Origin of the sequence: Actinoplanes sp. NPDC051411, assembly GCF_040682075.1 — a bacterium.
Lineage (GTDB): Bacteria > Actinomycetota > Actinomycetes > Mycobacteriales > Micromonosporaceae > Actinoplanes.
This window is the reverse complement of sequence record NZ_JBFBAD010000045.1, coordinates 1-81,540: the sequence shown is the minus strand read 5'-3', so window position 1 is coordinate 81,540 and position 81,540 is coordinate 1. Positions and strand designations below refer to the sequence as shown.

Genomic DNA, 81,540 nt, shown 5'->3' with positions numbered 1-81,540 from the left:
AGCACGTTCCCGGGCGAGATCTGGCGGACGCCGCGCAGCTGGGCCGAACAGTCCTACCCCACCCTCAGCTACTTCGGCGAGGCCGAACGGGGCGGCCACTTCGCCGCCTGGGAAGAGCCGGAGCTGTTCGCGGCGCAACTGCGGGCCGCGTTCCGTTCCTTGAGGTAGCCCACCGGCGGCGGCCGGTGTAACCCCCCTCCTATTCCTATGCGGACGAGATGGACAGCCCATCCAGTAGGAGGACATCAGTCATGCAATCGCGCACACTCAGCGCCGCGCACTGGAGGAGCGCCGCCGCCGCGCTCGCGCTGGTCGGCTCTTTCGGGCTGCTTTCGGCGTGCGGCGGCTCCGGCGAGGCCGCGGCTGACGCCGGGCTGAAGGCGTCACCGGGCAGCAGCCTGCCGGGCCTGCCGGGCGACTCCGCCTCCGCGCCGTCGTCGATGGCCGGCATGGACATGCCCTCGTCGCCGGCGGCCGCCGATGCCGCGGCGCCGGTCGCCGGGAACGGCGTCGCCATCAAGGGCTTCGCCTTCGCGCCGGCCGCGTTGACGGTGCGGGCCGGAACCAAGGTGACCTGGACGAATCAGGACTCCGACGCGCACACGGTGACCAGTGGCGGATCCGGCGGCCCGCTCAACTCCCAGGCCATGAACACCGGCGACACGTTCAGTTTCACCTTCACCAAGGCCGGCACCTACCAGTACCTGTGCACGATCCACCCGTTCATGACGGCGACCGTGACGGTGACGCCATGAGCGAGGGGATGACGCGACGGCAGTTGATGCGCCACGCCGGATGGTTCGGCGGCGCCGTGGTGCTCAGTGTGGTCGGCGGGGAGGTGATCAGCCGGATCGCCGATGATCAGGACGACATCGCGGCCGCCGCGACGGCCGACCCGAACACGCTGCGGTTCGTCCAGGTCTCGGACAGCCACATCGGGTTCACCGGGCCCGCCAACACCGATGTCACGGCCTCGTTCGACCACGCTCTGGGCCGGATCAACGCGTTGGGGTTCCGGCCGGACTTCGTCATGCACACCGGCGATCTCACCCATCTGTCGACCCCGGGGCAGTTCGACCAGGTCAAGCAGATGTTGTCGACGACCCGCACGGACCGGGTGTTCGTGGTGCCGGGCGAGCACGACTCGGTCGGGGACGGCGGTAAGGCCTATCGCGGCGCCTTCGGCGCCAACACGTCCGGCGACGGGTGGTACAGCTTCGACACCCACGGCGTGCATTTCCTGGCCCTGGTCAACACCCTGAGCCTGGAGAAGGCCGGCCATCTCGGCCCGGAACAGCTTGATTTCGTACGCCGCGATCTGGCCGGACTGAAGCCGGACACCCCGATCGTGGTGTTCAGCCACATCCCGCTGTTCGCGATGTATCCGCAGTGGGGCTGGAGCACCGACGACTCGCTGCAAGTGATCAACATGCTGCGGCGCTTCTCCTCGGTGACGTGCCTCAACGGTCACGTCCACCAGCTGTTCACCAAGACCGAGGGCAACATCACCTTCCACTCGGCCACGACGACGGCCTATCCGCTCCCGGCTCCCGGGCACGGCCCCGCGCCGACCCCGCAGGTCCTGCCGGCCCGGCAACTCCAGGACGCCCTGGGCATCCGCAGCGTGACCTATCGGGAGGGCGACCACGCGCTGGCGCTGAAGGAGGAGCGGCTCACATGAGACTTCCGCTGGTGATCCGGCTCGGCGTGGTGGCCACCGTCGCCGCGAGCGGGTACGTGCACGCCGACCTCTACGTGCACGGCTACCGCTTCATCTCCCCGATCGGAACGATGTTCCTTGTGCAGGCCGCGGTCTCCTTCGCGGTGGCCACACTTCTGCTGTTCGCGGGCCCCGTGATCCTGCAACTGGGAGCCGCCGGCACCGCGCTCGGCGCCCTGGGCGGCTTCCTGCTGTCGCGCACCGTGGGAGTGTGGGGCTTCACCGAGCGCGGGTTCCAGCCGCACCCCGACGCGCTGCTCAGCGTGCTGTCGGAGATCGCGACCCTGGGCCTGGTCGCGGCGCTGTGGATCTACCCGCGACGACGCCGGGAGCGCCCCGGTGTAACCCGCACGAGTATCTGAGGGCAGGAGGTGAAGCCGATGGCGGTTGCGGAGCCGCAGCCCTCGGAACCCCCGGGCCTGCGCCTGGTGGGTGACGACACGTACCCGAGCTGGGAAGAGGTCTACCGGGACAACGCGGAGCGGGTCTACCGACTGATGTTCAGCCGCGTCGGCAACCGGCCGGACGCCGAGGACCTGACGACCGAGGTCTTCCTCGCCGCGATGCCGCGGCTGCGCCCCGACGCGTCGGTCGGGGAGGTACGGGCGTACCTGCGGGCCACCGCGCGTACGGCGCTCGCCGAACATTGGCGCCGCACCCTCGGCCGTCAGCTCACCTCGATCGACCCGGACGCCATCGCCGACGAGTTCGAGGCCGCACCCGACCGGCCGGAGGCGGCCGGCCGGGTGCGGCGGGTGCTGGCGGCGCTCCCGGAGCGATACTGCAAGATTCTGGAGCTGAGGTTCCTCCAGGCCGCGTCGATCCGCGAGGCGGCCGCACACCTCGGAGTCACCGTCGGCAACGCCAAGGTGCTGCAATATCGGGCGCTGCGAGCGGCCGCGAAACTGATCGACGCGGAAGGGCGGTGAACCGGGTGCGCCGGATCTCCTCCTACATCGACCGGCTGCTGCGCCAGAGACGGCCGGGACGCTTCGTGCCCACCGACGACGAGACGGACGCGCTGCGCGCCGCGATCGCCCTGCGGGCGGCCGACCCGGAAGGCGCCATGCCGCGGCCCGAATTCCTGGCCGGCCTGCGGGTCAAGGTGGCGGCCGAAATGGCCCGCACCGGCGAGCCCGAGCCCGAGGTCAGCCGCCGGCCGGCCGGCCGGCGTCGCCAGCTGCTCGCCGGCACCGCCGCGGCGGCCGCCTCCGCGGTCGTCGCCGTCGTGGTCGACCGTACGGTCGCGGCGCCGTCGGTGGCCGAGCCCGCCCCGACCCTGTCACCGAGCGACGGCACCTGGCACACGATCCTGGCCAGCGAGGAGCTGGCCGAGGGCGGTGCGCGGACCTTCGACACCGGCGCGGTGACCGGCTATCTCCACCGCGTCGACGGCGTCGTCAGCGCCCGCTCCGGCGTGTGCACGCACCAGGCCTGCCGCCTGGTCCTCAATCTTCCCGAGAGCCGGCTGGACTGCCCCTGCCACCGCACGTTCTTCGCTCTCGACGGCGAGGTGATCCGCTACCAGCTGGCCGCCAAGCCGGCCCGCCTGCCGGCGATCCTGGCCCGCGAACAGGACGGCCAGATCCAGGTCTTCGTCCCCCGGACAGCCGGCGACTGAATCCACCGCTCGGCGACGCGCCGGGCTAGCGCACCAGGATTCCGGCGACGAGCAGGTCGACCATGCGCTCGGCCTGCTCGCGCTGCTCTGGGGCGCCGGCCGCCATCGCGATGCCGCTCAGCGTCATGAGGACGTCGTCGGCCGGCACTTCGGGCCGGGCCTCACCGGTTGCCACCATCGCCCCGAGCAGCACCTCGAGCGCCTCGTCCAGCCGTTCCCGGCTGCGGGCGTACGGGTTTCCGCCGGCGGCGACGACGGACTGGATCGCGGCGGTCAGGCCGATCTTCATGGTCATGTAGTCGATGAAGCGGCCCATCCAGGCGCGCAGCGCCGCCGCCGGCGGCATCTGAGCCAGCAGCTCGGCGGCGGCCTGGCAGACCGCGTCCAGTTCCGACGCGTACGCCGCGGAGATCAGCGCCTCGCGGGTCGGAAAATGCCGGTAGACCGTGCCGACGCCGACCCCGGCCTTCTTGGCGATCTCCGTGAACGGCACGTCCGGCCCGTTCTCGACGAACAGTTGTGACGCGACGCCGAGCACCAGCTCACGGTTGCGGCGGCCGTCGGCCCGCGACCTGGGCGCAATTCCACTGGATCCTCCCGGAACGTGTTCCGGTAAGGAGGTACCCCGGGGCCGGCCCCGTTCACGCGTTCAGCAGGCCGGCCGAGACCTCCCACAAACGGGACGCGGCCTCGGGGTCGAGGGCGTGCGGGCGCCCACCGTCCTCGGCGGCCGGGCCGGTCGTCGGTTCGGCCTCGTTGCAGCCCTCGAAGTACCGTCCGCTCACGCCGTCGATCAGCGGGGAGGCGGCCAGCAGCACGGAGGTCGCCGCGCCAGGCCGCTGCGGACGCCGCCCGGCATGAGCGCGTTGGCGATGATGCCGTCGTCGCTCCAGCGGCGCGCGATCTCGACCGTGGGCAGGATGTTTCCGGTCTTCGACTGGCCGTAGGCGAGCCACGGATCGTACGGGCGGCGCTCGGACATGAGGTCGTCGAAGACGATCAGGGAGGTGCGGTGACTGTTCGAGCTCACCGAGACGACCCGGGCCCCACCGGCCGCGGCGAGCGACCCGTGCAGGGAGGACGTCAGGTTGAAGTGCCCGAGGTGGTTGGGGGCGAGCTGCAGTTCCCAGCCCTCGCGGACGTCACCTCGGCACGAGCCAGAAATGTGGTGGACAGCGCGGCGAGCCGGTTGATACGTTTTCCGGCGCCGTGACACCGACCGAGGAGGTGAGACCCCGTGAACGTTGTATCGATGTGGGTGCTCCCCTCGTTGTCACCGGCCGGCCACTGACATAGGTGTCGCCGGGAGCGCCCCGACAAGGGCGATCCGAAAGGCACCAACCTGTGAAACCAGTGGAATTCAGCAACGTCGTGCTCGTCTCACACATCGCACCCGGCCAATGGCATGCCCTGGAGGACGACCTCGTGGTCGGCCGCGGCGCGACATCGCGCCGGCCCGACGGGCGGATGTTCGTCAGCATCGACGCCTGGCACGACGCGGCCTTCGACCGGCTGGCCGAGGCCATGCTGGCCGCCCTCCCGAGGCCGCTGCACACCATGGTCGACGAGGCCGAGCTCGACCTCACCGCCCGCTGGCAACGCGCCGGCTTCACCGTGCGGCGCCGCGAGTGGGAGTACGCCGTGCCCACCGACCCCCGGGCCACCGGCCTCGACTCGGCCCGGCCGGCCGGCGTGACGGTCGTGGCCTTCGGTCGGGCCGAGGAAACGCGGCTACGCGCCCTCGACCGCACGATCCGCGACGAAATCGAGGCCGGCCCGGGCTGGCCGGACATGCCGGCCGAGATACTGGCCAACTCGGTCCTCGACCCGTCGAAATACGCCGTGGCGGCGCGATCCGGCCGCTACGTGGGCCTGCTGCGGGTCGCGACGGCAACCCGGCGGCCGCGCATCGGGCTGATCGCCGTCCGGGCCGGTTCCCGGCGCCGCGGCATCGCCCGCGCGCTGCTGGCCCACACGCTGGGCGCGCTGCACAACATCGGCAAAGAAGCCGCCTCGGCCGAGGTGACCGAGTCCAATGTGGCCGCCACGGCGCTGTTCGAGGGCATCGGCGCCCGGCGCACCGGCAGCAACCTCGAGCTGGTGCTGCGATGAGAGGGTCGAACGGCATCGAACTCGAAGGCACGGTTCTCGAGTGCCTGCGCAACGCCACCTTCCGGGTGGAACTGCAGAACGGCCACAAGGTGCTGGCCCACATCAGCGGAAAGATCCGCAAGAACTACATCAAAATCCTTCCGTACGACCGGGTGCTCGTCGAGCTCAGCCCCTACGACCTGACCCGTGGCCGCATCATCTTCCGCTACCGCTAGGTGAGGCCGACCTCAGTCGCCGAGGACCTGGCGACGGCGACTGAGGTCGGGACGGGTTACGGGGTCTGATAGGCGACGTCGAACTGCGCTGTCACCGGCGAGCCACCGACGGTGGCGCTCGCCTTGACGGTCGCGGTGCCGGGCGGGATCGACGCGGCGCGCGTGGTGAAGGACTGGTACGCCGAATGACCGGGCGCCACGTCGGGAACCGTCCGCGACCCGTACGCCGTGCTCAGCTCGATGGTGAGCGGCACCTGATCGGCGTTGCGGGCATTGACCGCGACGTACATCGTCGCGCCGACCCGCTGCGTACGCGCCTCGACCTCGACCCGCAGGGGCGACAGTTCCGCCTCGGCCGCGGCGGCGGCCGAGATGATGGCGTCCCTCTCCCCCGCGGTGAATATCCCCGCGATCACGAACGCCGCGGCGGTGTCACCGACGGCCGTGACGAACTGCCCGTGGGTCGCGAACGGCGCCTGGTCCCAGAGCACGTCGAGGAACGTCGGGCCGTCGGTGCCGGGCGAGGTGACGCCGGCGACCGGGACGTCGTACCGCGGCAGCCCGTCGTCGCGCTTGCGGTTGGGCACCCCGGTGCCGGTGGAGCCGAACACGATCGCCGGCTCGGTCCGGCGGAAGTAGGACGACGCGGCCTGGTTGTCGCTGATGTAGTAGGGCCGCAGGGTGAGCCCCCCGGCGAGGAAGGTCGGGTCGCCGGTCGCGGTCGGCGGCCCCGCGGTGACCGCGGCCCGGGAGTAGTCGCCGTCGAGTTTGAGGCCGGCGTACAGCGTCAGTTCACGCCACGTGGTACCCCCGCCCAGGATCTGCAGCAGCACCGGTCCCCAGAAGACCGCCTGGGTGTCGGGGCGGTCGATCGCCCGTTCGATGTGGATGCTGAACGGCATCCGAATCTCCACCACGTCGCCCGGGCTCCAGGTCCGGCTCAGCGTCACATAGGTGCCGGGGTGAGCGACCAGGTTGACGACGGCGCCGTTGACCGTGACGGTGAAGCCTTTCCGGGCCCAGCCGGGCACCCTCAGCTTGAGGTCGAGCGGCCCCGAGCCGTCCACGGTGAGCGTCACCCGGTCCGACCGCGGGTAAGTCGTCTCCTGAGTCACGGTGAAGCTCTTCGACGCCCAGGTGAGCGTGGACGGGACGTAGAGGTTGACCCAGAGCGCGCCCTCGTCGGCCGACTTGAGGTAGATCGTCTCCTGGTACTTGGTGTGGTTCTCCAGGCCGGTGCCGCCGCAGCAGGTGCCGGTGTTGCCGTAGCTGCGCACGGTGCCCGGCCCGACCGGCTGAAAGTAGGTGACCTGCGGGTCGCCGGTCGAGGTGGTGTCGGCGCGGGACCCGGCGATCATGTTGAGCAGGCCGCGCTCGTAGTAGTCCATGTAGGCCGGATCGTGCTCGTGCAGGAACAGGTTGCGGGCCAGCTTCATCAGGTTGTACGTCGTGCAGCTCTCGGCGCCGCTGGTCGCCACCGCGTTGGCGATGTCGTCCCGGTTCTGGAACAGCTCGAGGTTGTTGTTGGAGCCCGGGTAGTTGCCGCTCGTGCCGCCGTGGGCGAACATCCGGTGCGGCACGACCATGCCGTAGAAGTTCTTGGCCGCGGTGAAATACTCCGCCGCCCCGCCGTGCTCGAAGATGCGCAGATAGCCGATGAACTGCGGCACGTGGGTGTTGGCGTGCAGCCGCAGGTCGCGTCGGCGGCCGGGCCGGGTCGCCGGGGTGACGACGAGGATGTCGCGGTTCTCCACGGTGGCGCCGAAGAGCGACTCGCGGTTGTCGAAGCACTTGGCGGTCTCGAGGTGCTTCGGGTCGCCGGTGAGCGCCTGGATCTCCGGGAACACCTCGTTGGCGCCGCCGAACTCGCCGCCGATGTAGAGGTCCCACATGTAGTTGAGGTCGTCGCGGGTCAGCGGGCCCGGATAGTCGGGGTGGTTCTTGTCGCCGAGGGTCAGCGCCAGGTGCGCCCAGTCGGCCATCTTGGTGACCACGTCGAGGGCCTGGGCGTTACCGGTGTGGTAGTAGGCGTCGAGCAACCCGCGCATGATCTTGTGCTGGGTGTACCAGGGCGCCCACGTGTTGGTGTCCGCGTTGCCGCCGTACACCGCCCAGCGCGGCGGCCCGAGGCGCAGCACCGCGTCCTCCGGGAGGGCGCCGAGATAGCCCGGATAGGTGGGGATCCAGTCGGCCGCTCCGGCCGTGGAGGCGGCCACGATGCCGGCGTCGCGGCCGTTGGGCGAGGCGTCCTTCAGCGCCGTCCCGTCGGCCTCGTCGAACTTGGACCAGGAGAGACGGGCCGTGATGGCGGCCTGGCACGCGGCGAGCTCGGTGACCATCCAGTCGAGCTTGGTCTTGTAGACGGCCTCGCCCTGATCGGCGTACGCCTGCGCGAGGGCGGTCATGTAGTGCCCGGTCCAGTGGCCGCTGAGCAGACCGCCGTCCTCCCAGCCGCCCGGCACGGCGACGCCCGCCGGGTTGGGCCGGCCGGCCTGGTTGTTGAACAGCACCAGGAAGCGGCGCTCGTCGTACGCCCGCAGGAAGGCCTTGGTGCGGTCGCGCTTGGTCTGCAGCAGGCCGTTGCCCAGCCGCACATCGCTCAGCGGGAAGGGCCGGACCGGTGCGGTCGATCCGGGACCGACATCGGCCGGGGCGGCGGCCCAGACCGCGCCCGGGGGCAGCGCGGTGACGAGGCCGGCCGATGCGGCGCCGAGCGCGGAGAGTTGGAGGAGTTGCCGTCGGTTGAGCGGAATCACGGGTTGTCCTTTCTCAGAACTTCCTGCCGGGCGTTCTCGATCAGCCGCTCGAGGCGCCGACGGGACAGGGCACGCAGGACGAGGACGAGTGCGACCAGCAATGCCACCGCGATGAGCTGCGGCCACGGCACGACCCACACCGTCACGTCGGTGGGGCCGGCCGGATCGGCCGGGGAGAGCAGGATCCTCGCGTGCACGGGACCGATCCCCCACACGCCGTGGACGCGGGCGTCGGCCGGGCGGGCGCCGCCGGGCAACAGCTCCCCCGCGACCGGGTCGCCGGCCCGGTGGTGGGCGCCGAACAGCTCGGCGACGGAAACGGACGCGCGGGCGCCCGCCCGCACATTGCCGGTGTTCGCCACCGTGTAGGTGACGTGGACCGTGCCGGACCGCAGCGGGTTCCAGGAACGGTCGTAGCGGACGCTGACCCGCTGCGCGGCGAGCGCGGCCCGGACGGTTCCGCTGGCCCGGAGCAGAACCCGGAAGCCGACGCGGCTTTCGACCTGCACGGTGCCGGAGCGGCTGAGGACCGACGCCGCGATGCCGGCCGGGTGGTCGCCCGGGGTCGCGCCAGCCGGGGCGGTGATGGTGAACGGGACGATCCGGGTCTGGCCCGCACCGACGGCGACGCTGTGCCGCACGTCGATCCAGGTGCCGCCGTCGACCGACTTCTTGTCCGACGCGAGCATGTTGAAGCGGCCCTTGTCGGTCAGGTAACCGTCGGCCGCGCTCAGGGCGAACACCGCGTCGACGGTGCCCAGGTTGCGCACCGCCATCTTCTCGGTGACCTTCTGACCGGGGTCGAGAGTGCGCTCGATCCACCGGCTCCCGTCGGCCGGCTGGACCGTCCAGGTGACCTTGGTGCCGGGGTCGGCGTGCAACGGAGAGGCGGCCAGAAGGACGGCGGCGATTAGCTGCGGGATCATCGGGGTCCTCTCGACGGCCGGCGGGCCGCGCACGGCCCGCCGGACCGCGACTACTCGAACAGGGAGAGCGTCAGCTTCGCCTGATAGGAGCCGGCCTGGACGTCCGCCGGGGTGCGCAGGAACAGGTCCGCGTTGACCGAGTACGCCCCGCCGGTGACCGACGCCGAGTCGTATGTGGACACCAGTAGCTCCTGGTCGGTGAGTCCGACGTTGTTGCCGGGCTGGGTCGGCTGGTCGAGCGAGGTGACGACCTCCTCGCCCTCGCTCACCTGTCCCGCACTGTCGCCGGGGTCGACCAGCCGCGGCTTCCAGCCGAGGTGGTCGGCGGTGATCGGAGCCAGGCCGGTGCCGGTGAAGTCGCTCGACGAACCGAGCACGGCCCAGCTGGAGCCGGCCGGAATCTCGTCGGCGGTGCGGGTGTCGGTGACGGTCACCGTGGGCAGGGTGCCGGTGAACTGCCGGACGGTCGGCGTGGAGTCGTTCTCCCGCAGGGCCACCGCGCTGCCGGCCACGGTCAGGGCCAGCACGCCGGGCACCTTGATCGGGGTGATGTCGACGATCACGTCCACATCGGAGGAGTCGCCGGGATCAGCGACCGCCGCGGTCGGGAAGGCGGCCACGCCGGCCAGCGCCGCCACGGCGACCAGCCGCTTCGGGATGTTCATGCGTACTCCTGTCAATCGCAGGTGAGAGCCGGGTAGGGAGCGTTGGTCTCGGTGGTGACCGAGCCGCCGGTGACCTTCACGGTCGCGCCGCCGGCGGCCACGGTCGCGGCCCGCGAGTTGAACTGCTGATAAGCGGTCCGGCCGGGAGCGACCGCGGGGACCCTCTTCGACCCGTACGGCGTAGCCAGCTCGATGTCGAGGTTCTGGTCGTCGGCGTTGACCGCGTTCACGGCCACGTAGGCCTTGCCGCCGAGGCACTGGGCCCTGGCCTGGACCCGCACGTCGAACTGACCGGTCGAGCCGCCGTCGCCGACGACCACGGTCGCGATGGCGGTCTTGTCGGTGCCGGCCACCTGGCCGCTCACCTCGAACGTCCCCGCCGCCGCGTACTTCGACGGGTCGATGGCGGCCCAGGTGACGGCGATGCCGCTCTGCCGGGAGCCGTCGTTGTAGCCGACGGTCACGCCGGTGGGCAGCTTCGGCGGGACGCCGGCCCTGGTCGTGACGGTGACCGGGTCGATCGTGTTGATCTGCACCGGGTCATCGCCGCGGACCCACACGTGGGCGGTGGCGGTCAGCGTGGTTCCGTTGACGAAGCCGGAGACGGTGAAGTCACCGGCGGCCGCCAGCTTGGCCGGGTCGATCTGGCCCCAGGTCACCGCGACCGGCAGCGTGGCGCCGTCGGCATAGGTGACGTCCACTGCGGCCGGGAGCGCGGGTGTGACGCCGATCCGGGTGCGCGCGTCCACGCCCTGGATCGAGCTCGCCGCGGCGGCGAAGACCCGCCATTCGGAGACCCCGACCGCGGAGTACGCCGTGCCGGCCGCGTCGGGCAGCGCGTTGAAGGTGGCCCGCAGTCGAGTGGTGGTGACCGGGTCGAACGTCACCTTGTTGGTGCTGCCGCGGACCGCCGGGTCGAACCCGGTCGCGCCGGTCACGTCCTGGAACGCCGTGCCGTCCCAGTACTGCAGCTTCCACGACTTCGGCACCGAGACGCCGCTTCCGCCGGTGGCAGAGTCCGACCAGAAGTCGATCGACGCCTTGTCGACGCGTACGGGCGAGCCGAAGTCGTACTGGAGCCAGCGGGTGGCCGGTTCGTTGCCGGTCCAGGTGCCCCAGACGTCGGTCTGCGCGCCCCCGCTGAACAGCGGCGGCTTGCCGTCGTTGACCGCGTTCACCGAGTTCCAGCCGGCGGTGAAGCTGGCCGACGGGGTCGCGGCCGAGGCGACGTTGATCTCGCCCTCGCTCAGCGCGGTCGCCTGCACCACGACGTCCTTCGCCGCGGTCGCGGTGCCGTTGCTGACGGTCAGCCGCAGCGTGTAGCGGCCGGACTTGGTGAACCGGGCCACCGTGCCGGGCGCGTTCGCCGGGTCGAAGGCGGCCGAGCCGCCGTCCGGCGCGTCGACGACGGTCCACGCCGAGGTCAGCGCGGTGCCCGGATTGCCGTCGTCCTGGGCGAGGCCGAGCAGGCGGACCGAGCCGGCCTGGCTGTACGAGGAGTCGAGCCACGCGTCGGCCAGCGGCGGGGCGTTGTCGGCCGGTGGTGCGGCGACGCCGGTGTCGAAGGCCTGAACCTCCTTGATGCCGGTCTTCGAGCCGGGCGCGTGCTGCACAGTGACGCGCAGCTTGCTCGCCTGGACCTCGGGGAACCGGACCTGGTTGAGGTTGCCCTGCGGGTAGGCCGGCGAGCGACTCTGGCCCGGGACAGTCTTCCAGCCGTCGCCGTCGTCGTACTGGACGGTGAACTGGGCCGGCGCCGAGTATCCGGCGACGGTCGCGGTCGTCGTGGACTTGTAGAAGTAGACGCGTACGTCATCGACCTTTCTGGAGCCTTGGAGGTCGATGTCGATCGAGTCGGATGCGTTGGGCGATCCGGCCGTGCCCCAGAACGGTTCGTTGACGGTGGTGCCGTCGACCGCCCCGGCCGGGGCGCGCCCGCTGGCCGAGAAGGTCGCGGTGACCGGCTTGCCCTGGGCGAGATCCGGTGAGCCGGTGCTGGCCGGGGCGATGTCGGCGCCCGCCTTAGCCATCACGTCGACGATCCGGGCGCCGGCCGCGAACCGTACGTCCTGCGGCGCGTCGATCGACGACTGCCCGGCGGTGGTGACGGTCATGCCCGGCGCCGCGGAAACGGTGCCCGTGGCCGGGTCGTACACGATTCTGCCGAGCTTGTCCGCGGTGAACGCGAGCTTGCCGTCGAGGTAGGCGGAGTAGCCCTCGGGGGTGTCGCCGTAGTACTTCGTGCCGCCCGGCGCGTCCCAGACGATCGTCAGGTCCTTGTCGCGGTAGCGGATGTTGTTGGCGGTGAAGTGGTCCCAGCCGATGTCGATCGGGTCGAGCTCCAGCTTCGCGTCGTCGCGGGGGCGCAGGCCCATCGCGTCCTCGATGACGGTGAAGTTGGTGGCGCCGAGGATGGTGTGGTGGATCCACGAGCGGTAGCCGACGCTGCCGCCGTCCGCGGCCGAGCCGTCGGCCCAGAACTCGTTCTGGTCCGGGTACCGGTTGTCGCCGTTCTGATACTGCGCGAAGGCGTTCCAGTACAGCAGCTTCTTGTACCACTCGGCGTTCAGGTACGGCGAAGGGTAGTTCCGTAACACCGAGGAGAGCATCCGGAAGGTCACCGTCGAGTTGATCACCGAGAAGTTGTTGCTGCCCGGGTCCCCCTGCGCGGCGGCCGCGGCCTTGTCGGCCTGGTTGGCCGTGGTAAAGGGGAAGATCGGGTACTGCTTGTCGTCGGCGAACAGCCGCAGCGCCTCGACGTACGGCTGGGTGTAGTCCGCGTCGCCCGGCTTCGGCATCAGCCCGACCGAGAACGGGTAGTAGTTGTTGATCTCCTTCCACGGCACCTTGACGTTGCCGTCGACCAGGCTGTGCTTGAGCAGGTTGCCGTAGAGCCCCATCTCGTCCGGGGTGGTCCGGGCCGGCTCCCACAGGTACTGCAGGACCGCCGCCTTGATCTTCTCGGCGAGCGCGTCCATCTCGGCCGCCTTGGCGGTGTCGCCGGCGGTCCGGTACGCGGCGGCCGAGGCCTTCGCGTTCGAATAGAGGTACGCGTTCTCGGTGCGGTCCATGTTGCCGGGCCGCCAGTCGAACGACACCGCGTCGGCGTCGTTGCCGGTCATCGCGGCCCAGTTGTACTCGATGAGGCCGTTGCCGTTGGTGTCGTACGCCTGCTGGAGCCCCTTGACGTCGTCTTCGGAGTAGCGGGCGAGGTTCTCGGCGATCGCCTTCGGGCCGCCGTGCAGCTCGTACGACCGCCAGGCCGCCTCGGAGAGGTATTCCGTGTAGCTGTTCGACCAGTTGGCCGGGTCGCCCGGGTTGTCGACGTACTTCGAGCTCTTGGACACCTCACCGGCCGACACCCAGGGCCCGTACGAGTAGACCGGATCCCGGAAGTACTTGAGGTCGTCGACGAACATGCCGACCGACAGCACGATCGCGTTGTTGTAGCCGAGCACGCCCTCCATCGACGTCGGGAACTGGTAGTCGTTGCCCGGCAGGTTGGCGTCGAGGAAGTTGTACCGCATCAGCCACCAGCGGTAGAACAGCGTCTTGTCGATGTTGTTCTCGGGAGTGTCCAGATAAGGCACGTTGTCGGCCCACCACCGGTTGTAGGCCGTGACCTGCTCGGTGTACGCCGCGCCCGGGGCGAGTCCCTTGAAATGCTGATACTCCGTCGTCGACTCCGGCTCCTCCTTGGTGATGAAGCCGAGCTGGAGCTTGGTCGTCGCCGCCCCGCCGGCCGGCACCGCGACCGTCTGCCTCAGCGTGCCGCCGGCCGGCGCGAAGCCGTCGCCGGAGAACCGCGGGAAGATCGTGGTGAGCTTGTTGAACGCGCCCACCGCTCCGCTCAGCTCGTCGCCGTCGGCCGTGCTGGCGAACGGCGAGGTGGCCGTCAGCACGACGTTCTTCGCCGAGCCGTCGGTGCTGGACAGGTCGAGGTTCGCCACAGCGACGTTCTTGTCGGTGATGAACTTGGTCTCGATGACCCGCAGGCCGGCCGCGGTGTCGGTGAAGACTCCGCGGAAGTAGCTGGGAGTCTGCTTGCGGGACGCGGCGTCCTCGGTGAGCGTGACGTCCGCGCCGTTGACCGAGGCCGTGATCGTGTACGCGCCCTGGCCGCCGGCGATCGTCTCGATGTAGGCGACCTCGCCGCCGAATCCGAGCACGGCGGGGTTGTGCGTCTTCATGAACACGGCCCGGCCGCGGCTGAACAGGTACTGGTTCGCGTCGCCGTTCGACCCGCCCGGCTGGTTCCCGGTGCGGGCGAGCATGCGGTCGATCCAGAAGTCCTGGTCGCTGCTCGATCCGGCGCCGGCGGCGACATCGGCGTCGAAGATGGACTGGAGCTGATTGCGTACGTGGTAACCGGTTCCCTCGGCCGGGACCGGGTCGGCGTCGCCCTTGAACGTGGGATAGGGGGTGTCGGCGTTGGGGGCCGCTTGGGCGGCGGTCGGCGTCAGGACCGACGCGAGAACGACCGCGACGACCCCGTACTTGGTGAGTTTCACTGCGGATCGGTCCTTCCGTCGGCGAGGGGCAGCCAGACGCGCATGGTCGACGGGCCACGACGGGCCCAGCGGTGGTAAGGACGCAGTGGGACGTCGACGGTCCCGGTGGTGGGTTCGGGCGCGATGCCGTACGGCCAGCCGGATCCGGCCGGCTTGGCCGTGAGGCCGGTGACGACGACGGCACCGTCGCGTTCCTCGGCGTGCGGGAGTACCCGCAGGGCGTTCAGGTCCACGCCCGGGGGCAGGTCCACGGACTCGGCGCAGAGCACGACGGGTCCGCGTTCGACGGCGACACAGCCGCGGATGGCATCGATGCGCGGGTCGGGCGCGGTGATGCGGGGTTGCAGGGGCAGGTCGAGCACTACCACGTCACCCGGGGAGAAGCGACGGCGCAGACGGGCCCAACCGGGTTGCACCGGCCGGCCGTCGAGGGTGGCTCCGGTGGCCCAGTGCGGGATCCGGAGGCTGAGCGTCCACGGAGTCTCGGGTGTCTCGGTGATCCGGACGGTGATGCGCCCCTCGTCGGGGTAACTGGTGTCGATCTCGCAGCCGAACCGGGTCGTGTTGATCGAAGCGGCGGCGTACTGGTGGATCTGAAGACCTTCGTCGTCCACAGTGGCCAGATAGGCGGCGAGACTGGCGTAGGTGCGGGCCAGATTGGTCGGGCAACAGGAGACGGCGAACCAGGGTGCGCGCAGGCTCGACGCGGCGCGGGGCACGAGCTTGTCCGGCTCCGGTTCGGTGCCGGGCACCCGCTGGTGCAGGGTGTTGGTATAGAAGAAGCCACGGCCGTCGTCGGCCGGCGAGGTGGCGATGACGTTGAACAGCGTCCGTTCGATCAGGTCGGCGTACTCCGGATCGCCGTGCGCCAGCAGCAGCCGCCAGCTGAGCATCACCGACCCGACCGCCGCGCACGTCTCGGAGTACGCCCGGTCGGGCGGCAGCACGAAGTCCTCGCCGAACGCCTCGTCCTGATGCCGCGAGCCCATGCCGCCGGTCAGATAGGTACGCCGGGCCACCGTGGCGTGCCACTGCCGGGTCACCGCGTCGAGCAGCTCGGCATCGCCGGTCTCCACCGCCACGTCCACCGTGCCCGCGGCGAGATAGGTGGCCCGGACCGCGTGCCCCCGCAGCACCTCCGCCTGTCGCGCGGGCACGTCGTCCTGGAAGTAGGAGCGGCCGAACTCGATGTCGGAGAGGACCTGGTTGCCCCGGCGTTCCACGAACAGCCGGGCCTGCTCCAGATAGCGGCGCTCGCCGGTTACCCGGTACAGCTCGACGAGGGCGGGCTCGATCTCGGCGTGCCCGCACACCGAGGCGATCCCGTCCGGCCCGAACACCTCGCAGACATGGTCGGCGGCTCGCACGGCGACCTGGAACAGCTCGTCCGGGCCGGCGGTCCGGGCGCGGGCCACGCCAGCCTGGATGAGGTGGCCGAACGAGTAGATCTCGTGCCCCCACTCGAGATCGCTGTAGCGCGGGGCCTGGCCGGGCCGCCCGAAGTTGGTGTTCAGGTAGCCGTCGGGCTCCTGCGCCGCGGCGACCCGGCGCACGATCGCCCGGTACCGCTCCTCCACGGCGGTGTCCCCGGTCCGGCCGTGCTCCCAGGCCATCGCCTCCAGGAGCTTGTAGATCTCGGTGTCGGAGAATTCGCGGCCCCGGCGGGCCTCGGGCAACCGCCCCTCGGCGGCGGCATCGAAGTTGCCGAGCCATCCCGTACGCTCCAGCCAGTACTCGATGTGCTCGAGCGAGGCACGGCGGTTGGTGTCCTGGCGCCGCTGCCAGAAACCCGGTCGCAGGCTGACCTCACGCAGGTCCAGAGGGCGCAGTCGTCCGGCCGTCGGCGCGGCGGGCGTGGCGTGGTCAATGCTGGAGATGGTCACGTGTGTCATCCCTTGAGTGCGCCGGACATGAACCCACGGACGTAGTGCCGCTGGAGGGCGAGGAAGATCAAGATGCAGGGCAGCGCGAGCACGACCACGCCGGCCTCGGTGGCGCCGTAGTCGACGATCCCCATGACCTGCTGCCGCATGTTGGCCACGGCCAGCGGCAGGGGCGCCTTGGCGGAATCGCTGATCAGCACCAGCGGCGTGATGAAGTCGTTCCAGGCGGCCAGGAAGGCGAACATACCGACCGTGATCAGGCCCGGCCGGACGGCCGGCAGCAGAATGCGCCGCAGGGCCTGGAAGCTGCCGCAGCCGTCGACCAGCGCCGACTCACGCAGTTCCCTGGGCACGGCCTCGAACGAGATGCGCATCATGAACACCGCGAACGGCAGCTGGAACATCGTCAGCACCAGGGCCAGCCCGACCAGCGAGTTCTGCAGGCCGATGTCGTTGAGCAGCACGTACAGCGGGATGAGCAGGGTCGCGTACGGGACCATGAGGATCGCCAGCGTCACCAGGAACAGCGCGTTGCGGCCGGGGAAGGTGAACGTCGCGAAGGCGTAGCCGCCGAGGGCCGACACGACGAGCGTGAACACCACGGTCATCAGCGACACCTCGGCCGAGTTGAGCAGGTACTGCCCGATACCGGCCTGGTAATGGGCGAGGGTCTGGTAGTTGCCGAGGCCCCAGCCGTGGATCTGGGCGGTGCCGGCCTGCGGGCTGACCGAGGCCACCGCCGCCCAGCCGAGCGGAAAGAGGAACAGCAGGGCCAGCGCGCCGGTGAGGACGCGCGAGGGGGTGCGCAGCATCAGTTCTCCTTGCCGCGTAGGCCACGGAACTGAACGACATTGATGATCAGCAGGGCGCCCAGCACCAGGATCGACAGCGCGGCCGCCCGGCCGAGGTCGTTATGGCCCTGGAAGGCCGAGTTGTAGACGAGCTGGACGATGGTGATGGTGCTGTTGTCCGGGCCGCCCTTGGTGAGGATGTAGAACTGGTCGAAGGCCAGCAGGGAGCCGGTGACGCACAGGATCGTGCTGAGGGCCAGGGACGGCCGCAGCAGCGGCAGGGTGATCCGGCGGAACGTCTGCCACCGGCCGGCGCCGTCGAGCCGGGCCGCCTCGTAGACGTCACCGGAGATGCTCTGCAGCCCGACGACCAGCAGCAGCATGTAGAAGCCGGCATAGCGCCAGACGATCAGCACCACGGTCGACCAGAGCGCCGACATCGGCGTGCCCAGAAAGGAGATCGGCCGGTCGGTGAAACCGAGCAGCGGGCTGCTCTGCGGGGAATAGAGGGCATAGAACAACAGCGAGGCGGAGGCCAGGCCGAGGGCCGAGGGAATCAGAAACGACGTACGCAGGAAGCCGGTCCAGCGGCTCGACTCCTGCACCAGCAGCGCGAGCCCGAGGGCCAGTCCGAGCAGGATGACCGTGGTGACGACGGTGTATTCGAGGGTGAACCGCACCGACGGCCAGAGCAGAGGGTCGTCGAGGGCGGACTGGAAGTTCTTCCCCGAGTTCCAGCCCCGGTCACCGGTGAACAGCTTCCAGTCGGAGCCCGACATGCGGGCCACGATCCCGATCGGGACGACGAAGAAGATCAGGACGAACGCGGCGGTGGGAGCGGCGTACCCCCACCCCGCCAACGACGACGACCAGCGCCGCCGGCGGGGAGGAGCATCCGCCGCGAGGGCGGGGAGGCTTCGCACGGTCACTGTTGGCCGAGAGCCCGGGTGACGGCCTCGTTGTCCTTGTCCAGGGACGACCCGTTGCCGTAGACCTGGTTGCGGAACAACGTGACCCAGGGACTGCCGGGGGCGTTGAACGCCTGCTGGAAGTTGACGGCCACCGGGGTCTTGCTGTCCGCCCGGCCCGCGACCTCGTTGATCAGGGCCACCCGCGGGTCCTTGGCCGAATACTGGTTGTCGACCAGGTCGCTGCGGGCCACCGAGGTGTTGTTCTTGGCCAGGACGTCGACCTGCCCCTTCTCGGACATCATCCAGGCGAGGAAGTTCCAGGCCTGCTGGGACTTCTTCGAGTCCTTGGAGACACCGATCCCGTCCCCGCCGACGAAGGTCGAGCCGCCGCCGTTCACGCCCGGAATGGGCGCCACGCCGACCTTGACCGTCTTGTCGGCGGTCGGAAGCAGCGTCGCCGGGTACGGCATCACGCCGACCTTGCCCTGCTGGAACGCGGCGACCCAGGTGGCGCCGGTCTCCTCCTTGGAACCGGGCGCGACGGCGCCGGCCGCCTGGAGGTCGTGCCAGGTCGAGTACACCTGTTTCGCCGCGGTCCCGTTGAGCAGCGACTTGGTGCCCTCGGGGTTCATGACGTCCTCGCCGCTGGCCCAGATCATCGGGAACCAGGTGAAGACGTTGCAGCCGCCGCAGTTGCCGCCGAAGAACGTGCCGCTGACGCCGGGCTTGTTCAGCTTCTGTACGGCGAGGGCCTGCTCCTTGAACTCGGCCAGGGTGGCCGGGCCCTTCTCCGGGTCGAGACCGGCCTGCTTGTAGAGGTCCTTGTTCCAGAACATGACCGACAGATCGAGGACGAACGGCAGAACGTACTTCTTGTTCTCGAACGTGCCGGCGGCCAGGTGCGCCTTGTTGATCTTGTCGGCGTACGGAAGTTTGGCGATGCTGTCGGTCAGGTCGGCGAACAGACCGGCCTTGGCCCAGTTGGGCACGTAGACGATGTCGGCCGCGAACAGGTCGGGCAGGTCGCCGCTGCCGGCCGCCGCGCCCACCTTCGCCACGTAGTCGTCGTTGGGGACGATGGACAGCTTCACCTGGTTCTTGTGGCTGCCGTTGTAGGCCTGAACCAGGGCCTTGGCCTGCAGCTCCAGCGGCGCCCGCGTCCACAGTGTGAGTGGTGAACCGTCGTCGACGCCGTCGACGCCCGCCCCGGCCGGCGCGGCGGCCGTGCCCTTGTCGCCGCCCCCACACGCGGCCAGCCCTGAAATGGTCAAGGTTGCGACGGCGATCCCCGCGATCGCTCTGCGCATGTTGTTGGATATGTCGAGCCGCACGTTGCCCTCCGAGACAAACCGCAAAGGTTTCGGGCCGTTTCGGTCGAGGACGCCCAGCAGGTACCCTTGCCCGCAGAACCTGTTGGGCCTGAGCAGCTAAGAGGCGTTTTTCCGGGGGAGTTGGCGGAAAACCGAAAACGTTTTCAGGAACGTAATACGGAGGAAAAACTGTTGTCAAGGGGTCCGATGGAGCAGGGGTCCACTGCGGATGGTCCGCGCCCGGCCGGCCGATCTACGCTGCGTGACGTCGCCAAGCTCGCGGGCGTCTCGATCGCGACCGCGTCGAAGGCGCTCAACAATCAGCCACAGGTCCGCGCCGCGACTCGTGCCAAGGTCGTTCAGGCGGCGGAGGAACTGTCGTTCTCGCCCAACACCCTCGCGCAGGGGTTGATCACACAGCGCAGCGGAACGGTCGGGTTGCTGACGTCCGACCTCGAGGGCCGTTTCTCGATTCCGATCCTCATGGGCGCCGAGGACGCGTTCGGCTCCGACCAGACGTCGGTGTTCCTCTGCGACGCCCGGGGCGACAACCTTCGCGAACGCCACCACCTGCGCGCCCTGCTGTCCCGGCGGGTCGACGGGCTGATCGTGGTGGGCGCCCGCCCCGACGCGAGGCCGTCGCTGGGCGAACTCCCGGTGCCGGTCATCTACGCCTACGCCCCGTCCGACAACCCGGCCGACCTGTCCCTGGTCACCGACAACGTCGGCGGCGGCACGATGGCCGTCGACCACCTGATCCGCCACGGCCGCCGGCGCATCGCCCACATCACCGGCGACCCCTCCTACGGCGCGGCGCAGGATCGCGCCCGGGGCGCCCTCGACCGCCTGGCCGCCGAAGGCCTCCCGCTCGCCGGCGACCAGGTCTGGTTCGGCGCCTGGTCCGAGGCCTGGGGTCGCGGTGCCACCCGCATGCTGCTGCAGCGCGACCCCGACATCGACGCCATCTTCGCCGGCTCGGACGAGATCGCCCGCGGCGTCCTCGACGTCCTGCACCAGGAGAAACTCGCCGTCCCCCACCAGGTGGCGGTGATCGGCTTCGACAACTGGAACATCCTCGCGGTCAACGCCCGGCCGCCGCTGACGACCATCGACATGAACCTCGAAGAACTGGGCCGCCTCGCCGCCCGGCGCCTGTTCGCCGCGATCGACGGCACGCTGGGCTCCGGCGTCGAGACCATCGGCTGCCGCCTGGTCACCCGCGAGTCCACCGCGCCGCTCGACTGAGCGGCGCGGTGGCCCGGTCCCGGCGGTCAGGAACAGCGGCGGCCCGCGTTGATGCACGCGGCGATCTTCTGCATCTGACGGTTGGAATTGACGTTGATGAAGTCGTCGTGATCGGAGAACGGGTTGTGGTTCTCCTCCGGGAACGAGTCCAGTGCGTACTGGCCGAGCTGCTGGACCTTCAGTGGGATGTCGTACGCGATGGTGATCCGCAGCTGCGGGATCGCCACGAAACCGGCCGGGCACGCACCGGTCCGCCGGTCGGCGAACGCCACCTGCGAGCGATGGTTCTCGCTGTCCAGGTTCTTGCCGTCCCAGCAGCCCGGGAAGTCGTGCACGCGCAGCACCTGCCGCCCGGCCGGGCAGATCGGGTACTTGTCGGAGAGCCGGTCGGTGAAGCCGGAACAGGTCCAGGCGGCCCGGGCGTTGGCCGGGCCGCGGCTGGTCGGCTTGGCATCGCCGGTGAGCGCCCGCAGGAACTTCGGCATCGGCGTCACCTTGCCGGTCGCGTTGCCCCGATATTCGATGAGCACCGAGGCGGGCCGGAGGATCCGGCCGGTGTTGCCGGGCAGTTCCAGGTTCGGGCCGGACGGGTCCGGCAGCGGCGCCGCGCCGCTGGTGGACGGAGTGGGTGCCGGGACCGCGCCGTTCACGGCGCATGCGGCGTACGCGTCGAGACCGGCCGCCCGGACGGCGATCCCGATCCGGTTGATCGCCGCGCTCCGCTCCGCCCTGAGCCGGCCGAGAATCGCGTCGGTCTCGCCCGAACCGGCGCCGGCGAGTAGCTGCTGGTCGGCCTCCGCGATCTGCTGGTCGAGCTCGCCGAGGTCCCGGTTCACCTCGTCGACCGCCCGATCGGGCACGTCCGGAAGGTGGTCCTTGATGCCCGGGCAGGACACCGTCGGCGTGGCCGCGTTCAGCGCGGCTTCCGCGGCGGTCTGCTCGGCGTGCGAGCCGTCGTAGCTGATGTCACAGTCGACAGTGGACACCAGGCCGGCCGGCTTGTGCCCGGCACCGGCCAGGAGCCGGCTGATCTGCTTGACCACCCCGGCCCGCTGAGCCCGCAGGGACGCGAGGACGGTGTTGTTGAACCGGGCGTCGATCCGGGTTCCGTGCGCCGCGAGGGCGCGGTCGGCCGCGGCCGACAGCCGGTCCAGCCGGGCCAGCTGCTGCTTGACCGCGCGGGCCACCGAGCCCGGCGAGGCGGGCAGCTTACCCGCGACGTCCGGGCAGGACACCGTCGGCGCGCTGTCGCCGGCGTTCGCGCCGCCGCCGGCCCGCACCGACTTGTCGATCCGGACGACCGGCCAGAAGTACGCCGACCGGTCCCCGTCCCGGCACGTCGTACCCGAGGCGGCGAGCACCGCGTCCGGGGTGTCGGCGGTGATCGCCAGGTTGCCGACGAAGTCGTGGACGTGCTCCGCGCCGTTCTTGATTCCGGGCTGCGCGACCGGGTTGTCCGGGCTGAACTTGCCGTTGCCGTTCGTGCCGCAGTCGACCGTGAAAACGCCCGTGGCCGCGCCGCGCCGGGGCCGGGGCACCGTGACATCGGCCGCGACCCGCTCGATCGGCACGAACTCGTCGAGGCCGGTCGACGCGGAGGCCGTGCCCCGGCCGCCGCTCGAGACGAAAACCACCGTCACGGCGCCGGTCGCCACCAGAACGCCGAGCACCGCGAGGTGGCGGGCGGTCTTCGAATCCCCGATCCTGAGCTTTCTTCTCCGAGGTCGCATCTGGATCCCCTCCTTGGGCGGAGCCCCGCTGACGGAGCGCCCGCTGACGGCCGGGGGTACGGCCGCCAGGCCGCGGCCGATGAGGTCTCCATCGATGCGTGAGGGCCCGGTAAGCGCTAGGAAAGAACCTCGTAAGAACTGGCGCCAAGGGGCGGCCGGGTGAGGGCGATCACGGTCCAGGCCTGCCGTCGCCGGCGAGAGGATACCGTGCTAGGTCATTCACCGGACGCACGATCGAGGCGTCGAGGATGTGATCGTGGGGAGCGGATCGTGAGTCAGAACGTGCTGGCGTCGTCGGCGGGGGTCGCCGCCCAAGCGGGCCGGAGGCGTACGTTCGCGGTGATCTCCCACCCGGACGCCGGCAAGTCGACGATGACCGAGGCGCTGGCCCTGCACGCCCGGGTGATCGGGCAGGCCGGCGCGGTGCACGGCAAGGGCGACCGGCGTGGCGTGGTGTCCGACTGGATGGCCATGGAGCAGCAGCGCGGCATCTCGGTGACGTCGGCGGCGCTGCAGTTCGCCTACCGCGACACCGTGATCAATCTGCTGGACACGCCCGGCCACGCGGACTTCTCCGAGGACACCTACCGCGTGCTGACCGCGGTCGACAGCGCGGTCATGCTGCTGGACGCGGCCAAGGGCCTGGAACCGCAGACCCTGAAGCTGTTCGAGGTGTGCCGGCAGCGCCGCATCCCGGTGCTGACGTTCATCAACAAGTGGGACCGGCCCGGCCACGACGCGCTCGCGCTGCTGGACGAGATCGAGCAGCCGATCGGGCTGAAGCCGACCCCGCTGACCTGGCCGGTCGGTATCGCCGGAGAGTTCCACGGCGTGATCGACCGCCGCACCGGCGTGTTCACCCGCATGCAGCGCTCCCCCGGCGGCGCCGGGCTGCCCATCGAGGAGGAGATGGGCACGGACGAGGCGGCCCGGCGGTACGGCGCGGACTGGGACACCGCGGCCGAGGAGCTGGAGCTGCTCGCGATGACCGGCGCCGACCACGACCAGGCCGCGTTCCTGGCTGCCACGAGCACGCCGGTGCTGTTCGGTGCGGCGGTCGCCAACCTCGGCGTACGGCAGCTTCTGGATCTTCTTGTGGAGCTGGCGCCGCCGCCGGCGGCCCGCCCGACCACCGCCGGCGCGGATCAGCCGGTCGATGGCGCTTTCTCCGGTTTTGTCTTTAAAGTGCAGGCGAACATGAACCGGGCTCACCGCGATCAGGTGGCGTTCATGCGGATCTGCTCCGGCCGGTTCGAACGCGGCATGGTCGTCACCCACGCCGGCACCGGCCGGCCGTTCACCACCAAGTACGCCCAGCAGATCTTCGGGCAGGGCCGGGACACGATCGACGAGGCCTACCCCGGCGACGTGGTCGGCCTGGTGAACGCCACCGCGCTCGGCATCGGCGACACCCTGTACACCCAGACCCCCGTGCAATACCCTCCGCTGCCGTCGTTCCCGCCGGAGCACTTCGCCGTCGCGCGCACCTCCGACACCACGGCCTTCAAACGCTTCCGGCGCGGCATCGAGCAGCTCGACGCCGAGGGCGTGGTCCAGGTCCTGCGCTCCGACCAGCGCGGCGAGCAGGCCCCTGTACTGGCCGCTGTGGGGCCGATGCAGTTCGAAGTGGCCACCTACCGCCTGGAGGCCGAATTCGGGGTACGCGTGCAGCTGGACCGCCTGCCGTACGAGGTGGCGGCCCGCACCGACCCGGCCGGCCGGGAGATCCTGCGCAGCGCCGCCGGCGTCGAGGTCATGACCCGCGTACGCGACGACGCCCTGCTCGCCTTGTTCCCCGACCGGTGGCGGATGCGCTCGGTGGCGGGCCGGAATCCCGAACTTCGACTCGATCTGTGACCGCCCCGCCCCCGGCGGATCCGCGACGGTGCTAGGGTGTCCCCGTTGCAGTTTTGATTTCCGTAGACGTGTTCGGCGCCTGATGGGTCATCTGAACCCCCTCCAGGCGCCTTTTCGTTGTCGTGTCGGTTCGGCGCGGGTGATCAACGCGGCGGCGTGCGAGTCCGTATAGTGCGGTCTCGAACAACCCTGCATAGGAGCAGACATGACTACAGGCACCGTGAAGTGGTTCAACGCCGACAAGGGCTTTGGCTTCATCACCCCGGACGACGGCGGCGCCGACGTCTTCGCCCACTTCTCCGCCATCGCGACGAGCGGCTTCCGCAGCCTCGACGAGAACCAGAAGGTGGAGTTCGACATCACCCAGGGCCAGAAGGGCCCGCAGGCGGAGAACATCCGCCCGCTCTGATCCACGCTTGACCAAACGGCGGCCCGCTGGTTCCAGCGGGCCGCCGTTTGGCGTTCACTCCGGGGTGACGCGGCCGTCCGCTCTCGCTTCAGGCGACCGATGCTCAACACGCTGATGGGCCGAATCACCCTGTGAGCCGGTGCGGCTCGGAATACGTCTCCCTCAAGCCGGGCATAGAACGGGCATGGTGATGAGAGTTGCCTCCCGGCCGGACAGTGTCGGCACGCCCGTTCAGTGCTGGGTTCTCGACGATGCCACCCAGCTGCAGAGCCTGCGCTCTTCGTTGTACGCGGCGCTGACCGGTCAGCCCATGCCCGAGGGCGGGGTGCTCGACGAGATCCCGGAAAAGATCGCCCTGGTGGCCACCGAACTGGCGACCAACGCGCTGACCCACGCCCGGCCGCCGACCCAGGTACGCCTGCACCGGACCGAACACGTGTTCCTGCTGTACGTGATCGACCACGACGTCGACGACCCGCCGGTCGCCCGGGAGACCTCATCATCGACGCCGGGTGGGGTCGGGCTGCACCTCGCCGACGACATCGCCGACGACCTCGGCTGGTACGTCGAGGACCACACCAAACACGTGTGGGCCGAGTTCCCGATCCCCGTATGGAAAAGCGAATCGCATTAACCGGCCGATCTCCGGGCCGGTGCCGGCGAGGTGGACGGAAATCAGATCTGGCCGAGATCGACTTCGACGAAGAACGGCACGGCCAGTTTGACGACGCCGGTAAAGATTTCGCTGTCGCGGTAGCGGCCGGTCGCCGGGTCGAGAACGTACGTGTAAACGAGAGGCGCACCAGTGGCCGCCTGCTCGACACGCCAATAGAACTGGATGCCGGCCCTCGCGTACTGATCAGCCTTGACGACCCGGTCGGTCGTCTCCGAGCCGGGTGAGACCACCTCGACCACGAGAAGCACATGCTCGGGCCGTGTCGGTGTGACGTCAATGGTCTCCGCCCGGTACACCGTCACGTCGGGGCGACGGTTGTTCAGCGGCACGTCCTGAAGCCGGACGTCGAAGTCGGTGTCAGCGTTCCAGTCCGGCCCCGCGGCGCGATCCAAGGCGTTCGCCAGGAGCCGGGCCAGGCGGTTGTGCCGCTTGGACGCGCTCGGACTCGCGCGGACCATCCCATCGACGATCTCGATGCCCGCACACTGGCCCTCTGTCCATGACGCGTATTGCTCGGCCGTGACCTGCTGATGCATCCAGGCCGGCACGACCATCTCGACAGTCATAGCCACCAGGCTCAAGATACCGTGGTTGCGACGACAAGCGCCTCTCTCCGAAATGGGGGCGCCCGACGGACACGCCAGGGACATCTCAGATCTGAAATCTGTTCATCAGCTATGAACCTGGTTACCCTACGCCACGTGACAATGCGCAGGAATGTCAACCGAGTCTTGCTGGGCCTCACCGGGTACGAGTTGCATAAGCCCCGGCCGACCGCGCCCAAGCCGGCCTCCAAACCGGTGGTCAAGGCCGAGCCGAAGCCGGCCGCCCCGCCGGAGATCAAGTTCCCGGCGGACTTCGACGAAAAAGCCCGGGACATGATCCGCTCGGTCAAGCCGTGGACCATGACCTCGCCGGAGAAGCTGAACGCGCTGATCCTCGCCGTCCGGTACGTGGTCAGGCACCAGATCGCGGGCGACGTGGTGGAGTGTGGGGTGTGGCGCGGCGGCAGCATGCTGACCATCGCCAAGACCCTGATCGAGAACGGCGACACCACGCGCGACCTGCATCTGTACGACACGTTCGAGGGCATGAGCGAGCCGACCGAGCACGACAAGCGGCACGACGGCAAGAGCGCCGCCGAGATGCTGGCCGCGAGCGACAAGAGTTCCGGCGTCTGGGCGTACGCGTCGCTCGAGGATGTGCGGGAGACCATGGCCCAGGCCCCCTATCCGGCCGAGCGCATCCACTACTACAAGGGCAAGGTCGAGGACACGATCCCCGGCGACTCGCTCCCCGAGCAGATCAGCATTCTGCGGCTGGACACCGACTGGTACGAGTCGACCCGGCACGAGCTCCAGCACCTGTGGGACCGGCTGGTCCCGGGCGGCGTTCTGCTGCTCGACGACTACGGCTGGTGGGAGGGCGCCAAGCGGGCCGTCGACGAGTGGCTGGAGGAGACCAACATTCCGCTGCTCCTGATCCGGATGGACGAGGGCCGCGTCGCGGTGAAGCCCCGCTGATGACCGACCGCCGGGCGCCGGCCACCCCGCGGCTGAGGGTGGCGGCGTGCGGCGCCCTTCGATCGGCACGAGCACGCGGGACGAACCGGTCGGCCGGGGTCAGGCCCGGAGGCCGGAGACGTCCATGACGTAGCGGCCGTACGCGGAGTTCCGCTGTTTCTCGCCCAGCGAGTAGCAGGCCTGATTGTCGATGAACCCCATCCGGTAGGCGACCTCTTCCAGGCACGCAATGCGGACGCCTTGGCGGTGCTCGATCACCTGGACGAACAGCCCGGCATTGAGCAGACCGTCGTGGCTGCCGGCATCGAGCCAGGCGAAGCCGCGGCCCAGGGACGCCAGGCGCGCCCGGCCCTGGCGGATGTAGACGCGGTTCACGTCGGTGATCTCCAGCTCGCCGCGGGCCGAGGGCTTGAGGCTCTGGGCGATGTCGACCACGTCGCTCGGGTAGACGTACAGTCCGGTCACCGCCTCCGAGCTGACGGGGTGCTCCGGCTTCTCCTCGATGTCGATCAGGCGGCCGTCTTCGTCCTTCTCGGCGACGCCGTACTTGCGAGGATCGCTCACGTCGTAGCCGAAGACCGTGCAGCCCTCGGCGTAGGTCATGCTGCCCTGCAGGACTCCGGGCAGGCCGCTGCCGTAGAAGATGTTGTCCCCGAGGATGAGGGTGACCTGGTCGTCGCCGATGAAGTCGGCACCGATCCGGAACGCGTCCGCGATGCCGGCCGGCTGCGGCTGAGCCGCGTAGCTGATCCGCAGGCCGAGCTCGCCGCCGTCGCCCAGTACGCGCTGGAAGAGCGGCAGGTCGACCGGCGTGGAGATGACCAGGATGTCCCGGACGCCGCCGAGCATCAGCGTGGACAGCGGGTAGTAGATCATCGGTTTGTCGTAGACCGGCAGCAGCTGCTTGGAGACGGCCAGCGTCAACGGATGCAAACGGGTGCCCCGCCCTCCGGCGAGGATGATTCCCTTCATCAGCCAACCTCTTCAGTCGAGTGGGAGCCGCCGGTTCGGTCGTGCACGTCGTCGGCTTGGTCGGTGACTCGCTGGTGGTTGTCGGCGGGAGACTCGGCGAGCCATTCGTGCGGGATGTAGAACCAGTAGCCCATGAGGACGAACGTCAGGTCCTCCAGAATTCGTGTGGTGTATCGCGAGGGTCGGTCCATGTGTCTTTCCTCCGCTCGGCGCGCGACTGTCGGCCGGATCAGCTCGCGGGCATCGCCGGCGCGCGCTCGTCGGTGAGCCATCGGCCGTTGGTCATGATCACGCGGTCCGGCATCTCGGAGAGCTCGCGCCAGGCGAGGATCCGGTACGGCCGCAGCCGCAACACCACGACGCCGGGCACGCGGGCCGGGTTCAGCGGCAGGCGATCGAGCACCGCGGCCACGACCGGATCCACAGTGGAGGGCTCGGCGACGGTCACGGTCGCGTCGACGAGCACCACGTCGCGGGCGGTGCCCACCGCCGCGCGCGCCCGGCCGGAGGCGACGACGTTGCGGACCGACCGGTTGGCCTCCTTGGTGACGCAGACCAACTCGTCGTGATTCCAGACGTACGCCAGGGGCACCAGATGCGGTGTGCCGTCCGCGGCGGTGGCCAGCCAGAGGTGCCGCTCGCTGCGCAGGGTCCGCTGGGCGTCGGCGATCCGGCGCTCGGCCGGCCGTGGCGGGACGCCGGGCGGGCGGGTGGAGTTCGACATGGCCATACCTCACTTCTGTTTGGTGGTGCTCACATCGGCACCGGGTCGCACCGGAAGATGACCTCCGCGCCGCGCAGCGAGCTGCGGGCCGCGGCCGCGCCGTACTCGCGCATCTCTCGCTGATAGGCGGCCAGCGCGGAGCCGAGGCTCGCGCCCCCGGCCACCTCGCGGAGCCGGGCGGTCAGCAGAGCGGCGTCGCGCAACGCGGTGTTCGCGCCGGTGCCGCCGACCGGTGTGGTGGCGTGTATGGCGTCCCCGATCAGCGTCACCGGGCCGGCCGGCAGTTCGGGCAGGTGCGCGGCGCCCCGGATGGCCAGCGGAAAGGTGACCTCGGGGCGGCAGCGGCGGACCAGGTCGACCAGCGCCGGATGCCAGCCCGCGACGCACCGGAGTGCTTCCGACCGCAACGCTTCCGGTGACGCGGCCCAGAAGTCGGGCTCGGCCATCGAATACGTGTGCAGCGGCGCCACCATCGTCCATTTCATGTATTCCGGCACCGCGGTCAGGCCGAACCGGTCCGGCGGCGTCACCGGCTGATACGAGCCGAGAGCCAGGGTCCGCCGTTCCGGGCCCTGCACCGGGCAGGAGCCGCCGAACAGCGCGGCCGGCAACGCGGCCGTCAACGCCGGGTCGAGCGGGGTCATCCCGTAGATGGCACGCAAACCGGTGTCGACCACCTCGGCCTCGGGAACCAGACCCCGCCGGACCGCCGAGCCGAGCCCGTCCGCGCCGACCAGCAGGTCCGCGGTGTCGGTGCGGCCACCGGCCAGCCGTACCCGTACGCCGTCCGGCCCGGCGTCGAAGCCGGTGACCTCGGCGCCGAACCGGACCGTGTCGCCCAGCCCGCCGAGCATCACCTCGCGCAACGTCAGCCGGTGCACTCCGCGGGCCGCGGTGGCCGGATCCCAGCGCCCGGACCGCTCGGCGTGCCGGTAGAGCAGTTCCAGGTGATGGTTGTAAACCGCACCGACCGACTCGTACGGCGGATTGGCGGTCTGCTCGTACCGGGTGTAGAGCTCCGGGGGCAGGCAGTCGCGCAGCGCGCCGGTGCCGTGCCGGTCGATCCGGAGCCGGTAGCCCTGGCCGCGCGCCGCGGCCGCCGGGTCCCGCTCGTAGACCGTCACCTCGGCACCGGCTCCGCGCAGTCCGTGCGCGACGCAGAGTCCGCCGATGCCGGCGCCGGCGATGATCACTCGTAACGCCACCGGGTCAGCCCTCCGGTCCGCCGCTCATCGGCTCGTGAGCGAACTCCTTCATGCCGGACTCGAAGTCCACGGCCGGGCGCCATCCGGTCTCCCGCATGAGGCGCTGCGGGCTGGCCACGATGTGCCGGACGTCGCCGATGCGGTACTGGCCGGTGACGACCGGCGGCCGGCCGCCGCGGGCCGCGGAGAGCGCCCGGGCCACGTCGCCGATGCTGTGCGGGATGCCGGAGGCGACGTTGTAGGCGCGGTAGCCCGGCCGGTCCAGCGTCAGCGCGGTCATGGTCGCGGCGGCCACGTCGGAGACGTGTACGAAGTCGCGGGTGGGGTTGCCGTCCTCGTAGAGCTGTGGTGCCTCGCCCCGCGCCACCGCGCTGCGGAACACCGCGGCCACTCCGGAATACGGGCTCTGGTAAGGGATGCCGGGTCCGTAGACGTTGTGGTACCGCAGCGCGATGGCCTGGGCGCCGGTCTCGCGCGCCCACGCCTCGCACAGGTATTCCTGGGTCAACTTGGTGATCGCGTAGATGTTCCGCGGCGGGTCGACGACGTCGTCCTCGGTGACCGCGGAGTCCCGCAGGTCGGCGCCGCACCGGCCGCACCGCGGTTCGAAGCGTCCGCGGTCGAGGTCGGCCCGGGTACGCCGGGGCGGCTTCACGCGGCCGTGCTCCGGGCAGTCGTAGTTGCTGTCGCCGTAGATGGCCACGGTGCCGGCCAGCAGGAGCCGCCCGATGCCGGCGCCGGTCATCGCGGCGAGCAGGTTCGCGGTGCCGAGATCGTTGCACGACACGTGGTGCGGGGCGTCCAGCATCTCCCGGCCCCGGCCGACGACGGCCGCGTGGTGGCTGACCAGCTCGATCCCCCGGAGCGCACGCGCCACGGTGTCCGGGTCGCGCAGGTCGCCCTCGATGAACTCCACGCCATCGGGGAACCGGGGCGGCTGCTGCTCGCTGTGGGTGTCCGGGAGCAGCGCGTCGAGCACGCGGACGCCATGCCCGGCGGTGGTGAGCAGGCCCACCACCCGCCGGCCGATGAATCCGGCGCCCCCGGTGACGAGGATCCGCATGGCTCAGGCCCGGGCCACGAACGCGGTGAAGTACGGGTCCCGGCTGATCTCGAGCACGTCCGGGAAGACGTCGCGCACGAGTTGCTCGCTCGTCGCGGTCGGCAGCAGCTGGGTACGGTGCGAGCCGGTGTAGAGCCGGCCGCCGGACACCTTGATCATCACGGCGGTGCCGAAGAACAGGCTGGTCCGCCACAGGTGCTGGGCCGCGCCGTACCGCTTGCGCTCGAACTCGTGGAAGTTGTCGCCGGTGAACAGGTTGCCGATGAAGATGCCGCCGGGCTTGACCCACTTGTGGATGTGCCGCACCACGTCACCGATGTGGCCCAGATGGTGGATGGCGTCGATGCACAGCACCAGGTCGGCCGGCGGGAAGTCGTGTTCGTTCCAGAAGTCGGCCTGCTGGAACGTGATGTTGTCGTGCCGCACCCGGCTCTCGGCGATCCGCAGGCCCTGGGCCGAGATGTCGATCGCGCGCATCGAGCGCACGTCGGTGTGTTCCGCGGTCAGCCGGGTGAACTCGCCGGTGCCGCAGGCGAACTCGATCGAGTCCTCCGCGTCCTGGCCGTACTTGTCGAGATAGTCGGCAATGGTGTCCTTCTGCTTGAGGAAGTCCCCGGCCAGAACCGGGTGCCGTTCGGCGGCGTCCCGGTCCCAGAATCGGCCCGCCCAGTACGCCTTGCCGTTCGGGGCGGTGTTGCTGATCAGGTTCTGGCCCGCGCGGGCCATGGCTTCGGTCAGTGCCACTGCTGGGCTCCATCTGTGGTGACGGACAGGGAGGTCGGCGCCGATCCGCGCTCGCGGGTCCAGCGCCACATGGCGATGACGCCCTCGGTCAGCGGCGTCGCCGGGCGCCAGCCGACCTTCTCGTAGGCCCGGCTCACGTCGAGCCAGACATGTTTGCGGTCGAGCTCGCGGCCCGCCGTGTACCGCACCGGGACGTCCCGGCCCAGCACCGTGAGCACCACGTCGATCAGCTCGGCGAGGGAGGTCCGTACGCCGGAGCCGATGTTCAGCACGAGCGGCTCGCCGGAGACGACCGGCCCGGCCCGCAGCAGGTCGCCGACCCGCCGCATGCTGTCCACGACGTCGTCGATGTAGACGTAGTCGCGGCTGCTGGCCGGGTCGCCCATGACCACCAGCGGCTGGCCGTCGAGCGCGGCCCGCATCCAGTAGCCGAGCACGCCCTGGCCCTTGCCGGCCAGCTGACCGGGGCCGTAGGCGTTGGACAGCCGCAGGATGACTCCGGGGATCCGGCCGGCGTACGCGTGCAGCTCCTCCTCGAGCGCCAGCTTGGCCGCGCCGTAGTGACCGGCCGCCCGGACCGGTGAATCCTCCGTGTACGGCGGTGCCACCCGCTGGTCGTAGACGGTGCCTCCCGAGCTGGTGAGTACGACAGCGGGTGGCTCGTCCCGGCGGGCCAACCGGGCGAGCAGCCGGGCGAACGCGTGCCGGTCGGCCTCCGCCCGCTCCGGGTAGCGTTCGCCCAGGGCGGGGTTGATGCTGCTGGCGAGGTAGTAGACGACCGGCGCGCGGGTCAGGGCATAGCTCAGCTCGTCGGCGTCGTCCAGCGCCCGGGCGGTCCGGGTGAAACAGGCGGTGTCGACGTGCTCATCGGCCAGCGCCATGGACAGGCGCGCGCCGATGAATCCGCCGGCTCCGATCACCGCGGCCCGGTGGATCGTCCGGCCCCGGGCGTCGACTTCCATGGTCGGTGTGGCCATCAGCACCTCACCTCACCCTTCGGCTCGGTCACCGCCGAAGTTCACCGCACGGTTCTAGAGAACCTCTCGGGCGCGGGCCGCCCGGTCTCGCGCTGCTACGAGGCGATTTCGAGCTCAGCACCAGTCGCCCACCATCCGGCCGGTCCACCATCGGTGACGCCTCGCCGAGCGGAAGGGATGATCCGTGATCGCCACCAGCAAACTTCCCGAGGAATACGAACTGTGGAACGCCAGATACGGCGCTCCGTTCGGCAACACCGTGGAGAACTCGCTCGATGTCCGGCACCGGTTCGACGACGAGGACCCCAAGCGCTACGGGCCGTTCGGCTTCCAGCGCAACAGCCTGACCCGGATCTACGAGTACCCGTGGGCGTTCCACATCGCCGAGCTGCGGCCGGGGATGCGCGTGATCGACGTCGGCGGCTGGCTGAGCGGCTTCCAGGTGACCCTGTCCGACGCCGGCTGCGAGGTCTACAACGTCGATCCCTCGGTGCCCGAGGACAGCCGGTGGACGACCACGCACCGGCCGAACCAGTCGAACACCGCGCGGGATCTGCACCAGCGTTTCCTGTCCTTCTTCGACTCCCGGGTCACGCTGATCGAGAAGCGTCTGCAGGAAGCCGATCTGGAGCCCGAATCGTTCGACCGGCTCTTCGCCATCTCGGTGATCGAGCACGTCGACCAGCAGGAGGCGGGCGACATGGTGGCGGCCATGCGCAAGCTGCTCAAGCCGGGCGGACGCGCCGTGCTCTCGATCGACCTGTTCTTCGACCTGCCGCCGTTCGGCGTGCTCGAACGCAACTACTGGGGCACCAACATCAACGTGTACTCGCTGGTCAAGAACTCCGGCATGGAGCTGGTCCACGGCGACCCGGCCGAGCTGTACGGGTTCCCCGAGTTCGACGCCGATCGCATCGCGGCCAAGGCCAACCAGAACGTGTACAACCTCAGCGTGCTCTACCCCGTGGTCAGCCAGTTGGTCGTGCTGCAGAAGCCCGTCGCCGGCTGACGGGCCGCGACGTGCGCGCTCTCTTCCCGCCGTTCTCTGCGTCCTCGCTCGGCCGGCCGGCGGTCCCGGTGATCCGGGTCCGCCGGCCGGTGCGGCCTGCCGCCGGTGACCGCACCCACGGAGGTAGCACATGTTCACACGGCTAGCCGACTTCCACGACTGGTTCGCCGAGCAGACGGTCCGTCAGTCCAACGTCGTGACCCGCACCGGGGTCGACGATCTGCCCGGTTGGCGGATCGATCCGGACAGCGGGAACCTGGTGCACGACACCGGCCGGTTCTTCTCCGTCTCCGGCCTCGACGTGGTCACCGACCATCGCGACTCCGGCAGATGGCGCCAGCCGATCATCATCCAGTCCGAGATCGGCATCCTGGGACTCCTCGTCAAGGTGCTCGACGGCGAGGTGTACTGCCTCATGCAGGCCAAGATGGAGCCCGGCAACATCAACCTGGTGCAGGTCTCGCCGACCGTGCAGGCGACCCGCAGCAACTACTCGCGGGTCCACGGCGGCAGCGATGTGCCCTACCTGGAGTACTTCGTGGCGCCCCGGCGCGGCCGGATCGTCTTCGACGCGCTGCAGTCCGAGCAGGGCTCGTGGTTCCTGAAGAAGCGCAACCGCAACATGATCGTCCAGGTCGACGCGGACGTACCGGCCCGCGACGGGTTCTGCTGGCTCAGCGTCACGCAGATCGCTCAACTGCTCCAACACCCGAACCTGATCAACATGGACGCGCGGACCGTCCTCTCCGGCATCCTGTTCGTCGAGTCGCTCGGGCCGACCCGGGCGCCACATCCGGAGGGCCCCTCCCTGTATCCCTTCGGTCACGTGCTGAGCTGGCTGTCCGAGGCCCGCTCGAGCTATCACCTGACGCAGCGCCCGATCCCGCTGCGGTCGGTGCCGAGGTGGCACTGGACCGGCGCCGGCGAGCTGGTGCACGACACCGGCCGCTACTTCTCGGTCATCGGCGTACACGTCGCCGCCTCGGACCGTGAGGTCCGGCAGTGGTCGCAGCCGTTGCTGAAACCGGTGGGCCGCGGTGTGATCGGCTTCCTGGCCCGCCGGGTGGGCGGCGTCTACCACCTGCTGACCAGCGCCCGGACCGAGGCCGGCACGCGTGATGTGGTCGAGGTCGGTGCCACGGTGAGCTGCAACCCGGTCAACTACGCGGCGCCGACCGGCCTGACGCCGCCGCGGTACCTGGGCGAGCTGCTCGCCGCCGACGCGTCGCGGGTGCTGGTGGACGTGGTGCACTCCGAGGAGGGTGGCCGGTTCTTCGGCGCCGAGAACCGGTATCTCATCGTCGATGTCGGCGAGGACTTCGACCTCGACGTACCCGACGACTACTGCTGGATGACGCTGGATCAGATCATTACGTTCGTTCGGTTCGGCAACACCGTGAACGTCGCCGCCCGGTGCCTGCTGACCTGCCTGGTCGGCCTGCTGGAGCGCGGCCGCGAGCAATGGTCGCCGGAATCGACCGAGGCGCGGAGGTCGATGTGGATAGCGTGAGGACCGGACCGGACGCGGGACCGGTGCGGTTCGGGATCCTGGGGTGCGCGGACATCGCCTGGCGGCGCACGCTGCCCGCGATGGCCGCCGACCCCGGCATCGAAGTGGCCGCCATCGCCAGCCGGAACCCGGCGAAGGCGAAGCGGTTCACCGAGCGGTTCGGCGGCGTCCCGGTCGACGGGTACGCCGGGCTGCTGGAGCGGGACGACGTCGAGGCGGTGTACGTCCCTCTGCCGGCCGCGTTGCACGCCGAGTGGGTCGAGCGGGCCCTGCTCGCGGGCAGGCACGTCTTGGCGGAGAAACCGCTGACCACCGAACCGGTCGCCGCCGAGCGGCTGTTCGAGCTGGCCCGGGCCCGGCAACTGGTCCTGCTGGAAAACATGATGTTCGTGCACCACCCGCAGCACGACCGGGTGGCCGGCCTGGTCGCCGCGGGTGCGATCGGGGAACTGCGGTCGATGTCCAGCGCGTTCACCATCCCGCCCAAGCCGCCCGGTGACATCCGCTACCAGGCCGGCGTGGGCGGTGGCGCGCTGGTCGACATCGGCGTCTATCCGGTGCGGGCCGCGCTGCGGTTCCTCGGGCCCGCCGTGCACGTCGCAGGAGCGGTGGTGCGGGCCGACCGGGCTCGCGAGGTCGTGCTGGGTGGCAGTGTGCTGCTCGCCGACCCGGCCGGGGTGACCGCACAGCTGTGTTTCGGCATGGAGCACTCCTACCGGACGAGTTACGAGCTCAACGGCAGCACGGGCCGGCTCATGCTGGACCGCGTCTTCACGCCGCCGTCCACGCACCAGCCGGTGATCCGGGTCGAGCGGCAGGACCACCGCGAGGAGATCGTGCTGGCCCCGGCGGACCAGTTCGCGCTGATCGTCCGCCGGTTCGCCGCCGCGGTCGCCGAGGGCGACGACCTGCCGCAGCTGCGGGACGCCTCGCTGCGGCAGGCGGCGCTGCTGGACGAGATCGCCCGCCGGGCGGAGTACGTCCACGTCGGATAGCCCGTCGACCCGGTCACTTGTAGCCGATGGCCAGCGTGTTGTCGGCGCCCAGCGGGTGGCAGGTGATTCCGGTGAACCCCGCGTCGGTCAGGTAGCTCACGCACTCGCTGACCGGGTATTCCGAGCCGCCCTCGGTCACCAGCAGCATGTTGATGCTGACCAGCAGCTTGCTGAGATCGGCCGGCTCCTCGTCGAGCATGGCGTCGTAGACGAGCAGGGCGCCGCCCGGTGGCAGGGCCGCATAGCACTTCGCGACCAGCCGGCGGCGCTCCTGCGGTGACCAGTCGTGCAGCACGTGCCCCATGATCATCACGTCGGCGGCCGGCAGGTCGTCGGTGAAGAAGTCGCCCGGCCGGAAGACGACCCGGTCGGCGACGCCCAGGGAGGCCAGGTGCTCGGCGGCCGGCTCGGCCACCGTCGGCAGGTCGAACACCGTGCCGCGAAGGTTCGGGTGCGCCTGGGCCAGCCGGCCGAGCAGATTGCCCCGGGCCCCGCCGATGTCGGCCACGCGGCCGACCGAGTCCCATGCGAAGCGCGCGTCGATGTCCGGAACGAGCAGGCTGTTCACCGAGTCCATCATGGCCAGGAACGCGTTCAGCACGGCCGGGTTCGCGGCCACCTGGCTGAAGTTCGCCGGAGCCTGCGGCGCACCGGTGCGCAACGCCTCGGTGAGCTTGCCCCAGGCCGGGTAGAGCATCCGGTTCGCCCGCTCCAGGAAGCCGCCGCTGTAGCCCGGCTTCCCGCGCACCAGGAACTGGGCGGCGGCCGGGCCGTTGCGGTAGCGGCCGTTCTCGCGCTCCAGCAGGCCGAGCGCGACCAGGGCGTTCAGGAAGTCACCGACCCCGCGCGGGTTCAGCTCCAGCGCGGCGCACACGTCGCCGGCGGTGGCCGGGCCGGCGTCGAGCGCGGAGAACAGGCCGAGCTCGGTCGCGGTCAGGAGCAGCTTGGCCGCGCAGAACGCGTTGCCGAGCCGCTTGATCGCGACGGGGTCGGCGGCGACGGGTGCGGTCACAGGTGCGGTTACTGCGGTCACGATCCAGTCCTTTCCGAGGTGTCCGTGCACGATCGCGCGGCACGCTGGGGAAACTCTGTAGCCGGGCTCCCAGCGGCGCCCGAGGCGGCCGCGATGTGCTGACCACGTGGACGGACGCATCGATGTGCACCAGCACGCCATCACCCCGGACATCGCCCGCATGCTGCGATCGGTCAACGCGCCCTTCGTGCTGCCCTGGTCGCTCGAGGAGACGTGGGACGTGTTCGCGGCCAACGGCATCGGGTTCGGATATCTCTCGAATCCGGTGCCCGGCGGCTTCTTCGCCGACGAACGGCAGGCGGCCGGATTCGTCACCGCGGTGAACGAATCCGTCGCGGCACTGCGCGAGGCCCATCCGCGGCGGTTCGGGTTGCTGGCCGCGGTGCCGATGCCCTACGTCGATGCCGCGCTCGAGGAGGTCCGGTACGCGTACGACACGCTGCGCGCGGACGGCATCGTGCTGATCGCCCAGTCGGCCGGCGACTACCTCGGCGCCGAGCCGTACCGGCCGCTCCTCGAGGAGCTCGACCGGCGGGCCGCGGTCGTGCTGGTGCACCCGATGATGCTGCCCGGGCGGCCGGTCGCCGCCCCGCCGATCGTGCTGGCGGACTTCCTGCTCGACACCACCCGGGCGGCGGTCAACCTGGTGCTGACCCGCACGCTGGACCGGTACCCGCGGATCCGCTGGATCCTGGCCCACGCCGGCGGCTTCCTGCCCTACGCCGCCTCCCGGGTCCGCCTGCTCGGGGAACAGTTCTTCGACGTCGACCCGGCGGTCTTCGACGACTATCTGGGCCGGTTCTACTACGACACCGCGCTCTCCGCGCCGTCGGCCCTGCCCAGCCTGCTGGCCGCGGTGCCGCCGACGCAGGTGCTCTTCGGCACCGACTGGTCGGCCGCGCCGGCCCGCCCGGTCGCCGCCTGCACCGCCGCCCTGGACGCCGGCCTGGCCGCGGCGGGGGTGGACGCGGCCCTGATCGACCGGGACAACGCGGCCCGGCTGTTCGCTCGGGTGCCGGCGGCGCGCTGAGCGGCCTCACGAGGCCGTCTTCGAGTCCGGCTGGAGCCGGGGCGGCCACCGAGAATCTAGCGGCGTATCGGACCGTAGCCGGATGCGAGTGCTGTTCGCGACCTGGGCGCAAACCGGCCACTACCAGCCGCTGGTCCCCCTGGGCTGGGCGCTGCGCGCGGCCGGCCACGAGGTGGGCGTCCTCACCCACCCGCCGTTCGCGCCGGTCGTCACCGGCTCCGGCCTGCCGGCCGTCGCCGTCGGCCCGGACATCGACGTCACCCGGCAGTTGCGCGAGCGGTACGCGCCGCTGCTGGACACGGACGCGATCGACGGCGCCGCCGAGTTCAGCCGGCGGGGCGGCTGGCAGGGCCGCGGATCGCCGGATGCCGGGCGCCGCCGTGACGAGGCCCAGAACCGGCTGGGCCGGGAGATGCTGCGGATCGTTCTCGACGGGTGCTGGGCGATGCTGGACGAGGCGTACGCGTACGCCACGGAATGGCGCCCCGACCTGATCGTCTACGAGCCGACCGGGTTCCTCGGCGGCATCCTGGCCACGGTCCTGAAGGTCCCGTCGGCGCGGGTGCTCTGGGCGCCCGACTTCAGCCGCCCGATGCAGAACCTGTCCCAGCGATTCTTCGGGCCGGTGCTGGAGCGCTTCGGGGTGCCCGATGTGGACATCACCGGCACCGTGACGCTCGACCCGTGCCCGACCGCCATGCAGGTGGACGACGACCTGCCGCGCCGGCCCATGCGCTACATCGGGTACGCCGGCGCGCTCCCGGTCGCCCCGCCCGCGCTCACCCGGCGCGGCGACCGCCGGCGCGTCTGCGTCACCTGGGGCACCACCATCCACGGGCTCGGCATCGACGCGGCCTACCGGGCGCCGGACGTGCTCCGCGCGCTGGCCGGGCAGGACGTCGAGATCGTGCTGGCCGTACCCACCTCCCAACTGGCCGCGTTCGGCGAGCTGCCGTCCACCGTCGTACACGCCGGCCCGATCCCGCTGACCGCGGTGCTGCCCGCCTGCGACGCGGTGGTGCACCAGGCCGGCGGCGGCACCACCATGGCGTCGGTGCGCTCGGGGGTGCCTCAACTGGCCGTGCCGACGCTGCCGGACACCGAGTTCAACGCCCGGCAGATGGCCCGGACCGGAGCCGGCATCCATCTCGCCGCCGACGACGCCGGCCGGGACGGAATCGACAAGGCGGTACACGAGCTGCTCACCGAGCCGCGCTATGGGGCGGCGGCCGGGCGGCTGCGCGACGAGGCGCTGGCCATGCCGACACCGGCCGCCACGGTCCGGCTTCTGGAGGACCTGGCCGCTGGACGACCGATCGAGGATTTCTAGGGCCCGGCCGCCGGGCGGGAGCGCGCGTCTAGCGGTTCCACAGCGCCCGCGCGCAGGGTGTGAGCGGTCGAGTGACCGTTCCGGGCAGGGGAGGGCCGTCGTGCGGGTTCTGTTCATGACGTGGGCATGGGGTTCGCGATCCAACGCGCTGAGGCCCCCCGGGCGGGCGGTGGCCCCGCGGCCGAAAAAGAGCCGGCGATGAAGCTCGCGGTGTTCCTGGCCCACCACTGCGCGGTCGAGGTCGCCGTCGAGGCGGAACGGCTCGGGGTCGAGCTGGCGCTGGTGCCCGAGGGGTTCCGGTCCGACGCGCCGAGCGTCCTCGGCGCGCTGGCCGCCCGGACCTCGACGATCGCGCTGGCCCCCGGGGTGATGCAGATACCGGCCCGGACGCCGGTCCTGACCGCCCTGACCGCGGCCACGCTCGACTCGCTCTCCGGCGGCCGGTTCCGGCTGGCGCTCGGCGTCTCCAATCCGGACGTCTCGCTCGGCTGGTACGGCGTGCCGTTCGACCGGCCACTGCGCCGCATCCGGGAGTACGTCGACGTGGTCCGGCTCGCCCTGCGCGGTGAACCGGTCCGCTACGCCGGCCAGTTCTACCGGCTGCCACCCGACGAAACCGGCGACCCGGCCTGGCTGCGGGCCGCGGCGACCCGGGCCGACCTGCCCGTCTACCTGGCCGCGGTGGGTCCGAAGAACCTCGCGCTGACCGGTGAGATCGCCGACGGCTGGATCGGCGTATTCAACTCACCGGACGGCATCGCCGAGTCGCTCACCCACGTGGCCGCGGGACGGGCCCGGGCCGGCCGGAGCATGGACGGGTTCGACGTGCTGCCGTCCATCCCGGTGTCGATGCACGAGGACCCGGAACGGGCGGCCGCCCCGCTGCGGCCCTACTTCGCCAACTTCATCGGCCTGGGCAGCAAGGAGCGCAGCATCTACTTCGCGGTCGCGGCCCGGCTCGGCTTCGCGGCGGCCGCCGCGCGGATCCACGAGGCCGTGCGTACCGGCGACCGGGCCGGTGCCGCCGCCGCGGTCCCGTTCGAGCTGATCGACCAGCTGTCCCTGCTCGGCGACGAGGAGCGGGTCGCGGCCCGGATGGCCGAGTACGCCCGCGCCAACGTCACCACGCTCGGGCTCACCCTGCTCGCTCCGACCGCCCAGGGCCAGCTGGAGACGCTGCGCGGAGCGGTCGCCGCCCGCGAGCTCGCCGGCCGCCGACTGCGCAGCTGATCTCTTCCTTCGCAGACAGGAGAAGACGTGAACCGCACCCTCATCGTGGCCAAGGCGGACCCCGGCGATCTGGACCGGATCGCCGACCTGTTCACCAGGTCGGACGCGACCGAATTGCCGCACCTGGTCGGCGTCCGGCGCCGGACCCTGTTCACGTTCCACGATCTCTACTTCCACCTGATCGAGTCGGAACGCCCCGCCGCCGAGGGCCTCGCCCGGGTTCGCGAGAACCCGCTGTGGCACGAGATCAACACCCAGCTCAAGCCGTACGTGCAGCCGTACCACCCGTCCTGGCAGGGACCGGCGGACGCCACGGCGCACCCGTTCTACACCTGGTCGGCCTGATGTCCGAGGCTGGACGGGACGTCGTCATCACCGGGATCGGCGTGGTCGCCCCGGGCGGCATCGGCACGAAGCCGTTCTGGCAGCTGCTGACGTCCGGCCGTACCGCGACGCGGGCGATCTCGCTGTTCGACCCCGGTCGTTTCCGGTCCCGGGTGGCCGCCGAGGTCGACTTCGACCCGCTGCTCGCCGGGCTCAGCGAGGCGGACCGCGACAACCACGACCGGGTGGTGCAGTTCGCCCTGGTCAGCGCCCGCGAGGCGATGGCCGACAGCGACATCGAGTTCGACTCCCTGCCGCCGGAGCGCCTGGGCGTCGCGCTGGGCAGTGCGGTGGGCAACACCATGCGGCTGGAGGAGAACTACCTCGCGGTCAGCGGCCGGGGCCGCAACTGGCTCGTCGACCACGAGCAGGCGTCCCCGCATCTGTACGAATATCTCGTACCGAGCACGATCCCGCGTGAGGTCGCGCTCGCCTGCGGTGCCGAGGGCCCGGTCGCGCTGATCTCGAACGGTTGCACGGCCGGTATCGACGCGGTCGGCTACGCGGCCCAGCTGATCGCCGAGGGCCGCACCGACGTGATGGTGGCCGGGGCGGCCGACGCGCCGATCTCGCCGATCACGACCGCGTGCTTCGACGCGATCAACGCGACCACGCCGGACAACGACGACCCGGAACACGCGTCGCGGCCGTTCGACGCCCGGCGCAACGGGTTCGTGCTCGGCGAGGGCGCGGCCGTACTCGTCCTCGAGGAGGCCGAGGCGGCCCGCCGCCGTGGCGCCCACATCTACGCCCAGATCAGCGGCTTCGCGTCGCGGTCCAACGCGTACCACATGACCGGGCTGCACCCGGCCGGGCGGGAGATGGCCGAGGCCATCCGGCAGGCGCTGGACCGGGCGCGGCTGGATCCGACCCGGATCGACTACGTCAACGCGCACGGGTCCGGCACCCCGCAGAACGACCGGCACGAGACCGGCGCGTTCAAGGAGAGTCTCGGCCCGCACGCGTACCGCGTGCCGATCAGCTCGCTGAAGTCGATGGTCGGGCATTCGCTCGGCGCCATCGGCTCGATCGAGCTGGCCGCCTGCGCGCTGGCCATCGAGAACGGCGTGGTGCCGCCGACGGCCAACCTGACCGTCCCCGACCCGGAGTGCGACCTGGACTACGTGCCGCTGGTCGCCCGGGAACGGCGGCTCGACGCGGTGCTGAGCGTGGGCAGTGGATTCGGTGGCTTCCAGAGCGCCCTGGTGCTGACCCGGTACGGAGGACGGGCATGACCGAAGCGGTGATCACGGGAGTCGGGGTGATCGCGCCGAACGGGATCGGCGTCGACGCGTACTGGTCGGCGACGCTGGCCGGCGAGAGCGGGATCCGCCCGATCGACCGGTTCGACGCCGGCGGCTACCCGACGACGCTGGCCGGTACGGTGCCCGACTTCGACGCCGCGGACTGCCTGCCCGGCCGGCTGCGCTCGCAGACCGACCGCTACACGCAGATGGCGCTGGCCGCTTCCGCGATGGCGCTGGCCGACGCCGGAGTCGACCCGGCCCGGGTGCCGTCGTACGAGTTCGGCGTGGTGACCGCCAGCAGCACCGGCGGCAACGAGTTCGGCCAGCACGAGATGGAGAAGCTCTGGGGCGGCGGGCCGGTCCCGGTCAGTGCGTACCAGTCGATCGCCTGGTTCTACGCGGCCAGCACCGGCCAGGTGTCCATCCGCAACGGTGCCCGCGGCCCGTGTGACGTGGTGGTGGCCGAGCAGGCCGGGGGGCTGGACGCGCTGGCCCACGCCCGGCGTTCGCTGCGCGCCGAGACCACGGTGATGCTGGTCGGCGGCACCGAGGCGCCGCTGTCGCCGTACGCGCTGGTCTGTCAGATGGCCGGCGGCCGGCTCAGCCGCAGCGCCGACCCGCGGCGCTGTTATCTGCCGTTCGACCCGCGGGCGGCCGGGCATGTGCCGGGCGAGGGCGGCGCCATGCTGGTGGTGGAACGCCGCCCGGCCGGCTCGGGGTCCGGCTACGGCACGGTGGCCGGGCACGCGGCCACCTTCGACCCGGCCCCGCACACCGGCCGGCCGCCCGCGCTGCGCCGGGCGATCGAGCTGGCCCTGGCCGACGCCGGGCTCGGCCCGGCCGACATCGACGTCGTGTTCGCCGACGCCGCCGCGATACCCGAGCTGGACGCGGCCGAGGTGGAAGCGCTGGGCGCCGTGTTCGGGCCGGGCGGCGTGCCGGTGACCGCGCCCAAGACCATGACCGGCCGGCTCAATTCGGGCGCCGGATCGCTGGACGTGGCAACCGCGCTGCTCGCCCTGCGCGACGGCGTGATACCGCCGACCGTCGGCGTGCGGGCGCCGCCGGGGCTGGATCTGGTGACCGTTCGGCCGCGGCCGGCCGCGCTGCGGCACGCCCTGGTGCTGGCCCGCGGGGACGGCGGCTTCAACTCGGCGCTGGTGCTCAGCCGGTGACCCTCTCAGGACGGTGGTGAGACGCATGATGCTGACCGGACCGCGGGTCGACTACCCGCTCGGCGGGCGGGTCGACGCGCTGGTGGCCCGCTGGGCCCGGGAGACGCCGCAGGCGACCGCGCTCACGTGGCGCGGCCGGGCGATCAGCTATCTCGATCTGGGCCGGGCCGCCGAGGGCGAGCGGCGCCGCCTGCGGGCGCGCGGCGTGGGTCGCGACGACATCGTGGCCGTACGGCTGCCGCGCGGCCCGCACCTGGTCGCCGTTCTGCTCGGCGTGCTGGCCACCGGGGCCGCCTATGTCGGCGGGGCGGTCGACTGGCCGCGGAGCCGGTTCGACGACATCGCCGGGCGCTGCGGTGCCCGGGCGGTGATCGACGAGGACACCCGGCCGGCCGGGCAGTCCGATGAGCCGGTCACCGGCCTCGCCGGCACCCCGGCCGACCCGTGCTGCGTCTTCTCCACCTCGGGCAGCTCCGGGCGCCCGCGGGCGGTGCTGACGCCGCACTCGGGCACGGCACGGATCGCCTTCGACCCGTTGCTCGGCCTGGACGCGGACACGCACATGTTGCAGGTGTCGCCGCTGGGCTGGGACATCCATTCGATGGAGCTCTGGGGCCCGCTGATCCGCGGCGGCGTCAGCGCGCTCTACGACGGCGGCCATCCGGGCGCGCAGGAGTTGCGCCGCGCCGTCGCCGGCGGGGTGAACACGGTGTGGCTGACCACCAGCCTCTTCAACGCGCTGATCGAGGAGGACGTGCGCTGCCTGGAGGGGCTGCGGTGCGTGCTCACCGGCGGCGAGCGGATATCGCCCGGCCACGTCGTCATGCTGCGCGACGCCCTGCCGGAACTGCGCGTGGTGAACGGTTACGGCCCGGCCGAGAGCACCATCCTGGCCACCGCCTACGAGATTCCGCCCACAGTGGACGGGACCGACATCCCGATCGGTGTCCCGCTGGCCAACACCCAGGTGCTGCTGAGCGACGACGAGATCGTGCTGGCGGGCGACGGGCTCGGCCACGGCTACCTCGGCGACCCCGAGGCCACCGCGGAACGGTTCCGGCCCGACGGCTACCACACCGGCGACCGCGGCCGGGTCGACGAACACGGCATCCTCTACTTCTCCGGCCGTACCGACCGGCAGCTGAAGATCCGCGGAGCGCGGATCGAGCCGGAAGAGGTCGAGACGGTGATGAACGCCGTACCCGGCGTGCACCGCAGCGTGCTGCTGGCCGCGCCGAACGGCACCGAGACGGTCGGCTTCTTCGTCGGCACCGGCGATCCCGAGGCGGTCCGGGCGGTGCTGACCGAGCGGTTCCCGGCCGCCTTCGTGCCGCGGATCCTGCGCCGGCTGGACGCCATGCCCACCAACCGCAACGGCAAGGTCGACACCGACGCGCTCCGCGCGCTGGCCGAACCGGCCGCGACCGCGCCGCCCTCCCCCGCCGACCCGGCGTCGCCGGACGAGGACCAGGTCGCGACCGTACGGGCGGTAGCCGCCGACCTGCTCGGCACGCCGGTCGGCCCGGACACCGACCTGCTCGACGCCGGCGCCAACTCGCTGATCGTGATCCGGCTGGCCGGCCGGCTGCGCCTGGGCGCGGACACCGTGCTGACCCGGCGTACCCCGGCCGCCATCGCCGCCGCCCTGCGTGCCGCGGCCGCCGAGCCGGCACCGGCGCGGGCGGCCGAGCCGCATCCGAGCCGCTGGGTGGCCAACCTGCCCATCACCCAGTACCGCATGTGGTGGTCGGAGCAGCACCGCCCGGGCGCGGCGGAGATGCTGTATCCGCTGCTGTTCCGGATCACCGGGCCCCTGGACACGGCCGCCCTGGCGAGCGCGGTCCGCGCGGTCGCGGCCCGGCACGAGGCCCTGCACACGGTCCTTAACCAGCACTCCCACCGGCACATCGCCGCCGAGCCGGCCCGGGCGGACCCGTCCTGCACGGTCACCGACTACGCCGAGGAGGCCGTACGCGCTTTCTGTGCCGCGCCGTTCGACCTCTCCGCCGGCCCACCGATCCGCGCCGCCGTCTTCCGCCGTACGGCCGAGGACCACCTGCTGGTCGTGGTCGTCCACCGGGTGGCGTTCGACGGCTCGTCGGAGGCGATTCTGTGCCGGGACCTGTCGATCGCGTACACCGGCGCCGCGCTGCCCCCGGCGCCGGGGTATCGCGACGTGGTCCGGCAGGAGGTGACCGGCGCGCCCCCGCCGGACCGCTTCTGGCACGAGCATCTGCGCGGCGTGCCCGACCTGCCGCTCGCCTCGGCGGCGGGTGGGACCGGACCGGTCGCCGAACATCCGCTCGAGCTGCCGGCCGGCCGCACCGCCGAGTGGCTGGCCGCCTGGGTCCAGACGCTGCGCGAGGAGACCGGCGGCACCGACTTCGCGGTCCGGATGCCGCTGTCCGGCCGCACCCTGCCCGCGGCCGACGACGTGATCGGCTGCTTCGCCACCTCGGCCGCGCTGCGGTTCCCGTCCGCCGTGCGCACCTTCGACGACTGTGTGGCGCACGGCCGGCGGTTGCTCGAACGCCTGCTGGCGAACCAGCACGTGCCGATCGAGGAGATCGCCGCCGACCGGGCGCCGACCGGGCGCAACCCGATCTGCCAGGTCGCGTTCGCGCTGCAGAACACCGATCCCGCGGTGCTCACGCTGCCCGGGGCGACCGCACGCCGGGTCCGGCCGCGCTATCCGGACTCGTCCGTCGAGCTGTCGCTGGAAATCTTCCCGGCCGAGGACCGGGCGCTGCTCTGGCACCGCCCGGACGCCCTGCCGGTGGACCGGGCGGCCGAACTGGGCCGCCGCTGGCAGGCGATCCTGCGGGCCCGGGAAGGTGTGGCGGCGTGACCACCACCGTGCTCGGCGCGGTCGCGCTGGCCGGCAGCGGGCTGACCGCCGGCGTGCTGCTCGCGGTGGCGGTCAGCCTGGTGCCGGTGTTTCTGTCGCTCCCACCCCGGTCCTATGTGGAGGCGCACAAGGTCGCCGGCCGCTACTTCGACCGGTTCATGCCGCCCACCGTGCTGCTGACCGTGGTGGTCGAGGTGACGCTCGCGGTGCGTACCGGTCATCTCCTGTACGCCGCGGCGGCCGCGGCGATGCTCGGCGTCTCGGTCGTCTCGCAGTTCGGTAACGTGCCGGTCAACCGGGTGGTCAAGGCGCTTCCGGCGGGCGAGGTGCCGGCCGGCTGGGCGGATCCGCGGCGGCGCTGGCAGCGGCTGCACCTGTACCGCACCGGTTTCGCCGCGATGGCGCTGCTGCTCACCATCGCCGCCCCAGTGAGTCTCTAACGCCGGCCCGGAGCATGGGCGTGCCGGCCCGTTACCCACCGGCCCTATCCAGCCAGGAGGAGTCCATGTCAGAACAGCGGCCCCCGACGATCCGGTGGGCGGACGTCGAGCCGAACCGGCGGCGCGGCGGTGACCTCAGGGTCCTGCTCGGCCCGAAGACGGTCGGCTCCACCAGCGGATTCATGGGCGCGCTGACGCTGCAGCCCGGTGAGTTCGTGGCCGAGCACTACCACCCCTATTCCGAGGAGTTCCTCTTCGTGGTCAGCGGCGCGATGGACGTGCAGGTGGACGGCGAGTACCGGCGGGTCGAGGCCAATCAGGGGCTGATGGTGCCGATCGGCGTACGGCACCGGGTGGAGAACAACGGCTCCGAGCCGAGCTTCGCGGTGTTCAGCCTGGGCCCGCTGGCCCCGGAACCGCGGCTGGGTCATGTCGACACCGAGGACCTGCCGCATCCGGAGGCGGAGCCGCTGCGGATCAGCCACGCCCGAGGGGCCGACCGGTGAGCGCCCGCACCGAGAACACCGTCTGGGTCGGCGCTCCGATGGAGCTGGTCTGGAACGTCACCAACGACGTCCCGCGCTGGCCCGAACTGTTCAGCGAGTACGCCGCGGCCGAGGTGCTGGCCGAGGAGGGCGACACCGTACGGTTCCGGCTCACCATGCACCCGGACGAGGACGGCACGCAGTGGAGCTGGGTGTCCGAGCGCACCCGGGACGCCGCCACGAGGACGGTCCGGGCGCACCGGGTGGAGACCGGCCCGTTCGAGTACATGAACATCTACTGGGAGTACCGGGAGGAGGACGGCGGCGTCCGGATGACCTGGAAGCAGGACTTCCAGATGAAGCCGACGGCGCCGGTCACCGATCAGCAGATGGCCGACCGGCTCAACGCCAACACCCCGGTGCAGATGAACCTGATCAAGAAAAAGCTCGAAGCGGCGTCGGCCCGATGACCGGCTGGCAGAACACCCTTGGCGCGCTGGCCACGGTGGTGAACGGCCTGGCCGCGGGCATCATGCTGGCCACCGTGATCGGGGTCGTGCCGATGATGATCGCGCAGCCCTACACCGGTTACGTGCGCATGGTCCAGTTCATGCGGCCGCGCTTCGACCCGATCATGCCGATCGCCAACGGCACCGCGCTGATCCTGGACGTGGTGCTGGCGGCCACCGGCGCGATCCGTCCGCTGCATCTCGCGGCGGCCGTGCTGCTCGCCGGCGTCATCCTGATCTCGGTCAGCCGCAACGTCCCGGTCAACCGGTACGTCATGTCGCTCGACCCGGAACGACGCCCGGACGACTGGGCCCGGCTCGACCCGCGCCCGCGGTGGCAGTTCTGGAACACCACCCGGACGCTGCTCGCCGCCACCGCGTTCCTGTTGAACACCGTCGCCGTGCTGTGGTGACCGAACGACGAGAGGCGCACCAGTGACGATCTCACTCGAGGGCAAGAAGGCGCTGGTCACCGGCGGTGGCCGAGGCATCGGCGGGGCGATCACGCTGGCCCTGGCCCGGGCCGGCGCGGACGTCGTGGCCTGTTACCGCGACGGTGGCGACCATGTGGACCGGCTGGCCGAAACGCTGGCCGGCACCAGCGGCAAGCATCATCTGATGCGGGCCGACGTGACCCGGGCCGAGGACGTCGAGGCGCTCATCCAGACGTGCCGCGACCGGCTGGGTGCGCTCGACGTGCTGGTCAACAACGCCGGCGTGATCAGCCACGTCCCGTTCGCCGAGCTGACGCCGGCCGAGTGGCACCGGGTGGTGGACACCAATCTCACCTCGGTGTTCACGGTGGTCCAGGCCGCCCTGCCGCTGCTGTCCGGCAACTCGTCGGTGATCAACATCGGTTCCGGGTCGGCGTTCGTCGGACTGGCCCTGCGCGCCCACTACACCGCGACCAAGGCCGGCCTGGTCGGGCTGACCCGCTCGATGAACCGGGAGCTGGGCCCGCGCGGCATCCGGGTCAACGTCATCTCCCCCGGGGTGGTGCAGACCGAGAAGGAGCTGTCCCCGGAGATCGTCGCCCGCTACACCGCGATGACCTCGGTCGGCCGCCTGGGCCGGCCGGAGGAGATCGCCAACGTGGCCCTGTTCCTGGCCAGCGATCTGTCCAGCTACATCGCCGGCGCGGACATCGACGCGATCGGGGGGATCTGATGGCGACGTTCCGGGTCCTGCTGCGGATGAGCGTCCGGCCGGGAGCCGGGCCGGCGTTCGAGCGGGAGTGGCGCGCCGGGGCGACCCGGATCTCCGAGCATCCGGCCAGCCGCGGGCAGTGGCTGGCCCGGGCCACCGGGCCGGAGGAGACGTACTACGTGGTGAGCGACTGGGCCGACGAGTCCGCCTTCCGCGACTACGAGCGCAGTGAGGCGCACCAGCGGTACCTCGAGCGGCTCGGCCCGCACCGGGTGGCCGCGTCGATGTCCACCATGGCGCTGGTCACCGCCGTACCGGGAGCGACGGCGTGAGCGGCGGCGGGCGGGTCCGCGTGCTCATCTTCGCCGTCGCCGACGCGGAGGGTGTGGAGCGGGCGTACCACGAGATCAGCACCGCCCTGCGGGGCACACCCGGGCTGCTCGGCAACGAGCTGCTCCGCGAGTTCGGCCCGGCCGCCGGCACGTTCGCGGTGATGAGCGAGTGGGCCAGCCGGGAGGCGTTCCACGACTGGGAACAGGGACGGGAGCACCGCGACGTCACCGCGCCGCTGCGGCCCTACCAGGACACCAGCCGGGACCGGCCGTTCGGGCTGTACGAGGTCGTTGCGCGGTACTGAGCCATGGACAATCCGCTGCGACTCGCCCCAGCCGCCCAGGACCTGTTGTTCCGGCAGGCCCGCTCGGTCACCGAGTTCACCGCCGAGCCGGTCTCGGACGCCCAGGTGGCCGCCATCTACGAGCTGGTCAAACACGGTCCCACGTCGTTCAACCAGCAACCGCTGCGAATGATCATGGTGCGCAGCCGGGAGGCCCGCCAGCGCCTGCTGCCCCACCTCGACGAGCGCAACCGCCGGCGTACCGAGCACGCCCCGCTGCCGATCATCCTGGCCGCCGACCTGCACTTCCACAAGAAGCTGCCGGACCTGTTCCCGCACGGGAACGCGATGTGCGAGGCCCTGGACGCGGCGCCGGAGAAGCGGGCCGAGGACGCCCGGTACAACGCCCTGCTGCAGATCGGCTACCTGATCGTCGGGGTACGGGCGGCCGGGCTGGCCGTCTGCCCGATGATCGGGTACGACGCGACCGGGCTGGACCGCGAGTTCTTCCCGGACGGTCGGCTGCGCTCGCTGCTGGTGATGAACATCGGCACCGGCCTGCCCAAGCGGTACGACCGTCTGCCCCGCCTGCCGTACGAAGAAGTCGTCACCGTCCTGTGAGGAAGCCTTGTTCGCCGTATACGCCCCGAAGCCCGACCCCGCCGATCCGCTCGCCGCGCTGAAGGCCGGTGAACGCGACGATCCGCTCGTACCGGAGGGCTGGGTGGCCGTCGCGCCGCGGGCGGTCTCGCTCAACATGCATGACATCAACACCCTGCGCGGCATCCACGTGGACCCGGCGCGATATCCCATGACGCTCGGCTGCGACGGCGCCGGCGTGCTGGCCGACGGTACGCCCGTGGTCATCCACAGCAATGTGGCCGGCGCCGGCTGGGTCGGCCCCGAACAGCTCGACCCGGCGCGAACCGTGCTCAGCGAGTACCACCAGGGCACGTTCGCCGACCTGGTGGCGGTGCCGCGGCGCAACGCGGTGCCGATGCCGGAGGCGCTCACCTTCGAGGAGGCCGCCTGCCTGCCGACCGCGTGGCTGACCGCGTACCGGATGGTGTTCGTCTCGGCCGGCGTGGTGCCCGGGCAGCGCGTCCTGGTCGACTGCACGCAGCGGATCGGCAGCATCCCCACGGCGGTCGTTCAGCTGGCCGTCGCGGCCGGCTGCACCGTGCTGGTGGTGGCGCCGGAGCGTCAACACGCTCGCGCCGCCGAGCTGGGTGCGCACCGGGTGACCAGGCCCGGCGAGCCGGTCGCCGGCCCGGTGGACGCGGTCTTCGACGCCGGAACCGACCAGTACGGCTGGGTCCGGCACCTGGGCGCCCTCCGCGCGGGTGGTGCCGTGGTCTGTGCCGGTGGCCGGGACGAGAGCGTGGACGGGCCGCCCCGGGCCGTCCTGAACGAGATCGTTCGGCGCGAACTGCGGCTGTGCGGCTCCACCATGGGCACCGCCGACGACCTGGCCGCGCTGCTGGCCTTCCTCGTACACACCGGCCCGCGCCCGCGGATCGCGATGCGGCTGCCGCTCAAGCAGGTGGCCACCGGGATCGAGGCCATGCTTTCCGGTGGCGTACCCGGGAAGATTGTCCTGACCCGGTAACGCCGCCGCACCGGGGACGACCGCCCTCAGACGGCGGACGCCACCTCGGGCACCGGCCGGGCGGGGCGCAGCACCGCGGTCAACGGCCGGCGCCGCAGCCAGGTGGCCAGCACCAGCCCGCCGACCATGAGCACCGTCGGCACCAGGCCGGCCAGCACCCCGATCTCCAGCGGCACGCTGTAGACCACGACGATTCGCGCCGTGCCGCCCAGGATGAACCCGATGCCCCACAGGACGTTGAGCTGCTTGACGCAGCGCACGAAGGCGGGATCCGTGTCCCACGCCCGGTCCCAGCGCCGAGCCAGCCCGGCATCGCCGTGGGTCACGAACGGAGTCAGCACGTCGTACAGGACGGTCCGGCCGAAGAGGCTGGTCACCAGCCCGTAGACGCCGCCGGCGATCGGCGTGACGGCGGACTTGGCCAGCACCAGCCGCGGGTCGCCGGTCAGGAACACCAACGCCACCGAGACGGCCAGCAGCACCATCATCATCAGCGGGAAGGCGTCGATCCGGCGCTCGGAGATCGCGCGGTAGACGCCGCGCAGGCCGGCCACCACGGCGCCGGCGGTCAGCGCGAGCGCCGGGCCCACGCCGAACAGGAAGTGCAGCACGTAGAAGCTCACCACCGGGGCGAGCATGTCCAGCAGGATCGGTCCCAGCGCCGCCAGCCGGCGATTCACATTCACGGTCACCCGGTCATCGTGGGCGCGGTCACTAGTAACTCCCTAGACGACCGGATCAGGGTGCTTGCATGACAAGGATGCTCGTGACCGGCGGCGCCGGCTTCATCGGCGGGAACTTCGTGCACCACACCCTCCGCCACCATCCGGAATACGAGGTCTGCGTGCTCGACGCGCTGACCTACGCCGGCAACCGGGCCACGCTGCGGCCGGCGGCCGGATCGGTGGAGTTCGCCGAGGGCGACATCTGCGACGCCGAACTCGTCGACCGGCTGGTGGCCCGGTCCGACGTCATCGTCCACTTCGCGGCCGAGTCGCATGTGGACAACTCGTTGAACGGGCCCGAACCGTTCGTGCGCAGCAACATCATCGGGACGTACACGTTGCTGGAGGCGGTGCGGCGGCACGGCGGCCGGTTCCACCACGTCTCGACCGACGAGGTCTTCGGCGACCTGGCCCTGGACGCGACGCGGAAGTTCACCGAGGAGACGCCCTACCGGCCGTCCAGCCCGTACTCGGCCAGCAAGGCCGGCGCCGACCATCTGGTCCGCGCCTGGGTGCGGTCGTACGGCATCGCGGCGACGATCTCCAACTGTGCCAACAACTACGGGCCCTACCAGCACGTGGAGAAGTTCATTCCCCGCCAGGTGACCAACCTGATGCTGGGCGGGCGGGCCAAGCTCTACGGCGACGGCCGCAACGTCCGGGAATGGACGCACGTGGACGACCACAACACGGCCGTGCACCTCATCCTGTCCCACGGCCGGGTCGGAGAGACGTATCTGATCGGCTCGGGCGACGAGCGGAACAACAAGCAGATCGTCGAACTGGTGCTGGAACTGATGGGACAGCCGCCCGGCGCGTACGAGCACGTCCCCGACCGGCCCGGCCACGACCTGCGCTACGCCAACGACACCACGAAGATCCGCACCGAGCTCGGCTGGCGGCCCGCCTACGACGATTTCCGGGCCGGACTGGCCGCCACCATCGGCTGGTATCGGGACAACGAATGGTGGTGGGGTCCGCTCAAGGAGACGGCCGAGGAGCGCTACCTCGCGCTCGGCCGCTGACCGGGACGCCTGACCGGGACGGCCGGCCGGGTGGCCCGGCCTCAGGGCCGCCGGCGGATGACGCCGTCCCGCAGATCCGGCTCCAGGCGGTTTGCCACGTCGACCGGGCTGGGCAGCATCCGGTGTTCCCGGTGCAGTTCATCGGCGCCGGCCCGCAGACGTGGCAGGTCGGCGACGAAGCGGTGCACGGCACGGCTCAGCCCGGCGTCGTCGAGATCGACCGGCAGCTCGTACCGGCCGGAGCCGGACCGGCTGACCAGCCGGGCGTTGACGATGGCGTCGGCCGCCCACGGGAAGATCAGCTGGGGCCAGCCGCAGCTGACCGCGGTCATCGTGGTGGCCGCACCGCCCTGGTGAATGATGCCGGCGCAGTCCCCGGACAGCAGGTTCAGCGCTATCGGTCCGATGTGGACGACGTTGTCCGGCAGATCGCCGAAGCGGTCCCGCTGCTCGTCCAGCACCGCCACCACCACCTCGACGTCCTGGCCGGCCAGCGCGCGCACGATGCGCGGGGCGAGGAAGGCGTCCTCCCAGCCCAGGTAGTGCAGCGAACCACCCCAGGTGACCACGACGCGCGGTCGCGCCGGCGGGCCGGCCAGCCAGCGCGGCATCACGGCCGGCCCGTTGTACGGCACGTAGCGCATCGGACGGCGGACCAGGTCGTCGTCGGTCCGCAGGCGGGGCGGGCAGGGATCGAGCGTCACGTCGCCGAACGCCATGTTGTCGACCAGCTGCTGCCGGGACCCGAGTCCGCCGAGCATCGCGTCGTCCGCCTCCGGCACGTCCGCGATCGAGGCGACGAAGTCGGTGGCCCACAGCAGCCGGAGCGCCGGCACGTCCAGCTCGGCGGCCAGCCCGGGGCCGAGGAACGCCATCGGTTCGTAGACCACCACATCCGGCCGCCAGTCCCGGGCGAAGCGGAACGTGTCCTCGGCCATGGCGACGGCGCTCGTGGTCGCGGTGGCCACCGCCTGCTCGCCGCGGTGCCGGATGTCCGCCGGGTCCAGAGAGGAGCGTCGGTGCGCCTCGCTCATCAGCCCCCGCACGTCGACGTCCTCGCCGACCGGAAGCGCCGGCAGCCCGGCGTTCGTGATGGTGTCCTTGAAGAACGGGTGGCTGGCCACCAGCACCTCGTGCCCGGCCGCCCGCAGTGCCCAGCCGAGCGGAACCATCGGCTGCAGGTGGGAACCCCAGGCCCAGGTCATGAACAGCGCTCGCATCGCCGGCCCTCCGTACGGGTGTGTCCTCTCCGGGCCACGGTGGTGTCCAGGACTCGAGGACCGCTGGTGCGCCCCGGCGGGAGGAGGAGAAAACTCCCACCGATTTGGGTAGTTCACTCCCTACCGGGGCTCTTGTCGCCGATGCGATGGTAAGAAAGCAACCCGCGAGAGAGGAGAAGGTCACATGCCGGCCCTCACGCACAGTCCGGAGAGGCCCAAGGCTGGTGGTTTGCTGTCGGCCGTTCTGGAGCTCATCCTCACGTTCGGTGGCTATTATCTGCTCCGCGCGTTCGGCGTGAGCGTGTTCTGGTCGCTCACCGTGCCGGCCATCGCGGTCGCCGCGGTGACCGTGGCGGTGACCGTACGCCGCCGGAAGGTCGATCTCATCGGCCTGCTGGTGCTCATGGAGCTGGCCGCGACGATCGTCGTGTCGCTGGTCACCCGGAGCCCTCGCATCGCCGCCGTCCGGGAGCCCATCTACATCCTCATCGGTGGCGTCTTCTGTCTGGTCACGCTGCTCGGCCGGGTGCCGTTCACCCACACGAGCACCGCGTCGTTCGCCACCTTCGGTGACCCGAAGCGCAAGCGGGCGTTCGCGATGGCGTGGTCCGACGTGCCGAGGTACCGGATGTGGCAGCGCCTGCTCACCGCCTGCTTCGGCGCGATCATGGTGGTCTTCGCGATCATCCGGATCGTGCTGCTGTGGTCGGCACCCGAGGCGCGGATAGCGCACGCCGTCAACGTGTCCAACACGCTGAGCTTCGTGATGATCGGCGCCCTGCTGGTGGTGAGCGGCGTCCTCATCCAGCCGCCGAAGAAGATCATCGAACGGCTGGTCCAGCAGATGAACGACGTGCCGGCCGAGTCCTCCCGCACCTCACCTGTGCCCCGCTGACCGGAGCGGTGTCCCCGTCACCGTCAGGTCAGGCGTTGGGGGCGCTGGCCACGCCGGCCCACGGGCCGGTGTGGTCGGCGCGCTGACGCTCGAACCGTGGCACGAGGCGAGCCGGGGTGGGGTGCTCCCGGTGCTCGTCGCTCAGCCGCTTCGCGGCCAACTGATAACCGTCCAGCTCGTCCAGGAAGGAGGTCAGCGCATGTTCGAGTGCGTCGAGGGCGCCGGGCGGCACGTGGGCGCCCGCGCCGACCTTGGCCAGCTGCTCGGCGTTGACCACGGCGTCCGGCGCCCAGGGGACGATGAACTGGGGCACGCCGCTGCTCATCGCGGTCATCGTGGTGCCGGCACCACCCTGATGGATGATGCCGGCGCAGGTCGGCAGCACCAGATGCAGAGCGATCGGGCCGATGTGCAGAACGTTGCCGGGCAGGTTCCGGTACCGGTCCCGCTGCTGCTCGGTGGTGGCCACGATGAGGTCGTAGTCGGACCGGCGGGCCAGCGCGGCCACGACGTCCGGGCCCAGGATTCCCTCGTGCCAGCCCAGGTCGTGCAGCGAGCCACCCCAGGTCACGAGCAGCCGCGGCCGGTCCGGGGGCGTACGCAGGTGGTGCGGCAGGGTGGCCGCGCCGTTGTAGGGGATGTAGCGGATCGGCTGCCGGCACAGCGCGTACGGGATCTGCAGGGAGGCCGGGCACGGATCCAGGGTGACGTCGCCGAAAGCCTGAGCCACGTCGACATCCCGCTCGCGCGCCATGTCGGTGAGCAGCTCCGCCCGTCGCGACACTATCGAGGCCAGGTAGTCCAGGCCCCACGGCATCCGCATCGACGGCACGCCGAGCTCCCGGGCCAGCCCGGGTGCGATGACCGCCATCGGCTCGTAGACGACCAGGTCCGGCGCCCAGGCGCGGGCGAAGCGGAAGAGGTCCTTGCTCATCGCGACCGCGCTCTCGGCGGCCAGCGCGGAGTACGAGTCGGCCCGGTGCCGGACCGCCGCCGGTGTCGCGGTGTCGGCGGCCCGGCGCGGATCCCAGCCCGCCAGGGCCTCGGCGGCCCGCGTGCGTACACCCATGTCCGGTCCGACCGGCAGGGCGGGCAGGCCGGCGCCCGTGATGGTGCCGGCGAAGCCGGGGTCGCTGGCGACCAGCACCTCGTGGCCGGCCGCCCGCACCGCCGAGGCAAGCGGAACCAGCGGATAGAAATGCGATCGCCAGGGGTAGGTGACGAAGAGTGCCCGCATCACGGCAGCAGAGACTGCACCAGCTGGATGGTGTTGCGCGGCGTCAGCGACGCGTCCAGGCGGTCATCCGGGATCTTGGCGGCGAACCGGCCCTGGATCTGGTTGGCGATCTCCAGCATCCCGAGCGAGTCGATTCCCAGCTCACCCAGCCTGGTGTCGAGCGTGTCCGGCCCGACGGCGGCGGCCTCCTCCGGACCCAGTGCACTCTGGACGATCTGCTTGAACTCCACGACGGTGAAATCCGACATGGCGGCTCCCTCCACGGGCCGATAGGAGCCCTCATGGTCGAGCGGGGCGATAGAGGCTCGCTAGGAGCGCGCGACCCGACCGGGTTTCCAGTGCGCGGGCGTGGGGTCGACGGTGCGAAGGTCCGCGAGATTTGGGGAGAGCCGATGGCTGCCAGTCCGATCAAGTATCCGTTTTCCTGGCCGTCCCCGACCGGTCAGCCGGCCGAGTTCACGTGCCTGCACGCCGAGCGGGTGGTGGAGGTGGAACTGCCCAGCGGCGACCGGGCGCTGTTGCTCACCCGGTACGAGGACATCAAGGCGGTGCTGCTGAATCCCACCGTCAGCAAGAACCGCAACCGTCCGGACGTCGCCCGGATGACCGCCAGGAAGACCAAGGCGTTCCAGAGTCAGGTGAGCATGGATCCGCCGGATCATCCCCGGATGCGCCGGCTGGTGGCCCGGGCGTTCACCCAGGCCCGGATCAACACGCTGCGCCCCCGGATCGTCGCCATCGTCGACGAGCAGTTGGACAAGATGACCGCCTCCGGGCCGCCGGCCGACCTCAACGCCTGCCTCGGCTTCCCGCTCGCCATCCGGGTGGCCTGTGAGCTGCTCGGGGTGCCACCGGAGGAGCGCGGGCGGTTCCGCGGCGTCGAGACGCCGCCGTGGGAGTACATGCGCGAGCTCATCGAGCGCAAGCGGGCCGAACCGGCCGACGACCTGATCAGTGATCTGATCAGGGTGCACGACGAGGACGACGGCCGGCTCAGCGATCCCGAGCTGATGTTCTGGTCCACCATCCTGCTGCTGGCCGGCTACGAGACGACGGCCAACCAGATGGCCAGCGCGGTGGTGCTGCTGCTGACCCATCCGGACCAGCTCGCGTGGCTGCGCGCTCATCCCGAGCGGATGAGGGACGCGGTCGAGGAGCTGCTCCGGGCCCAGGTGGTCGGCACGTCGCTGTCCATGCTGCGATACCTGACCGAGGACGTCGAGCTGGACGGCGGTATCACGCTGCCCAAGGGCCGCAGCGTGATACCGGCACTGGAGTCGGCCAATCATGACCCGTCGGTGTTCGCTCACCCGGAGCTCGACCTGACGCGCCGGGGCCCGCAACAGATCACGTTCAGCGTCGGCCGCCACTTCTGTGTCGGCGCGTCGCTCGCCCGGGCCGAACTGGAGATCGGCCTGAGCACTCTGCTCGACCGGTTCCCCCGGTTGGAGCTGGCCGTACCGGTCGAAGAGCTGCGGCGGTCCGAGGACGCCTTCACCCAGGGGTTCGTCGAAGTTCCGGTGCGGTGGTAGCCGCGCGGATGGGAGAACACCGATGTCACCGATCGACAGTCGTGTCAATGTCAAGCCAGGGAGGTGGGCGATGCCCGGGTTCTTCGTCGGAGTCGGTGTGGTCGCGTTGGTGGCGTCGGCCGTCGGGCACCGGTTGAGTCTCGGGGTGGCCACCGCCGGGATCCTGGTGCTGTGCGCGATCGTGCTGGCCGCCGCCGGCCCGGGCCGCCGCTCCTCGCGGTCCCGGCCCGGCAGCAACGTGCGGGTCCGGCGTGGCCTCGGCCTCCTTGCCGCGATCGTGATGATCGCGAGCCTCGGCACCCTCATCGGCACGCTCGCCGCCGGCGGCAGCGGCTTCACGGCGTTCTTCGTGGTCGTGGCCCTGGCCGTCGGCTACACGGTGATCGCGGTGTCCCGCCGCCGCGCCTAGAGCCAGCCGTTCTCACGGGCGACGCGGATGGCCTGCAGGCGGTTGCCGGCCTTGGTCTTGGCGATCGCCTCGGTGATGTAGTTGCCGACCGTGCTCGCCGAGAGATGTAGCTGGGCCGCGACCTCGGCGATCGTGTCGCAGTTCAGGGAGGCGCGCAGCACATCGCGCTCGCGCCGGGTCAGCGGGTTGGCGCCGGACGACATCGCCACCGCCACCTGCTCCCCGGTGATCAGGACGTCGCCGGCCGCCACCCGGCGGATCGCGGCGGCGATGTCGCTGACCGGTGCGTCCTTGGTCAGGTACGCGCGGGCGCCGGCTTCCAGCGCCCGGCGCAGGTAACCGGGCCGCTTGAACGTGGTCAGCATGATGATCTTCGGTGGGTCGTCCTCGCGCTGCAGGTGCTCGGCCACGTCCAGTCCGCTGCGCCCGGTCATCTCGATGTCCAGGAGCAGCACCTCGGGCTTGGCCCGCCGCACGGTCTCCACCGCCGCGTCGTCACCGCTGTCCAACTCGGCCAGCACCGTCATGTCCGGCTCCAGCCGCAGCAGCGCGACGATGGCCGAGCGAAGCATCGCCTGGTCCTCGATGATGGCGATCCCGATCATGTGAGATCGGCCGCCGGGACCGGTGCCGTGGTGGCCGTCGGCTCACTCAGTGGCAGCTCCATGAGGAACCGGAACCCGCCGCCCGGACGCGGGCCGGCGGCGACCGTCCCGCCCACTTCCTCGGCGCGTTCCCGCAGGCCGACCAGGCCGTGGCCGCCCGAGCTGCCCGCGTCGACCAGCACGCCGCCGTGGTCGTCGTTCACCACCTCGAGCCGCACCGTACGCCGGTCCGTGGTGACCGTGATCGCGCACTTGTCCGCGCTGGAGTGCCGCAGCACGTTGGTCGTCGCCTCCCGCAGTCCCCAGGCCAGCAGCCCGTCGACCCCGGCCGACCAGACCGGGTCGGACACCGACACGACGAGCTCGACCCGCAACGGCTCCAGGCTGCTGCGGGCCTGCTCGATCTCGTCGACCAGCGAGGTGGTGCGGTAGCCGGCCACCACCCGCTGCACCTCGACCACCGCCGTGCGGCCCACCTCGCGTACGTCCCGGGCCGCCGCGGCGGAGGCCGCCGGATCCACGCCGGCCAGCCGCTCGGCCAGCTCCGCCTTGGCCATCATGGTGACCAGGCTGTGCCCGAGCAGGTCGTGCAGGTCCCGGGCGAAGCGCAGCCGCTCGTTCTCCACCGCCGCGCTGGCGTAGGCCTGCCGGTTGGCCCGCGACCGGCCGATCTCGACCAGCAGCCGGCCCCGCAGGATGGCCACCATGCCGCAGGAGGCCAGCAGCACCAGGTTGAAGGCGGAGTCGTCGACCACCGCGCTGAGCCCGGTCACCGCCGCCACGCCGAGCACGGCGCCGGTGGACAGCGGCAGCAGGTTGGTGCAGGCCACCGCGGTCAGCACGGTGGCCGCCAGCCAGGCCGGGCTCAGCAGCCACTGGCCACCGAGCGCCACCGCGGTCAGCGCGACCAGCAGTGACAACCGCAGCACGAGCGGGTGCTCCGGAGTGATCCACTGGCTCACCGCGAACAACACCCCGAACACGGCGAGCGCGACGAAGTTGACCGTCACCGACGAGGTGTGGTCGTGGACCGCCCGGTAAGCCGGGATCAGCAGCGTGCACAGAAGGAAGAAAAGACCCCCGGGGTAGGGACGGGTCAGCTCCCGCATCGGCCGGAACCGGCCGCGCCACCGGCCGAGGACCTCCGTGCCCCACGCTGTCGTGCGCCTGCCCACCGGGCGATTCTATCCGCCGACCACGGTCACGCGACCGGACGAGCCATCCACCGTGACCAGCTGACCGTCACGCAGCGTCGTCGTCGCGGTGCCGGTGGCCAGGACCGCCGGGACGCCGTATTCGCGGGCGATGATGGCCGGGTGCGACAACAGGCTGCCCTGGTCGGTGATCAGCGCGCCGACCATCACGAACACGATCGACCACTGGGCCGTCGTCTCCGGGCAGACCAGCACGTCGCCGCGGCGGAGCTTGCCGAACTCACCGATGCCGCGCACGACGCGGACCGGCCCGGTGTAGCGGCCGGCCGACGCGGCCAGCCCGGTCAGGCCTTCGCCGTCCGAGCCGCCGGTCGGGCCGCCGCGCAGGGACATCGACCACGCGCCCATCGCCCGGACGTGCTGCGCGGCCGGAGACAACGGCATGCCGTCGATGCCGGGCGGCACGGTGAACTCGCCGTAGAACGGGGGCCCGGGATGGGCGAGCGCCCAGTTGTGCCGTCCGCGGGCCTCGCGTACCGCGGCGCGCACGTCCTTGCCCGCCGACAGGGCCGACAGGCCCTCCTCGAGCTCCAGGTGAAACGCGTCGTCGCCGCTGTCGACCAGGCCGGCCGCGTGCAGCCGGCGGCCCAGCTCCTGGGTCGCGTAGCGGACCAGCGCCCAGGCCGAGACCGCGTAGAACACCTTCTCGTCGCGCAGCGCCGCGCCCTCGTCCGCCCCGGCGAGCGCCCGCTCGAAGCGTTCCCGGTCGGCCGGCGCCAGCCGCTCGACCTCCGCTCGCGCCTCGGCCCGCGCGGCGTCCCGCCGGGCCGTCCGCTCGCGCCGGCGCCGGTCGACGTCGTCCGGCTTGTCGAGCTGCGCGGTGACCAGGGTGAGCAGCGTCTGCGGATATTCCGCCAGCGTCGGCTCGGTGATGTCGAAGCCCATGGTGCGGTGGCCGTACTCGCTGACGTACCGGGCGAACGCCGCCGCGAAACCGGGGTTGAGCGCGGCCAGATCGTCGGCACCGGCCGAACCGTCCTCCAGGCGGGCGCGCAGCTGCCGGTCGGCCGCCGCCATCCGGGCCAGGTCGGCCAGCCCCGTCGTCGCCGGGGTGTGGTCGCCCTCCGGTTCGCCGAGCATCGAGAACGCCCGCCCGGCGTCGTATCCGAGCAGTTCCGAGCAGGCGAGCCCGAACTCGCCGAGAACCGCGATGCCGGCGCCGGCCAGTGTGAAATAGGTGTCGTGCAGGTCGGCGAAGAGAGCCAGCAACTCGCGGCAATGCCGGTCGAACGCGGCCTCATCGAGCCGGCCGAGGCCGGTTTCGCGGAAACCGCGAAGAGCCGCCGCGTACGCGCGTTTCTGTCCCCCGTTCCACCGCCCGATCACGGCCCGCGGCTCACCCGTGGCCACCCGGGCGCCGGCCTCCTCCAGCCCGCGCACCTGGTCGGGCGCGGAGTCGATCCGGGTGGTGAGGTAGGCCCAGCCACGGATCATGCGCGCGTCGGCGCGGCCGCCGGTGGTGTAGCGGAAGATGTTGCTGATCGCCGCGTCGAAGACCGGCAGGAAGGTCGACTGCTGCATCGCCACCCACGGCGAGTTCGCGTTGGGCGCCTGCGCCCAGAAGCCGTCGGGAATCGGCTCGGTGAGCGGGATGCTCTCCACCGTGGACAGCCCGGTGATGGGCCGGGCCTGCAGCACGTGCAGCACACCGCCGGCGATGGCCCACTCCATGTCCTGCGGGCCGCCCAGCCGGTCGGCCACCCGGGTGACCAGGTCGGCGATCGGCCCGACCTGGGCCGCGTCGAGCACCGCGGCACCGTCCGAGACGCGGGTGGGTATGCCGGACCGCACCGTCCACTCCTCGGCGGAGGTCTCCCCCGACATCAGCTTGTCGCCGAGGCCGCCGACCGCGCTGACCGCGATCTCGCCCGGGTCACCGGTCACCGGGTTGACGCTGAACGCCACCCCGGCCGCGGTCGCCGGCACCATGGCCTGCACCAGCACGGCGACCTCAGCCGGACCCTCGCCCGGTTCGGTGCGGTACGCGGTGACCCGGTCCGAGAAGCCGGAGGCCCAGCAGCGGCGGGTCGCCTCGAGCACGGCGTCGACGCCGGTGACGTTGAGGTAGGACTCGTACATGCCGGCGAAGGAGCGGCCGGCCAGGTCCTCCGCGACGCCCGAGGACCGGACCGCGACCGGGGTGTCGCCCAGCCGGGCCAGGGCCGACGCCACCTGATCGGCCAGCCCGTCCGGCAACGGCAGCCGGTGGACCGGTGTGCCGGCGGCGGCGCCGTCGAGCGCGTCGCGCAGGGCCGACGTGGTCACCGCGAACCCGTCCGGCACCGGAAAGCCGGCGCCGCGCAGCACGCCCAGCACCGCGGCTTTGCGCCCGACCGCCGGCACGGCGTCCAGGTCGATGTCCGCGAGCGGCAATACGTAGTCCATGGATGTCCGTCCCTGTGATCTCGGGCATGACCGCCGGCTCCGAAGGGCCGCCAGGCATGTGTACACCTCACTTCTCCGTGCCCGCGCTAGAGCCCTTCTAAAAGCGCCGGGCCCCAGTGATTCCACAGCGGACCGAGCGGCAATCGACGGATCGGCCAGCCGGGAGGACCGCCCATGACCACGACCAGCTTCACCGAGATCGCGGATCTCGCCGCGCCGCGGCTGACGCCCGAGATGCGGGCGATGTGCGAGCGGATCGGCCGGCACGACCAGTACGCGGCGATCGACCCCGAGCGCCTGATGACCGAGGCCGCCGAACTGACCGGGCTGGACGACTTCGGGCCGGACTGGTTCCGCACGCCCCTCGAGGTTCTGTGCCGGGCGCTGCACGAGGAGGGTGACCTCAGCCCGCTCGGCGCGCTGACCCAGCGACTGCAGATCCAGCGGCTGCTCTGCGCGCGCCTGCGCGTCGAGCGGTTCATCAAGGACCATCCCGACATCGACCGGCCGCGCGGCGAACCGCCGATCGTCATCGCCGGCCTGCCCCGGTCCGGGACGACCTTCCTGCACAACCTGCTGGCCGCCGATCCGGGGGTGCGCGCCCTGTCGGCGGAGGAAGCGGAAGGGCCGCCCGAGCCGGCCGCCGCACCGGCCGGTGACCCGGCGCTCGCCGCACAACGGCGGTTGCTCGACGAGAACCTGCCCCTGATGAAAATGATGATCGACATCGACGACGGGTCGACCGTCGAGGAGCTCAGCCTGCTCGGCCTGAGCTTCTCGTCGATCCTCTTCGAGATCCAGGGCGCGCCGCTGCCCACCTACGGTGCGTGGTTCCTGAGCACCGATCAGACACCGGCGTACGAATACCTGGCCCGCGTGCTGCGGGTGCTGCACTGGCAACGTGGCGGCGGACCGTGGGTGCTGAAGACCATCCAGCACATGGCCCAGCTGCGCCCGCTGACCAACGCCTTTCCGGGAGCGACGGTGGTGTGCACCCACCGCGATCCGGGCGCCGTCGTTCCGTCGATGAGCACGCTCATGGCGTACGGGCAGCGGCTGTCGACGAGAACCGTCGACCCGGTGCGCACCGCCGGCTACTGGACCGAGCGGGTGCTCGGCATGGTCGAGCGCTGCATGCGCGACCGGGCCGGGCTGGAGGAGCGGCAGATCGTGGACGTCCCGTTCCTGCGGATCCGCGACGACACCGACGGGGTGCTCGACGAGATCTACGCGCGGGCCGGGCTTCCGCTGACCGAACCGGCCCGGACGGCGATGGCGACCGTACGCGCCAACCGGCACCCGCACCGCCACGGCCGCATCCGCTACGACCCGGCCGCGCTCGGGCTGGACCTCGACCGGATCCGGGAACGGTCGGCGGAGTACCGGGCGCGCTTCGCCGTGCCGGCGGAGTCGTAGCGATGGCTGGACCGAAAATCCAGCGCCCCGGCGAAGGATGGCGGCTGTGACGACCACGCGACGCACGTACCTCGGTGACGGCCTGCACACCAGCCCGCTGGCCCTGGGCGCGACCATGTCGGTCTACCGCACGAGCGAGCCCCAGGTCCCGCCCGAGACCGCGCTGGCCACCCTGCACGCGGCGGTCGACGCCGGTGTCACGTTCATCGACACCGCCGACGCCTATGGCCACGGCGGCAACGAGGAGCTCGTCGGCCGGCTGCTGGCCGACCGGCGGGACGAGGTCACCCTGGCGACCAAGTTCGGCATCACCGGCGACCTGAGGGCCGCGCGGCGCCAGGCCCGCGGCGACCGGGCGTACGTGCCGCAATGCTGCGACGCCAGCCTGACCCGGCTCGGCACCGACCGGATCGACCTGTACTACCTGCACCGCCCCGATCCCGCCGTGCCGATCGAGGAGACCGTCGGCGCGATGGCCGAGCTGGTCACCGCGGGCAAGGTCGCCCACATCGGACTGTGCGAGGTGACCGCGGACGAGCTGCGCCGCGCCCATGCCGTCCATCCGGTCGCGGCCGTGCAGTCGGAGTGGAGCGTGTGGAGCCGTGACGTCGAGACCAACGTGGTGCCGGCCGCGGCCGAGCTCGGCATCGGATTCGTGCCCTACTCGCCGCTCGGCCGGGGCTTCCTGGCCGGCACGGTCAGCGCCGAGTCGCTGGCCGGCGACGACCTGCGCCGCGTACTGATGCCGCGCTACCGGGACGAGAACCTGCCGGCCAACCTGGCCGCGGTGTCCGCGATCGCGGCCGTCGCCGACCAGGCCGGGGCCACCCAGGCACAGGTCAGTCTGGCCTGGCTGATCGCCCGGGGAAGGGCGTTCGGCCTGCCGGTGGTGCCGGTGGTCTCGACCCGCTCGCCGCAGCGGGTGGTCGAGAACCTGGCCGGGACCGGCCTGCGGCTCTCCGCCGAACAGATCGCCCGGCTGGACGGGATCGCCACCGCGGTCGCCGGCCCTCGCTCGCGCGACCTCAACTGGGTCTCGGCCGGCCGTGAGTGACGACGGCCGGGCGATGCTGAGCCGCTCGATGGAGAAGCTGGTGGCGGCCGGTGCCGCCGGAGTGCAGGTACGGGTGCACGACGCCGACGGCGACTGGACCGGGAGCGCGGGCGTGGCCGAGCTCGGACGGCCGGACCCGGTGCCGGCCGGCGGCCGCTTCCGGATCGGGAGTGTCACCAAGCCGTTCGCCGCCGCCGTGGTGCTGATGCTGTGCGGCCAGGGTGAACTGGCCCTGGACGACCCGGTGCGGCGTTACCTGCCGCAGTGGGGCCTGGAGGACGCGGTCACCGTACGGACCGTCCTGATGCACATCAGCGGGCTGGCCAACTACTCGGGCGACAACCGGCCGGACGGAAGCAGCGAGCCCGGCGTCTTCCCGGCGCCGGGACCGGAGTATGTGCAGCGGCTGGAGACGAGTTATCCGCCGGAGGAGCTGATCCGGTTCGGGCTCACCCGGGAACGGCGCTGCGTGCCGGGTGCCGGGTTCGCGTACTCGAACACCAACTATCTCCTGGTCCAGCTGATCATCGAGAAGATCACCGGCACGTCGTACGCCGATCAGATCCGTCACCGGATCACCCGGCCGCTGGGGATGCGGGACACGCTGGTGCCGGTCGAGCGCACCGACATCCCCGGTCCGCACGCCCACGGCTATCTGGCCTACCGGCAGGCGGGCGAGCTGACGGTGGTGGACGTGACGCGGTCCAGCCCCACCTGGTACGGCGCCGCCGGTTCGGTCATCTCCACCACCGCGGATCTCGACCTCTTCCTGTACGCCCTGGTCAGCGGGCAGGTGCTGGACCCGCCCCGGCTGGCCGAGATGCTCACCTTCGTGCCGCCGCCCCCGGGACCGGGAGTCAGCGCCGGACTGTTCCGCAAGGATTTCCAGGACGGCCGGACCGCGGTCGGGCACTTCGGCAACGTGCCGGGGTTCATGTGTTTCCTCTACGGCACGACGGACGGCGCCGCCCGCATGGTGCTGTCGGCGACCCGGGGCGCGGTCGACCGGTCCGACCCGGTCGCGGTCAAGGCGTTCCTGGCCGCGACCGACGAGGCGGTGACCGATTGCTTCTCGGCGTTGCGCGTGCCGCACGCCGGCTGACCGGAAAGGAGGCCGAGTCATGCGGACACCAACGACGGTCGCCGGGATGACCCGGGGATACGTACGGTTCTTTCCCGGCACGCTGGGCAAGGCTCGAATCGTCGACCGCTATCTGAACCCGGCGTTGCGCGAACGGCCGGTCGCGCGCAGCACCACGCTGCGCGGCGGGGCCCGGATGGCGCTCGACACGAAGGACATCGTGCAGCGCTACCTCTATCAGTTCGGAGTCTGGGAACCCAGCCTGACGGCCTGGCTGACCCGCGTGTTGCGACCGGGCGACGTGTTCGTCGATGTGGGCGCCAACGTCGGCTACTTCAGCCTGCTGGCGGCGCCGATCGTCGGGCACACCGGGTCGGTGGTGGCCATCGAGTGCTCACCCGCCGCGTACGGCGAGCTGCTCCGGAATCTGGCGGTCAACCAGATCGGCAACGTCCGGCCGGTGCGGGCGGCGGTCGCCGCCGCGGAGCGCGAACTGGCCTTCTACGAGCCGAAGAAGGGCATTCACAGCGTCACCACGAGCGTCCCCGAGTCGGACGACCTGGAACCGGCCTTCACGGCTCCGGCGAAGCCTCTGCCCGCACTTCTGCGCCCGGCGGAGCTCGCCGCGGCCCGGGTCGTCAAGATTGACATCGAGGGTGGCGAGTACGCCGCCCTGAGCGGCCTGGCCCCGGCCCTCGACGGTGCCCGTCCCGACGTCGAGATCGTCGTCGAGGTCAACGAGACCATGCTGGCGCGGCAACAGCGCACGATCGCCGAGACGACAGCGCTGCTGACCGATCGGGGCTTCCATCCGTACCGGCTGGTCAACAGCTACCGCCCCTCGACCTATCTGCGGCCGCCGTCCGCACCGCGCCGCGTCCGCGGACCCATCACCGGACAGGCTGACCTGATCTTCTCGCGGCACGACGGGGAGACCCTGTGACCGGCGATGCCTACCGGCGAAACTCGCCCCCGAGGGCCGCCGACGGGTTCTGTCCATTCCCGACGCTCAGCGGGCCGGCCGGGACGTAGGCCCGGCCGATGCGGGAATCGGTGGTGGGATCGACCGGGACCTCGTGGGCCTGGCGGTTCTGGCGGACGAACGAGCGGACGACCACGGGCACGACGTAGCCGCCGGCTCCGTACCCGTCCAGGTCGATCGTGCGCAGGAACCGGGCCCGGACCAACTCCTCTATCAGCAGTTCGGTGGTGTAGAGATCCAGGTCCCCCAGCGCGGAGGCCTTACCGATGTCCACGAACGGGTTCGCGCTCTCCCCCACTATGCGGGAGAGCAGATGGCGGGCGTCGGCCGAGAGCCGCGCGTGCTCGTGGCACAGCCGGTCGCCCAGGCCCCGCTCCTCGGTACAGAGCTCGGGGAGCAGCCGGCATTCGTCGGCCAGGCGCCGCACCATCTTGCGGAGCGGGTAGCGGGGAGCCTCCCTCAGCTTGGTGCCGATGACGCGGATCGCCAGCGGCAGTCGCCCGCACAGTTGGGCGATGCTGCGGGCCATGTCCTCCTCCCGCTCGACGCGGTCGCGGCCGATCAGCGCCGCGAGGAGCTCGGCGCACGAGTCGATCTCGAGCGGTTCCAGCTCGAGCACCCGGGCACCGTGCAGGCCCGGAAGCGCGCAGCAGCTGGTGATCAGGGCGGTGCACCGGCTGCCTCCGGGCAGCAGCGGCGCGACCTGAGAGGCGGAGGCGGCGTCGTCGAGCAGAACGAGCACGTTGCGGTCGGCGGTCCAGCTGCGGAACATCTGGGCGCGTTCGTCCAGCTCCTGCGGCAGGTCCGCGTCGGCCAGCCCGGTGGCACGCAGGAAGCGGCCGAGTACGGCGTACGGGTCGGCCGGCCGGCCGGAGCCGTTGCCCAGGTCGGCGTGGAATTGACCGTCGACGAACCGCTCCCGGATGAGGTGTGCCACGTGGAGGGCCAGGGCGGTCTTGCCGATGCCCAACATGCCGGTCACGTGGAGCAGCCGGGCGGCCGGAGTGCCGTCGGTGCCGAGCGACAGGTCGCCGAGCATCGAGACCGCCGAGGCGCGGCCGGCGAAGTCCGGCAGATCGGGCGGCAGCTGCGCCGGCCGGGTGATCCGGGGCGTGATCGTGGCGATCGTGGCGGTGTCCGTGTCGGCTCCGGACAGGGAACCTTCGTGAACGGTGAGCAGCTGGAGCTGCAACTGCTGCACCTTGGCCGACGGCTCGATGCCGAGCTCTTCGACGAGGGTCCTGCGCAGCTCCTGGTAGACCTCGAGCGCCTCGACCCGGCGCCCGCAGTACTCCAGGCTCAGCATCAGCTTGAAGTAGAAGTCCTCGTGGTAAGGGTTCGCGGCGATCAGCGTCTTCAGCTCGGCGATCAGCTGGCGGGCGCGGCCCAGCCGGAGGTCCGCCTCGATGCGCAGTTCCAGCGCCTGCAACTTGTTCTCGGTCAGCTCGTTGATGTGGGCCGACAGGATCGGCCCGGCCTCCACGTCGGCCAGCGGGTCACCGGTGGACAGGGCCAGGGCGCGCCCGAGCGCCGCCGAGGCCGCTTCCGCGCCGCCTCGGTCGAGCGCGGCGCGGCCGTCCCGGACATGGTCCTTGAACTGGTTCCAGTCCAGCTTGTCGCGCTCCAGGCGGATGACGTAGCCCTGCGGCTTGGTCTGCAGGATCTGGGCGTCCGGACCGACTTTCGCCAGCACCCGGCGTAGTTGGTAGATGTAGGTCTGGAGGGTGGCCAGGGCCGACACCGGAGGATCGTTCTCCCACAGCTCCTCCATCAAGGTCCCGGTGGTGACGATCTGGTTGCTGCGTAAGGCGAGCAGCGCCAGCAGGCTCCGAAGTTTGGGAGCGCTGGGAGTCAGCACGCGTTCGCCGGCGCGCAGCTCCAGTGCCCCCATTACGGCAATGGCCACATCAGAAGTCATGCCCGAACCCCCGTCGGCAACTCGTTCTGTTTGTCACGACCGGCAGCAACCCGAACGGCTTCGTGCCGGCTCGGCTCCAGCTCTTTGTCAATAGGCTGGATAGACAGCTGCCTTCGCGATGTGGAGTGCCGGGTCTGAATGATCGGATGGCCCGGCATCGCCATTCATCTCTATCACCCACTTTCCGTGCCGGGCAACGATGATCAGTCACGCATGATCTCGTCGGAGTGCTCATGTCGGGATGAGTAACCGGCCGCGACCAAGCCTTTCGCCGGGCTCCGTCCACAACGAACACTGGTATTTCGTTCAGATACTGAGCCGCTGTCCCGGGATAACGGGGCGACCTCACCGCGCGAAGACGACCTTGACCGTCGCAAACTCCTCGAATGCTGCAAAAGGTGCGAACAGCCCGAGCGTCCCGTAACCGACTTATGTCGTTTGTGGTCGCCAAGTGGCATTGCGCTTGCCGCAGCAATATGATGCGGGTCGATGGTTGCGGTGATGGTTCCCGCGACCGGGACCACGCTCGGACGGGGGGCGAGCTGAGCTGCACAGCATGCTGGAACTTCTTCGCGACATTCATCGACGCAAGTTCGGTCAGAGCGTGCTCGATGCGTTGGCTGACGGATCCAAGCGCTATGTCGAAATTGCTCGAACCATCGGCGAGGACGGGAAATACGTTCACGCCCAGACCCTCGCGAGCACCCTGGACTATCTCCGGAACGGGCTCGGTGTCATCGAGAAACGCCGGTGCGCCCACCATGACGAATACGCCCTGACGTCGATCGGCCGGCAGCTGTTGCGTGCCACTCAGGTCATCGGGGCGGTCGAGACACGGCCGGAGCCCTGAAGCCGGCGACCGGCGCCTGCCCATCGCTGCCGCACCAGCGGTCTTCTAGCGTCCGGTGAAGGCAGCCGGCCGGCTCCAGAGGTTTACGACCCGGCCCGGGCAGAATCGGGTCGATCGCGATGCCCGCCGGCGGCCGGAATCCGGCGGAGTGCCGGGCGCGCAATAAGCGCTGTGGGTGCGCCGATCGGTTTCTGCGGCCCGGACGGAGGTGCGAACCTTGCGGATACTTTTCGTGCCGTTCTCGGCACCGTCGCACTACCTTCCCATGGTCCCGCTGATCTGGGCCTGCCGGATGGCCGGCCACGAGGTCTGTGTCGCCGGTGACCGCTCGGTCGAGGCCGCCGTCCTGGCATCCGGAACGCCGATGGTGACCATCGGGCGCGCGGTCGACATCGCGGACGAGCAGAAGCGCGCCCGGCGGCTCGTCGAACGGCCGGACGGATCCGTCGACGAGCTGGCGGTGATCGGGATGATGCTCGAGCTCTATGCCGAGATCACCCGGGCCGCCGCCGCGGACGTCGTGCCGTTCGTCCGCGACTGGCGCCCGGACCTCGTGCTCGGCGACCCGCTGGCGTTCGTCGCGCCGATCGCCGCCGCGCAGGCGGGCGCCCCGATGGTGCGTCACCTGTGGGGCCCGGACATCATGCGGGCTTTCCGGGTGGCCGGCTCGGGGGCGCCGGTTCGCTACTGGCCCGCGTCGCTGCGAGAACTCTACGAGCGGTACGCCTGCGAACCGCGGGCGGACGCCGGTGTCGCGACGGTGGACCCCTGTCCGGCGAGCCTGGAGGTCACGGAGGTGCCGGAGCGAATTCCGGTCCGCTACATCCCGTACAACGGCTCCGGCATCGTGCCGCCGTCGGTGGTGGCGCGCCCGCGGCGACGCCGCGTCCTCGTGACCTGGGGTACGACGCTGATCCGCCGGGAAGGCATCGACAAGTTCCCGGTCGCCGGAGTCGTCAAGGCGGCGCTGGACCACGACTGCGAGGTCGTCGCGGCGGTCGCGGCCGCCGACCGGCAGTACATCGAGGACTTCCGCTCGGAGATCACGATCGTCGAGAACGTCCCGATCGGCATGATCATGCCGACCTGCGACGCGGTCGTCCATCACGGCGCCTCCGGCACGATGCTGACGGCCGCCCACCACGGGGTGCCACAGGTCGTCGCGCCCGCGACCCCGGACGTGCAGGCGTATTGCGTGCCGCTGGTCGCGCTCGGGGCGGGAGTCAGCGTGCGGGCCACGGGCGCGACCCAGGATTCCATCATGGACGCGATGTCGGCCGCGCTGACCGGGGACGAGATCCGGGGCGCCGCGGCGGACCTGCGCGACGAGATCGCCGCGCAGCCGGACCCGGCCGAGGCGGTCGCCCGGCTGGAGCGGCTGGCCGGTCGACGAGAGGTTTCGTGAAGAGCATGAAGATCGAACCCATGGCGGTTCTGGACGCGTACCGGCTCACCCCGCCACTCCTGGACGACCCGCGCGGCTCCTTCTACGAGGCGTGGCGGCTCGGCGACCTCACCGACGCGACCGGCCAGCCGTTCGTGGTGCGGCAGGCCAACTTCTCGGTGTCCCGGCGGAACACGCTGCGCGGCATCCACGGCACCGTCTTCCCGCCGGGCCAGGCGAAGCTGGTGACCTGCGTGCGCGGGGCGGCGCTGGACGTGGTGGTGGACGTGCGCGTGGGCTCGCCCACCTTCGGCCGGTTCGACGTCACGCTGCAGGAGGCGAGCTCCGGTGTCGGGGTCTACCTCGCCGACGGGCTCGGTCACGCGTTTCTCGCCCTCACCGACGACACCTGCATGAACTACCTCTGCTCGACCGAATACGTGCCGGGCACCATGATCGATATTCAGGCCCTCGACCCGGAGCTCGGCATCCCGTGGCGGTTGGACGGTGAACCGGTCCGGTCGGACAAGGACGCGGCCGCGCCGACGCTCGCCGAGCTCGCGGCGGCCGGGATCCTGCCCCGATACCGGCCGGATCTCGAGACTCCGGCCGGATAGCGAGCTGCTCGCGTTGGGTGCGGCTATATCACGGAAACGCCGGGCGCCGGGTAGATCCGGTCGGCCACGGCTCGTTTGGCGGCCCTCAGCGTACGCAGGGCCTCCGGCGGAAAGCCGCCGGCCATGGGCCGGGCGGTCAGGACCGGGCCGTCGACCACCTGCCACCGTGAGCCGTACGCCACGAGCGAACGGTGTTTCGTGCCGTAGTAGTCGGCGTTGATGTCGACGGCGACGCCGGAGGCGCCCGCGGCCGCGGCGAACAGGTGCGGGTGAAACCGGGTCGACAGCCAGCACTGCCCGGCAGCGGCCGGCAGCCCCTCGCTCAGCACCTCGGCCAGCGAATACCGGCGCACCGCCGGCAACGCCGCCTCGAGGAGATCGAGCAGTTCGCGATCCTCGCGAGGTGAGCACTCGAGCAGGCCCACATCGGCCGGTTTCCACGCTGCCACGGCCCGCTCGACCATCCGCACCGTCTCCGGCACGCCCACGTGCGACAGCAGCGACTGCACCGACACCATCATCTCCGGCGAGTCGCCGGCCGGTCGTGCCGGCGCGCCCAGCCCGAGGAAGACGTCGTCGCCCGAGCAGGACGCATCTTCGCCGGCGAGCTCGGCCGAGGGACTGTCCCGGACGTCGACCAGGTCGAACCGGCCGAGCAGATCCCGCAGCAGACCGGCGGCCCCGTTCGGCGCCGGCGACAGGCCCTGGCCGGTCATCACGGCGCGGCCGCCGGAGCAGCGCGCGGCGGCGGCGGCACCGCCGGGCAGGCCGAGGTACGCCGGCCAGATGCCGTTGAGATAACCACCGCCCAGCAGATGGACGACCGCGGCCCGGCGGAGCAGGTCGAGACTCTCGGCGTCGTCGATCCGCAGCCTGGACCGGCCCGGGCTCGCGACGATGTCACCGACCAGCTCGGCGGCCGCGGGCCCGGCATTCCAGTGGACCATGCACAGCTGCCACAGGACGTTGGTCAGCCGCAGCCGCGGATGAACCGCCCGCACCGCGGCGGTGACGCCCGCCGGGTTGAGGCAGTCCAGCACGACGTCCGCGTCGGGAGCGATCTCGGCGAGATGACGGAGCCAGGTGGCGACGATCTGCTCGTCGCCGAAGTTCGGGATTCCGCCCGGGGCCACGAGGTAGTACAACGGCCGGAACCGCGAGACATCTCCGATGGGGCCGGCCGTCATGTCGCCAGGCCCTCGAGCTGCGCCACGACGTCGGCGGGCGAGGGCTGGGCGTGCATCTCGGCACGCAGCGCGGCCGCGGCGTCGGCGGATTCCTTGCTGACCAACACTTTCGCCAGCTCGGCGGTGACCGTGTCCGGGCCGACCTCGGCGCCGAACAGGGCCCGGCCCGCGCCGGCGGCCACCAACCGCTTGCTGTGGAAGGTCTGATCCGGCAGCTGGGGCAGCGCGAGCTGCGGCACACCGTGATAACCCGCGGTGAGCATGGTGCCGTTCCCGCCCTGGTGGACGACCGCCGCGCAGGTCGGGAGCACCAGGTGCAGCGGCAGCGACTCGGCGACCCGTACGCCGTCGGGTACCTCGCCGAGCATGGCGGCGTCCTCGGCGCCGACGCACGCGACCACCTCACACTCCAGCTGCCGGACCCACTCCACCAGGTCGGGCAGCGACACGGGCGTGTCACCGGCCAGCCGCCTGGTCGACGTGCCCCAGGTGACGCACACCCGGGGCCGGGGCCGATCGGCCGCCCACACCCACTCGGGCATCACCGCCGGGCCGTTGTAGGGCAGATACCTGACCGGGGCGCGACGCACCCGGCTCTCGATCTGGAGGCTGGGCGGGCAGGGGTCGACGGTGAGTGCGCCGAGGATGTCCGCGCCGGGTACGCCGATCCGTCGCGCGAGTGGCGCCACGAGCTCGGCGGCCACCTCACGCGCCTGGTACGTCACGTCCACGCCGTGGGTGTGCCGCACCGCGGGAATGCCCAGGGCGGCGGCGACCAGCGGGCCGGCGTACGTCGTCGGGTCGTAGATCACCAGGTCCGGCCGGAACCACCGGGCGTACTCCAGCAGTTCGTCCAGCATCGCCTCGCTGTAGGCGGTGAACACGCTGAACACCTGGGCGACCTTGCCCCGGCGGTCGGCCGACCAGCCGTTCATCGATTCGCCGACGGCGGGAACGTTCGGAACCGCCCGGAGCGACAGCTCCCGCATGGCTCGCGCGCGCACCTCGTCGTGGTCGAGATCCGGGCCGACCGCCACCGCCACCCCGCCGGAGTCGGTGATCACCGGTGCCAGCCGGGGTTGGCTCGCCACCCGCACCTCGTGTCCCTCGGCACGCAGGGCCCACATCAGCGGGACCAGCGGCAGATAGTGGGAATCCCAGGCCCAGGTTGTCATGAGCACACGCATCGCGGCACGTTCCTCTCCGCCGACGGTACGCCGGGCGTACCGGGTTCAGATGGGTGTCATGACTACGCGGCGCCGGTGGGGTCTCGCTAGAGACGGTGACGCCCGCCGGCCCGGCGGCGACGTCAGATGGACGGCGTCCGCGGGACCCTGGCCGCGAGGACTCTCTAGCGGTTCCACAGCGGACCCGTGCACCGTGGCTGTCACATCTGCCGGCCGCAGCATCCAGGGAGTCGCTGTGCGAGTGCTATTCGTGACGTGGGCCTGGGGTTCGCATTTCAACCCGCTGGTGCCCTTCGGCTGGGCTCTTCGCGGGGCGGGCCACGAGGTGATGGTGGTCAGCCACCCCTCGTTCGCACCGACGATCGCCGGTTCCGGACTACCCGCGCTGCTCGCCGGGGCGGACGTGGACACGGTCGCCATCCTCCAGGACACGCTGCAGAAGATCGGCTGGCACCAGAAGCGGCAGGGCCGCAACGCCATGGACTACGGCAAGTACGGTGCCACCGAACTGCACAGCGCCGCCGGCCTGCGCCGGGGCATGACGGTGCTGCGGATCGCCGCGCACAGCGCCGAGGCGATGGCCGACGACACCGTGCGGTTCACCGACGGGTGGCGACCGGACGCGGTGGTCTACGAACCGTTCGGCTTCCTCGGCCCGGTGCTCGCGGCGCGCCTGGACGTCCCCGCCGTACGCCTACTGTGGACGGTGGACTTCCTCAGCTCGATCGGCGACGTGGAGGACGAACTCCTGGGCGAGCTCGCCACCCGCATCGGCGCGCCGCGGGTGAACGCGGTCGGCGACATCACGCTCGACCCGTGCCCGCCGCGCCTTCAGGTCGACGACGACCTCGAGCGGCAGCCGATGCGGTACGTGCCGTACAACGGGCCGGCCGTGGAACCGTCGTGGCTGCGCCGTCCCAAGCGCCGGACCCGGATCTGCGTCACCTTCGGCACGTCGATCGACGGCCTCGCGCTCAACAGCAGCCTGCTCGGTCCCTCGGTCGTACGCGCCCTGGCCGAGCACGACGTGGAGATCGTGGTCGCGGTGGTGGAGTCACAGCGCGAACAGTTCGGCGAGCTGCCGGACAATGTGATCAGCCTCGGACGGGTGCCGCTCGACCAGGCCCTCGCCGACTGCGACGCGATCGTTCACCAGGGCGGCGGCGGCACCATCATGACGGCCATGAAGAACGCGTTGCCGCAGTTCGTGATGCCGATTCTGCCCGACACGATGTTCAACGCGCAGCACGTCGCGGCCACCGGCGCGGGCACGTACCTGTGGGGCGGCGACGCCACGCCGGAGCGACTGTCGGCCGAGCTCAATGCGTTCCTCGACGGCCTGGACGGCTACCGCGAAGCGGCGGTGGAGATGCACGCCGAGCACCTGGCCATGCCGACACCGGCCGACGCGGTCCGGTTCCTTCAGGAGAGGGTCCGATAACCAGGTCTCGGCCGTAGCAGTCGCGCGGATCACGGAGAGTGTCCGTGATCAGGCTGACGCGCACGCCGTCCGGGTGGACGGTGATGGTGATGTCTGTCCTGCTGAGTCGAATTGTCGTCGCGATCGCACTGCTCGGGACGTCGATGGCGCCTGCCGCGAAGGAGGCCCGGGCCCCGCACTTCACCGCGAGCTCGAAGCCGGCCGGCGGCCTGCCCGGCTCGGAGGTCCAGGTCGCGTTCGCCTACGAGCCGCCGGTCATCAACTACCGCCCGGCGGATACGCCCGCCGCCATCACGAGCTGCGAGTTCTACCTGGACGCCGACCAGAAGTCGACCGCCGGATGCGGCGGCGCGGCCGGCGACACGACATGGACGATGGCTATGCCGAAATCCCTGAAGGCCGGCAAGCACGACGTCCACTGGACCATCCGATACACCCTCTACAACAAACCCCAGTCCGATCCCGACACCGGTGCCTTCACCTTCGAAGTCGTCGAGCCGGCGTTCAGCGCGGTCGCGGAGCCGGCGGCGGCGCATCCGGGGCAGCCGGTCGACGTGAGATTCACCGGCGAACCGGCCGGCCTGACCATCACCGGGTGCAGCGTGCAGGGCGTCAAGTGCGGCGAGGACGGGGGCGGATGGTTCGCACGGATACCCGCCCCGGACACCACCTCGGTCGTGCCGTGGAACGTCGCGTACACCGGCGGGCCGGGAACCGACGACATCGCGCCGGGCGAGGTCGAGATCAAGGTAGAACCGTGGCCCGCGCCGGAATTCCAGGTGGGAATCGCCGGATCGGCCCGGGTGGCGCCGGGCACGCCGGTGACGGTCCAGTTCGCGAGCCTGACCACCGGCGTCGACGTCAAGACCTGCTCCGTGACCTATCGGCGCGAGCGCACCGACTGCACCGGCACCGACCTGGCGACGGTCACGATCCCCGGCGACGCCGGGACGGGCCCGGTCGAATTGCCGTGGGAGCTGACCTTCGAGAGCTCCCGCCGCGGCGAGAAGAGCGATCGGCGTACGGGGTCGGTCGGCGTCACCGTGGTCGTCGAGGAGCCGGACTTCTCGGTGACCGTCCAGCCTCCGTCGGCGCGGCCCGGCGACACCGTCACGCTGACCTTCACCTCGCTGATCCCGGGGGTGGAGATCGTGGACTGCCTGGCGTTCTTCCCGCACGCGATCGGCAACACCTGCCGGCGGTCGCCCCAGCGCCGCGTCGTCCGCACGCGGGTGCCCACAGATCAGCCGCCCGGCGCGACGCTGCTGCGCTGGGGCGTGGAGTCCACCGACGCCGCCGGCCGCCGAGGTGTGGACAACGACGTCATCCCCTACCTGATTCTGCCGCCACTGCTTCGGCCACCTCTGCCGCAGACCGGGGCGTCCACCAGGGCGACAACACCGACGTCCGGCGGCGGCCCCGGCACCGGGACCAAGCAGGTGGCCACCATGCCGGGGCCGGCGCCCGAATTCGTGGCCGAGACGAGACCCGAGACCGCCGCGCCCGGCGCTCGCGTGACGGTCGTCGTCTCCCCGCTCGACCCGGACGTACGGATGCTCGGCTGCGCCGTCGCCTTCTCCGGCGGCGGCGACCACGCCTGCCGGCACTCCGGCGACCGCTGGTCGGCCCAGACCACCGTCCCCGCCGGTGCGCCCGCCGGCGAAACGCTGCCCCTGGCCTGGCGGGTCAGCTTCGTCGACCCGGCGGGCTCCCGCGCCGAGGCCGACGGCACGACCGACTACCCGGTGCACGGATCCGCGCCGGCCGCCCCGGCCTTCGAGGTCGTCGCCGACCCGGCCGCCGCGGCCGGGGGCAAGGAGGTGACCGTCTCGCACAACTCCGAGGACACGGGCGTCACCATCACCGGCTGCCGAGTCGGATTCACCGATAACACCCTCACCAGCTGCCGGCAGTCGCCCGGCGGCTGGACCGCACAGGTCGAGGTGCCGCCGGCGATGTCAGCCGGTCCGGCCCCGCTGCACTGGACGATCGCCTACGCCCGGTCCGGTGGCGCCGGCGGCACCGCCCAGGGCCTCTCGTCGTTCCTCGTGCTGCCGCTCGACAACAAGCACGACTGGCGGGACACCGCCTGGAGTCTTCTCTGGCGGACCGCGCTCGGCGGCGTCCTGCTGGTCGGACTGCTCGCCCTCCGCGTCATCCGTAAGCCGATCCTCGACCGGTTCCGCCCGCACCCGGCCGCCGTCCAGACCGACGAGCGCCGGGCGAGCGACGACCAGCCGCGCGAAGAGACGGTCTTCGTCGTCCCGGTGGCCGCGCCCGAGGAGATGTCCGTACGGGTCGACCGCCCGGACGCGCCACCGGCTCGGGACATCCGTCTCCAGATCCGCCGCCCCCGCCTGGTTCCGCACGTGCCGGAGGACCTGCCATGACGACCATCCCGATCAGCGCGGTCTTCTTCGACCGCCCGGACGGCGCGGCCCGCGCGCTGACCGAGACGCTCCGCTCGACCGGCTCGGCCGGCGAGATCCGCGACCGCCTGGGCCGGACCGCCGGCCTGACCACGGACGCCGTCGTCGACGAGGTCGGCAGCGTCGCCGGCGAGATCCTCGAGATGAGCGTCGGCACGATCTTCGAACGGTCCTGGTCGAAGTACGCGGCGCTGGTCCAGGCGGCCGAGGAGACCGCCGCCGACCCGGACGCGGTCCGGCTGATCGGGCTGGTCACCCACGAGGTCTCGGTCGGCTACGAGCCGAAGGTCGAGGTGTACCTGGGCAACAAGCGGGTCGCGACGGTCATCGTCCAGCTCAAACTGGGCCTGACCCTGCGAGGAGTCCTCGTCCACGTCCGCGACGGCTGCGTCACCGGCATCCGGGCCGGCGACTGCGTGATCAAGGGCGCCCTGGCAATCGCCGGCCAGACGGTGACCACCGGGGAGAAGACCTTCGACCTGGTGCGCGACATCCCGTTCCCCGGCCCGGTCCGCCTGGCCGGGGAGGCCGCGGCCTGACGCGGGGAGATCAGGCCTCACGGTTTACGGGCGACGCCGCAGTAGACGTTGAGCGCCTGGGGAGTGGCGTCCGGCTCGGGCCGCCAGAGCGGGGTCGACACGACGCCCGGCTCGACCAGATCGAGGCCGGTGAAGAAGCCGCTCATCTCCTCGACCGTGCGCAGGTGGTAGTCCGCCCCGCTGGTGCGGGCGGTGCGAACGGCCTCGGCGGTCTCGGCGGTCACGACGCTGTCGTTGACGACCAGGTAGCTGCCGGACGGCACGGCGGCGAGGAACCGCGCGACGATCTCGGCCGGGCCGGGAACGTCGGTGTCGGCGACGTTGCCCAGGATGCCGAGCATCATCAGCGCCACCGGACGGGTGAAGTCCAGGGTGTTCGCCGCGGCCTCGAGGATGCTGGCGGGGCCGTGCACATCGCCGTCGATGTAGTCGGTGACACCCGGACCGACCAGCAGGGCGCGGGCGTGGACCAGGACGAGCGGGTCGTTGTCGACGTACACCACTTTGGCGTCCGGCGCGACGGCCTGGGCGACCTCGTGGGTGTTCCCGGCGGTGGGCAGGCCGGTGCCGAGGTCGAGGAACTGCCTGATGCCGGCCTCACCGGCGAGGAACCGTACGACCCGGCCGAGGAACTCCCGCGAGGCCCGCGCGACCTGCACAACCTCGGGATAGACCTGCTTGACCTGGTCGCCGACGGTACGGTCGGCGGCGAAGTTGTCCTTCCCACCGAGCCAGTAGTTCCAGATGCGGGCGCTGTGCGGCTGCTCCGCATTGAGCCGAGCTCGCAGGTCAACGTCGGAATCGCTCATTGGTCCGCCTTCCGTCCGAGGCCCGGTTACCGTGGCCGGCCGGATCATACCGTCCACTGTGATTCTCCCCGGAGCCGTCGGCTTCGAGCGGGCCGGAGAGGGCGCGCAGCTTTCGCCGTCGGTGATTTCTTCAGAGGCCCAGGTCGGGCAGGGACGGAGAGTCGTGGTTGCGGGCCGGCCTCGCCGCGTCGATCGAGGCCGCCGTGAAGCACTCGGCCAGGCCGGCCGCAAGATCAGCATCGCTCAGGAGGGCTTCGGCGGTCGCGCGGGCTCGGTGTTCGCCGAAGCTCATGCCTCGACGGCCGGGCCGCGGGTCATCGGGATCCCAGGCCGCGGCGACGCCGGGGGCGAGCCGATGAGCGAACAGGGAACACTCCGGTCCCACCGCGGGCCGTCCGTCGACGGTGTCCCGGATCAGACCGGCGGCCTGCCAGTGCCCGGGTCCGAGGTACACGACCATGGCGTCGCGGCGCGGATAACCGCCCGCCTTCGAGACGATCTTGGCCCGGTACGTGACGCCGGCATCGTTCAGCGCGGTAAGAACGTCATGCCAGCGGGCCGGGGCATCGGCCGGATCGCGCAGGTGTACGTAGACGCGCAGGATCGGGCCGCCGTGCATGCGCCCGGTCGGCCCGTCGACCAGGTAGTGGCCGGGCGAGAGAGCCGGACGGGCCGCCGGCAGGAGCATTTCCGGGCCGGTGAGCATTGCCGGCGGAACGCGCACCCGAAGACCGTCTATCAGCACCACACCTTCCCCGGCGCCGTCCACCGGCCGCGTCCGGGCGATCGGCGAGGTGCGGTGCGGGGTGGCCTCGGCCAGCGCCGCTTCCAGGGTGGAATCTCGCCGGCCATGATCGCCATCGACGCTCCCGGCATGCAACCGCTGGTACAGCTCCTGTCCCAACCGCTCGGCCATCCGCCGGGCCGACGGCGCCTCCAACTGCGTACCGCCGAGCCCGGCCTGCCGCCCGTCCGGGGCGACCCAGACGTCGGCGAGGGCCTCCACCAGTGCCGCGATGGGTGTCGCCGCCGGTGCACTCATGCCAGGCCGATCGTCGCGGCGAAGCGCTCCGGGGCGGCGAGGGCCTGGCGACCCACTCCCATCGCGGCGCGTAACGGGGGCGCCAGCCTCGGGCTGCGGGCGGCTCCGGCCGCGGCCCGGTCGAACAGATGCCAGCCGGCGAAGGCGGTGGCCCGGGCGGCGAGGCCGGGGTCGGGGCGGCGTACGCCGAGGTACGCGTTCCAGAAGCTCGCCACGATCGGCCGGCGCTCGGCCAACCGCCGCGCCGCCGTACGGATGATCTGGGCATCTGGGTCGTCCGCTGTGGTGTCGTCCAGGTCTCCCACCAGTCCGGCGACCGACCGGAACAACCACTCGCCGGCGAAGCTGCCGACATCGCGGGCCGGGTCCGCCAGCCGGAACTCCTCGCCGTCGGTCAGCAGCAGCCGGCCGCCGGATCGCAGGAACTGATCGAGACGCAGGTCGCAATGGGCCGGCACGTGCGGTGCCCGGTCGGAGTCGTCGAGCAGCCCGGCCACCGAGCCGGCGATCGCCGGATCCGATTGGACCAGCCGCCAGAACGCCAACTCCGCGTTACTGGACTTCAGGTAGGTGGCGAGGGGAAGCACGCGCAACAGATCAAGATCGGGCAGCGGTGGGCGGGAGACGTCCGAGGCGGTTACCGGTGACGAGGAGTGCAGGCGCGCGACCATCTCGCCGGCCATGCCCGCCAACTCCGGGTCGAACTCGTCGGCATCCGCCAGCTCGGCGCCGGACGTCGCGTCTTCGATCAGTTCGCTCACCAGCAACAGGTGCTCCTCGCAGGCGCCGAGCGGACGGGGTGACGGCAGGCCGGCGGCGCACATCGCCTCCTCGAATGCCATCGTCCGGCGCAACCGCCGCCGCGCGTCGCCGGCATCGCCGCGAAGCTGCTTCACGAACACCCGCCGCCCCAGCGACGTATGCCCGGCCCAGTTGGAATTCCGTCCGGCCGGCACCGATCCGTCGCCGACGGACGCGCCGAGGCCCAGCTCCATCAGGCACGCCGCCGGCTCGGGACCGGTCGGCGACCGGCCGGCCGCTGTCGCGGCCGGACCCGGCGCCGCGGGATCAATGGCGGGAGCAGTCATTCGAGCTCTCCAACGCTACGGGGAAGGCGCGCCGGACGGCGGACGCCGCCCGCGCGCCAACGCGGCACGCCACGGCGCGGTCCGCAACCCCGGGGGTGGTGATTGTGAGCACGGTGGTGGTCGGCGA

Annotated in this window: 78 protein-coding genes and 2 pseudogenes; 46 read left to right on the top strand and 34 right to left on the bottom strand. The window is 71.2% G+C overall.

Annotated features, from left to right (window positions below; genetic code table 11):
* The 6 genes and pseudogenes from AB0M88_RS24850 to AB0M88_RS24825 form a co-directional block, all read left to right on the top strand.
* Positions 1-168, top strand: a pseudogene (locus tag AB0M88_RS24850) (epoxide hydrolase); the annotation flags it as partial.
* Positions 169-251: 83 nt separating this feature from the next.
* Positions 252-755: a cupredoxin family copper-binding protein gene (locus tag AB0M88_RS24845; RefSeq protein WP_364106068.1), complete on the top strand. Its 504-nt coding sequence runs from the start codon at positions 252-254 to the stop codon at positions 753-755.
* Complete coding sequence (locus AB0M88_RS24840; RefSeq protein WP_364106066.1) at positions 752-1,681, top strand: metallophosphoesterase; 930 nt, start codon at positions 752-754, stop codon at positions 1,679-1,681. Before AB0M88_RS24845 ends, AB0M88_RS24840 begins: the two co-directional genes overlap by 4 nt.
* Positions 1,678-2,082, top strand: coding sequence for a hypothetical protein (locus AB0M88_RS24835; protein ID WP_364106064.1), 405 nt, complete (start codon positions 1,678-1,680; stop codon positions 2,080-2,082). The genes AB0M88_RS24840 and AB0M88_RS24835 overlap by 4 nt, the downstream gene beginning before the upstream one ends.
* A gap of 18 nt (positions 2,083-2,100) precedes the next feature.
* Entirely contained in the window at positions 2,101-2,649 is a 549-nt protein-coding gene (locus AB0M88_RS24830) for a sigma-70 family RNA polymerase sigma factor (RefSeq protein ID WP_364106062.1), read from the top strand.
* Positions 2,646-3,341, top strand: coding sequence for a Rieske (2Fe-2S) protein (locus AB0M88_RS24825; protein WP_364106060.1), 696 nt, complete (start codon positions 2,646-2,648; stop codon positions 3,339-3,341). Before AB0M88_RS24830 ends, AB0M88_RS24825 begins: the two co-directional genes overlap by 4 nt.
* 25 nt (positions 3,342-3,366) lie before the next feature.
* On the opposite strand, the gene AB0M88_RS24820 is transcribed toward AB0M88_RS24825, so the two are convergent.
* The 3 genes from AB0M88_RS24820 to AB0M88_RS24810 form a co-directional block, all read right to left on the bottom strand.
* Positions 3,367-3,879 carry a TetR/AcrR family transcriptional regulator gene (locus tag AB0M88_RS24820; RefSeq protein ID WP_364106058.1) on the bottom strand — a complete coding sequence of 171 codons (513 nt, stop codon included), beginning with the start codon at positions 3,877-3,879 and terminating at the stop codon, positions 3,367-3,369.
* Positions 3,880-3,982: 103 nt separating this feature from the next.
* Entirely contained in the window at positions 3,983-4,126 is a 144-nt protein-coding gene (locus AB0M88_RS24815; RefSeq protein WP_364106056.1) for a hypothetical protein, read from the bottom strand.
* Between the two features lie 8 nt (positions 4,127-4,134).
* Positions 4,135-4,557, bottom strand: coding sequence for a hypothetical protein (locus AB0M88_RS24810; RefSeq protein WP_364106054.1), 423 nt, complete (start codon positions 4,555-4,557; stop codon positions 4,135-4,137).
* A 128-nt stretch (positions 4,558-4,685) separates the two neighbouring features.
* Between AB0M88_RS24810 and AB0M88_RS24805 the strand changes: the two genes are divergently transcribed.
* Both AB0M88_RS24805 and infA read left to right on the top strand, forming a co-directional pair.
* A complete protein-coding gene (locus AB0M88_RS24805; RefSeq protein WP_364106052.1) occupies positions 4,686-5,453 on the top strand; it encodes a GNAT family N-acetyltransferase in 768 nt (255 codons plus the stop codon).
* On the top strand, positions 5,450-5,668 hold the full coding sequence (gene infA / locus AB0M88_RS24800) for a translation initiation factor IF-1 (protein ID WP_364106050.1): 219 nt from the start codon (positions 5,450-5,452) through the stop codon (positions 5,666-5,668). The genes AB0M88_RS24805 and infA overlap by 4 nt, the downstream gene beginning before the upstream one ends.
* Positions 5,669-5,724: 56 nt before the next feature.
* On the opposite strand, the gene AB0M88_RS24795 is transcribed toward infA, so the two are convergent.
* Genes AB0M88_RS24795 through AB0M88_RS24760 form a run of 8 tightly spaced genes read right to left on the bottom strand, consistent with a single transcriptional unit; the run spans position 5,725 to position 19,382 of the window.
* Entirely contained in the window at positions 5,725-8,424 is a 2,700-nt protein-coding gene (locus AB0M88_RS24795; RefSeq protein WP_364106048.1) for a beta-L-arabinofuranosidase domain-containing protein, read from the bottom strand.
* The gene (locus tag AB0M88_RS24790; RefSeq protein ID WP_364106046.1) at positions 8,421-9,350 is read right to left on the bottom strand and encodes a hypothetical protein; all 930 of its coding nucleotides are present in this window, start codon (positions 9,348-9,350) and stop codon (positions 8,421-8,423) included. Before AB0M88_RS24790 ends, AB0M88_RS24795 begins: the two co-directional genes overlap by 4 nt.
* A 50-nt stretch (positions 9,351-9,400) precedes the next feature.
* Positions 9,401-10,015, bottom strand: a complete 615-nt coding sequence (locus AB0M88_RS24785; protein ID WP_364106044.1) for a hypothetical protein — start codon at positions 10,013-10,015, stop codon at positions 9,401-9,403.
* An 11-nt stretch (positions 10,016-10,026) separates the two neighbouring features.
* On the bottom strand, positions 10,027-14,526 hold the full coding sequence (locus tag AB0M88_RS24780) for an Ig-like domain-containing protein (RefSeq protein ID WP_364106042.1): 4,500 nt from the start codon (positions 14,524-14,526) through the stop codon (positions 10,027-10,029).
* Complete coding sequence (locus AB0M88_RS24775) at positions 14,523-16,418, bottom strand: beta-L-arabinofuranosidase domain-containing protein (RefSeq protein ID WP_364106040.1); 1,896 nt, start codon at positions 16,416-16,418, stop codon at positions 14,523-14,525. Before AB0M88_RS24775 ends, AB0M88_RS24780 begins: the two co-directional genes overlap by 4 nt.
* Entirely contained in the window at positions 16,415-17,221 is an 807-nt protein-coding gene (locus AB0M88_RS24770) for a carbohydrate ABC transporter permease (protein ID WP_364106038.1), read from the bottom strand. The genes AB0M88_RS24775 and AB0M88_RS24770 overlap by 4 nt, the downstream gene beginning before the upstream one ends.
* Positions 17,221-18,123, bottom strand: coding sequence for a sugar ABC transporter permease (locus tag AB0M88_RS24765; RefSeq protein WP_364106036.1), 903 nt, complete (start codon positions 18,121-18,123; stop codon positions 17,221-17,223). The genes AB0M88_RS24770 and AB0M88_RS24765 overlap by 1 nt, the downstream gene beginning before the upstream one ends.
* A 2-nt stretch (positions 18,124-18,125) precedes the next feature.
* Positions 18,126-19,382: a sugar ABC transporter substrate-binding protein gene (locus AB0M88_RS24760; RefSeq protein ID WP_364106034.1), complete on the bottom strand. Its 1,257-nt coding sequence runs from the start codon at positions 19,380-19,382 to the stop codon at positions 18,126-18,128.
* A gap of 246 nt (positions 19,383-19,628) precedes the next feature.
* On the opposite strand from AB0M88_RS24760, the gene AB0M88_RS24755 reads away from it, so the two are divergent.
* Entirely contained in the window at positions 19,629-20,666 is a 1,038-nt protein-coding gene (locus tag AB0M88_RS24755; RefSeq protein WP_364106032.1) for a LacI family DNA-binding transcriptional regulator, read from the top strand.
* Positions 20,667-20,692: 26 nt separating this feature from the next.
* Here the strand turns inward: AB0M88_RS24755 and AB0M88_RS24750 are convergent, their stop codons facing one another.
* A complete protein-coding gene (locus tag AB0M88_RS24750; RefSeq protein WP_364106030.1) occupies positions 20,693-22,396 on the bottom strand; it encodes a DUF1996 domain-containing protein in 1,704 nt (567 codons plus the stop codon).
* A 270-nt stretch (positions 22,397-22,666) separates the two neighbouring features.
* On the opposite strand from AB0M88_RS24750, the gene AB0M88_RS24745 reads away from it, so the two are divergent.
* From AB0M88_RS24745 to AB0M88_RS24735, 3 genes are all read left to right on the top strand, one after another.
* Positions 22,667-24,253 carry a peptide chain release factor 3 gene (locus AB0M88_RS24745; protein WP_364106028.1) on the top strand — a complete coding sequence of 529 codons (1,587 nt, stop codon included), beginning with the start codon at positions 22,667-22,669 and terminating at the stop codon, positions 24,251-24,253.
* A gap of 205 nt (positions 24,254-24,458) precedes the next feature.
* Positions 24,459-24,662, top strand: a complete 204-nt coding sequence (locus AB0M88_RS24740; RefSeq protein WP_360417608.1) for a cold-shock protein — start codon at positions 24,459-24,461, stop codon at positions 24,660-24,662.
* 184 nt (positions 24,663-24,846) lie between these two features.
* On the top strand, positions 24,847-25,296 hold the full coding sequence (locus AB0M88_RS24735) for an ATP-binding protein (protein WP_364106026.1): 450 nt from the start codon (positions 24,847-24,849) through the stop codon (positions 25,294-25,296).
* 41 nt (positions 25,297-25,337) lie between these two features.
* On the opposite strand, the gene AB0M88_RS24730 is transcribed toward AB0M88_RS24735, so the two are convergent.
* Positions 25,338-25,892, bottom strand: coding sequence for a Uma2 family endonuclease (locus AB0M88_RS24730; protein ID WP_364106024.1), 555 nt, complete (start codon positions 25,890-25,892; stop codon positions 25,338-25,340).
* A gap of 153 nt (positions 25,893-26,045) precedes the next feature.
* Here AB0M88_RS24730 and AB0M88_RS24725 point away from each other — a divergent pair, with 153 nt between their 5' ends.
* On the top strand, positions 26,046-26,861 hold the full coding sequence (locus AB0M88_RS24725) for a TylF/MycF/NovP-related O-methyltransferase (RefSeq protein ID WP_364106072.1): 816 nt from the start codon (positions 26,046-26,048) through the stop codon (positions 26,859-26,861).
* A gap of 99 nt (positions 26,862-26,960) precedes the next feature.
* Here the strand turns inward: AB0M88_RS24725 and rfbA are convergent, their stop codons facing one another.
* The 7 genes from rfbA to AB0M88_RS24690 are packed head-to-tail and all read right to left on the bottom strand — an operon-like array spanning position 26,961 to position 32,546.
* Positions 26,961-27,833 (bottom strand): glucose-1-phosphate thymidylyltransferase RfbA, encoded by an 873-nt coding sequence (gene rfbA, locus AB0M88_RS24720; protein ID WP_364106022.1) that lies wholly within the window; start codon positions 27,831-27,833, stop codon positions 26,961-26,963.
* Entirely contained in the window at positions 27,833-28,024 is a 192-nt protein-coding gene (locus AB0M88_RS24715) for a hypothetical protein (RefSeq protein WP_364106020.1), read from the bottom strand. Before AB0M88_RS24715 ends, rfbA begins: the two co-directional genes overlap by 1 nt.
* Positions 28,025-28,062: 38 nt before the next feature.
* Entirely contained in the window at positions 28,063-28,557 is a 495-nt protein-coding gene (locus AB0M88_RS24710; RefSeq protein WP_364106018.1) for a pyridoxamine 5'-phosphate oxidase family protein, read from the bottom strand.
* Positions 28,558-28,586: 29 nt separating this feature from the next.
* Positions 28,587-29,762: an NAD(P)/FAD-dependent oxidoreductase gene (locus AB0M88_RS24705; RefSeq protein ID WP_364106017.1), complete on the bottom strand. Its 1,176-nt coding sequence runs from the start codon at positions 29,760-29,762 to the stop codon at positions 28,587-28,589.
* Positions 29,763-29,766: 4 nt separating this feature from the next.
* Entirely contained in the window at positions 29,767-30,825 is a 1,059-nt protein-coding gene (locus tag AB0M88_RS24700; protein WP_364106015.1) for an NAD-dependent epimerase/dehydratase family protein, read from the bottom strand.
* Between the two features lie 3 nt (positions 30,826-30,828).
* A complete protein-coding gene (locus AB0M88_RS24695) occupies positions 30,829-31,569 on the bottom strand; it encodes a class I SAM-dependent methyltransferase (RefSeq protein WP_364106013.1) in 741 nt (246 codons plus the stop codon).
* Complete coding sequence (locus AB0M88_RS24690) at positions 31,560-32,546, bottom strand: NAD-dependent epimerase/dehydratase family protein (protein ID WP_364106011.1); 987 nt, start codon at positions 32,544-32,546, stop codon at positions 31,560-31,562. Before AB0M88_RS24690 ends, AB0M88_RS24695 begins: the two co-directional genes overlap by 10 nt.
* A gap of 184 nt (positions 32,547-32,730) precedes the next feature.
* Between AB0M88_RS24690 and AB0M88_RS24685 the strand changes: the two genes are divergently transcribed.
* The 3 genes from AB0M88_RS24685 (at position 32,731) to AB0M88_RS24675 (ending at position 36,060) form a co-directional block, all read left to right on the top strand.
* Positions 32,731-33,555, top strand: coding sequence for a class I SAM-dependent methyltransferase (locus tag AB0M88_RS24685; protein WP_364106009.1), 825 nt, complete (start codon positions 32,731-32,733; stop codon positions 33,553-33,555).
* Between the two features lie 130 nt (positions 33,556-33,685).
* On the top strand, positions 33,686-35,065 hold the full coding sequence (locus AB0M88_RS24680; protein WP_364106007.1) for an NDP-hexose 2,3-dehydratase family protein: 1,380 nt from the start codon (positions 33,686-33,688) through the stop codon (positions 35,063-35,065).
* Entirely contained in the window at positions 35,062-36,060 is a 999-nt protein-coding gene (locus AB0M88_RS24675; RefSeq protein WP_364106005.1) for a Gfo/Idh/MocA family oxidoreductase, read from the top strand. Before AB0M88_RS24680 ends, AB0M88_RS24675 begins: the two co-directional genes overlap by 4 nt.
* A 13-nt stretch (positions 36,061-36,073) precedes the next feature.
* Here AB0M88_RS24675 and AB0M88_RS24670 read toward each other — a convergent pair whose 3' ends face one another.
* Complete coding sequence (locus tag AB0M88_RS24670; protein ID WP_364106003.1) at positions 36,074-37,093, bottom strand: methyltransferase; 1,020 nt, start codon at positions 37,091-37,093, stop codon at positions 36,074-36,076.
* A gap of 106 nt (positions 37,094-37,199) precedes the next feature.
* Between AB0M88_RS24670 and AB0M88_RS24665 the strand changes: the two genes are divergently transcribed.
* The 16 genes and pseudogenes from AB0M88_RS24665 to AB0M88_RS24590 all read left to right on the top strand — a co-directional run bounded on the left by AB0M88_RS24665 (position 37,200) and on the right by AB0M88_RS24590 (position 51,142).
* Positions 37,200-38,123: an amidohydrolase family protein gene (locus AB0M88_RS24665; RefSeq protein WP_364106001.1), complete on the top strand. Its 924-nt coding sequence runs from the start codon at positions 37,200-37,202 to the stop codon at positions 38,121-38,123.
* Between the two features lie 82 nt (positions 38,124-38,205).
* A complete protein-coding gene (locus tag AB0M88_RS24660; RefSeq protein WP_364105999.1) occupies positions 38,206-39,453 on the top strand; it encodes a nucleotide disphospho-sugar-binding domain-containing protein in 1,248 nt (415 codons plus the stop codon).
* Positions 39,454-39,651: 198 nt separating this feature from the next.
* The gene (locus tag AB0M88_RS24655; RefSeq protein ID WP_364105997.1) at positions 39,652-40,683 is read left to right on the top strand and encodes an LLM class flavin-dependent oxidoreductase; all 1,032 of its coding nucleotides are present in this window, start codon (positions 39,652-39,654) and stop codon (positions 40,681-40,683) included.
* 27 nt (positions 40,684-40,710) lie between these two features.
* Complete coding sequence (locus tag AB0M88_RS24650; RefSeq protein WP_364105995.1) at positions 40,711-41,028, top strand: TcmI family type II polyketide cyclase; 318 nt, start codon at positions 40,711-40,713, stop codon at positions 41,026-41,028.
* Positions 41,028-42,302, top strand: a complete 1,275-nt coding sequence (locus AB0M88_RS24645; protein WP_364105993.1) for a beta-ketoacyl-[acyl-carrier-protein] synthase family protein — start codon at positions 41,028-41,030, stop codon at positions 42,300-42,302. Before AB0M88_RS24650 ends, AB0M88_RS24645 begins: the two co-directional genes overlap by 1 nt.
* On the top strand, positions 42,299-43,489 hold the full coding sequence (locus AB0M88_RS24640; RefSeq protein ID WP_364105991.1) for a ketosynthase chain-length factor: 1,191 nt from the start codon (positions 42,299-42,301) through the stop codon (positions 43,487-43,489). The genes AB0M88_RS24645 and AB0M88_RS24640 overlap by 4 nt, the downstream gene beginning before the upstream one ends.
* Before the next feature lie 25 nt (positions 43,490-43,514).
* Entirely contained in the window at positions 43,515-46,337 is a 2,823-nt protein-coding gene (locus AB0M88_RS24635) for an AMP-binding protein (RefSeq protein ID WP_364105989.1), read from the top strand.
* A complete protein-coding gene (locus AB0M88_RS24630; RefSeq protein ID WP_364105987.1) occupies positions 46,334-46,777 on the top strand; it encodes a DUF1772 domain-containing protein in 444 nt (147 codons plus the stop codon). Before AB0M88_RS24635 ends, AB0M88_RS24630 begins: the two co-directional genes overlap by 4 nt.
* Before the next feature lie 65 nt (positions 46,778-46,842).
* Positions 46,843-47,283 carry a cupin domain-containing protein gene (locus AB0M88_RS24625; RefSeq protein WP_364105985.1) on the top strand — a complete coding sequence of 147 codons (441 nt, stop codon included), beginning with the start codon at positions 46,843-46,845 and terminating at the stop codon, positions 47,281-47,283.
* Positions 47,284-47,291: 8 nt separating this feature from the next.
* Positions 47,292-47,732 (top strand): annotated as a pseudogene (locus AB0M88_RS24620) (SRPBCC family protein); the annotation flags it as partial.
* Positions 47,729-48,184, top strand: a complete 456-nt coding sequence (locus AB0M88_RS24615) for a DUF1772 domain-containing protein (protein ID WP_364105983.1) — start codon at positions 47,729-47,731, stop codon at positions 48,182-48,184. The pseudogene AB0M88_RS24620 and the gene AB0M88_RS24615, both read left to right, overlap by 4 nt.
* Positions 48,185-48,206: 22 nt before the next feature.
* Positions 48,207-48,938 carry an SDR family NAD(P)-dependent oxidoreductase gene (locus AB0M88_RS24610; protein ID WP_364105981.1) on the top strand — a complete coding sequence of 244 codons (732 nt, stop codon included), beginning with the start codon at positions 48,207-48,209 and terminating at the stop codon, positions 48,936-48,938.
* A complete protein-coding gene (locus AB0M88_RS24605) occupies positions 48,938-49,249 on the top strand; it encodes an antibiotic biosynthesis monooxygenase family protein (protein ID WP_364105979.1) in 312 nt (103 codons plus the stop codon). Before AB0M88_RS24610 ends, AB0M88_RS24605 begins: the two co-directional genes overlap by 1 nt.
* Complete coding sequence (locus AB0M88_RS24600; protein WP_364105977.1) at positions 49,246-49,554, top strand: antibiotic biosynthesis monooxygenase; 309 nt, start codon at positions 49,246-49,248, stop codon at positions 49,552-49,554. Before AB0M88_RS24605 ends, AB0M88_RS24600 begins: the two co-directional genes overlap by 4 nt.
* A gap of 3 nt (positions 49,555-49,557) precedes the next feature.
* Positions 49,558-50,154 carry a malonic semialdehyde reductase gene (locus tag AB0M88_RS24595; protein ID WP_364105975.1) on the top strand — a complete coding sequence of 199 codons (597 nt, stop codon included), beginning with the start codon at positions 49,558-49,560 and terminating at the stop codon, positions 50,152-50,154.
* Positions 50,155-50,161: 7 nt separating this feature from the next.
* Positions 50,162-51,142 carry a zinc-binding dehydrogenase gene (locus tag AB0M88_RS24590; protein ID WP_364105973.1) on the top strand — a complete coding sequence of 327 codons (981 nt, stop codon included), beginning with the start codon at positions 50,162-50,164 and terminating at the stop codon, positions 51,140-51,142.
* Positions 51,143-51,168: 26 nt separating this feature from the next.
* Here the strand turns inward: AB0M88_RS24590 and AB0M88_RS24585 are convergent, their stop codons facing one another.
* Positions 51,169-51,834 (bottom strand): VC0807 family protein, encoded by a 666-nt coding sequence (locus AB0M88_RS24585; protein WP_364105971.1) that lies wholly within the window; start codon positions 51,832-51,834, stop codon positions 51,169-51,171.
* Between the two features lie 68 nt (positions 51,835-51,902).
* Between AB0M88_RS24585 and rfbB the strand changes: the two genes are divergently transcribed.
* Entirely contained in the window at positions 51,903-52,892 is a 990-nt protein-coding gene (rfbB, locus tag AB0M88_RS24580; RefSeq protein ID WP_364106070.1) for a dTDP-glucose 4,6-dehydratase, read from the top strand.
* Positions 52,893-52,933: 41 nt separating this feature from the next.
* Here the strand turns inward: rfbB and AB0M88_RS24575 are convergent, their stop codons facing one another.
* Complete coding sequence (locus AB0M88_RS24575) at positions 52,934-54,112, bottom strand: nucleotide disphospho-sugar-binding domain-containing protein (RefSeq protein ID WP_364105970.1); 1,179 nt, start codon at positions 54,110-54,112, stop codon at positions 52,934-52,936.
* A gap of 184 nt (positions 54,113-54,296) precedes the next feature.
* Between AB0M88_RS24575 and AB0M88_RS24570 the strand changes: the two genes are divergently transcribed.
* The gene (locus AB0M88_RS24570; RefSeq protein WP_364105968.1) at positions 54,297-55,007 is read left to right on the top strand and encodes a VC0807 family protein; all 711 of its coding nucleotides are present in this window, start codon (positions 54,297-54,299) and stop codon (positions 55,005-55,007) included.
* Positions 55,008-55,035: 28 nt separating this feature from the next.
* Here the strand turns inward: AB0M88_RS24570 and AB0M88_RS24565 are convergent, their stop codons facing one another.
* Positions 55,036-56,244 (bottom strand): glycosyltransferase, encoded by a 1,209-nt coding sequence (locus tag AB0M88_RS24565; RefSeq protein ID WP_364105966.1) that lies wholly within the window; start codon positions 56,242-56,244, stop codon positions 55,036-55,038.
* Positions 56,244-56,492 (bottom strand): acyl carrier protein, encoded by a 249-nt coding sequence (locus tag AB0M88_RS24560; RefSeq protein ID WP_364105964.1) that lies wholly within the window; start codon positions 56,490-56,492, stop codon positions 56,244-56,246. Before AB0M88_RS24560 ends, AB0M88_RS24565 begins: the two co-directional genes overlap by 1 nt.
* Before the next feature lie 144 nt (positions 56,493-56,636).
* Here AB0M88_RS24560 and AB0M88_RS24555 point away from each other — a divergent pair, with 144 nt between their 5' ends.
* Positions 56,637-57,776 (top strand): cytochrome P450, encoded by a 1,140-nt coding sequence (locus tag AB0M88_RS24555; RefSeq protein ID WP_364105962.1) that lies wholly within the window; start codon positions 56,637-56,639, stop codon positions 57,774-57,776.
* Positions 57,777-57,846: 70 nt separating this feature from the next.
* On the top strand, positions 57,847-58,185 hold the full coding sequence (locus tag AB0M88_RS24550) for a hypothetical protein (RefSeq protein WP_364105960.1): 339 nt from the start codon (positions 57,847-57,849) through the stop codon (positions 58,183-58,185).
* Here the strand turns inward: AB0M88_RS24550 and AB0M88_RS24545 are convergent.
* The 3 genes from AB0M88_RS24545 to AB0M88_RS24535 are packed head-to-tail and all read right to left on the bottom strand — an operon-like array spanning position 58,182 to position 62,389.
* Positions 58,182-58,790, bottom strand: a complete 609-nt coding sequence (locus AB0M88_RS24545) for a response regulator transcription factor (protein WP_364105958.1) — start codon at positions 58,788-58,790, stop codon at positions 58,182-58,184. The two genes, AB0M88_RS24550 and AB0M88_RS24545, sit on opposite strands and share 4 nt — an antisense overlap.
* Positions 58,787-59,965, bottom strand: a complete 1,179-nt coding sequence (locus AB0M88_RS24540; RefSeq protein ID WP_364105956.1) for a histidine kinase — start codon at positions 59,963-59,965, stop codon at positions 58,787-58,789. Before AB0M88_RS24540 ends, AB0M88_RS24545 begins: the two co-directional genes overlap by 4 nt.
* A gap of 9 nt (positions 59,966-59,974) precedes the next feature.
* Positions 59,975-62,389, bottom strand: a complete 2,415-nt coding sequence (locus AB0M88_RS24535) for a PEP/pyruvate-binding domain-containing protein (protein WP_364105954.1) — start codon at positions 62,387-62,389, stop codon at positions 59,975-59,977.
* Between the two features lie 174 nt (positions 62,390-62,563).
* Here AB0M88_RS24535 and AB0M88_RS24530 point away from each other — a divergent pair, with 174 nt between their 5' ends.
* The 4 genes from AB0M88_RS24530 to AB0M88_RS24515 are packed head-to-tail and all read left to right on the top strand — an operon-like array spanning position 62,564 to position 66,883.
* Entirely contained in the window at positions 62,564-63,805 is a 1,242-nt protein-coding gene (locus AB0M88_RS24530) for a sulfotransferase (RefSeq protein ID WP_364105952.1), read from the top strand.
* 46 nt (positions 63,806-63,851) lie between these two features.
* Positions 63,852-64,859 carry an aldo/keto reductase gene (locus tag AB0M88_RS24525; RefSeq protein ID WP_364105950.1) on the top strand — a complete coding sequence of 336 codons (1,008 nt, stop codon included), beginning with the start codon at positions 63,852-63,854 and terminating at the stop codon, positions 64,857-64,859.
* Positions 64,852-65,961 carry a serine hydrolase domain-containing protein gene (locus tag AB0M88_RS24520; RefSeq protein WP_364105948.1) on the top strand — a complete coding sequence of 370 codons (1,110 nt, stop codon included), beginning with the start codon at positions 64,852-64,854 and terminating at the stop codon, positions 65,959-65,961. Before AB0M88_RS24525 ends, AB0M88_RS24520 begins: the two co-directional genes overlap by 8 nt.
* A 19-nt stretch (positions 65,962-65,980) precedes the next feature.
* On the top strand, positions 65,981-66,883 hold the full coding sequence (locus AB0M88_RS24515; protein ID WP_364105946.1) for an FkbM family methyltransferase: 903 nt from the start codon (positions 65,981-65,983) through the stop codon (positions 66,881-66,883).
* Positions 66,884-66,893: 10 nt separating this feature from the next.
* Here the strand turns inward: AB0M88_RS24515 and AB0M88_RS24510 are convergent, their stop codons facing one another.
* Positions 66,894-68,840, bottom strand: a complete 1,947-nt coding sequence (locus tag AB0M88_RS24510; RefSeq protein WP_364105944.1) for a BTAD domain-containing putative transcriptional regulator — start codon at positions 68,838-68,840, stop codon at positions 66,894-66,896.
* A gap of 556 nt (positions 68,841-69,396) precedes the next feature.
* Between AB0M88_RS24510 and AB0M88_RS24505 the strand changes: the two genes are divergently transcribed.
* The 3 genes from AB0M88_RS24505 to rfbC all read left to right on the top strand — a co-directional run bounded on the left by AB0M88_RS24505 (position 69,397) and on the right by rfbC (position 71,691).
* On the top strand, positions 69,397-69,690 hold the full coding sequence (locus tag AB0M88_RS24505; RefSeq protein ID WP_364105942.1) for a winged helix-turn-helix transcriptional regulator: 294 nt from the start codon (positions 69,397-69,399) through the stop codon (positions 69,688-69,690).
* A 217-nt stretch (positions 69,691-69,907) separates the two neighbouring features.
* Positions 69,908-71,095, top strand: a complete 1,188-nt coding sequence (locus AB0M88_RS24500) for a nucleotide disphospho-sugar-binding domain-containing protein (protein ID WP_364105940.1) — start codon at positions 69,908-69,910, stop codon at positions 71,093-71,095.
* A 5-nt stretch (positions 71,096-71,100) separates the two neighbouring features.
* Positions 71,101-71,691, top strand: coding sequence for a dTDP-4-dehydrorhamnose 3,5-epimerase (gene rfbC / locus AB0M88_RS24495; protein ID WP_364105938.1), 591 nt, complete (start codon positions 71,101-71,103; stop codon positions 71,689-71,691).
* Positions 71,692-71,714: 23 nt separating this feature from the next.
* Here rfbC and AB0M88_RS24490 read toward each other — a convergent pair whose 3' ends face one another.
* Both AB0M88_RS24490 and AB0M88_RS24485 read right to left on the bottom strand, forming a co-directional pair.
* Complete coding sequence (locus tag AB0M88_RS24490; protein ID WP_364105936.1) at positions 71,715-72,836, bottom strand: polysaccharide pyruvyl transferase family protein; 1,122 nt, start codon at positions 72,834-72,836, stop codon at positions 71,715-71,717.
* A gap of 38 nt (positions 72,837-72,874) precedes the next feature.
* Positions 72,875-74,065 carry a nucleotide disphospho-sugar-binding domain-containing protein gene (locus tag AB0M88_RS24485; RefSeq protein ID WP_364105934.1) on the bottom strand — a complete coding sequence of 397 codons (1,191 nt, stop codon included), beginning with the start codon at positions 74,063-74,065 and terminating at the stop codon, positions 72,875-72,877.
* A gap of 235 nt (positions 74,066-74,300) precedes the next feature.
* Between AB0M88_RS24485 and AB0M88_RS24480 the strand changes: the two genes are divergently transcribed.
* The 3 genes from AB0M88_RS24480 to AB0M88_RS24470 are packed head-to-tail and all read left to right on the top strand — an operon-like array spanning position 74,301 to position 78,474.
* Positions 74,301-75,506, top strand: a complete 1,206-nt coding sequence (locus tag AB0M88_RS24480) for a nucleotide disphospho-sugar-binding domain-containing protein (RefSeq protein WP_364105932.1) — start codon at positions 74,301-74,303, stop codon at positions 75,504-75,506.
* A 44-nt stretch (positions 75,507-75,550) separates the two neighbouring features.
* Positions 75,551-77,896: a hypothetical protein gene (locus AB0M88_RS24475; RefSeq protein ID WP_364105930.1), complete on the top strand. Its 2,346-nt coding sequence runs from the start codon at positions 75,551-75,553 to the stop codon at positions 77,894-77,896.
* Entirely contained in the window at positions 77,893-78,474 is a 582-nt protein-coding gene (locus tag AB0M88_RS24470; protein WP_364105928.1) for a hypothetical protein, read from the top strand. The genes AB0M88_RS24475 and AB0M88_RS24470 overlap by 4 nt, the downstream gene beginning before the upstream one ends.
* A 17-nt stretch (positions 78,475-78,491) precedes the next feature.
* Here the strand turns inward: AB0M88_RS24470 and AB0M88_RS24465 are convergent, their stop codons facing one another.
* From AB0M88_RS24465 to lxmK, 3 genes are all read right to left on the bottom strand, one after another.
* Positions 78,492-79,283: an SAM-dependent methyltransferase gene (locus AB0M88_RS24465; protein WP_364105926.1), complete on the bottom strand. Its 792-nt coding sequence runs from the start codon at positions 79,281-79,283 to the stop codon at positions 78,492-78,494.
* Positions 79,284-79,413: 130 nt separating this feature from the next.
* Complete coding sequence (locus AB0M88_RS24460; protein ID WP_364105924.1) at positions 79,414-80,325, bottom strand: T3SS effector HopA1 family protein; 912 nt, start codon at positions 80,323-80,325, stop codon at positions 79,414-79,416.
* Positions 80,322-81,413 (bottom strand): class V lanthionine synthetase subunit LxmK, encoded by a 1,092-nt coding sequence (gene lxmK, locus AB0M88_RS24455; protein WP_364105922.1) that lies wholly within the window; start codon positions 81,411-81,413, stop codon positions 80,322-80,324. The genes AB0M88_RS24460 and lxmK overlap by 4 nt, the downstream gene beginning before the upstream one ends.
* Positions 81,414-81,540: the final 127 nt, after the last annotated feature.

Coding starts and splice junctions, on each gene's coding strand:
- AB0M88_RS24845 (WP_364106068.1), top strand. CDS start 252: ATGCAATCGCGCACACTCAGCGCCGCGCACTGGAGGAGCGCCGCCGCC.
- AB0M88_RS24840 (WP_364106066.1), top strand. CDS start 752: ATGAGCGAGGGGATGACGCGACGGCAGTTGATGCGCCACGCCGGATGG.
- AB0M88_RS24835 (WP_364106064.1), top strand. CDS start 1,678: ATGAGACTTCCGCTGGTGATCCGGCTCGGCGTGGTGGCCACCGTCGCC.
- AB0M88_RS24830 (WP_364106062.1), top strand. CDS start 2,101: ATGGCGGTTGCGGAGCCGCAGCCCTCGGAACCCCCGGGCCTGCGCCTG.
- infA (WP_364106050.1), top strand. CDS start 5,450: ATGAGAGGGTCGAACGGCATCGAACTCGAAGGCACGGTTCTCGAGTGC.
- AB0M88_RS24790 (WP_364106046.1), bottom strand. CDS start 9,350: ATGATCCCGCAGCTAATCGCCGCCGTCCTTCTGGCCGCCTCTCCGTTG.
- AB0M88_RS24785 (WP_364106044.1), bottom strand. CDS start 10,015: ATGAACATCCCGAAGCGGCTGGTCGCCGTGGCGGCGCTGGCCGGCGTG.
- AB0M88_RS24775 (WP_364106040.1), bottom strand. CDS start 16,418: ATGACACACGTGACCATCTCCAGCATTGACCACGCCACGCCCGCCGCG.
- AB0M88_RS24770 (WP_364106038.1), bottom strand. CDS start 17,221: ATGCTGCGCACCCCCTCGCGCGTCCTCACCGGCGCGCTGGCCCTGCTG.
- AB0M88_RS24755 (WP_364106032.1), top strand. CDS start 19,629: ATGGAGCAGGGGTCCACTGCGGATGGTCCGCGCCCGGCCGGCCGATCT.
- AB0M88_RS24750 (WP_364106030.1), bottom strand. CDS start 22,396: ATGCGACCTCGGAGAAGAAAGCTCAGGATCGGGGATTCGAAGACCGCC.
- AB0M88_RS24740 (WP_360417608.1), top strand. CDS start 24,459: ATGACTACAGGCACCGTGAAGTGGTTCAACGCCGACAAGGGCTTTGGC.
- AB0M88_RS24735 (WP_364106026.1), top strand. CDS start 24,847: ATGGTGATGAGAGTTGCCTCCCGGCCGGACAGTGTCGGCACGCCCGTT.
- AB0M88_RS24730 (WP_364106024.1), bottom strand. CDS start 25,892: ATGGTCGTGCCGGCCTGGATGCATCAGCAGGTCACGGCCGAGCAATAC.
- AB0M88_RS24725 (WP_364106072.1), top strand. CDS start 26,046: ATGCGCAGGAATGTCAACCGAGTCTTGCTGGGCCTCACCGGGTACGAG.
- rfbA (WP_364106022.1), bottom strand. CDS start 27,833: ATGAAGGGAATCATCCTCGCCGGAGGGCGGGGCACCCGTTTGCATCCG.
- AB0M88_RS24715 (WP_364106020.1), bottom strand. CDS start 28,024: ATGGACCGACCCTCGCGATACACCACACGAATTCTGGAGGACCTGACG.
- AB0M88_RS24710 (WP_364106018.1), bottom strand. CDS start 28,557: ATGTCGAACTCCACCCGCCCGCCCGGCGTCCCGCCACGGCCGGCCGAG.
- AB0M88_RS24700 (WP_364106015.1), bottom strand. CDS start 30,825: ATGCGGATCCTCGTCACCGGGGGCGCCGGATTCATCGGCCGGCGGGTG.
- AB0M88_RS24690 (WP_364106011.1), bottom strand. CDS start 32,546: ATGGCCACACCGACCATGGAAGTCGACGCCCGGGGCCGGACGATCCAC.
- AB0M88_RS24680 (WP_364106007.1), top strand. CDS start 33,686: ATGTTCACACGGCTAGCCGACTTCCACGACTGGTTCGCCGAGCAGACG.
- AB0M88_RS24660 (WP_364105999.1), top strand. CDS start 38,206: ATGCGAGTGCTGTTCGCGACCTGGGCGCAAACCGGCCACTACCAGCCG.
- AB0M88_RS24655 (WP_364105997.1), top strand. CDS start 39,652: ATGAAGCTCGCGGTGTTCCTGGCCCACCACTGCGCGGTCGAGGTCGCC.
- AB0M88_RS24645 (WP_364105993.1), top strand. CDS start 41,028: ATGTCCGAGGCTGGACGGGACGTCGTCATCACCGGGATCGGCGTGGTC.
- AB0M88_RS24640 (WP_364105991.1), top strand. CDS start 42,299: ATGACCGAAGCGGTGATCACGGGAGTCGGGGTGATCGCGCCGAACGGG.
- AB0M88_RS24635 (WP_364105989.1), top strand. CDS start 43,515: ATGATGCTGACCGGACCGCGGGTCGACTACCCGCTCGGCGGGCGGGTC.
- AB0M88_RS24625 (WP_364105985.1), top strand. CDS start 46,843: ATGTCAGAACAGCGGCCCCCGACGATCCGGTGGGCGGACGTCGAGCCG.
- AB0M88_RS24615 (WP_364105983.1), top strand. CDS start 47,729: ATGACCGGCTGGCAGAACACCCTTGGCGCGCTGGCCACGGTGGTGAAC.
- AB0M88_RS24605 (WP_364105979.1), top strand. CDS start 48,938: ATGGCGACGTTCCGGGTCCTGCTGCGGATGAGCGTCCGGCCGGGAGCC.
- AB0M88_RS24595 (WP_364105975.1), top strand. CDS start 49,558: ATGGACAATCCGCTGCGACTCGCCCCAGCCGCCCAGGACCTGTTGTTC.
- rfbB (WP_364106070.1), top strand. CDS start 51,903: ATGCTCGTGACCGGCGGCGCCGGCTTCATCGGCGGGAACTTCGTGCAC.
- AB0M88_RS24575 (WP_364105970.1), bottom strand. CDS start 54,112: ATGCGAGCGCTGTTCATGACCTGGGCCTGGGGTTCCCACCTGCAGCCG.
- AB0M88_RS24570 (WP_364105968.1), top strand. CDS start 54,297: ATGCCGGCCCTCACGCACAGTCCGGAGAGGCCCAAGGCTGGTGGTTTG.
- AB0M88_RS24565 (WP_364105966.1), bottom strand. CDS start 56,244: ATGCGGGCACTCTTCGTCACCTACCCCTGGCGATCGCATTTCTATCCG.
- AB0M88_RS24560 (WP_364105964.1), bottom strand. CDS start 56,492: ATGTCGGATTTCACCGTCGTGGAGTTCAAGCAGATCGTCCAGAGTGCA.
- AB0M88_RS24555 (WP_364105962.1), top strand. CDS start 56,637: ATGGCTGCCAGTCCGATCAAGTATCCGTTTTCCTGGCCGTCCCCGACC.
- AB0M88_RS24550 (WP_364105960.1), top strand. CDS start 57,847: ATGCCCGGGTTCTTCGTCGGAGTCGGTGTGGTCGCGTTGGTGGCGTCG.
- AB0M88_RS24545 (WP_364105958.1), bottom strand. CDS start 58,790: ATGATCGGGATCGCCATCATCGAGGACCAGGCGATGCTTCGCTCGGCC.
- AB0M88_RS24535 (WP_364105954.1), bottom strand. CDS start 62,389: ATGGACTACGTATTGCCGCTCGCGGACATCGACCTGGACGCCGTGCCG.
- AB0M88_RS24530 (WP_364105952.1), top strand. CDS start 62,564: ATGACCACGACCAGCTTCACCGAGATCGCGGATCTCGCCGCGCCGCGG.
- AB0M88_RS24515 (WP_364105946.1), top strand. CDS start 65,981: ATGCGGACACCAACGACGGTCGCCGGGATGACCCGGGGATACGTACGG.
- AB0M88_RS24510 (WP_364105944.1), bottom strand. CDS start 68,840: ATGACTTCTGATGTGGCCATTGCCGTAATGGGGGCACTGGAGCTGCGC.
- AB0M88_RS24505 (WP_364105942.1), top strand. CDS start 69,397: ATGCTGGAACTTCTTCGCGACATTCATCGACGCAAGTTCGGTCAGAGC.
- rfbC (WP_364105938.1), top strand. CDS start 71,101: ATGAAGATCGAACCCATGGCGGTTCTGGACGCGTACCGGCTCACCCCG.
- AB0M88_RS24485 (WP_364105934.1), bottom strand. CDS start 74,065: ATGCGTGTGCTCATGACAACCTGGGCCTGGGATTCCCACTATCTGCCG.
- AB0M88_RS24470 (WP_364105928.1), top strand. CDS start 77,893: ATGACGACCATCCCGATCAGCGCGGTCTTCTTCGACCGCCCGGACGGC.
- AB0M88_RS24465 (WP_364105926.1), bottom strand. CDS start 79,283: ATGAGCGATTCCGACGTTGACCTGCGAGCTCGGCTCAATGCGGAGCAG.
- AB0M88_RS24460 (WP_364105924.1), bottom strand. CDS start 80,325: ATGAGTGCACCGGCGGCGACACCCATCGCGGCACTGGTGGAGGCCCTC.
- lxmK (WP_364105922.1), bottom strand. CDS start 81,413: ATGACTGCTCCCGCCATTGATCCCGCGGCGCCGGGTCCGGCCGCGACA.